Consider the following 109663-nt stretch of genomic DNA (forward strand, 5'->3'; position numbering starts at 1 on the left):
AGAAAATCCACATCCGGCAGGCGCTTTTGCGCCGCATCCAGAACCGTCAGACCACCAAGTCCGGAATCAAAAATACCAACCGCCATGTCGCACTGCCTTTGGGTGTGCGGGCCCGTTCAAGCCCGGTGTTTTTCTTCGAACTCAAACCCATAGTCATAGGATTTGAGTGATGTTGGTGACAGCTCATACGTTGCTTTGCGCAGGAAATCCATCATTGCTTTTGTCTCACCTGCAAGCGGATCAAGCACATCGCGCCCGATCGGCCTGCCGATGACCACGCGAACCGGCGTGTCCAAGCGCTTTTTGAACTGCTGGATCAACAAACCCATGCGCAGTGTTGCGTGCATGTGGCTGGCAATCTGGAACAGCCGCGAGGTGTGACCGTCAAAAAACACCGGCACCACGACCGCATCTGATTTGGCGATCATCCGGGCCGTGAACCCCCGCCAGCCCGGATCCATCGGATGTGCAAAAGGCGTCACACCGGTAGAGACCGTCCCGCCCGGGAAAATGCCGATAGCGCCGCCCTGCCCCAGATAGTCGAGCGCAGTCTTGCGGGTCGCCAGATTGGTGCGCAGCGCATCTTTGGTTTCGGCGAAATCAACCGGCAGGATCACCTTGCTGAGATCCTCGGCCCGCCGAAACACCTGATGGGCAAGAATGCGAAAGTCGCCGCGTGTTTCGGCCAGAATATGCCCCATCATCAACCCATCAAGAATGCCGTAGGGGTGGTTTGCGATCAGGATGACAGGTTGGTCGGTGGGGATATGGCTCAGCGAACCGGCAACGACATCAAGCGTCAGCCCGTAGCGTTCTGCCATCACGCCCCAAAAACTCCGCCCGGCAGCGACCTCCTGCTCGTAGCCTGCTGCGCGCCGGATAAGGCTGAGCCGGCCAGTCGAGTTTTCCATGAGCCGGATCATCGCGCGCCCGGCGCGGGTCGAGGCGGAATGCGCGTAGGAAATGTCACGGGCAAGATGGCGCTGAGCCTGCATTGTCGCGTCTCCGTCTGGTGTCGCAGGGTCTGTCTAGACCGGAAGCGCTCTATGCGACAGATCCATGACAAAGGTGTGACAGGGCGCGGCAAACTGCCATCGAAACACATCAGGGCGCCCCACGTGGGAGCGCCCTGTAAAATCATCCGGCTCGCCGCATGGCTTACTGCGCGGCGGTTTTCATCGGCTCGCCCCCTTGGCGCAACACCGAGAGGATTTCCTCGCGCCTTTTCGCGGCTTTTGCCTCATTGGCCTGCTTGACCGGGCCAAAGCCACGGATCTCCAGCGGCAGCTCTGCCAATGCGATGAGTGGTTCCATGATCTCAGGCGATGCCTTGGGCAGCCATTCCTTCATGTCGCTCTCATACTGTTTGATCAGCGCCCGCTCCATCTTGCGCTCGGCAGTGTAGCCAAACAGATCCAGCGGGGTGCCACGCAGTCCTTTGAACTTCGCCAGCAGGCGCAACCAACGCTCCATACCCGGACCGAATTTGCGTTTTTTCGGACGTCCATTGGGGTCGGTGCCTGTCAGCATCGGCGGCGCGAGATTGTAGGAGATCTTGAGATCACCCTCAAATTCGGCCTCGGCCTTCTCTCGGCTCGACAGCAGCAGACGGGCGACCTCATATTCGTCCTTGTAGGACAACAGCTTGTGATAGCCTTTTGCCACCGCTTCCTTCAGCGCCTTGTCGGAAATGCCATCCAGCATCTTGGCGTAGCGCTTGGACAGGCGCGGGCCCTGATAGTCGGTAAGATGCGCCTTGCGGAAGGTGATTTTCTCGTCCAGCGTCTTGGGCAGTTCGACCACATTGGGCTCTGCCAGACGCGCGGCCTCCTGCGGGTAAAGCACGGCCCAGCGACCGATATCGAAGGCGCGCAGGTTGCGTTCCACCGCCGCGCCATTCAGGGTGATCGCCTCCTGGATCGCCTCCAGGCTGATCGGCAGCAAGCCGCGCTGCCAGGCCGCGCCAAAGACCATCATGTTGGAGAAGATGGAATCCCCCATGCTGGCGCGCGCCAGTTCAGAGGCGTCAAACAGGTCCAGACGCTCGCGCAGACGCGCTTCCAGCGCCACCTGCAGACGGTCGCTCGGGATCTGGAATTCCGTATCGCGGGTAAAGTCGCCGGTGATGATTTCATGGCTGTTGACCACCGCGCCGGTCTTGCCGGTCTTCATCAGGCCAATCGTTTTGGCCCCCGCAGACACCACCAGATCGCCCCCGATCAGCGCGTCACATTCGCCGGTGGCAACGCGGATTGCACTGATGTCCTCGGGCTTGTTGGCGATACGGCAGTGGATATGGACCGCGCCACCCTTCTGGGCGAGACCGGCCATTTCCATCATGCCAGCCCCCTTGCCATCAATCTGCGCGGCCTGCGCCAGCACTGCACCGATGGTGACAACGCCAGTGCCACCCACGCCGGTGATGACCACGTTATGGGTGCCATTGATGCTTGGCAGCTCAGGCGTGGGCAGGTCCGGCAGGTCCAGTGCGGCGGTTGGCTCCTTGCGGATCTTTGCCCCTTCGATGGTCAGGAAGGACGGGCAGAAGCCTTTGACGCAGCTGAAATCCTTGTTGCAGGAGGACTGGTCAATCGCCCGTTTGCGGCCGAGCTCCGTTTCCTTGGGCACGATAGAGACGCAGTTTGATTGCACCCCGCAATCGCCGCAGCCCTCGCAGACATCAGAGTTGATGAACACCCGCTGATCGGGATCAGGGAACAGGCCCTTTTTGCGGCGGCGGCGTTTTTCGGCGGCGCAGGTTTGAATATAAATGATGGCAGAGACGCCCTCGACCTGCTCAAACTCCTTCTGCACAACCATCAGCTCTGCGCGTTCGTGCATGCGCATGCCCGCCGGGAACAGCTTGGCGTCGACGTCTTCCTTTTCATCATAGACCACGGCGATGGTTTTCACCCCCATCGCTGTCAGCTCATGCGCGATCTGCTGCGCTGTCAGCCCGCCCTCGGCCTCTTGCCCGCCGGTCATCGCGACCGCGTCATTATAGAGGATCTTGAAGGTGATATTGGTGCCCTCAGCCAGCGCCGCGCGGATGGCCTGCACGCCTGAGTGGTTGTAGGTGCCATCGCCGAGGTTCTGGAACACATGTTTGCGGTTCGAGAACGGCGCCTCGCCGACCCAGTTCACGCCCTCGCCCCCCATATGGGTAAAGCCGGTCGTTTCGCGGTCCATCCACTGCACCATGAAGTGACAGCCGATCCCCGCATAAGCGCGGGAGCCATCAGGCAGCTTGGTGGAGGAGTTATGCGGACAGCCCGAGCAGAAGTACGGCAGACGCGCGGCGATCTCCTCGGCATTGTCTGCGCGCTTGGCATCTTCCAGCGCCGAAAGCCCGGCGCGGATTGCCTCGGTCTCGCGGCCCTCTTCGATCAGGATCTGCCCCAGTTTTTCAGCGATCATGATCGGGTCGAGCGCGTATTTGGTCGGGAACAGCTCGTCGCGGTGCATGCCGCCTGCGCCGCCCTTGTACCAGCCATAAACCCGGCGGCCCCGACGGTCATCAAAGATGGCTTCCTTGATCTGGATCTCGATCAGCTTGCGCTTTTCCTCGACCACCACGATCAGGTCCAGCCCCTCGGCCCAGTCGTTGAAGCCCTTCATGTCCAGTGGCCAGGTCTGGCCCACCTTATAGGTGGTGATGCCCAGCCGTTCGGCCATGTTCTCGTCGATGTTCAGCAGCGACATCGCATGAACCAGATCCAGCCAGTTCTTGCCAGCTGCAACAAAACCGATCTTGGCTCCCGGCTTGCCCCACATCCGCTTGTCCATCTTGTTGGCGTGGCTGTAGGCCTCTGCCGCAAAGCGTTTGTAGTCAATGATGCGGTTTTCCTGGCGGAAACGGTCGTCATCCAGGCGAATGTTCAACCCGTCCGCCGGCATATCAAATTCGGGTGTGACAAGCTGCATCCGGTTGGGATTGCCGTCCACGACCGATGTCACCTCGATCGTGTCCTTCATGGTTTTGAGCCCCGTCCACAGGCCCGAGAACCGGCTGAGACCGATCCCGTAGATGCCGTAATCCAGGATTTCCTGAACGCCTGCCGGGCTGACGATGGGAAGGTAGCAATCCATCAGCGACCATTCGGACTGGTGCAGCACGGTAGAGCTTTCGCCGGTGTGGTCGTCGCCCATCGCCATCAGGACACCACCGTATTTGGACGAGCCGGCCATATTTGCATGGCGGATGGCATCGCCAGAGCGGTCAACGCCCGGCCCTTTGCCGTACCACAGGCCGAAGACGCCGTCGTATTTGCCCTCGCCGCGGACCTCCGCCTGCTGGGCGCCCCACAGGGCCGTCACGGCGAGATCTTCGTTCAGACCGTATTGAAAGGTGATATCGCTGGCGGTCAGGTGTTTCTCTGCCCGCTTCATCTGCATATCGACCGCACCAAGAGGCGAGCCGCGATACCCAGTCACCAGACCTGCGGTGTTCAGACCGGCCTGAACGTCACGGTGTTTCTGCATCAGCATCAGCCGCACCAGCGCCTGCGTACCATTCAGCATGACCGGCGATTTGGTCAGGTCATATTTGTCGTTCAGTGAAATCTTCTGCGTGCTCATTCTTGGCCTCCCCAACCATGACTAGCTTGCTCATCTGCGCTCAATAATAGGTCATAATTGCTGACCTGTATACTGTTTTCTGTCAGAATGTGTTTCACTTGGCCCTATGAAATTGAAAGTATCGATACATTTCATATAGGGTTGGATTGAGGCATCGAAAGTGACAGGTATGGACTGGGACAAGCTAAGAATATTTCACGCAGTGGCTGACGCGGGCAGCCTAACCCATGCGGGCGACAAGTTGAATCTGTCGCAATCGGCGGTCAGCCGTCAGATCCGGGCGCTGGAGGAGAGCCTGAACTCGACCCTGTTTCACCGGCATGCCCGGGGGCTGATTCTCACCGAGCAGGGTGAACTGCTGTTTGATGCCACCAAATCCATGTCCAAGAGGCTCGAAGCCGCCTCAGCGCGCATCCGCGACAGCGAGGAAGAGGTCTTTGGCGAACTGCGGGTGACCACGACCTTTGGTTTTGGCACCCTTTGGCTGGCCCCGCGCCTGACCAAGCTTTATGAGCAATACCCCGATCTCAAGGTTGATCTGATGCTGGAGGAGCGGGTTCTGGACCTGCCGATGCGCGAAGCCGACGTGGCGATCCGCATGAAAGAGCCGAGCCAGGCCGATCTGATCCGCAAGCGGCTGATGTCCGTTCAGATGAAGCTATACGCGTCGCGCAACTATGTTGAACGCAACGGCATGCCCGAGGTGATCGAAGACATCGGCGCCCACCGGCTGATCTGCCAGAACCCGCGTTCGGCCCAGGTCGGCTCTGCCGCGGTTCTGGTGCAGAAACTGATGACACATAACCCGTCTTCCCTGCTGACCGTGAACAACTACTTTGGGGTTTTGCAGGGCGTTATCCACGATCTGGGCATCGGCGTGCTGCCAGATTACGTGACAGAAGACTTCCCCGACCTCGTTCCGGTCCTGCCGGATGAGGACACCAGCGATGTGCCTGTCTACCTCGCCTACCCAGAAGAATTGCGTCATTCGCGTCGCATTTCGGCATTTCGGGACTTCGTTCAGAACGAAATCATCGCCCACCGCAAGCACATGAAAGAGCTCGGCAAAATCTAGCCATGCAAAAATTGCATGGCAGGAATGCCATGACGTGTGCAGGATTACCCTTGATCGGGGGGGCATGCGCCCCTAAATCACATTTCGAAGGCAGCGACACTGTCGCCCTTCATACCTCCCTGTTGGACTTCGGCCGAGCTTAGTGCTCGGCCTTTTTTTTGGCCAAACGCATTGCTCTGCCGTCCTCCGACAGTTTCCATCCTGCCGGGACGTTGATCCCACTGGGGATCCGGCCCGTGCCAACTCCTGATGCGCTAACGCTGCACTGCGGCAGGCCCGAGATCAACCTATTGCGCCAATATCCCCTTCACATCCATTCCCCCTGCCCAAAGGATCAGCTGGCCCGCTTCCACCTGCTGCCAAATTAGGCAGGACAGGGATGCATTGGACCCGGCCACCGGTCAGGGATGCGGCAAACATAGCCCAAAACAGAAAGTGGTTCCTTGCGCTATATCAACAGGTTGAACGGTAAACACCACGTTAACATCATCACCATTTCGCTGCCTTGTCTCAAATTTTTCGGAACCATCACGCACAGCGATCGTTGTGTCAGCGAACCGCATGAAGATGCAAAACACGGATCAGACAGGAGACTTGGATATGCTTCGCATGACCTCTATCGCCGCCCTTATCGCCATGACCGGTGCTGCAAATGCATTGGTGCTGACTGAAAACGCGACTCCGAACGACAAGGGCGAAAGCTTCATTGAAGAAAACGTCGAATTCATCGGTGCCCCCGTGGTTGACGTCAACGGCGCGCCGATCGGCACCGTGATCGAAGTCACCGCAGAGCCGGGCGAACAGCGCAAGATCCTCGTCGACTTTACCGAAGGTTTTTCTGACGAGCTGAGCGGTATGCTGTTCACGCTGGACGGCATGTGGGAAACCGACGGCGTGCTGCAGATGGGTCAGACCACTGACGAACTGGAAGCCATGCTGGAGACCTACGCCCAGAACAACCCTGACAAACTGCACGACGAGTCGATCCTGAACAAATAACCGACCCGTCCGCGCAGACGCGCAGTCCAAAAACAGGCCAGAGCCTCTCTGGTCTGTTTTTTCGTGCCATTTCCCCCGGCTTCACGCGCTGTGATGCGTGATCGGGTCGCAGCGATGCTGCGCGCGCACGAATGCCTGCTCTTTTTTCTTCCCCCCCAGCCTTCCTTGCCCTAAAAGGCGCGCAATCGCAGCCATTGGGGACGTAAAACGGATGCAGGAACCTGCCATCACGCCTGAACTGATTGCCAACCACGGGCTCAAGCCCGAGGAATACGATCTTATCCTGGAAATCATCGGGCGGGAGCCGACCTTCACCGAGCTGGGCATCTTCTCAGCCATGTGGAACGAACACTGTTCCTACAAATCCTCCAAAAAGTGGCTCCGCACCCTGCCCACCGATGGTCCGCAGGTGATCTGTGGCCCCGGTGAGAACGCAGGCATCGTTGATATTGGCGATGGTGATGCGGTTGTCTTCAAGATGGAAAGCCACAACCACCCCTCTTACATCGAACCCTATCAGGGTGCGGCGACCGGGGTTGGCGGGATCTTGCGCGACGTGTTCACCATGGGTGCCCGCCCCATCGCGTCGATGAACGCGCTGTCCTTTGGCGAGCCCTCCCACCACAAGACCCGCCAGCTGGTCAACGGTGTGGTTGAGGGCATCGGCGGCTACGGCAACTGTTTCGGTGTGCCTTGCGTCGGTGGCGAAGTCCGTTTCCATCCGGCCTACAACGGCAACTGTCTGGTGAATGCCTTTGCCGCCGGTCTGGCCAAGACCGACGGCATTTTTTATTCCGCCGCCTCCGGCGTCGGAATGCCGGTTGTCTACCTTGGCGCCAAGACCGGCCGCGACGGTGTGGGTGGTGCGACGATGGCATCGGCCGAATTCGACGACACCATCGAGGAAAAGCGCCCAACTGTTCAGGTTGGCGACCCCTTCACCGAAAAACGCCTGATGGAAGCGACGCTGGAGCTGATGCAGACCGGCGCCGTGATCTCCATCCAGGACATGGGGGCCGCTGGTCTGACCTGTTCGGCTGTCGAGATGGGTGACAAGGGCGGCCTTGGGGTTCGTCTGGATCTTGAAAACGTGCCGCAGCGCGAAGTGGACATGACAGCCTATGAAATGATGCTGTCGGAATCCCAGGAACGGATGCTGATGGTGCTGAAGCCCGAACTGGAGGCCGAAGCCAAGGCCGTGTTCGAGAAATGGGATCTGGATTTTGCCATCGTCGGTGAAACCATCGCCGAAGACCGCTTCCTCATCATGCACAACGGCGAGGTCAAAGCCGATCTGCCGCTGTCAAAGCTGTCTTCCTCTGCGCCGGAGTATGACCGCCCCTGGATCGAGACACCGGCCCCTGAGGCGCTGACCGACGCGGATGTGCCGACAATCGACCCGATTGACGGTCTCAAGGCGCTGATCTCCAGCCCGAACTACGCAGGCAAGCAGTGGGTCTATGAACAATATGACACCACGGTCATGGGCGACACCGCCCGCCGCCCCGGCGCAGGCTCTGGCATCGTGCGCGTGCATGGCACCGACAAACAGCTGGCCTTCACCTCTGACGTGACCCCCCGCTACGTTAAGGCAAACCCGTTCGAGGGTGGCAAACAGGCGGTGGCCGAGGCCTATCGCAACCTGACCGCTGTTGGCGCCAAGCCCTTGGCAACAACCGACAACCTGAACTTCGGCAACCCCGAAAAGCCCGAAATCATGGGTCAATTCGTCGGTGCCATCAAAGGCATCGGCGAAGCGGTCGCGGCGCTGGACGTTCCAATCGTGTCTGGCAACGTCTCGCTTTACAACGAGACCGACGGTCAGGGGATCCTGCCGACTCCAACCATCGGTGCGGTTGGCCTGATTGCAGCGGACGAAGAGCCGATCATCGGCGAAGCCCGCGACGGCCATATCGCCCTGCTCATTGGCGACACCATCGGCCACCTTGGTCAGTCGGCCCTTCTGGCCGAGGTCTTCAACCGCGAGGACGGCGACGCACCCACCGTGGATCTGGCAGCAGAGAAGCGCAACGGCGAATTCATCCGCGCCAACCGCGATCTGATCAAGGCCTGCACCGACCTTGGTGATGGCGGTCTTGCTCTGGCGGCATTTGAAATGGCCGAAGGCGCAGGCGTCGGCGTTCAGATCGACGCGGGCGACACCCCGACCCTGTTTGGCGAAGATCAGGCACGCTATCTGGTGGCCTGCAACTTTGATCAGGCCGAGGGTCTTATGATGGCCGCAGGTCAGGCGGGTGTGACCGTGACAACCGTTGGCAAATTCGGCGGCGACACCGTGAAAATCGGTGGCTCCGAAGCACCGCTGGCAGAGCTGTCGGAGATCTTCCGCTCCAGCTTTGCCGCTGCTGTGGCCTAAGGTCTGGACCGCGTTGGGGCTTGGTCCTCAACACGACATATCGGGTGGGGTGGCGCTGTCACCCCACCCATTTTGTTTCGAGATCTCACAGGTGATCCGATGACCCATTCCCAGCCTGCCAGTTCCTCCTCCCCTGCTCTCGACCTGACCGCCGATTGCAGCCGCTGCGCTGCGCTTTGTTGTGTGGCCTACCCGTTTGAGGAGGATGAGGATTTCGCGATCCTGAAAGAGACAGATCACCCCTGCCCCAACCTTTCCCAATCCTGTTTTGACTGCACCATCCATGCCGATCTGAACAGCCGTGGTTTTGGCGGCTGCATCGCCTATTCCTGCGCTGGCGCCGGGCAGCGGGTGACCGAGGTGCTGTTTCAGGGCGAGACATGGCGCGACGATCCTGACCTCCTGCCACATATGACACATGCTTTGCGTGTCCTGCGCCCCATCCACGAGGCCCTGCTGATCCTGCGCGAAGCGTCAAATCTGGATCTGCCCCAAGACATCCGCCAAGCGCTGAACGGATTGATGACGACGCTTGCGGTTGCCGATGGGACCACGATCTGGGATTTTGAGGAAGCCGAGGTGCAGGAGGCGCTCGCCTCTGTTCCCGACTTCGTTCCCCGCCTTGCCCCATACGTGCGCAAAGACCCGGCCATCTGACCGCCTAATCTGCTTGCAGAGCCCCCGACCGCACCCTACATTTTGTATCAGCTAGAAATAAGGATACTTCACCCATGCCGATGCAAGCCCACGAAATCGAAGAGCTGCTGCGCCAGAGCTTTCCGGATGCGGAAATTCAGGTCGGTGGCCACGACGGTGTGCATATGTCCGCGATGGTCATCGACGAGAGCTTCCGCGGCAAAAACCGCGTCCAGCAGCAGCGCGCGGTCTACGCCGCTCTCAAGGGCAAGATGGATGGCTCCAACGGTGAGCTGCACGCGCTCGCCCTGACGACCAAAGCGCCCGAGTAACCCACGATGTCGTTGTTTCTGTCGCTCCTCATCTTCGGCATCATTGTCATGACTGCGATTGTCGCGGTCATCGGCCAACGCCGGGCTCCGCTGGAGGACGATGACAACGATCCCAACTACCACACCCTGCGATCTGACTATCAGTCGGGTATGGGCGGGGGATCCATGCGGACCTGGAAGGTGCCCAAAGACCCGGACGAATACGCCCGTTTCTTTGTCCCGAAGGGCAAGAAATAACCCTCTTCCGCCCTTGCCAACAGCCCGGATCAGTCCGGATTGGCAATCCCCTCGATTTTCCCTATATCTCGGCTAACGGAACAACGGCCCACCCGCCGAAAGGAAACGCAACATGACCGACGCAAAAACCCGCATCGACGAAACCGTCAAAAGCAACGACGTTGTGCTCTACATGAAGGGCACCAAGGATATGCCGCAGTGTGGCTTTTCCTCGCGCGTTGCTGGCGTTTTGAACTACATCGGTGTCGACTACACCGACGTGAACGTTCTGGCTGACGAAGAAATCCGTCAGGGTATCAAGGACTATTCCGACTGGCCGACCATTCCCCAGCTCTACGTCAAGGGCGAGTTCGTGGGCGGATGCGACATCATCACCGAAATGACCCTCTCGGGCGAGCTGGACGGCATGTTTGAAGAAAACGGCGTCGCCTTCGACAAGGCAGCTGCGGACAAGATCCGCGAAGCCAACGGCTGACCTGACGGCCTGGCGCTTGCCGGGCAGCCGTCACAAAACAAAAGCCTGCCGCGATCATCGTGGCAGGCTTTTTCTGTGGAAGGGGCTGCGCTGTGCCCCGCCTAATAGATCCCCGGAACAAATTTGGCGGTGCGCGCGGCATAGGCCGAAAACTCGGCCCCATAGCGGTCGGCAAGATATCGGTCCAACGCGGGGATGTGATAGAAGACAAACATCAGCGTCATCATCAGCGGCACCACTCCAGCCCAGATGGAGGCCGCGAGAATTGCCCAGCCCGTGAACAGGATGCTATCGCCGAGGTAGTTTACATGCATCGAATAGGCAAACAGCCCGCCGGTGTAGCAATGCCCCTTGCTGCTTGGCTGTTTTTTCCAGGCCCAACGCTGCAGTTCTGAACCGGTGTTGATCGCAGATCCAATCAGCAAAAGGGAACCCCCAACCACATCCCATAGGCCAAAGGCGCGGGCCTCCTCCGCCACAATCCCGGCGCCGAGCAGGAGGAACCCAATTTCGAAGCTCGCGATGAATGCCGCGAGGCCCAACCCCTCGGACAGCTCCACCCTGCGATGCAGCAGCACGAAGAGGGTCACGAGATGGCGCAGAAAATACAAAACCGCAGCCCCTGCCATGACCTTGGCGCGCATCGGATCCGGCCAGGTCCATCCGCCAAACGCAAGCCAAAGACAGATCAGCACCGACAGCCCATGCAAGGCTGCAAACCCAAGTTTCACCCCAATCGACCGCCCATGTGTGCGGTCCACCCCACCTGCTTTGCCAGCCATTCTTGTCACCCTTTGATGCGTCATGCCGTTTTGGTCCAAACTGTTTTCGTCCAACTGGACTATTTAAACAATTGGACGCGAGGGCGGTTCCATGTCAATTCTATTTCGACCAAACGGACGAAATTAGATGCCAAAGATCATCGATCACGACGCTCATAGCAAGGACCTCGCCCGCCGGGCCGCGGCGTATTTCTCTCAGCATGGCTATGGCGGGACGAGCATGCGCAAGATCGCGCAACACCTCGGCCTGTCCAAAAGCTCGCTCTATCATTATTTTCCCACCAAAGAGGCGCTGTTTCTTGCCTGCACAAGGCAGGTGATGCCGGGCGGGGACGCCCTGCCCCAAGACATCACCGGTAGCGAAACGGACCGTTTGCAGGCCTTGAAGGAGATGATGGGACAGGATTTTGCCGCTGAAATGGCGTTGATTTTCGACTATCTCAGGGGAAAATCCCAAGCAGAGATTGCCCAGGATGAGGCCATGCAGCTGGCGCTTTCCGCCTATCGCGGCGCGGTGGCCGCAATCGTGGGAGAGTCCCGATCAGAGCAGGTCCTGGCCCAGATCATGGGCGAGCTGATGCTCGCGTATCTATCGGGTGGGAAAGCCATCGACAGGACGTAAAAAACCCCGCAACCACATGGGGTTACGGGGTGATTTGAACCTACTTTTTCAAACCTGTACAGAGGCCGCTTGATCAGCTGGCGGCCTGCTCTTCGATCTCCTGCGCCAGCGCCTCTGTGCGGGCGGCAAGCTCTGCGAGCGTCTCGGTCACAAGCGGCGGAACAACCGGCACTTCGATCCGTTCAGGTTCTGGCGCGGGCGCGGCGCGCAGCTCGGCCAGCTCGGCATCGCGCGCGGCCAGCTCGGCTTCGACTTCTTTGATACGATCCTCGACCGCTGCCGTTTTATCCGCCAGCATCAACCCCGCCATCAACAGCATCCGGGCTTCGGGCATCCGACCGATCTGATCGGACAGAACCTGCGCCTCATCGTCAAGCATCTTGGCCGCAGAATGCAGATAGCTTTCTTCGCCCTCCTGACAGGATACTTCAAACCCGCGACCGCCGATGTGAATTGTGACTTCGGGCATCAGATATCTTCTCCTTCGGGCATCGGTTGGGCTGTTCGGGCGCTCGCCATTGTGTCAGCCAGCGTGTCAACCGGCGCGCCATCCATCATTGGGATCTCGACCGAGGGCTCTTCTGCCGGGCTGTCTTGCTGGTCGCTGTCCCCTTGCCCGGCTTGCGCCAGCAACGGCTCCAGCTTGGCAAGGATCGCCGTCACATGCGCCTGTTCGGCAGCAAAAGACGCGCGCAATGTGTCCACTTCAGACTGCAGGGCCGCGTTGATCAGGTCAGGATTGCCGACACCTTCGGCGTTTGCATCTCGCAGCGCGGCGTTCGAGGCGCGCAGTTGATCGGCAGTCGCGCGCAGCTCCTGCTGGGCATGGTCTAGCTGCACCAACATATCGTTCTGATTGGCGAATTCATCGGCGCTGGGGCCAGCTGCAGCGGCCTCTCTCGCGGCCTGTTCCGCCGCCTGAGCCGCTGAAACCGCGGCGTTGGCCTCCTCCAGCTGGTGACGCAGCGCTTCGACCTCGGCATTCAGGGCCGCCGCATCTACAGCCGCGCCCAGATCGTCGGGTTCTTCCTGCAGCTGTTCGCTCAAACGGGCATTGGTTGCCAGGGCTTCGTCCAGCTGATCCTGCAGCGCCTCACGGGCCGAGGCGGCCTCGTTGCCGTGGACTTCAAGTTCCTGTTTCAACCTGGCCACTTCGGCCTGCAATGCGTCGCGCTCAGCGGTGTTGCCAACCTCGTTGCGCAGCAGCTCCACCTCGGCTTGAAGGGCTGCAAGCTCGCCAACATCATCGGTGGCCGGTGCGGCGGTCTTGGCCTCGGCTTCCTGCAGCTGATTGCGCAGGACTTTCAACCGCTCTTCCAGCTGGGCGTTGGCCAGCCGTTCTTCATCCAGTTCACGGCTCAGCGTTTCATGGGCAGCGTTGGATTGCGACTGCGCCTCTGCTTCGGCCTGAACGCGTGCTTCGGTTGCGGTGCGTGCAGTCTCCTGCAAGGCTGCGGCCCCCGCACCGATCCGCTCCATCGCGGCCAGGATCCGACCCTGCAATTCTTCGATCTGCTCCATGCCTGTCCCTTTGCGACCCCGTGATGTATCTGCCGGTATTTATCTGCCGGTCCCGTCTACAGCGCTAACACCGCCCGATTCAGGCGCAATTTGCGCGAATCAGAACGGCCCAGCGGCTGTGCAACCAACTTAGTTCATGCAGGGATAAATTACCCCCTGTTTGCTTTCAAGCACTTGCGGCACATAGTTCGCGCAAGAAGCCGCGCAAACGCTTGATCTTTGCCACATCACTGTTATTGAGCCACCAGTCTGCCTAAAACCCAGAGGAAAAATCCAGTGGATCTGACTGCCCTGCGCAACGCAAACCCCGAACATTGGACCAAGGCTGCGGCCATCCGTGCCCTGGCCCTCGATGCCGTTGCTGCGGCCAATTCGGGCCATACCGGCATGCCCATCGGCATGGCCGATGTCGCGACCGTCCTGTTTGAAAAACACATGAAGTTCGACGTGGCGAACCCAAAGTGGCCGGACCGCGACCGCTTTATCCTGTCCGCCGGTCATGGCTCCATGCTGATCTATTCGCTGCTCTATCTCATGGGCGACGCACAGGTCACGCTTGAGCAGATCAAGAACTTCCGCCAGATGGGCGCCCTGACTGCAGGCCACCCGGAAAACTTCCTCATCGATGCGGTGGAAACCACCACCGGTCCGCTGGGCCAGGGCATCGCCAATGCCGTTGGTTTCGCCATGGCCGAGGAATTGCAGCGCGCCCAGTACGGCCGCAAGCTGGTGGATCACCACACCTATGTGATCGCAGGCGACGGGTGCCTGATGGAAGGTGTCAGCCAGGAAGCCATCGGTCTTGCTGGTCGTCACTCGCTCGGCAAGCTGATTGTTCTGTGGGACAACAACAACATCACCATCGACGGCACTGTTGAGCTGTCGGACCGCACCAACCAGGTGCAGCGCTTCAAGGCGTCGGGCTGGCATGTTCAGGAAATCGACGGTCACGATCCCAAGGCGATTGATGCCGCGATCGAAGCCGCGAAAAAGACCAAGAAGCCGTCCATGATTGCCTGCAAAACCCACATCGCTTTGGGTCACGCTGCGCAGGACACATCCAAAGGTCACGGCGCCCTGACGGACGCGGAACAGCTGAAAGCGGCCAAGGACGCCTATGGCTGGACCGGCGGCGCATTCGAAGTGCCCGCAGACATCAAAGCCCAGTGGGAAGCCATCGGCCAGCGTGGCGCAGCCGAGCGTGAAGCCTGGGAAGCGCGCTTTGCCGAAGCCTCCCAGCAGAAGCAGGACCGCTTTAACCGCGCCTATGCGCTGGACGCCCCCAAGAAGCTGTCCGCCGCTGTCAAAGCGCTGAAAAAGCAGGTGAGCGAAGACCAGCCCAAGGTCGCAACCCGCAAGGCATCGGAAATGGCGCTGGCCGTCATCAACCCGCTTATGCCTGAAACTGTCGGTGGCTCTGCGGACCTGACCGGGTCCAACAACACCAAAACCGGCGATCTGGGTATCTTTGACACCGACAACCGCAAGGGTCGTTACGTCTACTGGGGTATCCGCGAGCACGGCATGGCCTCGGCGATGAACGGGATGGCGCTGCATGGTGGTATCCGCCCCTATGGCGGCACCTTCTTCTGCTTCACCGATTACGCCCGCCCGGCAATGCGTCTGGCGGCCCTGATGAAAATCCCGTCGGTGTTCGTGATGACCCACGACTCCATCGGTGTTGGCGAAGACGGCCCGACCCACCAGCCGGTTGAGCATCTGGCCATCTGCCGCGCGACCCCGAACACCTATGTGTTCCGCCCCGCAGACGCCGTAGAAACCGCAGAAGCCTGGGAAATCGCCCTGACCGAGAAAGAAACCCCCTCGGTCATGACGCTGACCCGTCAGAACCTGCCGACCGTGCGCACCGAGCACAAGCTGAACAACCTCACCTCCAAGGGCGCCTATGTTCTGGCAGAGGCCGAGGGCAAGCGTCAGGTCATCCTGATCGCCACCGGTTCCGAGGTGTCGGTTGCAATGGACGCAAAGGCCAAGCTGGAAGCCGAAGGCATCGGCACCCGTGTGGTCTCCATGCCCTGCATGGAGCTGTTCGCACAGCAGGATGAGGCCTACCGCCGCAAAGTCCTGCCCGCAGGTCCGGTCCGCGTTGGTATCGAAGCCGCCATGCGCGCAGGCGGCTGGGACCGCTGGCTGTTGGGTGAGCGCGGCCAGGAGAAGAAAGCCGCATTTGTCGGCATGGACCGCTTCGGCGCCTCCGCCCCCGCAGGTGAGCTGTTCGAGAAGTTCGGCATCACGGCCGACAACACCGTTGCGAAGGTGAAAGAACTGCTGGGCTGAATAGCCCAATTCCAAACCTTAAAAGGCGCCTTTAAAGGCGCCTTTTTTTGCCTCAGGAGACCAGCGACACATTTGAGCAACACAACGTTTTTTAAAGATGTTTAAACTGCCATCTGGAACTCCGCAAAGGTTGAGCGTATACGGGTAATGTGCGCCCCAGGCGAGTTTCAAGAACGAGAAGAAGGTATACAAATGTCTTTTCAAGCCGAAGTATTCAAAATTTTAATTGCAAGTCCGGCGGACGTGGAAGAAGAGCGCACAGCGATTTCCCAAGTAATCTCCCGTTGGAACGACTTGAACGCAGAGCGCGAAAACGTTGTGCTACTGCCGGTCAAATGGGAAACTCACTCTGCACCATTGATGGGTGATCGGGCTCAAGGAATAATCAACAATCAAGTTGTTCACACCTGCGATATGGCTATCGGGGTCTTTTGGACACGTCTTGGTACGCCTACTGGTGTAAGTGAAAGCGGTACTACCGAAGAGATTGACTGGTTCATTGAAAATAACCGACCTGTAATGTTGTACTTCTCTTCGCGTGCGATTGAACCCAAAAAAGTTGACCTTGAGCAGTTCAAGAACCTGAAAGACTTCGAAAGCCGTATGCAAAAAATCGGTTTAACTGGTTCATACAAATCTATTGAAGATCTACGAGAACAACTTCTGGGGCAAATCACCAACAACGTCCGGGACCTCTTGCAAGGCATCCCAAAACCGGCTCCGTCAGAATCGGAGGTTAAAGAGAAGGTTAAAACGATCAAGAAGATTGCTAAATCTGGAAAAATATACATCGAAGACTATGAAAAAGACGGGGAAATCCGGTCCTTTGTCGTTAAAGGTGACACTAAGCCTATTAAAGAGGAAATCAAAGAATTGGGTGGAAAGTGGAATCGCTCCCTTATGGGGTGGATTTTCCCAAAAACTCGCGAGTTGGAGATAGCCGAGTTTCTCAAACAGCGAGCCTAATTGACAACACGGTTGGTTCTGAAAAAATACTGATACCCTTTGCTTTCAAAACAAAGCGCGAGGGGTATCAAGCCTAACAGGGATCACCTATTCCGTAAACTTTCCTATCACCGGTCCCACAACCTTCGTCGCCAGCGGGATCAGCAGCAGACCGTAGGCCAGCCCAAACACCCCGTCCATCGTGGCCTTGGCGACCCATTCGGCAAAGCCCTCCCATGCGGCGGGAACCGCGTGGCCGACGGCATAGGCCCAGTCGTGAATGTGGTGACCCAGCCAGCCAAAGCCCAGCTCTTCCAGCCCGTGGATGATGATGGAGCCACCGACCCACAGCATCGCAGCGGTACCGACCACCGACAGGATCCACATCAGAACCGGCATGAATTTCACCAGCCCGCGACCAATTCCCCGCCCAACCGGGGTCAGTGCGTTGTTGGTGAGGTAAAGCCCCACATCATCCATCTTCACGATCAGCGCCACAGACCCATAAACTGCAACAGTCACGCCAATGCCGACAACCGCAAGGGTCGCCGCCTGCATCCAGACATTGGGCGCCTCGATCGCGGCCAGCGCGATTGTCATGATCTCCGCCGACAGGATGAAATCGGTTTTGATCGCCCCCTTGACCTTCTGCTCTTCCAGATGGCCCGGATCCTTTACCGACATGTCTTCTTCGATCTCGTGGCTGGCGTGGGGAAAGAGCACGTGAAAGATCTTCTCGGCCCCCTCAAAACATAGGTAACTGCCCCCCAGCATAAGGAGGGGCGTGATCAGCCAGGGGGCGAAATTCGCGAGCAGCATCGCGACGGGCAGAAGCAGGATCAGCTTGTTGAAAAACGACCCCCGCGCAATCCGCCAGATGATCGGCAGTTCGCGGGCGGGCTCGAACCCTTGAACATATTTCGGGGTCACGGCTGCATCGTCAATGATCACCCCCGCCGTCTTGGCCCCGGCCTTGCCCGCAGCTGCCGCCACATCGTCAACCGATGTTGCCGCAACCTTGGCAATGCCTGCCACATCATCCAGCAAAGCCAACAAACCGCTCATGGGGGATCCTCTTCATCTTGCGCGTGTTGCGCCCACAGTAACCATTCGCCTTTCAGGTACAAGTCGCGCAAGCCCCGGATTGTTCCCAGATCCATATGACCGGACTGACACGGGTCCAGGCACCTGTCGCAAATTCCGATGCGAATGACGCAGGGCAAAAGCGCCCGCGCGGTGGCGGCAAAATCTGTTAACGCAACCAGTGATTTTCGTTACCGCAACCATCCATGTTTTGCGCTAACAGTCTGGTTTTATATACCTTTTCGCACTTTTGGTGACGGGAAATGACCGCTATAGCGAGGGCAAGTTCTGCACGTTTGGAGAGACGCACATGACCATCAAAGTCGGGATCAACGGGTTCGGCCGCATCGGGCGCTGCACTCTGGCGCATATCGCAGCCTCGGGCCGCGACGATATCGAAGTGGTCAAGGTCAATGCCACTGGCCCCCTGGAAACTGCAGCCCACCTGCTGAAGTATGACAGCGTGCACGGTCGTTTTCCAAACGACGTGACCATCGGCGAAGGCACCATGAACCTGGGTCGCGGTGACATGCAGATGTTCTCGACCTATGACATGAATGAGCTGGACTGGTCCGGCTGTGACGTTGTTCTGGAGTGTACCGGCAAATTCAACGACGGCGAAAAAGCCAAGGCGCATCTGGAGCGAGGTGCCAAGAAGGTACTGCTGTCGGCGCCGGGCAAGAACGTCGACAAGACCATTGTTTTCGGCGTGAACGACGACAAGCTGGAAGCGGGCGACGTGATGGTTTCCAACGGCTCCTGCACCACCAACTGCCTTGCCCCGCTTGCCAAAGTCCTGGACGAGACCGTCGGCATCGAAAGCGGCATCATGACCACGATCCACGCCTATACCGGTGACCAGCCGACGCTGGACCGCCGCCACAGCGATCTGTATCGCGCGCGTGCGGCTGCCATGGCGATGATCCCGACCTCCACAGGTGCGGCCAAGGCGCTGGGTGAGGTGCTGCCGAACCTCAAGGGGCGTCTTGACGGTTCTGCCATCCGCGTGCCCACTCCGAATGTCTCGGCTGTGGATCTGACCTTCCGCGCGTCCAAGAAGACCTCCGTGACCGAAATCAACGCGATCATGAGCGAGGCGGCCAATGGCCACATGTCCCGCGTGCTGGGCTACGAGCCTGCACCGCTGGTTTCGATTGATTTCAACCACACAGAGCAGAGCTCAATCTTTGCGCCGGATCAGACCCGCGTTGTCGAAGACCAGCTGGTGCGCGTGCTGGCGTGGTATGACAACGAATGGGCCTTCTCTGTCCGCATGGCAGATGTTGCGGTTGCGATGGCGCGCCTCAGCTGATCTTCAGCTGGCCCCTAGCAGACGCAGCCCTTGTTTTGAAACGCTCGCTCAGGCATATCTGGGCGGGCGTTTTCTCTTTTGGGCCAGATGGATGACCAACACAATTGCAGTTGTATTAGGCGGTTTTCTGATTGCGGCCATCGCCATCGACATCGCCCTGTTTGGCGATGTGCATATGATCTTCCTCGGCAAACGTATGCTCGAACTGATCGACTGGATTGCCTTCTGGCGTTGACCTTTCGGCCTGTTTTCCGCCCCCCACAACACCAAAAGACGGCGCCCATTCGGACGCCGCCCTGATCTCATGCGATAGCGGAATGTGATCTGATCAGCCGTTCAGCCGCTTGCTCAGCTCTTCCTCGACCAGAGGGGTGACAAAGTTCGACACATCCCCCCCAAGGCGCGCGATTTCCTTTACCAGCTTTGAGGCAATCGCCTGATGGCGTGCCTCTGCCATCAGAAACACCGTCTCAACCGAGCTGTCGAGCGCGCGGTTCATGCCAACCATCTGGAATTCATACTCGAAATCCGCAACTGCCCGCAGGCCGCGCACGATGATCTGGGCACCCACGTCGCGGGCACAATCAATCAGCAGATTTTCAAACGGGTGGGCCACGATCTCTGTGCCGGTCTGTTCGCTCAGCTTGGCGCATTCCGCCTCGATCATGGCGACACGCTCTTCCAACGAAAACAGCGGCCCCTTGTCGCGGTTGATCGCAACGCCGATCACCAGCTTGTCCACCAGCGCGCTGGCACGGCGGATAATGTCGATATGTCCCAGGGTAATCGGGTCGAATGTTCCGGGATACAAGCCAATACGCATAGGGCCCCTCCTGCCTGCTGGTTGGTTGCGCGCAGGCAAACATGTTTTACACGCCGGGCGCAAGAGCGTGAAAATACCGAAGTCTTAGCCAATTGCTGCAACGCCGCAACGTCAGGATGCAATCTTTGGCCAGGGGCGCCACGCCTGTGTCAGCGCCCCGGGCCATGCGCCATCAGTGGCCCATGATCATGCCTTCCAGCGCGTCCTTCTCCATCGCGACCTCAGCCAGCTGGGCCTTGACCACATCCCCAAGGGACACCAGCCCGATCAGCTTGCCCTCTTCGACCACTGGCATGTGGCGGAAACGGCCCTCTGTCATCTGCTGCAGCACCTCTTCCACGTTGGATTGGCTGGTACAGGTCACAAGCTTGCGCGTCATGTAATCCTTGGCGCAGTCGCTCAGGCAGCTGGGGCCCGTGCGCGCCAATTCACGCACGATATCACGTTCGGACAGGATCCCTTCTGCGGTTTCTCCGTCGCTCGACACCACCACGGTCCCGATCTTGTGCTCACCCAGCAGCTTGGCCGCTTCAGAAATCGTCGCATTTGGTGCAATCGTCACCACACCAGAGCTTGCCTTGGATTTCAGAATGAATTGAATCAGCATGGGCGCTCCTCTGTTTTTGTAATTTTATTGCGTAACCCAAGCGTTGCCGGATCCCGACATCAAGTCAAGCCTTCCAGTCGGATCACCTCGTCGCGGATCCCTTTTGACAGCGCCTGTGCAAACCGGTTGAGCCGCTCGCTGCGCTGGTCGCCCTGATGGCGCACAAGATAGAAACTCCGCGTGAGACTGATCTTGTCGGTCAGAACCTTGCGCAAAGACCGATGCGCAGGCAGCGTGAAATCGTGGGCAACACAAAGAGCCGTGCCTTCTGCTGCCAGTTTGATCTGCACCGATACGGAATTTGATGCCAACGCCACCCGTTCGATGCCGAGGTTGTTGAGGTAATCCAGCTCCCGGTCGAAAATCATATCCGGGATGTAGCCGATCATTTTGTGTTTCTTCAGGTCTTCCAACTTTTCGATTGGGGGATGGTCGCGCAGATAATGACGTGAGCCGACGAGATGCAGTTTGTAGTCGGTGATCTTTTGCACCAGCAGCTGGCCTGCGGTGGGCGCGCTGACGGTGACAGCCATGTCCGCCTCGCGGCGGCTGAGGTTGATGACGCGCGGCAGCGCGACGATCTGGATATCAAGATCGGGGTTGTCCTCGCTGATGCGCGCGCAGACTTGTGGCAACAGGTAATTGGCGCTGCCGTCCGGTGCGCCAATCCGGATTTGGCCAGACAGGGTATCACTGGGCCCCGCCAGCGCCTCCTGCCCGGCCCGCATCGCCTGCTCTGCCGCCTCGGCATGGCCCAACAACCTGTCACCCGCCGCGCTGAGCGCATAGCCTTGCGGGGACTTCACGAACAGCGGCGTATCCAGTGCCTCTTCAAAGCGGGAAATGCGCCGGCCCACGGTGGCGGGGTCCATCTTCAAGACGCGACCAGCCCCGGACAGGCTGCTTTCGCGCGCCACAGCTAGAAACACCCGCATATCATCCCATTGTGGGTCCATGAGCCTGTTCTCCTCATTGCGCCACAGCCGATCATTAATCCGCTGTTAACCCTTTGCGTTCCTGCAAAGCCTCTTTGAGATCTTTCCTCTTTTGCGATGATTTTTGCAAGCCTAGGATTACCCCAACTCAAATAGAGGAGGATCCGATGGAAGAACTCGGTCACTTTATCAACGGCAAGATCACCGCAGGCACCTCTGGCCGCAGCGACGACGTCTACAACCCCGCAACAGGCGAAGTGCAGTACAAATGCGCGATGGCGAGTGCGGCGGAAACCACTGACATCATTGAAAAAGCGGCCGCAGCTCAGCCGCAGTGGGGCGCAACCAACCCGCAAAAACGCGCCCGTGTGATGATGAAGATGGTCGCGCTGATGAACCGCGACATGGACAAGCTGGCTGAGGCACTGAGCCGCGAGCACGGCAAGACCATTCCGGACGCCAAGGGCGATCTGCAGCGCGGTCTGGAAGTGATCGAATACTGCGTCGGCGCGCCCCAGATGCTGAAAGGTGAGTTCACCGACAGCGCAGGCCCCGGCATCGACATGTACTCCATGCGCCAGCCGCTGGGTGTTGTCGGCTCCATCATGCCGTTCAACTTCCCCGCCATGATGCCGCTGTGGCACGTCGGCCCGGCGCTGGCCTGTGGCAACGCGGTTGTTCTGAAACCGTCCGAGCGTGACCCCTCTGTGCCCTTGATGCTCGCAGAGCTGTTCGTTGAGGCCGGCCTGCCCGAGGGCGTGTTCCAGGTCGTGAACGGCGACAAGGAAGCCGTCGACACCATTCTGGACAGCGAAATCATTCAGGGCGTGTCCTTTGTGGGCTCCACCCCGATCGCGCAGTACATCTATTCCCGCGCCACCGCCAACGGCAAGCGCGCCCAGTGCTTTGGCGGCGCCAAGAACCACATGATCGTGATGCCCGACGCCGATCTGGACCAGGCCGCTGACGCGCTGGTCGGCGCAGGTTTCGGCGCGGCCGGCGAACGCTGCATGGCGATCTCGGTTGCGGTTCCGGTTGGCGAGGAAACCGCCGACAAGCTGATCGAAAAACTGATCCCGCGCATCGAAAACCTCAAGGTTGGCCCCTATACCGCCGGTGATGATGTCGACCTCGGCCCGGTTGTGACTGCAGCCGCCAAGGAACGCATTCTGGGTCTCATCAACTCTGGTGTGGAACAGGGCGCGACACTGGTTGTCGACAATCGCGACTTCAAACTGCAGGGCTATGAAGACGGCTTCTTTGTTGGTCCGCACCTGTTTGACCACGTGACCACCGACATGGATATCTACAAGCAAGAGATCTTTGGCCCGGTTCTGTCCACCGTGCGCGCAGCCACCTATGAGGACGCGCTGAAACTGGCGATGGATCACGAGTACGGCAACGGCACCGCGATCTTTACCCGTGATGGCGACACCGCGCGTGACTTTGCCTCCCGCGTGAACATCGGCATGGTGGGCATCAACGTGCCGATCCCGGTGCCGCTGGCCTACCACACCTTTGGCGGCTGGAAGAAATCCATGTTCGGCGATCTGAACCAGCATGGCCCGGACAGCTTCAAGTTCTATACCCGCACCAAAACCGTGACCTCCCGCTGGCCCTCGGGCATCAAGGAAGGTGGCGAGTTCAACTTCAAGGCGATGGACTGATATCCGGCCGCACGCCATAGGTATCACCACCCAAACACGAAGGCCCCGGCAATGTCCGGGGCCTTTCTTTCATACCCGCCCTCTGCTGCCGTCGCCTGCCCGGCCAACCCTGCCGTTTGGGCAGTTTTTGCCCATTTTTCTGGCCAATCACCGTAATTTTGCTTGCTCATTACCTAGGGTCGTCTATCCGGTTTGAAGCATAGAAAGAACGACGGCAGGCAGATGAGCACACCCGAGATATCCCCCCAGCCAAAGGCGGCTGGAAAATCCGCACGCGACTGGGTCAAGATCCTCGCGCAATACCGCGAACCCAACCACCTGCGCAGCAGCTTTGAGCTGGCAGTGACTGTGGTTCCGTTCCTTGCCCTTTGGGCGCTTGCCTGGTGGTCGCTTTCGGTGAGCTATTGGCTCACCCTTGCGCTATCCCTTCCGATTGCGGCGTTTCTGCTGCGCCTGTTCACCATCCAGCACGACTGCGGCCACGGTTCGTTTTTCCGCAACCGCCATGTCAGCGACTGGGTGGGCCGGATCATCGGCGTGCTGACGCTGACCCCGTATGATGTCTGGCGCCGGACGCATTCCATCCACCACAGCACCCATGGCAACCTCGGCAAACGTGGCATGGGCGACATCCACACAATGACCGTGGCCGAATACCGCGCCTCCGGGCGTTGGGGCCAGTTCATGTACCGGCTCTATCGCCATCCCATCACGCTGTTCGGCTTTGGGCCTGGCTATCTTTTCTTCCTGCAAAACCGGATCCCCTATGGCCTGATGGGTCAGGCCCGCTACTGGATCAGCGCGATGGGCACCAATCTGACCATTGTTCTGGCTCTTGCCGCGATCTGGTATTTCGGCGGCTTGATGCCGCTGTTGCTAATCTTTGTGCCAGCAACGCTGATTGCGGCCACTGCGGGGCTGTGGCTGTTTTATGTTCAGCACCAGTTCGAGGCCACCACATGGGAAGACGACAGCAACTGGCAGCTGCATGACGCCGCCCTGCACGGCAGCTCTCATTATGTCTTGCCTCCGGTCCTGCAATGGCTGAGCGCCAATATCGGCATCCACCATGTGCATCACCTGTACAGCCGGATCCCGTTCTACCGGTTGCCGCAGGTGCTGCGTGACCATGCCGAACTGGCCGAGGGCAACCGCATGACCATCCGCGAAAGCCTTGCAAATGCGCGCCTGCATCTGTGGGACGAAGACGCCAAGCGGCTGGTGTCCTTTTCTCAGGCCCGCGCCCTCTGACGATATAGTCCGCCACATTCGGCGGGAATTTGCCCAGACCTACCACAGCCCCGCTACACATCCCTGTGAGGCGGGGCAAATCATGTCTGCCCCCTCTTGGGTCTGCGTCCGCGCAACCCTATGTTCGAGCAAATAACGCAGACCGCAATGGTCTGGAGCCGAACAAAGAAGCGAAGGACACAATGAGCACGTTCCGTATGACCCGCCGCGCGGCCCTTACCGGGCTTGGCGCCACCCTTGCCACCCCGTCCCTCCTGCGCGCGCAATCGAGCGATGCGTTCCCGGCTGATGAGGCCCCGATCGAGGATGAGGTCACCGTTCGCCGCAACATTTCGTCATTTCAGCAGCAGGACTGGCGTGACCATTTTGACGAGTTGGGCGTTGGCTGCATTCTGGCTGATATCTCCTCGCGTGCGCTGCACTATTGGGGTGGCGACGGGGAAACCTATCGCCTGTTCCCCTCCTCCGTTCCGATGAGCGAGGAACTGACCCGCCGTGGCTATTCCGAAATCGTGCGCAAGCGCGAAAACCCCAGCTGGACCCCGACCGCATCCATGCGGGAACGTGACCCCAGCCTCCCCACCCGGATCGAAGGTGGGGTTCCGAGCAATCCGCTTGGTACGCGCGCCATGTATCTGACCTGGCCTGCCTATTTGGTTCACGGCACCCATGACACCCGCAAGATCGGCCGGCAGAGCAGCTCTGGCTGCATCGGCCTTTACAACGAACACGTGGAAGAGCTGTACGACCTGGTTCAGGTTGGCACCAAAATCCGCCTGCTCTGATCTGGCCCCGGTATACGGATTTGGTGGCAGGTTTTGACTGCCGCCAAAGACCCGCAAAAAACGCGCCTCTGATGCCAGGGGCGCGTTTTGTTTTCTGTGCATGCCTGCGCTCTGTTGAACCGCAGCTTGCAGGCGGGGCTGGTGATGTCAGTCGAGGTGCAGATGATCGGGCTTCAGCCCGTTGTCATACCGTTCGATTGCCAGCTCAAGAAGGGCTTCGAAGTTTTTCATGTACCCTTCGGAATCATAAAGCGGCGTCTGAGGGATGTTCTGCGTGATCTTGGCGCGCAGGGCCGCCAGCTCGCTTGGGTTTTGTGCCAGACGCAGGGCGATGTCGCGATACTCTTCAACCGATTGCGCGATCAGCTCGGGACAGTTCACCGCCGATACGATGCTGGCGGCCACCCGAGCAGCGAATTGCTGGCCCGGCATCGTCACGACCGGCACGCCCGACCACATCAGTTCACTCGCGGTGGTGTGGGCATTACAGGCAAAAGTGTCGAGAAAGATATCCGCAAGGGGGAGCCGCGCGATGTGATCCGGCGTGCTGCACCGATCCGCAAAGACAATCCGCTCCGCGCTGACGCCGCGCGCCTCTGCCTCCTTGCGGATGTTGACCCGCAGTGCCTCCGCACCAGCAAGGAACCACAGAACGCTGCCATCAACCTGTTTCAGCAGATCCATCCAGATATCGAATTCCGCTGGCGACACCTTGTTGTGGTTGTTGAAGGCGCAAAACACCACGCCATCTTGCGGCAGTCCCATATCAGCGCGGGTCGGGGTCTGGTCTGGGCGGGGACGACTGTTGTCGTTCACCTGGTAACAGTCCGGCATATACATGATTTTCTCAGAGAAATGTCGCCGGCCTTCCTTGGGGACGGTGACAGCATCCGCGACAAAATAATCCATCGTCGGCAAACCCGTCGTGCCTGGGTACCCCAGATAGGAAATCTGAACCGGCGCCGCGCGGAAGGCAAAGATCGCAGGGCGCGCGCCCTTGGTATAGCCCTTGAGGTCGATTGCGATATCCAGCTGATCGTCACGGGCCAGTTCAGCGACATCCTCATCCTTCATCGCGTGAACTGGTTTGTAGTGGTCCGCCGCTTTCACGACCCGCTGAAGGTAGGCGTTGGTCGGCTGGTTGCTGTAGTCATAGATGAACACTTCGAAGCGGTCAGAATTGTGCAGCTCAAAGTGCTGCGCCATCAAAAGCATGGTGGCGTGGTTGAAAAAGTCGTTGGAAAAATAGCCGATACGGATCCGGCGACCTGCTGTCGCGGTCCGGTCAAAAGCGTTCCGCTGTTTGAAATCGGCAAGCATGAGCTGCTTTTTCATCTTTGTCACAGCCCGTTTTTTCTGAAAGGCCGGATCATCCACGTAAAGAAGGGTGGTAAAGGGATCGCCATTCGCCGGATCATTGTCCAGGATCCGGAGCTTGTTCTTCTGATCCTCATAGACCTCCCACTTGCAGAGATCCATCTGCAGCTGCACCAGCCGCGACACGTTCATCGCGTTTTCCGGGTCCAGCTGATAGACCGCCTCGAAAAAGCCGACCGCGTCCTCATAGCGGTCCATAAGCATCAAAATGGTGCCAATCCCGCTTAGCCATTTTGGGTTGGTCGGTTCTCGTTTCAGCGCCCCCATCAGGTGCCGCAAAGCGAGATCGTATTTTGCCTCCTGCATGAAATTGGAGGCAAGTTCAGCATGAAGAAGCGCATCCTCAGGTGCCAGGGTCAGGGCCTGCGTGATGAACTGGCGCGCACGCGGGTAGTCGCCTTCGACAAAAGCCTTCGCAGCTTCGGCCTTGAACACATCCACGGGAGACGGAGGTGCCGCGGCCATTTTCCGACGCGCTGATTTGGAAAGTTGGTTTTTGCGCAATGGTTTGTTCATTGACGGTCTGCCCTCAGCTGACATGGCCACAGAGGCTTCAAGCTCCGGCCTTATGACAAATTTCCATCAGTTTGGCGGAAAAAACCTAAGAAACGGTTCACCAGTCTCTTGCATCGCTGCAGGCATCAAAGCAGGCTTCGCGAGCGGATATCGACATTTCTGCACTGCTACTTTGCGCAGCTGCCGCTTGCTCTGTGGTCAATCCCCCGCTAAGAAATAAACAACCGTTCAATTCATGACGACCCGCCGGGTCAGATCCCGGCCGGGCTGCGTTCACACGAGGGAGGACACGCCGTGGATTTCGCATTGACCGAGGAACAGACCGCCATCTTCGATATGGCCTATGCCTTTGGGCAGGAGAATATCGCGCCATTTGCCCGCCAGTGGGAGGCCGAAGGCACCATTCCGAAATCGCTCTGGCCGCAGGTGGGAGAGTTGGGTTTCGGCGGGCTCTACGTGTCCGAAGAAACCGGCGGCGCGGGCCTGACGCGTCTGGATGCGACCCTGGTCTTCGAAGCGCTGTCGATGGCCTGCCCGTCCGTTGCGGCCTTTCTGTCCATCCACAATATGTGCGCCAAAATGCTGGACACCTTTGCCAGCGACGAGATGAAGGCGCGCATCATGCCCGATGTGCTTTCTTTGAACACTGTCCTCAGCTACTGCCTGACCGAACCGGGCTCCGGCTCTGACGCTGCGGCCCTGAAGACCCGTGCGGCCAAGACAAACGAGGGCTACACGCTCAACGGGACCAAGGCGTTCATCTCTGGCGGGGGCTATTCTGACGCCTATGTCTGCATGGTGCGCACAGGCGAAGACGGCCCCAAGGGCATTTCCACGGTCTATGTCGAAGACGGCACCGCCGGTCTCAGCTTTGGCGGGCTTGAGGACAAGATGGGCTGGAAAAGCCAGCCCACCGCCCAGGTCCAGTTTGACGATTGCAAGATCCCGGCGGACAACCTCGTCGGTGAAGAAGGCAGCGGCTTCAAATATGCGATGATGGGGCTGGATGGCGGGCGTCTGAATATTGCGTCCTGCTCGCTTGGTGCCGCGCAGCAGGCGCTCAACATGACGCTGCAATACATGTCCGAGCGCAAGGCCTTCGGCAAATCCATCGATCAGTTCCAGGGGCTGCAATTCCGGCTCGCTGATATGGAAATCGAACTGCAAGCTGCCCGTGTCTTTCTGCGCCAGGCCGCCTGGAAGCTGGATCAGGGCACGCCTGATGCCTCCAAACACTGTGCGATGGCCAAGAAATTCGTCACCGAAGCAGGCTCCAAGATCGTGGATCAATGCCTTCAACTTCACGGCGGCTACGGCTACCTTGCGGACTACGGCATTGAAAAACTGGTGCGTGACCTCAGGGTTCACCAGATTCTGGAAGGCACCAATGAAATCATGCGGGTGATCACCGCGCGCCACCTGTTGGCCGAAAACCGCTGAGGCAGACATGAGCGACATTGATATCCGTGTCACCGGCCGCGCCGGGCGGATCACCCTGACCCGCACCAAGGCGCTCAATGCGCTGAGCTATGACATGTGCCTTGCGGTGGATGCCGCGTTAAAGGACTGGGCCACAGATGACGCCATTGATCTGGTGGTCATGGATGCGGAGGGTGAAAAAGCCTTCTGCGCGGGTGGCGACATCGCCGAGCTTTACCAGACCGGCCGCGAGGGCAATTTTGACTATGGCCGTCGGTTCTGGCGCGATGAATACCGCATGAATGCGCGGATCTTTGAATATCCCAAACCCGTGGTCAGCTTTCTGCAGGGGTTTGTGATGGGCGGCGGCGTCGGCCTTGGCTGTCACGGCACCCATCGCGTGGTGGGCGACAGCACCAAGGTTGCCATGCCCGAGGTCGGCATTGGTCTGATCCCGGATGTGGGCGGCACCCTGATGCTGGCGCTCGCGCCCGGCCGCCTTGGCGAATACCTCGGCCTCACCGGCGCCCGGATGGCCGCCGCAGACGCCATTCATGCGGGGTTTGCCGATCACTACATCCCCGAAGACGCCTGGCCCGATCTGATCCGCCAACTGGAAGAGACAGGTCGCACCGACAACCTGGTTGAGGCCGCCAAAGACGCAGGCGAAAGCCCCCTTGCCGCCCAGCAGGCCGAGATCGATCGTTGTTTCGGTGGCGAAGCCCTTGGCGATATCCTGACCGACCTTGGCCACGCTGACAGCGCCTTTGCTCAGGACACCCTCAAACTGCTGCAGCGCAATGCGCCTCTGTCCATGGCGGCCACCGTCGAAATGCTGCACCGACTGCGTGCAGGCACCATGAGCATCCGCAAGGCGCTGGAACTGGAATATCGCTTTACCCACCGCGCGATGGAAAAAGGCGACTTTCTGGAAGGAATTCGGGCCCAGATCATTGACAAGGATCGCCAGCCAAAGTGGCAATATGCCGACCGCGACGTGCCCACCACCGCCGTCAGCCAGATGCTGATGCCGCTTGGCGCAGACACGCTGCGATTTGAGGAGGAATAACACATGAAAATCGGATTTATCGGCCTTGGCAACATGGGGGGGCCGATGGCCGCCAACCTCGCCAAGGAGGGCCACGAGGTCATGGGCTTTGACATGGCCGATGTGCAGATCGATGGCGTGCAGATGGCAGGCTCCGGGGCAGAGGCCGCAACAGGTGCCGATGTGGTGATCACCATGCTGCCCAACGGCCAGATCCTGCGTTCAGTCGCAGAGGATCTGGTGCCTGCAATGACAAAAGGCGCCACGCTGGTGGATTGCTCTACCGTTGACGTCGACAGCGCGCGGGCCGTCGCCCAGCAATGTGCCGATGCCGGGTTGCAGTTTGTCGATGCCCCTGTCTCCGGCGGCATTGGTGGTGCGGCTGCGGGCACGCTGACCTTTATGGCGGGCGGCAGCCAGGGCGCCTTTGATGCGGCCAAACCTCTGTTTGATATCATGGGCCAAAAGGCCGTGCATTGCGGTGATGCAGGTGCCGGTCAGGCAGCAAAGATCTGCAACAACATGATCCTTGGCATCACCATGATCGGCACCTGCGAGGCCTTTGCACTGGCTGACAAGCTGGGCCTTGATCGCCAGAAGATGTTTGACGTGGTCTCCACCTCCTCCGGCTACAGCTGGTCGATGAACGCCTACTGCCCCGCTCCGGGTGTTGGCCCGCAGTCTCCCGCTGACAACGACTACAAGCCCGGTTTCGCCTCGGAACTGATGCTCAAGGATCTGCGCCTGTCCCAACAGGCAGCTGACAGCGTGGATGCCGACACGCCGATGGGCGCTCTGGCCCAGGCGCTTTATGCGGTCTTTGTCGAGGACGAGGACGGCAAGGGCAAAGACTTCAGCGCCATGCTGCCCCGGTTCGAAAAAAGCAGCCGACACGACCGCTGAGCCTGACCCGGCCCCAGCGAGACATCCAGGCCCTTCCGTAAAGGGTTCACAAATCCGCAGCTCTGCCAGGGGGCTGCGGATTTTTCCATTTCCAGATCGGGGATGACCCAACAGCCACCCCAAAACTTGTCGAAAAACCAGCAAGTTACATGGCAATCTTGACGACCAGATCCGGCCAGGAGGTAAACCAAAACAGCAAGGTCTTTAAAATTTTCAAGACTATCGCATAGGTTGCATTAACTTACATATGGACCCGAAATAGCTGTTGTGGCACCTTTTCACCACTACCTGAATGACAAAATTGCTGAGCCTTGGAGGCCAGAAAGGCCCAACCATCCGAAAGATATTCGGACATTTCACAGGCTGCATCTTTCACGGTTGCACCCCCAGCAACTGGCAGCTGCGAAGTGACCCCGGTTACAAGGCCAGTGACCACTTTGAAACTGAACACACCTTGCAAGAAAGGATCTGTTTCAAAATCTGCAACCAGCTGATCCGCTGCCACAGGTCCCCACATGTGGCAGGGGTTTGGTCCCGGCGGCAGACCCTCCAAATGACGAAGACATCCACACCAATTGGATTTTGAAATTGGTCGGCCCTCCAGTTCTGCGACCTCAGGTCTCGCAGATGTACCCCCCACCCCCTCAGGCGAGGGCCAACACCGTCCCGATCCAGCTCTGTGGAGAGCACCGCTGACAGAACGTCGGCGGTGCTTGTCGTTTCAGGCCAACCTCCGAACCGCAAAATCGCCCGCGCCTAGTCCGCGCGCCAGATCCGCGCGACCGGCCTCCCCCTCTTCCGCCAACGCAAAGGAAAAGGGGCCTCTCGGCCCCTTTATGATGTCGATCCCGCCCGTCTTCGGCCTGCTGCGGCCAGATCTGCGCCCATCACCTTTTCAAAAATACTCCGGGGTGAATTGGCCAACGGCCAAGAGGGGCAGCGCCCCTTGGCTCCGCGCGGGGCTCAGCCCCCTATTCAGCGGCAACCTTGCGTGCTGCCAGAATATCCTTGAGATACCGGCCCGTGTGACTGCGCGGCTCCGCAGCAACATCCTCGGGCGTGCCCTCGGCAACAATCTCACCGCCGCCATCGCCACCCTCAGGGCCGATATCGATGATCCAATCTGCGGTCTTGATCACGTCGAGATTATGCTCAATCACCACGACGGAATTGCCCTGCTCAACGAGTTCATGCAGCACTTCCAAAAGCTTGCGCACATCCTCGAAATGCAGACCCGTTGTCGGCTCATCCAGAATATAAAGCGTGCGTCCGGTGGAGCGTTTGGCCAGCTCCTTCGAGAGTTTGACCCGCTGCGCCTCGCCGCCGGACAGGGTGGTCGCCTGCTGCCCAACCTTGATATAGCCCAGCCCGACCCGCATCAGCGCATCCATCTTGTCGCGGATGGATGGCACGGCGCTAAAGAACTGCTGGGCGTCTTCCACCGTCATGTCCAGCACGTCGGCAATGCTCTTGCCCTTGAACTGAATTTCAAGCGTCTCGCGGTTATAGCGCGCGCCTTTGCAGGTTTCGCACTCCACATAGACATCGGGAAGGAAATGCATCTCGATCTTGATGACACCATCACCCTGGCAGGCCTCACAGCGCCCGCCCTTCACGTTGAAGGAGAACCGCCCCGGCTTGTAGCCGCGTGTCTTGGCCTCCGGGAGGCCCGCAAACCACTCGCGGATCGGGGTAAAGGCGCCGGTGTAGGTGGCAGGGTTCGAACGCGGGGTGCGGCCGATGGGGCGCTGGTCGATGTCGATCACCTTGTCCAGATGTTCCAGCCCCTTGATGGTCTCGCAGGGCGCCGGGGTTTGGCGCGCACCGTTCAGCCGCATAGAGGCGGTTTTGAACAGCGTTTCAATCGTCAGCGTCGATTTCCCGCCGCCCGACACGCCCGACACACAGAGGAACTTGCCCAAGGGGAAATTTGCGGTCACCTCTTTGAGGTTGTTGCCCGTCGCCTTTACGACCTTGACCGACTTTCCGTTGCCCTTGCGACGCTCGCTTGGCACTGCAATCTCGCGCTTGCCCGAGAGATACTGGCCGGTGATGGAGGCCGCATCCTCTGCGATCTGCTGCGGGGTGCCGTGGCTGACCACCTGCCCCCCGTGCACGCCAGCGCCGGGGCCAATATCAAATACATAGTCCGCCTCGCGGATGGCGTCCTCGTCATGCTCCACCACGATCACCGTATTGCCCTGATCACGCAGGTTCTTGAGCGTGCCGAGCAGGCGATCATTGTCGCGCTGATGCAGGCCGATTGAGGGTTCGTCCAGCACATAGAGCACACCTGTCAGGCCAGAGCCGATCTGCGATGCCAGACGGATCCGCTGGCTTTCACCACCAGAGAGGGTGCCCGCGTTGCGGCTCAGCGTCAGATATTCCAGCCCCACATTGTTGAGGAACCCCAGACGCTCGCGGATTTCCTTGACGATGGCGCGGGCGATTTCCTGTTTCTGCGCAGACAGATGGTTCGGGACGTCCTCAATCCAGGCCAGCGCCTCGCGGATCGACATCTGCACCACCTGCCCCACATGCAGCAGCTGATCGCCAGAACCGATCTTGACCGCCAGCGCCTCTTCACGCAAACGGTAGCCGCCGCAAGAGCCGCAGGGCCGGTTGTTCTGGTAGCGTTCAAATTCTTCGCGGATCCAGCTGGAGTCGGTCTCGCGGTAGCGGCGCTCCATGTTGGGGATCACCCCTTCAAAGACGCGCGTGACCTCATAGACACGACCGCCCTCGTCATAGCGGAACTTGATTTCCTCATCCCCGGAGCCATGCAGGAAAACCTGCTGCACCTTTTTCGGCAGATCCTTCCACTTGGTGTTCTTGTCGAACTGATAGTGTTTGGCGATGGCCTCGATGGTCTGCAGGAAATAGGGCGATTTGCCCTTGCGCCAGGGGGCCAGCGCACCGTCATAGATTTTCAGCGTCTGATCCGGCACAACCAGCCGCTCGTCAAAGAACAGCTCGACCCCCAGACCATCACATTCCGGGCAGGCCCCAAAGGGCGCGTTGAACGAAAACAGGCGGGGTTCGATTTCCGGGATGGTGAACCCGCTGACCGGACAGGCGAAATTCTCGGAAAAGGTGATCCGTTCGGGATCGCCTTCTTTCGGGGCCGTCTCCAGAATGGCAATCCCGTCGGCCAGATCCAGCGCAGTGCGCAGACTGTCGGCCAAACGTGTCTCCAGCCCTTCTCGCACCACGATACGGTCCACCACGACGTCGATGTCATGGCGGAACTTTTTGTCCAGCGTCGGCGGTTCGTCCAACTCGTAGAACGCGCCATCCACCTTCACACGCTGAAACCCCTGCTTGCGCAGTTCCAGAAACTCTTTGCGATACTCGCCCTTGCGGTCGCGCACGATGGGCGCCAGCAGGTAACCGCGCGTGCCTTCCTCAAGGGTCATGATCCGGTCGACCATGTCCTGCACCTGCTGGGCCTCGATGGGCATGCCGGTTGCAGGGCTGTAGGGCGTGCCTGCGCGCGCAAACAGCAGACGCAGGTAGTCGTAGATCTCTGTCACCGTCCCCACGGTCGAGCGCGGGTTCTTGGAGGTGGTTTTCTGTTCGATGGAGATCGCAGGCGAGAGGCCGCTGATGTGATCCACATCCGGCTTTTCCATCATGTCGAGGAACTGGCGCGCATAGGCCGAGAGGCTTTCGACGTAGCGGCGCTGCCCCTCTGCATAGATCGTGTCAAACGCCAGGCTGGACTTGCCCGAACCGGACAGGCCGGTGATTACCACCAGCTGATCGCGCGGGATATCCACGTCGATGCCCTTGAGGTTATGTTCCCGCGCACCGCGAACTTCGATCGATTTCAACTCAGCCATACTGCCCCCAAATCCAACGTCACCCACCCCTGCGGGTGATGTTCGCCCTACAGATAGGGACTGCTGCGCGAGTCTCCAACAGAAAAATCAGAACGAAAGGCGAACAATATCAGATCGGCGCTGTTTCGCGGCGCATCCGGCCCAGCACGAGGTGCACAAGAAAGCCACCGATGAACAGCAACAGCGCCGTCATCATCAACCCATCATAGCCCGCAAAGGCAACCGCACCGACCATCAGCGGAGTGCCAAGCGCGTTGCCCAGATTGCCTGCCTGGCTCATGGCGCCATTTGCCTGCGCCTGCTCGGAAGGGTCTGCGTTCAACTGCGGCACCGAGGCAAAGCTTGCCCCCTGAACAAGGCCAAAGGCCACGGCCAGCCCCATGCAGGCCAGCGGCAGGCCCGGCATCATCCACAGCCACACCGCCGCAGCCGCAGCCAGAGCAAAGCCGGTCAGGATCACCTTGACCGCCGCGACACGCCGCAGCAGCCAGACCCCCAGCGTCATGGAGGTTGCGATGCTGACCAGCGGCAGCGCGCTCATGACGCTGACGCGCACCGATGGGTCTAGATGCGGCGGCAAAACCGTCAGAAAGGCCACAAAACAGGTGGTGTAGAACAGCCACCCCGCCGCCGGAGCGATCCGAAAGGGAGATCGGTAGATCGACAGATGCAGATGTGGCAACCCCTGCAGGCGCGGATAGGCCTCTCGAGGCGGCACCTGAACCGAGGTCAGCATATGCCCCAGCGCCAGCGCAAGCACCGCCATCAACCCGGCATGGGCCGCAAACAGCGCCGCCACACCCCAACCCGCCACCAGCGGCAGGCCAAACCAGACAAGCAGCGCGTAAGATACACCAAAGAAGGTGCTCCAGATCGACAGCCCGGTGCCGCGGTGGCGCGGGATACAAATCTGCGGGATCAGCGTTGGCGCCGCCACGACAATCCCAAGATGCGACAGACCTTCGATCAGCCGGGTGGCCAGGAACAGCCCATAGGGCAGATGGATGGCCTGCAATGCCGACATGGCCGCGCCGATCCACAGCGCCCAGACAAGGCTGCGGCGATAGCCAAATGCAGCGACAAAGCCGCCCGCCACCACGCCCAGCAGGATCCCCATCAGTCCGACCATCGACATGGTCAGGCTCAACGAGTTTCCCGCCTCCGGATACATCTCCGACAGGCGATCAAAGACAATGCTGATCTTGCCATATTGGGCGCCAGCCCCCAGACCGGCTGCCCAGATAATCAAGACCACACTCCAGCGCGTGGCAGAAAGGGCCTGTTTCTCAGCTGTCTGGGTCATGGGGCTGGTCCGGGGCAGATTAAAATGCGAGCCCCGTGCTTACGCCCCCTTTGGCAAAGTTACCAGCCTTTGCGCGCAGACGCCCTGTCCGCAATCGCGCCCTGCTTAACGCTGCGCGCCCTTGGTCTGTGTCGCGCCATCAAACGGGTTGTAGCTCAGCAGGAAACCCCAGTTCAGAACATTCTCGAAATTCATTTGGAAACCTCCGCCCTAATCCGGGCCTAACTCAGTTGAAACACAAGCCCGTTCTGAGCGCCGCCCCACTGCCAGCGGGGACAGGTCCAATTCGCCCGCCAATTCGGGCAAGACGGTGACAACAGCCGCGCCAAACTGCGACCCTGCGTTCAACTTTGAACTTCTAAAAATGAAGGCATCCCGTGCTCTACCGACAACCCTCAGCCCACCGGAACGAAAAAACCCCGGCGCCGGGCCGGGGTCTCTTGTCGTTCTGCTGTGCAGATCCGCTTAAATGTGGATCACCCGGTCAAAGGCGTCCAGCACGCTTTCATGCATCATTTCGCTCAGCGTCGGGTGCGGGAAGACGGTGTTCATCAGGTCTTCTTCGGTGGTTTCCAGCTGACGGCCCACCACATAACCCTGGATCATCTCGGTCACTTCGGCACCGACCATATGGGCGCCCAGCAATTCACCGGTCTTGGCGTCAAAAATGGTTTTGACCATGCCCTCTGGTTCACCCAGCGCGATGGCCTTGCCATTGCCGATAAAGGGGAAGCGGCCGACCTTGATATCGTAGCCCAGCTCCTTGGCCTTCGCCTCGGTATAACCGACAGAGGCAACCTGCGGATGGCAATAGGTGCAGCCTGCGATGCTCTCGGGTTTTACCGGGTGCGCGTGCTTGCCTGCGATCAGCTCTGCCACCATGACGCCCTCGTGCGATGCCTTATGGGCCAGCCAGGGGGCACCGGCGATATCACCGATGGCATAAAGTCCATCAACACCGGTGCGGCAGAATTCGTCAGTTACCACATGGGTGCGGTCGATCTTGACGCCCAGACCTTCCAGTCCCAGCCCTTCGACGTTGCCGACGATGCCCACGGCAGAAATCACTGTGTCGAATTCCTGCTTCTCAACCTTGCCGCCAACCTCAATATGGGCCGTTACCTTGCCCTTACCGCGATCCAGCTGCTTGACCATGGCTTTCTCCATGATCTTCATGCCCTGTTTGACAAAGGCCTTCTTGGCGAAGGCGGAGATTTCCGCGTCTTCCACCGGCAGCACCCGGTCCATGACTTCGACAACGGTCGTGTCGGCGCCAAGCGTGTTGTAGAAGCTGGCGAATTCGATGCCGATCGCGCCAGAACCGATCACCAGAAGTTTCTTCGGCATGCGGACAGGCTGCAGCGCGTGCTTGTAGGTCCAGACCAGATCGCCGTCCGCTTCCAGCCCCGGCAGTTCCCGTGCGCGCGCGCCGGTGGCCAGAACGATGTTCTTGCCCGACAGCTCCTGCGTGCCCTTGTCGGTCTTGACCGACACCTTGCCCTTGGCGGGGATCGATGCCTCGCCCATCACCACATCAATCTTGTTCTTCTTCATCAGGTGGCCGATGCCCGAAGACAGCTGTTTTGCCACCCCGCGCGAGCGTTTCACCACCGCGTCAAGATCATAGCCGATGTTTTCCGCCTTCAGGCCGAAGTCCTTGGCCCGTTCCATCAGGTGAAACACCTCGGAGGAGCGCAGCAATGCCTTGGTCGGGATGCACCCCCAGTTCAGGCAGATGCCGCCCATGTGCTCGCGCTCGACCACGCAGGTCTTCAGGCCAAGCTGCGCTGCCCGGATGGCAGCCACATAGCCGCCGGGGCCTGCGCCGATTACGATCACGTCATAGGTTTCTGCGGCCATGGTGGTTCCTCGCCAAACTGGATCAAAAACTAGTTTACCGTTAAACTAATTTTCTCTGCACTGCAATCACCCACATGCCGCTGCGGCAATGGCGCAAAATGCCCCTGTTGGATGCGCGGCGCAAAGACACCTTTGTCCCCTCGGCAACCTGTGGATGCAGGAACCATGCCAGCGCCCCTGCCCGCATTCAAGGCCCCCAATCAACCGCGGCGCCCGCCCCACGTGGCTGCTGGCGGGTTGCCGCCGCGCGATGACCAAACAAAACCCCGCACCCATAAGGATGCGGGGCAAAGATGCTGTCGCTGTTTTTGGCAGGGTCAGCTGACGGCCTGCAGGCTCCGCACGGTGCTGCCGTAACCGCCTGCCATCACATAATCCATTTCAGGTGCCGTGCTGGAGCGATCAAGCGCCTCGTTGCGATAGGGGAAGCGACCAAACAGCCGGATCACCTCGCGGTGTGCGCGCGCATGCAGCAGGTTCGACGCCCCGCTCAGCGGCATCCGCTCCAGCATCAGCCGGACACAGCGCTCTTGATCGCAGAGGTTCTCGGCATGCATGAGCGGAAGATAGAAGAACTGTCGCTCAGGCTCGGCGATCTTCATGTCCCAGGATTTGCTGATCGCGCATTTGGCAGAGGCAAGCGCCAGCGCGTCAGAGGCAAAGGCTGCCGCCTTGCCCCGATACATGTTGCGGGGAAACTGATCCGTCAGGATGATATAGGCCAGCACGCCCTCGGGGCCGCTGCGCCAATGGTTCAGTTTACCGGCACATGCGGCCTCCCAGGTGGTTTCAAACCGGGTGCGGATCTCTTGATCCAGCGCCTCATCCTGTTTGTACCAGCCCTGCTCGCCCACCGTGTTGAGCCAGAAGTCCAGGATTTCGTCGGGACCCGTCATTGGGAAGCCTCCAAAGATAACATCGTCCTGAAATTCAGTCCGTTTTGTGCATCTATTACAATAGGCTTCCCGTCACGTTTTGCGTCAGACCCGACATCTTTGTGAAGATATGGGCGCGAAATCCACAGGTTAGCGCAATCAGCGCGCCTCAGCGGCGGCTTCGCTGGCGGCTTCCTGCTCTTCGATCTCGGTTTCGATGGCATATTCCTGAGCAAATTCCACCGCAACCGGGGAGGCGGTCGGCGACATCGGCGAAATCGTCCCGGTTTCCTCGGTCGGAATCGCGGCCCGCTGGGTCATCCGGTAGGTCGCGTAAATGCCAAGCGCCAGCAGCAGCACCGCCATGAACAGGAAGAAACCAGGCGCGCCAAACACCCCGTCCCCCATCAGCCAACCGGTGATGACCGGCCCCGCAACGGCACCAAGACCGTTGATGAACACCAGACCACCAGAGGCGGCGGGCATGTCATCGTAGTCGAGATAGTCGTTGGTATGGGCAATCAGCAGCGAATAAAGCGGGTTGGTCATGCCGCCAATCACAAAGGCTGCCGCCAGCAGGAAGAGAAAGTTTCCGCCCATCAGCATGGCAAACAACGCAGCACCACCCCCGCTTGCGGCCCCAAACAGGATCAGCACACGGCGGTCCATCCGGTCAGAGAACCAGCCAAGCGGATATTGAAGCAGCAGCGCACCGACGTAGAAGGTCGCGACAAAGATCGAAATCTGGGTCAGGGTCAGCCCCGCAGATGCTGCATAAACCGCGCTCATGCCGAATTGGGCAGAGAAAACACCACCAAGCAGGAACATCCCCACACAGCCAAGCGGCGATGCCTTCATCAGGTTCTTCAGCGTCATCGGCTTGGTCGTATCAAACGCCGGGGTGGGCGAAATCGACAGCAGAATGGGCGCAAAGGAGACCGAAACCACAACGGACGCGATGACAAAGGTCTCATAACCCGCCGGGTCCGCAACCAGAAACAGGCCCTGCGCCGACACGATGCCGATCATCTGCACGATCATGTAAAGCGACAGCGCCTTTCCGCGGTTGGCGTTGTCAGACGCATTGTTGAGCCAGCTTTCGGCGGTCACATACACGCCAGAGAAACAGAAGCCGATAACAACGCGCCCCAGAACCCAGGCCCAGGGGCTGGTGATCGCAGGATACAGGATCATCACGGCTGAAATGAACGACGCAAGCGCGGCAAAGACCCGCACATGGCCAACCCGCCGGATCATTTCAGGCGCAAGGCGCGAGCCCCCAAGGAAGCCGACAAAATAGGCAGACATCACAAAAGACATCTCAAGGGTCGAAAACCCTTCGATATCGCCGCGCACACCCAAGAGCGTGCCCTGCAGGCCGTTGCCCACCATCAGCATGCCCATGCCCAACAACAAAGCCCATGCGCTCGAAAGAACCTGCCACATTGCCCGTCTCTCCTATGTCTTTCTCAGTCAACGACCATCCGATGGCCGCCCCGGCAAACGCCGGTCCAGTCTATGTCGATTGTCAAATCAGCGGCAAACCGCCCCGGCCCGCATCTGCGGGAATTTGATTGCAGTTTCATGACCCAACGCAAATTTCTGCACTCGATGAGTACCATTGGCTATCTGTGTCGCGCCTTTTCCAGTGGGGAACGCAGGGCGGGCACAGTTTTTTGCGGTCGGGGTCGGCTCTGGTGCGGATACATCATGCGGCATGGCCCGGTGGCCGGTGACAGGCCAAACATGCAGCCTGCCAAAATGGCAAAGGTCCAGCGCGCATCGGCGGGCCAGACCACGGCCGGATCACCTCCGGCTTTTCCACACCTCGCAGATCGCCATCCGCTCTTCTGTCAAACCCGCGTCTTCGCAGGGATCAAAAGCGACGCATCCCCGTAAGAGAAGAAGCGATATCGTTGTGACACCGCATGTTCATAAATCTCGCGGATCCGCTCCTGCCCCATCAGCGCAGAGACCAACATCATCAGCGTGGATTTCGGCAGGTGAAAGTTGGTCATCAATGCATCCGCGACGTTGAACGCAAAGCCGGGATAGATAAAGATATCCGTATCCCCTTCCCATGGCTCGATTGCACCGCTGCGCGCAGCGCTCTCGATCAGGCGCAGCGCCGTGGTGCCCACAGGGATCACCCGGCCACCAGCCGCCTTGGTCGCGGCGATCTCTGCGGCCGCCTCAGCGCTGACACGCCCCCATTCAGAGTGCATCTTGTGGGTCGTCACATCCTCTACCTTGACCGGTAGGAACGTACCCGCCCCCACATGCAGGGTCACATAGCTGAAACTCACGCCCATCTCGCGCAGCTGCGCCAGCAACGTCTCATCGAAATGCAGCGAGGCCGTCGGAGCCGCCACCGCACCGGAATTGCGCGCCCATACCGTCTGATAGTCGGTCTTGTCCTGCTCATCCGCTGCACGCTTTGCCGCGATATACGGCGGCAGCGGCATCGCTCCGGCCTCTGCCAGTGCGGTGTCAAAGTCATCGCCGCTCAGATTGAATGCCAGATAGCCCTGCCCGTCCTCTACACGGTCCAGACGTGCGCTCAACTGATCGGAAAAGATGATCTCTTCGCCCAGCTTCACCTTCTTCAAAGGCTTCAAAAGCGCGCTCCAGCAGCCATCAGCACCAGGTTCCAACAAGGTAACTTCGACCTTCGCGGCCATCGGCCCCTGTGCGGTGTCGCGATGACGTTGCCCGCTCAGCCGCGCCGGGATCACCTTGGTGTCATTCAAAACCAGCCGGTCGCCAGGCCGCAGCCATTGGCCCAGATCGGCAACGGTTGCATCACTGATCTGATCTGCCTCAGCCACAAGAAGGCGGGCAGAAGTCCGCGGCACCGCCGGGCGGGTCGCAATCAGATCGTCGGGCAGGTCAAAATCAAAATCACTGAGTTTCATGAGCCGCCATATAGGGTGTTGTCCTGCGCTTGGCCAACAGGTTTTCACAGCCCCTCCAACGCGGCCATGTCTCTCCCCTTCCCAGGGCTTAACGATCCTCGCCCGGAGAGACAGAGTAAGGCGGCTTCACCTCTTCTGTGCTTGGCGGGGATGGTTCTGCAGGCTCCTGCCCGGCAAGGCTTGGCGCGGGGCCGCGAAACAGTTCACGGAACATGCCAGGTGCAAGACCCGACAATGGGTTGACCTGCACCTTCGGGTCGTCGGCGGTCCCCTTGAGAGTAAACGAGAACCCGATCAACCCCTCCCCCTTGCGGGTGAGAACGCTGCCGATCGCATTCAGGATATAGACGGGCGACAGAACCCCCCGCATGTTCAACGCGCTTGTCTTCAGGTCGTAATTGCCATCCATCGACAAGCCGACTGACGGGCCCACTGCACTGCTTTCGCGCACGATAAGATGGGTCGCCCCAAGGCGAAAGTTCGCTTCGACCGTGGTGAACAGGATCCCCTGACCGGCCAGAACATCCACAAGCCCCACAAGGCTGAGCGCGTTGACAAGGGCTGCCATGGAAGGGGCGTCCTTGATCCGGGTGTTTCGCACAAGGATCTGACCGTCGTATTCTCCCGGCTGGCCCGGAGCGGGCACCAGTGACATGTCGAAACTCCCACCCGAGCCATGACGCAGCACACCCGCTGCACGGAACACGCCACCTGCGTCCTCCGACTGGATACGCGTGGCGAACCCACCGTCCTTTGGCACCACCACACCGCTGACGCGGGTCTGGCCATTCAGCGCGGCAGTGAAATCGCCGTTCAGCCCCCCGGTGGTGGAAAACCGCCCCTGAAACCCGGTGAGCGCGATGCTGTCGGTGACCTGCATGCGGTCCAGAGAAAGCGTGATCGGACCAGATGCGCCAGCCGAACCGCCCCCACCAGCACCGCCCCCGTCCGGCATCTGCCGCAGGTCAAGCACACCGCCCAGCACGTTGATGGCAGGCGCCCGCCCACCGCGACCAATCAGGTCGACGGCGCCCCGGAACCAGTTGCGCAAATTGACGGCGCCAAAACGCGCACGCTCCAGCCCGCCGTTGTCCGCGAGACTTACAGTGCCTTCCGCCACCAGTCCCGCCGCATCAAGCCGCAGCGCATCCACGCGCGGGGGCTCTGCCAGCGTCGCCTCAAGCGCGAGACGCCCTGTCCCCCCCTCGCCCAACTGCCAGCTGAGCGCAGGGATGCGCAGCCCCAGCCCGGCCAGATCGCTGGTCAAGCTCAGCTTTGGCGCTGCCCCCTTGGCGATGACAACCTCATATACCCCTTCTCCCTCGCCAAAGACCGATCCCGCAGGCAGCCCGATATTGAGCGCATCAACCGTATTCGGTGACAGCTCAACGGTGCCGCTGATGCGAACGGGGACCGCCGCGCCACCGCCCTCCTGAGAGCTGAGCGCAGGGCCAACCGGATGGCGCCATCGTGCGGTCGCAGGCACCCCGGACAAAGCCCCCGCACCCTCGATCAGCACGTGATCCTGGTCACCGCTGATGGCCAGCTCCCGCGCAGACAGGGACTGACCCGGCACCAGCGTATCACTGCCGACATTTCGGATCCGGCCGGTGTAGTGATAGTCGATTTCCTCTGGCGCAAGCCCCTGACGCAGCGCCAGCGACAGCGTCCCGCTGAGAGCAACCTGACCATCGGCGATGTCCACCGGCAGGTTCGCCTTGTCCATCACTTTCAAAGGTTCGCGGTTCAGCAGCGACAGGGCCGCAGTGACCGACCCGTTTGCAACGATCCTCGCAATCCCCGGCGCCCCATCCTTGACCGATGTGTCGGGAATGATGAACGAGGTGCCGGCCGCATCCACACGTCCGCCCTGATCGGCAGTGACCCAGCCCTTGGTCGCCATAACCACCAGGCGGTTGCCATAAAGGCTGAACTGACCCGACGCATCCCGCAGGGGGGGCAGCGATTTCTGGAATTTGACCGCGGCATCCTCGAACGCAAGATCGAGATAGACGAACGGCTTTTGCGCACCACTGCCGCGCAGCGCAAAATTGACGTCCCGCGCATAGCCTTCCAGCAGATTTTCCTGCACCCATTCGCGCGGTTTCGGGGGGGCTGTCAGGGGCCAGACCTGTTTGACCCGTTCGGCAGAGATCCTGTTGGCCGACCCATTGAGCGCATATTCCCATCCCCCCTCATCTGCGGTGATCTGACCATCCAGAAGGATCCGGGTTTCACCGTCCCGCACCAGCATTTCGCCAAGCCGCAGGCGGAAGGGGTCCATTTCCAGTTTGAAATCCGCGCTCACCCCCTGCAGATCCACGGGCACCTGAAACAGGCGGTCATCGTTGAGGTTGAGATCCTGAAACCGCAGCTGCCCCACCAGATCGGTGAGCTGGCCATCCTCGACCCCCATCAGGCGCGCGCGCCCCTCCATCGCGCCAGAGCCCCAACCGGTATTCACCGATAGTTCGTTGAACTGCAGCTCCTGCACGTCGGGCAGATAGGTAAAGTAGCTCTGCGCGCCGTTGATCGGAACGGGCCGCGCGGTCGGGGTCGGCTGGATCACGCCCTCCCCGATCTGCAAACTGGCCGAAAGCGGCAACAGCCCGCCGTCTGCCGCGACCCCACCACGCAACGATCCCGAGATCGGCGCACGCAACGGCTCCAGCCAGCCAAGGGCCGCTGACTGCGCCGCGATATCTTCGCTGGCGACGGAATCGATCAGGATGCCAAACTCAGCCGCCTTGGAGCCAATGGCCGACGCATAATTGGCCTCGACAGATCCGACATAGCCCCGACCACTGAGAATGGAAAAAACGCCTGCAAGGTCAATGTCCTGCCCCACGCGACTCATCCGGACGCTGCCGCCATCCAAGGTCCAGACGCGCCCCAATCGGTCGTCTTCGTAGCGCAGGGTCAGCGCCTCGGTCTCGACGGAAATCAGCGCTGACAGGACTGGCAGCTCCAGCTGGCTTTCCCATTGTTCGATCAGATCCGCAAGGTTCGCCGCCTGCCGCAGCGGCGCCTCTCCCTCGGCCAGGCTGAGCTGCAGGCTGCCGTCTGCGCCGCGCCGCAAGGTGCCAAACAAACCGCTGAGACTGATGGACTTGGGCCGGACCTGTCCCCGCAACAACGGACGCATCGCCAAAGAGGCCTGCGCATCCGCAAGCCGCGCGACCCGCGAACCGTTTTCATCGCGCAATGTCACGTCCCGCAGGCTGACGCGCGGTCGCCAGCCCCGGTTCACCACCAGGTGAATGCCACCAAATTCGATGGTCAGCCCGCCAAGGTGCTGCTCAATCCGGCGCTCGACCCGCTCACGCAACCAGTCAGGCGCGTTGAAGCGCGTGTCCATGCCGAGATAGACGAAACTGCCAAACAGCAGGGCAAAACCCACCGCAACAACCGTCACCCCCCGCAGGATCCTGTGGCCGATCCCACGTCTGCGGCGCGCTGGTTTCAGGGGCGGTTGCCGCGCAGGGTCTTCTGCGTCGACGGGGGCGGCGATATCACCAGCTGCAATCCCGTCCCCCTCGCCCGGCCCCTCAAGAGGTGTTGCAACCGCAGCATGCTCGGATTGCTCCGGTGCCCCGTCCACGACACTGGCAGGGTCGACAAACTCCAGCTCAGGCGGAGCGACAGGCACCGCCACGGCAACCTCCTCCGCGCCCCTGTCAGGGGCCGGATCACGCGCCGTGTCAGCAGCCGCGTCGGTTGCCGTCTCCTTCGTCACCTGCGAAGGATCGGCCGCTTTTGATGAGGCCGGTTTAATCCTTGCTTTCCCTTTGCCCGTGATGGCCTATGTATGGCACGCAAACCCTGCGAAACCGTTTGGAGACCTCAATAATGCTCGCTCCCAAAGACCCTGCGCCCCTGTTCACACTGCCCCGAGACGGCGGCGAAACCGTCTCGCTTGAGGCATTGCGCGGCAAGGCCGTCGTCCTGTTCTTCTATCCGCGCGATGATACCCCGGGCTGCACCAAGGAATCCATCGGATTTTCAGAGCATCTGCAGGCCTTTGCCGATGCCGGGGCGCTGGTTTACGGCATCTCCAAGGATCCGGTCGCAAAACACGACAAATTCGTCGCCAAACACAGCCTCACGACGCCGCTTCTGTCTGACGCAGACGGCACCACCTGCGAGGATTATGGCGTCTGGAAAGAAAAGAACATGTACGGCAAGAAACATTGGGGGATTGAGCGTTCGACCTTCCTGATCGACGCCGAGGGCAATATCGCCCAGATCTGGCGCAAGGTTAAGGTCGATGGCCATGTTGCCGAGGTTCTGGAGGCCGCAAAGGCGCTCTGATCGCGTCAAATCCCTGACCTCTGCGCCGCGTCACTGCGCAGAGGCACCAATCCGCTTGCAGCTCAGCGCGCCGGGTGGCAGGGAATGGCCCCATCCAGCCAAGACCAGATCACCGCCGAAACGGACCCGACACCATGACCAGCGCCGCCACCTCGAACCAAGCAGACACGCCGCCCCTCAGCCTTGCGCAGATGGCACAGGAGGTGCTGACAACCGCGGACGGACGCGAAAAAACCGCCCTGTCCCGCCGCCACGCCGCGCGCTGGTTTGCCTATCGTAATGGGGATGCCCCCCAGATCGACATCGGCACGGCCAACCCGCCGCTGCACCCTGCGCGCCCGGACAAACCCGAACTGCTGAACCCCCGCGATGTGCCCCGTCGTCGTCCCGGATCCGAGGCCGGTCGCAAGGCGCTGCTACATGCGGTAGCCCATATCGAACTCAATGCCGTTGATCTCCATTGGGATATCATCGCGCGGTTTTCGCATGTCCCGATGCCGCTTGGCTTCTTTGATGACTGGGTTAAGGCAGCTGACGAAGAATCCAAACATTTCAACCTGATGTGTGACTGCCTTGAAGCGCTCGGCAGCTTCTACGGTGACCTTCCTGCTCACGCAGGCATGTGGCGCGCAGCCGAAGACACCGCCGAGGATCTGATGGGCAGATTGGCCGTTGTGCCGATGGTGCTCGAGGCGCGCGGACTGGATGTCACCCCCGGCATGATCGAAATTTTCCGCAAGGCCAACCTGACCCAGGCGGTTGACGCGCTGGAGGTGATTTACGCCGAAGAGGTAAGCCACGTCGCCTATGGTTCCAAGTGGTTCCACTTTCTGTGCGGGCGCGACAACCTCGACCCCAAGGAGGTGTTCCACCAGCTTGTCGGAAAATACTTCCACGGCCACCTGAAGCCCCCGTTCAACGAGGAAAAACGCGCTGAGGCCGGTTTGCCACCAGATTTCTACTGGCCGCTCGCAGACGAAATCCCCGAAAAACCCGCTGCCCTGCGCTGACCTGCACGCGCCATCAAACGCCGATCGAACCGCCAGCAGGCTTAGGGAACGGGCAGAAAATGGGCATGGATATGATAGGCAGGCCACGCGCCTTGTCTGTGTCCCGTCTTTGCCCGTGCCCGCGACCGACAGCCTGTGGATAAGCGGATTTTCGCTGATATCCCCGCCAATTGCGCCGCCGCCCGCCAGCATGGCCCCCGCAACCGCCCTGCACTGGGTCAACAGGCTTGCCCAATTGGACCCGGCTGGCTATTCCCTTTCGCCATGGCGTGGTCTGACCCGCGCCGGATGCAGCGGCATTGGCCTGTTGCCGCCCCGCGGCACAGACCAGACCGAGGAGGACTGCATACGCGAGGATTTGGCCGCAGCGGGACCTGCGCCATGTCGCGTTGTCCTGTCTGGTGCCTCACGCATCCGCGACTTCGGCCGCCCTGCGGGATGGCCAAAAGACTGGGACAAGACAGGGATCAAAGCGTGCGCACACGTCTGGCGATCAAAATTCACTCGTTTCTTGAACGCCGTTTTCCGGAACGGCGCGTCTTTCTGAAATCCGACTCTGACACGCGGTTCATCCGCCTGCGCTCTGAAACCCAGCTGCTCGCTTTTGTGGGCATCGCGGCCTTTGTCGCCTGGTCGATTGTCGCAACCGCCATCGTCTTGATGGACAGTATCGGGTCCGGAAATTTCCGCGAACAGGCCAAGCGCGATCAGATGACCTATCGCGCCCGTCTAAATGCCTTGTCTGTCGAACGCGATGACCGCGCGGCAGAGGCGCTGGCCGCGCAGGAACGGTTTAACGCAGCCCTTACGCAGATTTCGGTGATGCAGTCCGAACTGCTGGCCTCTGAAACCCGCCGCCGCGAGCTGGAAACCGGCATCGAAGTGATCCAGACCACCCTGCGCAAAACCATGAAAGAGCGGGAAAACGCCCGCGAGGCGCTTGCGGCGCTGAAACAGGAAACCGCCGCCGACAGCCCTGCTCAGTTGATGGCGGCCAGCGCGCCGGTGCAGATGGGCTTTATGGCCGAGGCATTGGCGGAAACCGCAGCGGAACGCGATCAGATCGAGGCAGATGCACAATCGGCCCTTGATGAACGCGACGCACTGGAACTGGAACTGCGCCTGATAGACGAGCGCAACGACCAGATCTTCCGCCAGCTCGAAGAGGCGATGGAAATCTCCGTAGAGCCGCTGGACAAGATGTTCCGCAGCGCCGGCATGCCCACCGACCGGATCCTTGAACAGGTGCGACGCGGCTATAGCGGTCAGGGCGGTCCGCTGACCCCTTTATCCCTGTCCACTCGCGGTGAGGAACCCTCCCGCGAGGAAGTGCGCGCCAATGAGCTGCTGAAACAGATGGATCAGCTGAACCTCTATCGCCTGGCCGCACAAAAGGCGCCTTTTGCCGCACCGGTCAATCAGAACCTGGTCCGCCGCAGTTCCGGCTTTGGCTATCGCCGCGACCCCAAGACCGGCGGCCGCCGTTTGCACAAAGGCGCTGATTTTGCTGGCAGAACCGGCACCGACATCTATGCCACGGCGGATGGCGTCGTGACCCATGCAGGCTGGCAATCCGGCTATGGCAAGCTGGTCACAATCAAACATGCCTTCGGCATTGAGACGAAATATGCCCATAACTCCAACCTGCGTGTCAAAGTCGGCCAAAGGGTCTCGCGCGGGGATCACATTGCTGATATGGGTAACACCGGACGGTCCACCGGGACCCACCTCCATTACGAGGTCAGGGTCAACGGCCAACCCGTAAACCCCATGATCTATATCAAGGCTGCGAGAAATGTTTTCTAAGAGCAAAATCAACGAGCCCGGCCAGAAAACGGCTGAAGCAACCCCTGCGGCCCCCGCGCCGTCTTCGGCACCGGTGCCCCCTGCCAGCGATTTCAAGGCAACAGCCCCCAAGGCCAAACCGCCGGCCTCCGTGCTCAGCTCTGATCTGCACATCACCGGCAATCTCAAGACCACCGGCGATATCCAGGTCGAAGGCACCGTTGAAGGCGACATCCGCGCCCACCTGCTGACCATCGGCGAAAGCGCGACCATCAAGGGCGAAGTGACCGCCGATGACGTGGTGATCAACGGCCGCATCGTGGGCCGTGTACGTGGCCTGAAGGTCCGTCTGACCTCCACCGCGCGGGTCGAAGGCGACATCATCCACAAGACCATCGCAATCGAAAGCGGCGCGCATTTCGAGGGCTCTGTTCAGCGTCAGGACGATCCGCTGAACCCCGGCAAAGCCGCCGCCCCTCGCCCGGCTGCACCCGCCGCAGCCCCCGCTGCCGCACCAACCCCCAAAGCCGAAGGCTGAGGAAAAGCAACATCAGGGCAACCGACCTGCAGCACACTGCAAGGCACTGGATGTCCCCCACAAGATCAAACGCCGCAGGCCCCCTGCGGCGTTTTGTTTTGAAATCCCCACATGTTGGGTGCGGTTTTCGGTTTATTTTGTGAAAAGTTTACGATATCCCACAATTCAACCATAAGCGTTTAAAGATTCAAGACATTCGACTTTAGGGGATTTGGGAATGGTCAATATCGTCGTCACAGCGACCGCAAATTATGTACCAGAGTACGACCTGTACAATCTTGATCTGGACGCTGCCCGGCTGGTCTCCACCACCTCTTCGGCCATCACAGCCGCGTTCGGTGACTTCAGCCTGACGCTGACGGGCTCTTTCCAATATGATTTCAATGGCGCGCTCACACAAAGCAGTGTGGTACGCGGGTTCTCGTTCCAGTACAGCGGCAGCCAGATCGTCACCGCGACAGGGTTCAGCCTGAGTGGCTATGACCTTTCCCGTTATGACTTTGCCACGCTGATCACACGCGAGATGGCAGGCGCCGACACTTTCACCTCCGCCTGGAACTCTGGCGAGTATATCGAAACGTTGGGCGGCAACGACACCATCCGCGCAGGAAGCGGAAACGATACCATCGATGGTGGCACGGGCTATGACACGGTGATGGTTCGGGCAACGGGTAACGAATGGTCGATCTCCTGGGGGTATTCCCGCGGGGTCGAGGTGTCCTCCCCGGATGGCGAGGACACGCTTCTGAACGTCGAACGCGTTCAGTTCGAGGATCAAACCGCCCTCATCGCTGAAGGTGGCGCAGGCAACGACCGGTTGATCAGCACGCAGACAGTCATCGGAAATTCCCTTTGGGACATGATGAATGGTCGGGGCGGCGATGACACCATTCAGGGCGGTGGCGGCCGGGACTTTCTGATCGGAGAGCGCGGGAATGACCTGATCAAGGGTGGGGCCAATCACGATTACATTTCCGGCGGCGACGGCAACGACATCCTGCACGGCCAAGCCGGCAACGACAAAATCCGCGGGTTCAGCGGCAGTGACACCATCTATGGCGGTGCTGGCAACGACACGCTTTACGCTGACTTTGAAAACAGCGTCGACAGCGATTCCGCTGATCGCCTTTACGGGGGCGCTGGCAAGGACTTGCTGGTCGGCCAGCGCAGCGCGGACTACCTCAATGGCGGCATCGACAAGGACACGCTTCGCGGAGATGCAGGCCAGGACACGCTGCTTGGCGGAAACGGCTGGGATCGCCTCCTTGGTGGGGCTGACAATGATCTCCTGCGTGGCGGCAATGGCCGCGATTACCTTGCCGGTCACAGTGGCGCTGACGTGCTGGACGGCGGCGCCCATGCTGACCGTCTTTTTGGTGGCGGCGGAAATGACACCCTCAAGGGTGGCACCGGCACCGACCTCCTGAATGGCGGCTCCGGCAACGATCTGCTGTTTGGCGGTGGTGGCAACGATACCCTTCTGGGTGGCACCGGGCGCGACCGACTGCTGGGTCAGGCCGGGGATGATCAACTGACCGGCGGCGCCTATGCCGATACGTTTGTCTTCCACCAGGGCTATGGCAACGACACCATCACCGATTTCTCGGTCGGTCAGGACCGCATTAAGATTGGCCGTGGGGCGGATGGGCTGGATGATCTGACCTTCAACACCTTGGGTGATGACATCCAGATCACCTTTGCGGATGTGACCATTCTGGTCGAAAACACCACCCTGGCAGAGCTGGACAACGCCGACAACTTCCTGTTCTGACGGCTCCGGCCAGCCGCCGCATTGACCAGACCAAAGACATGCAAGGCGCCCCACAGCGGGCGCCTTTTGCCGTCGCAACCACCTGTTCTGCGCCCTCTGTGCAACAGGATGGGGTAACTGGTTAACAAAACGTTAACGATGGCTTTGTGAAAAAAGTGAACCGCTCTAGGGTCTTGCCAAAGCATCTTAAGGTGCAACAGGCAAAGATCAGGGCAGACAATGGCACAAGTCACCGTTACAGCGGAGGCCAATACGGCACCGTCTTTTGATTTCTCATCCTTCGACTTCACCCAAGTCACGGTCCTGTCGGCCTCTGACACGCAGGTCGTTCTTGCCTCTGGCGTTCATGTGCTGCGCTTTCAGGGGGTCCTTGGCTACGACGGGGCGGGCAATCTGACCCCGACAAGCACGGTTCACAGTTTCGAACTTTTTCACGACAGCAGCGTGCTGATCTCAGCAACCAATCTGACGCTGACCTCCGCCCAGATCGCCGCCAGCAGTTTCGCAGAACTGCTGCAGATCGGCCTTGCCGGGGATGACAGCTACACGTCCCATTGGAATGGTGGCGAGCGGATCATCACATTTGACGGCAATGACACCATCCGTGCAGGCAGCGGCGATGACACCATCTTTGGCGGCGCGGGGATCGACAGCTTTGTGATCACCCCCAGCCTGCCCGGCTACAGCTTTGCCTTCAATGACATCGTTGGTGCGACCGTGACCACCAGCGAAGGCCGCGACATGCTCTTTGGGGTAGAGATCCTGAAGATCGGTGGCCAGACGCTCCACCTGCGCGAAGGCAGCGATGGGGATGATCTGCTGACCAGCTCCATCACCGCCCCCCGTGGGATGCGCGACATGATCCACGGCCGCGACGGAGATGACACCATCACCGGGGGCGCAGGTCAGGATTTTCTCATTGGCGGCGCAGGACATGACCGTATCGCTGGTGGCAGCAACCATGACCTGATCGAAGGGGGCTTTGGCGATGACACATTGATCGGCAACAGCGGCCGCGATGTGGTGCGCGGTGATCACGGGGCTGATCTGCTGCTGGCTGGCAATGGCCGCGATCACCTGCTGGGCGGCGCTGGGACCGATACGCTGGATGGGGGCCGCGGGCGCGACCACCTTGATGGCGGGGCTGACGCCGATCTCCTGCGCGCAGGCCAGGGCAACGACACGGTTCTGGGCGATGCTGGTGATGACACGCTCATGGGCAACAACGGCCGCGACGTGCTGCGTGGCGACGGTGGCGATGATCTGATCCTTGGTGGGCGCGGCGCAGACACGCTGTTTGGCAGCGACGGTGCGGACCGTTTGATCGGTCAGACAGGCAACGACCGCCTGACCGGTGGCACCCATGCCGATACCTTTGTCTTCTCCCGCGGCCATGGCCACGACACCATCACCGATTTCCGCATTGGCGAAGACATGATCGAAATCACCCGAGGCGCAAACGGGCTGCAGCAACTGGGTTTTCAGGAACTGGGCGGTGACGTGCGCATTTCCTTTGCCAATGTATCCATCCTGGTAGAAAACGTGACGCTTTCCGATCTGATGGATGCGGATAATTTCCTGTTCTAAAGGGGGCTTGCCCGATCTCAACTGCCAACGGATGGGCCCACAGGTCGGCAGCACGAAAAAACGGCCCACGCCCAAATGGGTGCAGGCCGTTTTTGTTTGTCTCGTGAACGGGACCGCTTAGCCAGTCAGAGGTCAATCAGTCCCAATTCAGTCGCTCACAATTCAGTCGGTGACAGTCACGGTCTTCATCAGATCCGGCTGGCCGACAACGGCGCCATTGCCGCCGGTGCCGCGCTTGATCGCGTCAACCACATCCATGCCCTCGGTCACCTGACCCACAACGGTGTACTGACCGTTGAGGAAATGACCCGGTGCAAACATGATGAAGAACTGGGAATTCGCCGAGTTGGGGTTCTGCGAGCGGGCCATGCCGACCACGCCACGATCAAACGCCAGATCCGAGAATTCGGCCGGCAGGTCGGGACGCTCGGAACCGCCGCGGCCCGCGTAGCTCATGTTTTCACCCAGCTTGCCGTATTGCACGTCACCGGTCTGCGCCATGAAACCGTCGATCACCCGGTGGAACACCACGCCATCATACTGACCTTCTGCCGCCAGTGCGGTGATCTGCTCAACATGTTTGGGCGCAACATCCTCAAAGAGGTCGATCTTGATGGTGCCATTGGCCTCCCCCTCGACCTGGATTTCCAGGCCAGAGGCAAAGGCAGGCCCTGCCGCAAGCAGAGCCACCAGAGACAGCGCCTTATGCATCAGCAGCCACCTTGACCGAGATCATGCGATCCGGGTTCGCAGGCGGCTCGCCACGGGTGATGGCATCGACATGTTCCATACCTTCGATCACACGACCATAGACGGTGTACTGACGGTTCAGGAAATGGTTGTCCTTGAAGTTGATGAAGAACTGCGAGTTGGCCGAGTTCGGGTTGGCCGAACGTGCCGCACCAAGGGTGCCACGGTCATGAGGAATGCCAGAGAATTCCGCAGGCAGGTCTTTCTTGTCGGAGCCGCCGGTGCCCGCCATACGCAGGTTGAAGCCGTCTTCCATGTCGCCGTGCTGCACGTCACCGGTCTGCGCCATAAAGCCGTCGATCACCCGGTGGAACGCCACGTTGTCATACTGACCTTCCCGCGCGAGCTCTTTCATCCGGTCACAGTGCATCGGCGCGATATCGGGCAGCAGCTCGATGACGACATTGCCGTCTTTCAGTTCGATGATGACGGTGTTTTCGGGATCTTTGATCTCGGCCATGAGGCCCTCCTGTTCTTTGCATTTGCCCGATAGTTAAGCCTCAAGCCCCAGATTGCCAAGGGAGCATTGCACAGCGCCATTGACTGAGCGGCAAAAAGCTCCGAAACATCGCGCCGACGCCACCGGGGCCAACAGGGTCCCGCGCGGCCACTGAGATGACGACAAACCACGACCAAAAAGGATACGACCATGGGCTGGAACGCACTCGACACGATGGACCTGACAGGCAAGCGCGTTCTGGTGCGCGTTGACATCAACGTCCCGGTGGAAGACGGCCGCGTCACCGACGCCACCCGCATCGAACGCGTCGCCCCCACGATCAAGGATATCCTGACCGCAGGTGGCAAGCCGATCCTGCTGGCCCATTTCGGCCGCCCCAAGGGCAAGGTTGTCGAAGACATGTCCCTGCGCCCGCTGGTGCCTGCGCTTGAAACCGCCTTTGGCGCGCCGGTCACATTTGTCGCCGATTGCCGTGGACCCGCTGCCGAAGCTGCCGTTGCTGCGCTGGCGGACGGGGCGGTTCTCTTGTTGGAAAACACCCGCTTCCATCCGGGCGAAGAAAAGAACGACGCAGATCTGGCCGCCGAAATGGCGCAACTGGGTGATATCTACTGCAACGACGCCTTCTCTGCCGCCCACCGCGCCCATGCCTCAACCGAAGCACTGGCGCGCCTGCTGCCCGCCTGTGCCGGCCGTCTGATGCAGGCCGAACTGACCGCGCTGGAATCCGCACTGGGCCAGCCAGAACGCCCGGTCACAGCTGTTGTTGGCGGCGCCAAGGTGTCGACCAAGCTGGAGCTTCTGGGAAATCTCGTCGGCAAGGTCGACAATCTGGTCATCGGCGGCGGCATGGCCAATACCTTCCTCGCGGCCCGTGGCATTGATGTTGGCAAATCGCTGTGTGAACACGATATGGCCGACACCGCCCGTGAGATCCTCGCCAAGGCAGAAGAGACCGGCTGCAAGATCCTGCTGCCCGTCGATGTCGTGGTCGCACGCGAGTTCAAGGCAGGCGCCGAAAACGAAACCGTTGCCGCCGATGCCTGCCCCGCCGATGCGATGATCCTTGATGCGGGCCCTGAAACCGTTGCTGCGGTGGCAGACACGCTTGCCAACTCCAAAACGCTGATCTGGAATGGCCCGATGGGCGCCTTTGAAATCGCGCCTTTTGATGCGGCCACCAATGCCGCCGCCCAACAGGCCGCCAGCCTGACCAAATCCGGCCAGCTGGTCAGCGTTGCAGGCGGCGGCGACACTGTAGCCGCCCTCAATCAGGCCGGTGCAGCGGCTGACTTCACCTATATCTCTACCGCAGGTGGAGCGTTCCTTGAGTGGATGGAAGGCAAAACCCTGCCCGGCGTCGCCGCTCTGGAAGGCTGAGGATCGAGGCCGAAACCGCACTCCAGACCGGATGCGGGGCCACAGAAACCTTAACAGAAAATTAACCAATTGCGCCCCATCCTACCGGATCGGGGCGCTTTTTTGTCAGTAAATGTTCATTATTTGCACTTTTTCGGTTTCCAAAATCTGAAATCCTGTGTCATGATTAATGCAGATGCCGGACCAACCGGCACAGAAATTGAGCAGAAGATCATACAGGCAAACCTACCGTGACCCGTAGCACCCGGCCATCTCTTGGCGCATTCGCGTTTTCCACGATTGCATTCGCGCTTAGCGCGTATTTCACCTTTGCCGCCGTGCAGGGCGATTTCGGGCTGTTTCGCAGGGTAGAAATTCAGGCAGAGGCAGAGGCCCTGCGCCAGGATCTTGACGAGCTGAAGCGCGAAACCGCGCGGATGGAGAACCTGACGCACCGCCTGTCGGATAATTATCTCGACCTCGACCTCCTGGACGAACAGGCCCGCACCGTTCTGGGCCTGCTGCGCGCGGATGAAATCGTCATCCGCTAAGATTACGACCTGACGCCCGGCGCGCAGCCCCGACACAGGCGTCAGATCAACCCGATACCTGATCGGGGGCTTGCGGCGTCCATCCGCCGCACCGCTCGCGCAGGGCCAGGTGCCCGCCCTCCAGGGATACCTCCACCTGGCCCCCGCGCAATGCACCCCAACATCATCGCAAACCCGGCAGACAGCCCTGCCCGACCCCACGCATCTGGTTGCAGAGCTGGGTTCGGACCATCATCATGCGCCTGCCGGGCCGGGCAAAACCCTGCCCAGATCCATGCCCCACCATGCGCCCCAGCCCATGCCTAGCGACGCCCCACAAACCGCGGGTTTGCCCCTTGGTGACGATACGCAGGGTCAGGATGCATTGATCTGGCAGCACTGGTTTACCTGATCTTGCAAACGCAGGGAGCGCAGCAAAGCAGCGGCTTTGACCGCTTGAAATTAACCCCGCCAGTTCCGCGCGCTCAAAACCCCTGCCTAATTGCCCCACCATGCGCCCCAGCCCATGCCTTGCGGCGCCCCACAAACCGCGGGTTTACCCCTTGGTGACGGTGCGTAATAATAACGCTCGCATGATCTGGCAAAATGATTTATGAATTAGTTTAGCATTAAACTATCTAGCCTTAAGGGGGAGCCCGCCACTATGGCTGCGAGAAAAAGTGTCAAGAAACCAAACGTTTCTGCCGAAGAGCTCTTGGAATACTACCGCGAGATGCTTCTGATCCGGCGATTCGAGGAAAAGGCCGGCCAGCTCTACGGCATGGGCCTGATCGGCGGCTTCTGCCACCTCTACATCGGTCAGGAAGCCGTGGTTGTCGGCCTGGAGGCCGCAGCCGAGGAAGGCGACAAACGCATCACCTCTTACCGCGACCACGGCCACATGCTGGCCTGCGGCATGGACCCCAACGGCGTCATGGCCGAGCTCACAGGTCGTGAAGGCGGCTACTCCAAGGGCAAAGGCGGCTCCATGCACATGTTCTCCAAGGAGAAACATTTCTACGGCGGCCACGGCATCGTTGGCGCGCAGGTGCCGCTGGGGGCAGGTCTTGCCTTCTCCGACAAGTACAAAGGCAACGACCGCGTGACCTTTACCTACTTTGGCGACGGCGCGGCCAACCAGGGTCAGGTCTATGAAACCTACAACATGGCGCAACTCTGGGATCTGCCGGTCATCTTCGTGATCGAGAACAACCAGTACGCCATGGGCACCTCGGTGCAGCGCTCGACCAAATCCCCCGCCCTCTGGAAGCGCGGCGAAGCCTATGGCATCGCAGGCGAGGAAGTAGACGGCATGAATGTCCTGGCCGTGAAAGAGGCAGGCGAACGCGCTGTCGCCCACTGCCGCGCAGGCAAAGGCCCCTACATCCTTGAGGTCAAAACCTACCGCTACCGCGGCCACTCCATGTCCGACCCCGCCAAATACCGCACCCGTGAAGAGGTGCAGAAAATGCGCGAGGAACGTGACCCGATCGAGCAGGTCCGCGACATGCTGCTGACCGGCAACCACGCCAGCGAAGACGACCTCAAGGCGATCGACAAGGAAATCAAGGACATCGTGAACAAGTCCGCCGATTTCGCCAAGGAAAGCCCGGAGCCCGCGCTCGAGGAACTCTGGACCGACATTTATGCGGACGAGCTGCCGCAGGACAACGCCTGAGAGGGAAGAACAAGACATGGCAACTGAAATCCTGATGCCCGCCCTGTCGCCGACCATGGAGGAAGGCACCCTGGCCAAATGGCTGGTCAAAGAGGGCGACACCGTAAACTCCGGCGATATCCTGGCCGAAATCGAAACCGACAAGGCCACGATGGAATTCGAAGCCGTCGATGAAGGCATCGTTGGCAAGATCCTGGTCGCCGAAGGCACCGAAAACGTGAAAGTCAACGCACCCATCGCGATCCTCGTCGAGGAAGGCGAAAGCGCAGACGATATCGCCGCACCTGCAGCAGCAGAGGCTGACAGCCCGGCCGCGGCCCCCGCCGAAACAGCGGCGCCCGCTTCGGCCCCGGCAGCTGCAGCAGCCCCCGCCGCACCGGAAGTGGACGACAGCCCCGACTGGCCCGAAGGCACAGAGGTGGTGCAGACCACCGTCCGCGAAGCTCTGCGCGACGCGATGGCCGAAGAAATGCGCGGTGACGAAGATGTCTTCCTGATGGGCGAGGAAGTCGCCGAATACCAGGGCGCCTACAAGATCTCGCAGGGCCTTCTGGACGAATTCGGCGCCAAGCGCGTGATCGACACCCCGATCACCGAACATGGCTTTGCCGGCATCGCCTCTGGCGCCGCCTTTGGCGGGCTGCGTCCGATCGTGGAATTCATGACCTTCAACTTTGCGATGCAGGGCATTGACCACATCATCAACTCTGCCGCCAAGACGCTTTACATGTCCGGCGGTCAGATGGGCTGCCCCATCGTGTTCCGTGGCCCCAACGGTGCCGCCGCCCGCGTTGCCGCCCAGCACAGCCAGGACTACGCCGCATGGTACATGCAGGTTCCGGGTCTCAAGGTGGTGATGCCCTACTCCGCGTCTGACGCAAAGGGCCTGCTGAAAACCGCGATCCGCGACAACAACCCCGTTGTCTTCCTGGAAAACGAAATCCTTTATGGCCGCTCTTTTGACGTGCCGAAGATGGATGACTTCACCGTGCCCTTCGGCAAGGCCCGCATCTGGCGCCAGGGCAGCGATGTCACGATTGTCTCCTTCGGCATCGGCATGACCTACGCCCTTGAGGCGGCGGACAAGCTGGCCGAGGAAGGCATCAGCGCCGAGGTCATCGACCTGCGCACCATCCGCCCGATGGACACCGGCTCCATCATCAAATCGGTGATGAAGACCAACCGCCTGGTCACCGTTGAAGAAGGCTGGCCGCAAGGCTCTGTTGGCTCCTACATCTCCTCTGTCGTGATGCAGGAAGCCTTCGACTACCTTGATGCCCCCGTCATCAACTGCACCGGCAAGGACGTGCCCATGCCCTATGCCGCCAACCTTGAAAAACACGCGCTGGTCACCACAGACGAGGTGATCGCCGCCGTGAAGCAAGTGACCTACCGGTAAGGAGAGACAGCGATGCCCACAGAAATCCTGATGCCCGCCCTCTCTCCCACCATGGAGGAAGGCACGCTCGCCAAATGGCTCGTGAAGGAAGGCGACGCTGTCGCCTCCGGCGACCTGCTGGCGGAAATCGAAACCGACAAGGCCACGATGGAATTCGAGGCCGTCGACGAAGGTGTGATCGGCAAGATCCTGATCGCAGAAGGCAGCGAAGGCGTGAAGGTCAACAGCCCCATCGCCATCCTGCTGGAAGACGGCGAAAGCGCCGATGACATCGGCGCCACCCCGGCGGCCCCGGCTGCAGCAGAAGACACCGCCCCGGCAGCGTCCAAAGACGCAAGCCCAGCCCCTGCACAGGCCGCCGCCGCGGCGAGCCCTGCCCCGGCTGCTCCGGCTGGCGCAGATGGCTCACGCATCTTCGCATCCCCCCTGGCGCGCCGCATTGCCGCTGACAAGGGCCTGGACCTTGCGGATATCTCAGGCTCCGGCCCCCGCGGTCGTATCGTCAAGGCCGATGTCGAAAACGCAACCGCCGCACCAAAGGCCGCCGCAGCAGCCCCCGCCGCCGCAGCGCCAGCAGCCGCAGCCCCGGCTGCCGCTGCCGCAGCTTCCGGGCCCACAGCCGATCAGGTGGCCCGCATGTACGAAGGCCGCGACTACGAGGAAGTGGCGCTTGACGGAATGCGCAAGACCATTGCCGCGCGCCTGAGCGAAGCCAAGCAGACCATCCCGCATTTCTACCTGCGCCGCGACATCCAGCTGGATGCCCTGCTGAAGTTCCGCGCTGAGCTGAACAAGCAGCTCGAAGGCCGTGGTGTGAAACTCTCGGTCAACGACTTCATCATCAAGGCCGTGGCGCTGGCGCTGCAGGCCGTGCCGGATGCCAATGCCGTCTGGGCCGGTGATCGCGTGCTCAAGATGAAATCCTCCGACGTGGCGGTTGCGGTCGCCATCGAAGGCGGGCTGTTCACACCGGTGCTGCAGGACAGCGACATGAAGTCCCTCTCGACCCTCTCGGCCGAGATGAAAGACCTCGCCAAACGCGCCCGCGACCGCAAACTGGCGCCCCACGAATACCAGGGCGGCTCTTTTGCGATCTCCAACCTCGGCATGTTCGGCATCGACAACTTCGACGCCATCGTGAACCCGCCGCACGCAGGCATCCTGGCCGTCGGCTCCGGCGTCAAGAAACCCGTGGTGGGAGCAGACGGCGAGCTGAAAGTCGCAACCGTCATGAGCGTCACCATGTCCGTTGACCACCGTGTCATCGACGGTGCCCTTGGCGCGGACCTGCTGAAAGCCATCGTCGAAAACCTCGAAAACCCGATGACGATGCTGGCCTGATCAGCCGCTGTAAAACCGCAGGCACCACGCCTGCCCCACAATGCTCCGGGAGTTCATCCCGGAGCATTTTTATTTGGCCAACCCCGCCGCCCGAGCCCCCAGCGCCGTCATCTTTCCAAAAATACTCAAAACCACCGCCCAAAAAACAAAAGCCCGGATCATCAAATCCGGGCTTTTTCAATCCACAGGGCGCGATGGGTCAAGCATGGTCCTTCAGCGGCCAGCTCCACTCATAATAGGGGTCCGATTTGGTCCATCCACTCCCATAACGCCACTTAAGAAAAGCCTCCGGATCAGCAGGTGCCGGATAACTGCGACCATAAAAATCGATCCGTGACGTCGGAAGAACATGCTTCACCGCAATGGCCTCATACTGCGGGTACTTTCGCATGGTGTACAACTTGTTCCCTTCCCGCCAGGTAGGAAAAATATCCAGCGAGATATTGCCTTGTCGCAAACTGAAGTTGTCATTCTTCCATCGCCCCATACGAAAGCCAAGGGCTTTGAACTTCTCAACCAGATCCCCACGCCGAGCGAGCATTTCCTCATAGGACGTAGATCCATCGTGATAGATCACATCGACATCGTCATCATGCGGCAGAAAGCCCTTGTCCCGCACAGCGCCAAGAAGACTGCCATAAGCAAGCATGGGGGTGACGCCAACTTCTTCCATCGCTGGAAACAAAACGTCCAGACCATTAAGAAACTCATCCTTGCGACGAAGAAGCATCTGTTCCTGAATGATATGGCGCCCCGCGGAGAAACAGGTTTCCCGACCCAACCGGCGGGAGAGAATGGCGTTCACACCGGCCATTGCTTCTTCAAATCCGGAAATCGTGTCGAGATATTTCGACATCGGGCCAAAATTAGCCGTCGGTAACGGATGCTGATCCTCGATTGCTCCAGCCATGATGTATGTCATGAGCTTCGCAGTCTCCGGCGTTTTCTCGACCTCTGGTTCAAAAACCGGCAACAGCCAAGCAAGCTGACGAGGGGTGATCCCGCGCGCCTCTCCACTCTCAAGCTGATCGAGAAGGCGCCCGACAAAGGCCGCACGATGGGCTGTTCTGGCGGGTTTCTTGCGAAGTTCCGGCACGCTCAATCCGATGGCTTCGTGCATCTTGTGCATCTCACGAACCATGTCGGCTGGATCAAATCCCCGATGCGTTGAAACGAGGCGGCCGCCGCGGTAGCCATTGACGCAGATGTTGCGCATACGTTTGCCCAGGCGTACGCCTCTGTTTCCCAGCTCTATCGCCTCTACATCAACCGCTTCACGCAGCTGAATTGTCAGGCAAGGGCGCGTTTCCTCTCCGCTTTTGATATTCCGTTCATTGACCAGCGCCTTTCGAACATCGACATCCTGTTGCCCATTGGGGTCCGACGACAGAACAGCGGATTCTGCGACTGCCATCATACGCAGCTTGGGCCCCTTAGGCTGGATCAGAATGACATTTGGAAACGCGTATTGCTGCGGATTCACGCCATCAAAGTAGATCTGGATCTTACGGAGCCTCTGCCCGATCTCGATCCGCTTAGTGAAGTTTCCTTTGCGCGAGAAGAAACCATAGCCCGGCAAAAGCTCATAAGCCAGGTCCGTGTCAGTCTGGACGCTCATCGATTTTTCTTTCTGTGGTCAGCGCAGCTTGGCAGAAGCAGGCCGTGGCTCGTCCGCAGAGTTCCCGCTCAGCGGGTAAAGGCGATCCTTGAGGGACGTTGTCGAAATCCCCTCGGTGCGAGGTAGGTAGACCACTTCACAGTGGGCTTTCAGATGGTCAAATTTGCCCGCCCAGTCATCACCCATGACAAAGACGTCGATATTGTAGCGCTGGATGTCCTCCACCTTCTGCTCCCAATCGTTCTCAGGAAACACATGATGGACATGGCGCAGGGCTGCAACAATCTCTGCACGGTCGTCATAGGGGATCACACATTCCTTCCCCTTGATAGCATTGAAGGAATCGCTCGACACACCAACGAAAAGCCGATCTCCCAAACCGCTCGCCCGTTCCAGAAGGCGTGCATGGCCGACATGGAACAGATCATATGTTCCATAAGTCAAAACATTCTTGGGATGAATGATGTTTGTCACTATAATATCTAACACACTAATTTGCTCACTTACAGTGGTTACAAATCTGTTACGTTGAAGTCAATGACTGGCTCTAGCCGGTCCTTGGGTAAACCAAGGGTTGAGAGAGACATCTATGGCACTTTTGACAGCCGTTGCAAAAGTGGACGTATCAAAAACAAAAGCCCGGATCATCCGATCCGGGCTTTTTCAATCCACAGGGCGCGATGGGTCAGCTGTCTTTGCTGCCGCCTGTCAGCACCTGGTTCATGCTGACTGCGGGCTGATCGCAGCCTGCTTCACCGACGATCTTGGCCGGCACACCAGCGACTGTTTTGCAGGGGGGCACCTCCTGCAGCACCACAGAGCCTGCAGCGATCCGCGAGCAATGGCCGATCTTGATGTTGCCCAGCACCTTGGCCCCTGCCCCGATCAGCACACCATCGCCGATCTTCGGGTGGCGGTCTTCCTCTTCCTTGCCGGTCCCGCCAAGGGTGACGGAATGCAGCATCGACACATTGTCCCCCACCACGGCGGTTTCGCCGATCACGATGGAATGGGCGTGGTCGATCATGATCCCGCGGCCAATACGAGCGGCGGGGTGGATATCAACGCCAAAAATCTCCGAGATCCGCATCTGGAAGAAATAGGCCAGGTCATAATCTCCCTGCGTCCACAGCCAATGGGCGACGCGGTAGCATTGCACCGCCTGATAGCCCTTGAAGTAGAGGATCGGCTGCAACAGCCGGTGGCAGGCGGGATCTCGTTCATAGACTGCCATCAGATCGGCCCGGCCTGCGGCAACCAGATCGGGATTTTCGTCATAGGCCCGATCGACGATCTCGCGCAGGATCACCATCGACATCTCGTTGGAGCACAGTTTCGCGGCAATCCGATACGACAGCGCCTTTTCCAGCGACTTATGGTGCAGGATACAGGCGTGGATCAACCCACCCATCAGCGGCTGACGGGTCACGGCGTCCTGCGCCTCGGTGGTGATCTTGTCCCAGACGGGGTCGACTGAACTGACGGCTTGGCGCGTCTCAAGCATGGCTTGGCCTCCTGTGCTCTTCGCAGGATAGCTATCTAAGCGAAAAAACACCAACCGCAATATTGTGATCAGGGGGATCAGCGACGCTCATATGTCGGGAAATCGGCACAAGGGGGCAGATGCGGCGGTGGGGAATTCCTTCCGGAAGTGACCGCAACCCGTTGTTTTCAAACCGATTACTTATCATTCACCCGAGGCATGTGCATCGTTGCACGCCCCCTGTGCAGATCGACCAGATCGGGGTTTGAGTTTTTTTGAGTATTTTCAGAAAGATGACAATGACGGTCGTGCCCAGAACGGAAGCGCCCCTACGCCCGGCGCTCCGACCCACCAGGCGGGCGGTGATGGGTCCGCGCTTGCATGATCTGCAAGATGCGCCAGCACCATGCGGGTGCAGGCGAGATAGCCGGGATGATCCAGAAAGGGTTCATCGGCGAGGGTAAAGCGGCGCGCCGCTCCCGAGAGCGAGCCATCGCCCCAGAGGCGACAGCAGCGACCGCTGTGCTGGTGGTGACGCAACGCCAGCCCGGCCCCGGCAAAGATCTGCCTGCACAGCCGCTGCCGTTGCGCCGGGGCCACCGCCAGCAGGGCCCGCGCAACAGAGGTGACATCGATCGGCAGAACCGGACGGCGCATCACAAGAGCCTCAGACGGCCCGCAGCCCCTGCGCCGTAACGCGCCGATATCTGCGCCACCTCGATCTGGTCGCCGGGGGCCACGGCATCGGTGGTTTGATCAGACACCGCATAGACCCAGGATGGCTGGCTCAGCTGTTCTTCGCGCAGCACCCTGTCCCCGCGCAGCAGACGCAGGCGATAGCGTTCCTGATCTTCCCCCAGCGGAATGTCCTCGCCCTCCCAGCGGTCCGCATCAATCCGTCCGCGCCGGATCCAGCTGAGGGTCACGTCGCCTGCGCCCAGCGCGCCGCTCTGGTGCAGATGCACGGGGGCGTAGGGGCGCAGGCCTTCGCCACCAAATGCCGCCTCAAGATGGGTGTAGCTTGAATCATCATAGGGGCGCGCCGCAGAGCCGATGCGATAATGACGATTGAGCCCGCGCTGATTGGCGCTCAGCTCGATTTGATCCGGCACGCCATTCATGGCCACGACATAGGATCCCTTGGGCCACAGCGGCGGCATCCGGGCATCGCTGCCCTGCAGCCCGCGCAGACGATTTGAGAGCAGATAGCGCCCGGGCGCAATCAGCTCGGCGGTGGTGAACTGGAAGAGCTCCCAATTGGCCGGGCTGCCATCCCCGATGGCCATCAGGTTGGCCCCGTTCAAGACCGCCTGCGGGTCGCGGCCATGAAGCTGGCCGTGGATCAGGTCGACCTCCAGCGCAGCCCCCCGGTCCCAGCGCCCCAAAGGCCCGGCCGCAAGGGCGGTGTTTGTCACCCCGACCGTGGCAGACGCGGCGAGAATGTCCTCCAGCCCATAGTCTGCATCACCGGGCGCAGCATAAACCGCAACGCGGCCCGGCCAGGGGTCAGCGACCACCGCGAGATGGGGCGCATGTGGCAGCTCGTCCCCGCTGATGAGCGGCAGATCAAGGAACAGTGGCAGAACCGGCACTGGCGCGGCAAAGGGGGTCACGCCCGGCAGCTCTTCCTCCAGCGCGGGGCGGGTGTAGATCTCCGGGTCGATCCGCACCGCCTCTATCAGCTGGGTCTGGCCCTGCTCCACCCGGTCGATGCGATACTGCGCTGTGGGATTGGGGGGCTGACCATCCCGGCCCAGCGCGGCAGGGTCTTGGACCGGCAGGGTGATCACATCCCCCGCACCGATGCGCATCTTCGAGGGCGGCAGCTCAAGGCGCAGGCTGTCACGGGCTATGCGGGCCTCGCTCAGCCAGCGCTGGACGAGCTGGCGTCCCTCTGTGCGGGTCAGCGCCATGGGCAATTCCGTATCGCTCACGCCATGTGTGGCTTCATCCGGCAGGATCGCCTCTTCCACCCGCAGATCATGGGGGCCACCCCAGTCGACAAACCGCAGTCGTACCCGACCGGACAGCTCTGCCTGGGCGGCGCGTGTGCGTTCAACCGTGCCGTCGATCTCCTCGCCGTCAGCCAGCGCGGCAAGAGCAAGCGGCTGCGCCCCGCGACCTGATCGTGCGCGAAACTGCAAGAGCCCGTCACGTTCGATGGCATCGACCCCATGGCGCAGCAGCAAAGGCTGCAAAGCCGCGCGGGCCTCTGCGATGTCACTGACAGTGTAGCCCCGCACCAGACCCTCGACCCCCGTCAGGGCCAGCGCATCGCGGGAGAGCCCGGCCCCGAGACAGATTTCTTCAAGAACCGAGGCAAGGCTGCGCTGCCCGACCCGTCCATTCAGCCAATGGCCGCGCAGATAGTTTTCTCCGTCGCTCCAGATGCCCAGCGCATTGGGAAAGGTGGGAAAGGGGCGCGCGTCCCAGGCCCAGACATAGGCGTTGGACATATCCAGCATGGGCCCGCCGTAGATGTCCGAGATCGGATTTGTGCCCTCTTCCTGCCAATAGCCCAACACGGCCCGCAGATAGGCCAGTTGCATCAGGTCGTCACGCTGGCCATCTGAATGTTTGGGCAGTTTGGATTCCGAGCTTTTGGGGTCGAGAAACTTGTTGGGTTGATTGCTGCCCTTGTCGATGGCGGCGCATCCCAGTTCGGTGAACCAGATGGGTTTGCTTTCGGGCTCCCATGCGGTGGGCAAGGCTGCGCGCATGCCGTCTATGCGGTCATGATGGGGATTGGACCACCAGTTGCGAATATCCTTGTACCGCCACACCCAGGCCTCATCATGGGCGCCATCGGTGATCGGGGTGCGGATCTGGGCCGCTTCGGCGTCGGTCGAGTGGTAATACCACTCATAGCCTTCGCCCCCTTCAATGCCACCCCGCAGATAGTCGAGATCATAGATGCTGGGCGCACCGGCCTCAGCATCCAGATGATCCTCGCCTGCGCGCCAGTCGGACAGGGGCATGTAGTTGTCGATCCCGACGAAATCGATCTCCGGATCTGCCCAGAGCGGATCGAGGTGGAAATAGCGGTTTCCCTCCGGGCTCTTGTAGCCCCAGTATTCGGACCAGTCGGCTGCATAGCCGATCTTGGTCTCTGCCCCCAGTATCTGGCGCACCTGCTGGGTGAGATCGCGCAGCGCGGCAACCGCGGGAAAGCCCTGATCATCGCGGATCTGGGTCAACGCGCGCATCTCTGAGCCGATGCAAAAGGCCTCTACCCCACCAGCCGCAGCACAAATCGCGGCGTTGTGCAGGATGAAGCGCGCGAGGCCCCAATCCTCTGGATCGCCGCTATAGGTGACGCTGCCGGGGCTGGCAGGCTGGCCGTTCTGCGCAGCCTTGCCCACGGTGATGGAGAAATCCGCAGCTGTCACCTGACCAAAGAAGGCCGCAACCTCGCTCTGCGCAGCGGCACTGCCATCGGGGCTGCCGGTCTGCCCCGGAGCCACAGACAGGGTGATCCGCCCCCGCCAGGGCAGATGCGGCTGTCCGGTCTGACCGGTCCAGGGATCGGGCAGGTCATTGCCTGCGAGCTGGTCCATCAGGATGAAGGGATAGAACATCACCCGCTGGCCGCGCGCCTGCAGCGCATGGATGGCCTCCATCACCGCCTGATCGGTCGGGGTGCCACCATAGATGGGCCGGTCTTCCACCCGCGCGATCAACTCCGCCTCCGCCCGACCAATCCCGGCAACGCCCCACGGCATATTGGCGCCTTCGACCTCGTGCCGTTCTACCTTGGGGCGGATCTGGCAGGCACCGCATCGCAGGTCATTGCCAAACCACGACACGATCAGCGAGGCCGCACCGCAGTTTGGCAGCTCTGCCTCCAGCGTATCGAGAGAGGTGACAAGGTCGCTCTCTCCCGAGGGGCTGTGAGAGTTGGCAGGTTTGGCCTGTCCGGGGCCGTGATCGTAATGCACCGGAGTGGCGGCCAAGGCATATTCGCCCGTGCCCGGCATCAGCGCCACCCCCTGCACCAGTTGGGGCAGGTCCAGATCATAGCTGCTGCTGTCGGGCTGTTCGGCGCGCAGCACTTCGAACGAGAACTGCGGCACCCGGTTGCCAAAGCGCTCCAGCGACAGGTTCTCCATCACCACATAGGCGGTGCCGCGATAGGCTGGCACCTGCCCTGCACCCTCTATCGCCTCCATCACCGGATCGGGCGCCTGATCCATTGTGCCCCGGTAGACCGTCATGTTGAGATCCTTGGGCGCCACCTCTTCGCCATCGGCCCAGACACGGCCGACATGGGTAATCTCTCCCCCGCAGACCGCAATCGCCAGTGAGACGTCATAGCTGTAGCTGGTGACCTGGGGCTGGCGCGCGCCGCCGCCCTTGCCGCCGCCCCCGGTGGTGGTAGTGGTTTCGCGAAACTGCGAGGCCCAGATCACCTGCCCGCCAACCCGCATCCGGCCAAAGACCTGCGCCACCGGCTGGCCGTCGCTGGCATGGGTGAGGCGAAAGCGTTCGACGCGGCCGGTCTCTACCGGTTCGCTGCCTGCCCCAAAAAGACGGCTGTCGATGGCGCGCCCCACCGTGGCCCCAAGGGCGCGACCAATCGCAACCGAGGACAGGCCCGCAACAGCCCCACCCACAGATCCACCAAGCGCAGCCCCCGCTGCCGACAAAAGAATGGTCGCCATCACATCACCTCTTCACCAACTGCGTCACTGTCTGCATCGCCCTCGCCACGCGTGCTGCTGCACCCGGCAGGCGCCTGCATCGGAAAGCCAAAGCGCGCCACGATCCGCCGCTGCCAGGGCCTGCTGAGCGCGGTTTCCACCACGCCGTGGCCGCAATAGGCGTGGATGAACCGCGCGGGCGCATCAACCGCGGTCTGGATCGCCACATGTTTGGCCACTGCACCCGCGCGCATGCGAAACAGGATCACATCCCCGATGGCCGCCGCCTCACGCGGTTTCGGCGCGAGGTGGCGCAAAGCCGCCCGCCACAGCGCCTCTTCACCCTGTGGTTCGGACCAATCCATCGTATAGGCGGGCGGCTGCTCGGGCTCTGTTCCGTAGCAGCTGCGCCAGACACCCCGGATCAGCCCCAGACAGTCGCACCCGGCCCCCAGCGCAGAGGCCTGATGCACATAGGGCGTACCAAGCCATTGGCGCGCAGCCGCGACGATCATGTCACCTGTTGGCTGGCTCATCTGCGGCTCCCCCCGGTGTTGCTGCCGCTCTGGCGCGGCACGCTCATCACCCAGTCCTCGCCCGGAATGTCGGGAAACCCCTGAAAGTTCGTAACATTGTCAAATCGCGCCCTGCAGGTGGCAAACCGCTTGTCGCAGCCTGCCGTCAGGCGGATCGCGTCTCCGGGCCTCAGCGTGGCGCGGATCGGCTCCCACAGGGTGAGACGACGGTGGCTGCCCTGGGGGTCAGGCGCGGTGATCGCATCCCCAAGACTGCCAGCCACGGTTTGGTCGCTCTTGATCATCGCCCAGAGCCCACGGGCCTCGCCGCTCAGCACATCAAGGCGCCCGCCTGCAAACCAGCCCGGTTCAAACCCCAAAAGCGCTGCAAACGTCAGAAACTGCGCATCCTCAAGACCCGCAACCGACGTCTCCAGCCGATACCCCGGCGTGCTGAGATCAAAGCCACACTGCCGATCGCCCAGAACCGCAGTGCACGGTTTCTGGTAGATCCGCCCCATCGGCTGGTTCAACACCTCCGTCAGGCCCCGCAGCTCTGCCTCAAACGCACCACCTGCGCGGCGGATCTGGCCGAAATGGCCCCGAAACTGCAGCCAGCGCACCGAGACATCCGCCCAGTTCACCAGCCAGCAGCGCACCTCGGCGCCATCAAAACGGCCCGCGTCGATCTCTGCTTCTGAAATCGCCACATCGCTCAGCGCGCCAAGCGCCTCGCTGTTGTCGATGGCTAGCCCCGTCGCCTGTTCCAGACTGCGCGCGTTCAGCCCGGTGCCCGCGCGAAAGCGCAGATCCTCAAAGCCCGCCGCATCCGCGCCAGTGGCGCCAAACTGCAGATCGCAGTCGTGATCGGTAAACCCATAGCGCGCCCCGTCCACGCGCCGCACCGCCCAGCAGCGGCACAGCGTCGTCAGCCCGGTGGCGAGATGGGCCTGAAACGCCGCGCTCATTCCGCCCTTGGCTGCGGTTGGTGTCTCTGGCCCGCTCATACCCGCAGCTCCACCACCGGGACGTTCGGCACATCACCGGCCTGAAAGGAGGCAACGCTGGTCTGGATCCGGTCCGTGTCAAACCGCACCGGCACGTCAAACTCGAACCCCGCCCGCACAGCAAGGCCGGATTCCGGCGGGTGAGTGAACCGGATCAGGCCGGTCGATGCATCAAGGGTGTAATCCACCCCCTCCTGCAGCGCGTCCTGTTCGACACCCACCCGCACCGACCCCACCACGGGTTTGCTGATCGGGCGATCATAGCTTTGTGCGCCAGAGCGATAGCTCTTGGTCAGTTGGAACTCCTGCCGGACCCCATCCCCCATGCCGATGACCTGATCGTCAAAACGCACCTCCTGCGACGCGGCAGAGGATTTGTAGTCGGACCAGTCTTTCCAGCGAAACCCGTACATCTGGCCCTGGCGCGCCTCGAAAAACGCGATCAGGGCCTCGATGTCTTCGAGGCTGCGCAGCCCCAGTCCCGCGTCATAGCGGCGGCGCGAATGGGCCCAAGGGGTGTTGCGTTCTTCAAACCCATTGGCAAGCGTCACCACATCGGTGCGCCGCTCTGGCCCGCCGATGGAGCCAAAACTCAGCGATGCGGGAAAGCGTACGTCGTGAAAGCTGGGGGCGATTGGGGCGGTCTGGTCCATGTCAGATCTCCGGAATACGGTGGAAAGAAGAGGCAAGCCCGTGACCGGGCGGTGACCGGGCCGTGCAGTTTGGGCGGTATCTGTGGGCCGTATCTGGCAGGCTAGCGGTTTCGACTGCCCCGGCTCAGGGCGCGGCTCAGCTGGGCGGCGATCTGGCCCTGACTGCGCTGAAACCCCTGCACATCGGGCGTCTGGATGTTCATCACCACCTGGGTTGTGCCACCGCCCCCGGCCCGCACCCCAAGCGCGCCATCCGCCGTGCGCGCAAGCGGCAGGATCGCCTCGGGTCCGGCTTCGCCCATCAATCCGGTGCCGCCGCGCATGGGAAAGGACACAGGCCCCGACACCACGCCCCCACGGGCAAAGGGCATCACGCGCCCCTGCGAAAACGCCGCCCCGTCCGCAAAAGGCAGCAAACCGCCAACCAGCGACTGCATGCCATCAGACAGCAGCCCGCCGACGTGTTGGGTCACGGGCTTGATGGCGGCGGAATAGGTGGTCTGGATCATCGAACGCGCCATTGTGTCCAGCGCGTCCGACAGCTTCATACCGTCAAAGACCACCCCGTCAAAGGCGCGCCGCAGCCCCTTGGACATGCCGCGTTCCAGGGTCTGGGCATCCTGCTGGGTGGCAGCAAAACCCGCGCGCACCCGGCGCAGCTCTGCATCGAAACTCGCCGCCATAGAGGCCGCATCCCCCAGCGCTGCCCCAAGGGCATCACTGCGCTGTTCCAGCTCGCTCAAGTCGCTGTCGGCCATGTCTCGGGCTCCTTTCGTGGTGTGGTGTCGCGGTCGGGGTCATCATCGGTGTGGGCTGCGTCCGGAAAGGCGCGCATCAACGCCTGCAGCCCGTCGCGCGCCAGCGGCCTGTCACCGCTGTCCTGCCCCAGCATCAGCCGCAGCTCAGCCGGGGTCAGCGCCCAGAACACCGCAGGGGGCAGACGCAGGTGACACAGGCCCGCCCGCATCAGCGCACGCCAGTCCAGGGCCGGTGCATCACGGGCGTCATTCATGCCGCTGCCCCGGTGCCAAAGCTCAACGCCAGCAGCTGGGCCGCAACCTGCGCCGCACGGACAGGGCCGCCGGTGATCTCCGCCTCGGCAAGAGTGACCGCATCAAGCGGCTGGCCACCGCCCTGAAGCCCCGCCACCAAAAGCGCCAGCACATCGGTGGCAGAAAACCGACCCTCTTCGAACCGGGCAACCAGCGCGATGAGAGAGGGTTCCTCCAGCTGCGCCTCAAGCGCGGCCAGCGCACCCAGCGTCAGGCGCAGTACATGCACCACGCCATTGATCTCCAGCGCGACCTCTCCGGCGTGGGGATTGGCCTGAGTGCCAGCGGACATAAACCTCTGGGCGGCGAAGCTACGGGGGGCTGTCTGATCCATGCCGACCCCCATCAAATCGCCGTAAAGACCAGCGCACCGGCACTGGCCAGCGACAGCTCGTAGGTGGCTTCGCCATTGTGGCTGCCTGCATATTCCAGCGCCGTCACCTGAAACGGGCCCTCGACGATACCGAAATCCGGGATGATCACCTGAAAGGCGGGTGTCAGCCCGTCAAAGAACAGCTGGCGGGCCCGTTCATCCGTGCCCGCATCGCGAAAAATGCCCGAGCCAGAAATATTGGCAGAGCGCACCCCGGCCCCCGCCAGCAGTTCGCGCCAGCCACCCTGGCTTTCCAGGCTGGTGACATCGACACTTTCGGCGTTAAAGCTGATCCGCGTGGCGCGCAGCCCTGCGATGGTTTCGAACTGGCCATCGGCGGTCATATCCACCTTGACCAACAGATCCTTGCCGTTCTGGGCACCCATGGTGTTCTCCTTTGATCTAGCGATGTCTGACCGGCGCCAGTTTCAGCTGAACATTGCACGCCAAGCCATTGGTTTGACTTCATATTTTCCGGCAGCGGGCCTCAGGCGTCCTCTACCCGTGCGGCAAAGCGCAGGGCGATGCGGCGGCCCCCGGATTTCGTGCGATTGGCGACGGCCCGGTCAAACCAGAGGCCGACAAGCCGCCCCCGGCTGAGGGTCAGCTGCGCCGCGGCCAGGCTGTCGCAGATGGTGGCCGCGATGCCCTTTGCCCCGGCAAAGCCCGCGGTATCGGTGTGGATTGCGATCTCGACCAGATGGCGCGCGCCTGCGCCACTGCGATCAGAGCGGTCCTGCACATCCTCGGGGCCGAGGGTCACATAGGTCTGGGGCAGCGCCCCGGCCGGCAGCGCATCATAGATTGCCGCGCCCACCTGCGCCGCAAGCGCGGCGTCAGTGCTCAGATGCTGAAAGATTGCCTGCTGCAACGGCAGGGCCAAGGCATAGGTCATGCGGTGGTCTCCTCTGTCACGAAACAGGTGAAGTAGCGTTGATCGGGGTCGCCCTCTGCCACGGCATCGATGCGAAAGATCCGGCCCCCGTCGCGAAACCGCTGATCCGGGCGTGGTCTGGCGCTGTGGCCCACCGGAGCCGCGCGCAATGTGATGCGGTAGCGTTGCAGCGACAGGCTGGTGCCCAGCCGATCGGTGCTGCGCCCGCTGAGCGCGCGCATCTCGCACCAATGTTCACCAAGCACCTGCCAGGCCTCGACGTGACCGCCCGCGCCATCCGAGGTGCGGCGGGGATCTTCGAGCATCAGGCGGCGCGACAGCCGGGGTTTCAACGGGGCGCGATAGGGGATGGGTTTGCCAGCCATGTCACTGCCCTCCTGTCAGGATAGGACGCGCGCCCAGTGTCACCCGCAGCGGGCGATAGCGTTCGATAAGGGAGCTGACGCCAAAGGGCATACAGCCCCCCTGCAGGCGCAGATCATCGCGGTATTCGTAGTAATGCGCCGCCAGCATCAGGACCGCCTGTGCCAGATCGCCGGGCACTGCGGCCCAGCTGCCTGCAAGCCCCGCGCGCAGCGTGATGCGGATCTGTCCGTTGCAGGGAATGGCCGGCAGGGTGGTGCCGGTTGCACATAGGCGGGGCTGATGGCTGTCCGGCTCCAGCCGGTAATGGCTGGCGGGGATCTCTGTCTCTGCGCCCTGGGCGTCAATCGCGGTCAGGGTTGCCACGGTCTGAACCGGGGCCAGCGGCAGCACATCCACCGCCGGTGTCTGCCAGCGGCTGACCAAGAGGGCAAAATCGCGGGCCAGGATCACCTTGGCGGTGCGTGCCTCGATTGCGGTGATCGCCGCGCGCAGATAGCCCAGCAGAACCTCATCCTGCAGCCCGCTTTCGTCAAACCCTGTCCCCAGCCGCAGATGCGCCTTGAACGCCTCTTTGGGCAGCACCTCCTCCGGGATGGGTGTCAGTTCACTCAACATCATCTTCACACTCCAAACGGTTGTCAGGTTTCGGTTTTCAGAAAAAAGCGGGGGATGGATGCGCGCGCTGAACCAGCGACGGACGAAGGAGGAGCAGCAAGACCACCAGCCCAGATCGCGCGCATCCGGTGGCGGGGTGGTACCCCGCCATCAGGCTGCGCGTCAGCTCAGCCCGAATTTCAGCAGCTTGATCGCGGCAAAGTCGCTGACGTCACCGCCCACCCGTTTGGTGGCATAAAACAGAACATGGGGCTTGGCGCTGAAGGGATCCCGCAGCACCCGCAGGTCGGGGCGTTCGGCAATGGTGTAGCCTGCCGCGAAATCCCCGAAGGCCACTGCAAAGGCATTTGCATCGGCGTCCGGCATGTCCTCGGCAATTACCACGCGATACCCCATCAGCCGCGCAGGCTCTGCCGCGGCGAGACCATCGGACCACAGAAACCGGCCATCCGCGTCCTTCAGCTTGCGCAGGATCCCCGCGGTTTTGGAGTTCATCAAAAAGCTGGCATTGGCGCGGTACTGTGCCCCCAGCGCATAAACCAGCTCGATGATCGCATCGCCATTGCCGATGTCGCCCTCGACGCCGGTGGTCGTGTAGCCGATGTTGCCCCAGCTCCAGCTGGTGTTGGCGATGGTCGGGTGCCACAGAATGCCGGTCGGTTTGTCGTTGCCGTCGCCGTTGATAAAGGCGGCCGCCTCCGCGCGGGAGAATTTGTCGGCGATCCGACCCGCCAGCCAGCCTTCAATGTCAAAGGCGCTGTCATCCAGCAGTCGCTGGGACGCCTTGGGCAGCGCCGACAGCTCATGCAGCGGAATGGTCACCCGGTCGATGACCGGCGTTGCGGTTTCAGCGACAGGGCCGGTTTCATTGGCCCAGCCATGACCGATATCGCCGTGGTCGATCAGCACGTCATAAGAGGTCGCCTCAACCGTCACCACCGACGCAACGGCGCGGATGGAGGCGGTGCTGCTGAGCACGGATTTCACCGTCTCGGCTGTCTGCGGGTCCACCAGATAGCCGCCATCGCCATTGACGGTTGTGCTCATGGCTTTGGCATCCAGGTCAAGCCCGCGCAGGTCGCCATCATCGCCAGAGCGCAGATAGGCATCAAAGGCCTTTTGATGCGGCGCGGCGGCCATTTCGGCACTGGCAAGCGGTGGACGCTGCGGGGTGTGGGATTTGCGATCCAGCATGGTCATTCGGTCCTCTGTCTGTTTCAAACGGGCTGCAACATCACCTTTGAAGCCCTTGAATTCATGAATGAATTCACCCACCGCCTGTTTCACCTCCTGAAGGGGTGGCAGGCTGGCTTCGGGCGACTGCGGTGTTGGGGGATGGTGGGTCATCGCGATGGTCCTTTGCGGTTTCGGGGCAGCATGGGGATCTGATTGCGCCAGATCCGAAGGGGCTTGCGGGCGCGCTCAGCCCGGTTGGGGCCGTGTGGTGCCAGTGCAGGCGCCACGAAGCAGCTCGCAGATTTCAAGCCACAACCGGGTTTCGCGCGGCTCCGGTTCCGTGGTCTGTCGCGCGCCCTGCGGCGCGGCCTTTTGCTGGGTGTCCGTGCGGTTCAGCCGGGCAGACGGCAGCATCGGAAAGGTGACCAGCGAGACCTCCCAAAGGTCCACCTCGCACAGCTCGCGCCCGCCGCCAGGCCGCGGGCTGGATTTGCGGGTGCGATAGCCGATCGAAAGCCCGTCCAATGCGCCCGCCGCGATCAGGGCCGCCGCCTCTGCGCCCTTGTGGGTGCGCGTCAGGATGCGTCCTTTCACATGCAGACCACGGCTGTCTTCGGTGATCTCGTCCCACACGCCGATCGGTTGGGCCGGATCATGTTGCCACAGCATCTTGACCGAAGAGCCAAGCGCGGCGCGGTCCTTGAGAGAGGCGGCATAGGCCCCCGGACGCACCACATCGCCGCCTTGATCGGGACGACCAAACAGGCTGGCATAGCCCGTGATTTCCACCGTGTCATCCACCGCCTCTGCAATCCTGAGATCGCTGCCGAAGCGTGCGAATTTATGTTCCAAATGCGGACAAAACTGCATCACCTTCTCCTGTTATCTCATTGAAACCATGTGCATTACTGCACTGCCAAAAAGGACTGAAACGCCTGAGCAAGGATCACTGCGGCAACGCCATAGACCGTCAGCCAAAGCCGCCGTTCCATCCGCTCCAGCATCATTTCCAGCTGTTCCTGGCGCCGCGTCATGGCCTGCTGCTGCACCTCTGCAATCCGTTCATGGGCGCTGAGGCGCAGACCGGGAGCGCATTCAAATGGCGGCGGGCTGAGGTCAGTCATCGCCTGCACCCTCCGCCATGGGAGGCAGGCCCAGCAGGCTGCGTTTTTCGGCGGCGGTCAGGAAATCGGCGCTGCTGACGCGGCGCCACTGGGCCTCGCGTTCGGCAGCAAGTGCAGGCACCTGATCAAGATCAGGGCGCAGCCGCAGCGCAGCGTCCCCACCCCGCGACAGCCAGTCCGACAGCGCCGCCGTCACCCGCGCCACAAGGGGCAGGACCGTCAGGCGATAAAAGGCACGGTTGGCCTCCTGATAGTTGGCATAGGTCGCATCCCCCGGCAGCCCCATCAGCATGGGCGGTACCCCAAAGGCCAAGGCGATCTCGCGGGCGGCGGCCTCTTTGGTCTGCTGAAATTCCATGTCCGACGGGGAAAAGCCCATCGGCTTCCAGTCCAACCCGCCCTCAAGAACCATCGGGCGACCGGCGTTGCGTGCGCCCTGATAGTTGGCCTCGATCTCTTCGCTCAGGCGGCGGAACTGATCCTCTGCCATCAGGCCCTGGCCGTCACCACCGCTCCACACCAACGCCCCCGAAGGGCGCGCTGCATTATCAAGGAGCGCCTTTGACCAGCGCGACGCCGACGTATGCACATCCACCGCCATCGCCGCAGCCTGCATCGCTGAAAACCCGTAGTGGTCATCCTGAGGATGAAAGCTGCGCAGATGGCAAATGGGGGAGCTGGCAGAGCGCACATCATAGCGGTGCCTGCGACCCGAAACCTCGTAGTCATAGGCCACCGGCCAGCCATCGGCACCGGGCACCACGCTCATCCGGTCGGGGCGCAGGATATGCAGCTCAGTCGGCAGGGCGAACTGTGCCATGTCCTGACTGCCCGCGCCTTCGATATAGGCATTGCCGCTCAGCAGCAGATGGCCAAACAGCGCTTCGAGAAATTCGGCCCGGCCCTGCCCGCTGTTAGGGCGGTCCAACAGCGCCAGGATCGGGTGGCTGTCATAGCGGCGGTTGTCATCCTGCAGAACCAGCGGCAGGGCGGCGGCGGCCTCGGCGATCATCTTGACCGCGCGGTAGCCGACGGGATTGGCAGCAAAGCCATTACGAGTGAGCGCCCCTGCGTCCCGTGGGCTCCACCCCGGAGCAGATGCACCGTGCCAGCCGATCACACGCGCGGGGGCGGCTGTCTTCGTTTCAACGGGCTTGGGTTTGCGCCGCAGGACGTCAAAGAACATGGTCCATTCCTTTTGCCGGGCGGGCTGTCCGGGGCGTCTGATCGCCGGAGAGCCGGTTGCGTCTTGAGTGAGACCTTTATGCCGCGCAGATTTGAATGAAATTTGAGCGATGCGTTCGCACCCCATGCAACACCCGGCCCAAACCTTTGATAAAACGCATGAAACGCCCGTTGCATGGCGGGCGTTTCAAGGCGTGGTTCCGGGGCAGGCTCAGGGCCAGAGGTGCAGGCACGGGCCAGAGGGTCAGGGACGAGTTGCTATCAGATCATCCGAACCCGTGGCATCCGGTGCTGTGCGGCGGGCGTCAGCAGCAGTTCGTCCACCGCCCAGACCAGCGCGTCCAGCCGATCCGGGGAGCCCTGCCCGAGATAGCCACGCGGGGTCATCTGACACATCTGATCCTCTAGCGCGCCAAGCCCCGGCAAATGGCGGACCCGCCCCTGTTCATAGAGGGCGGCCACCGGCTCTGCGCGGGCGCCCTTGCTGCGCGCGGCGTGACGTGGGCGGAACGGGACCAGCGGGTCAATCTGGCGCAGCAGGCTTTCCACCAGCGCCCCGCCCTGATTGACCTCGGCCACCACCCGATCCGCATCAAAGCGATGGGTGGCATCCACCACGGCCTGTGCCCAGACCAATGGCCGCGCCCCCTGCACCGTGCAATCGGCAAGCACATAGGCCCGCCAGTCCTGTGGCGGCCCCTGCAACACGGCCCCCACAACGAGAATGCCGCAGGCGTCAGAGGATTTGCCAGCGCTCACCGCCGGGTCAACCGCCACAACCACACGGTCCAGCGGCGGGGCGCTGCGCACCTGCGCGCCCACCAGACCGGCGTTGCACCACAATGCGCCCTCTATATCCTGCAAAAGGACCCCATCCAGTTCCTGCCGCCCCAGACGTGAGCCCGCATAGCGGTTGCGCACCTCTTCGATGAAGGAGGCAGCGAGGTTGGCGCGATTGGCCTCTGTTGCGGCATGGGTCTGCACCGTGGACGGGCTCGCCAGCAGATCCCGCAGCACAGACACGTTGCGCGGCGTGGTGGTGACACAGACGCGCGGGTCCGTGCCCAGTCGCAGCGCAAACTGCAGCATGTCCCAACTGTCCTGCCCGCGCTTCCATTTCGCCAGTTCATCCGCCCAGGCAGCGTCAAACTGCGGGCCGCGCAGGGCCTCTGGGTCGTGGGCGGAAAAGGCCTGCGCGGTGGCACCATTGGGCCAGATCAGCCGCCGCTCCGTCGCTTTCCATTGGGGGCGGCGATCTGGTGGGGTACAGGCGAGAATGCCACTGTCGCCCTGCACCATGACATCGCGCACCTGATCGTAGGTTTCCCCAAGCAAGGCGATACGCCGGGCGCGGCCTGCGGACAGGGGTGTTGGCCCTTCGGCCAGCGCACGCACCCATTCGGCGCCTGCGCGTGTCTTTCCTGCGCCGCGTCCACCAAGGATGACCCAGCTGCGCCAATCTCCTTTCGGGGCGCGTTGATGCGGCAGGGACCACAGATCAAAGACATAAGGCATCGCGGCAAGATCATGGTCGCTCAGCCCGTTCAGAAAGGCCTGCTGCGCCGAGACTGGCGCCGAGGCGAGACAGGCGGCTTTCGATTTCATTGCGGGCGGCATCAAGGTCGAGACCGGCAGCGGCCTGGTGGTCGTGGCTTTGTTCGACAAGGGTCTTCTCCACTTTCTGACTGTCACGGATCAGGCTTTCCAGCTTGGCAATGCGCGGCGTGCTGAGCGCCTCTTCGTCGCTGTCGCATTGCAACCGGTAGAGCATCGCTTCGGCCTCCTGACGGAGCCGTTCGATGGAATCATGGAGCGACATCAACAGGCCGGAGGTCTTGGCCAGCCGGTGCTCCGGGCGCATGTTGGGCGCCCCCGGGCTATGGGCCGGGGCCGCACTGCGCGACGCGGGCCTATGGCCGCTGTTGGAGTGGTAGGTTGTCATCTGTCGGGGCCTCTCTGGTTGGGGGCCTCCGTCCGGATCTGCTGCCCCATCAGACTGTCACGGTCCGGCAGATCCGTCAAATTCAGCGGCCCAGCAGCAGACCGCAGAGCATTGAAAAAATTAGGTTTTCCCGCCAGGCCATTGCCAAGTCGTTAACCCGACGCGCAGGCCTCGCAGACAAAAAAAGGGACGCCGCAGCGTCCCTTTCCAATGGTTTAACGATGCACAGCGCGTCAATTGTTGTTGCGCTCGGCTTCGATCTGGCGCCATTTGGCGACATTGCGATTGTGCTCTTCCAGGGTGACGGCAAAGGCATGTCCGCCGGTCCCATCAGCCACAAAGAAGATATAGTCGCTGTCCGCCGGGTTCACCGCCGCCTGCAGGCTGGCAAGACCGGGGTTGGCGATCGGGGTGGGTGGCAATCCCTCAATCACATAGGTGTTCCAAGGGGTTGCGCGGCGCAGTTCGCTCTGACGCAGGCCACGGCCCAGCACGCCTTCACCTTTGGTGACGCCATAGATCACCGTCGGGTCCGTCTGCAGACGCATGCCGCGGTTGAGGCGGTTGGTAAAGACCGCTGCCACCTCTGGCCGTTCCTCTGCAACGCCGGTTTCCTTTTCGATGATCGAGGCAAGGATCAGCATTTCTTCGGGCGAATTGACCGCAGCCCGATCAGAGCGCGCCTCCCAGGCGGCATTGATGCGCAGGATCTGACGTTCCTGCATCTCTGCCAGAATGTCAGCGCGGTTGTCGCCGGGGGCCACTTCGTAGCTGTCAGGCGCCAAAAGCCCCTCTGCCGGGCGCTCACCGGGATCCCCTTGCAGGATATCCATCGCCTTGAGCGACTCGACCACCTGCCAGCTGGTGACACCTTCGGCCAGCGCAATCCGATACCGGGTGTCGGCCTCGGCCTTCTTTTCGTTGTAGATCGCCGGAACCTCATCAGTGCCGGGCACGAATTCGGCGCGTTCGACAAAGCTGTTGGTCGCAGGATCCAGCTCGCGCACCTCTGCCAGCACGCGGGTCACACCCACGCGATAGACGATTTCGGTGCCACAGCTGCTGGCGCCACCACGGGTGATCTGATCGGTGATCTCTGCCATCGACACGCCCGGCTGCAGCAGGTAGCTGCCGGCCTTCAACTGGCTGGTCTTGTCCGCATAACGCGCGCCAATGCGAAACATCGCATCAGAGCTGATGGCGCCCTGCTCTGCCAGATTGCGGCTGACCCGCGTCATGTTGGTGCCCGACGGCACCCGCAGACAGATCGCGCTCTCCAGCGGGCCCTCGGAGGTGTATTGCGACTTGCCCCAGAGGATGACGCCGCCCAAAAGGAACAGCATCACCACCAGGACTGTCAGCATGTTAGAGGCGAGGCTGCGCCACATCACTTGGGCTTCCCGAAGATCACCGATGCGTTGGTGCCGCCAAAGCCAAAGGAGTTGGACAGCGCCACGTTGATTTCCCGCTCACGCTTGGCGTTGGGGGCCAGGTCAACGGCGGTTTCAACGGCCGGGTTGTCGAGGTTGATGGTGGGCGGTGCCACCTGATCGCGGATCGCCAGGATCGAGAAGATCGCCTCGATCGCGCCAGCCGCACCCAACAGGTGGCCGGTGGCGGATTTGGTCGAGGACATGGTGACCTTGCCCGCAGCGTCGCCCATCATGCGCTCAACCGCGCCCAGTTCGATGGTGTCGGCCATGGTCGATGTGCCATGCGCGTTGATATAGTCGATGTCGGCAGGCTCCAGCCCGGCGTTCTTCAGCGCGGCCCGCATGGAGCGTTCGCCGCCTTCACCGTCCTCGGAGGGCGCGGTGATGTGATAGGCATCGCCCGACAGGCCATAGCCCAGCACTTCGGCATAGATCTTGGCGCCACGGGCCACCGCGTGATCGTAGTCTTCCAGAACCACGATGCCCGCACCCTCGCCCATGACAAACCCGTCACGATCCGCATCATAGGGGCGCGATGCCGCCTTGGGGTCGTCTGCCCGTTTGGTGGACAGCGCCTTGCACGCGTTAAAGCCCGCAATGCCGATCTCGCAGATGGCCGCTTCGGCACCACCGGCAACCATGACATCCGCATCACCCGAACGGATCAGACGTGCCGCATCCCCGATCGCGTGAGCGCCGGTGGAACAGGCCGTCACAACCGAATGGTTCGGCCCCTTGAAGCCATGACGGATCGACACCTGACCAGAGATCAGGTTGATCAGCGCGCCCGGAATAAAGAAGGGCGATACCCGACGGGGGCCTTTTTCCTTGATCATCACGGCCGTGTCCGCAATCGAGGACAGACCGCCGATGCCAGAGCCGATCATCACGCCAGTGCGCAGCAGGCTCTCTTCGTCCTCGGGCGTCCAGCCCGCATCCTTGACCGCCATTTCCGCAGCCGCGATGCCATAAAGGATGAAGTCATCAATCTTTTTCTGGTCTTTCTTCACCACCCAGTCATCCGGGTTGAAGGTGCCTTCGGTTCCGTCGCCACGGGGCACTTCGCAGGCGTAGGTGGTGGCCACGCCGCTTTCGACCGCATCAAAATGCGTGATCGGCCCCGCGCCGGACTGCCCGTCCAGCAACCGCGACCATGTTTCTTCGACGCCGCTGGCCAGCGGTGTGACCAAGCCCAGTCCGGTAACAACTACTCGACGCATTTCTTGCCCTCCTTTGCCTCGGCAATTTGTCCCCAAATAGCTTGGATTGGCGCAAAGGTGCAAGAGCCCGCTGCCCCGGCCTGATCCTGACAGGTTTTATGCTGACCTGCGGACCCTTTAGGCTGGCATTAAGACTTGGGTGCTACCTTGCGGTTGTTTTCGCGCCTTGCCTGCGTTCAGGCACATATGACCGCAGACGGGCCGATTTGCGGCGCCAAACTCGATCGGGCGCCAGATCGCTAATGACGGAAATTGGGACGGTTCTTTGTTGATGACACATTCTTACTTCAGCGGGAAAATTCCCGGTTTGCGTGGTTCGTATCTGCGGGGGGGAGTGCGGAGGGCACACCCCTCCCCCTCGTGCACCTCATCTCTTTCACTGCAAGGGCGCAGCAGCCTGATGGCGCGGATGCGCCGGGGCGTTGCAGCCGCATTGCTCGCAGGCGCAAGCCTTGCACCAATTGCCACCACCGCAGAGGCGGCTGATTGTCAGGTGTTTGAGGATCTGATGACCCTCACCTCTGTCAGCGAAAATTACCTCGGCTACCTGCAAAGCGGCTTTGCCCCCGATACCGCCCAACAGATGGAGCGGGTGATTGCGGGCACATCCCGCCGCGAGCTGCACAATGGGCTGCGCACCGGCAACATGGGTCAGCTGACCCGTGACACGGACGGGTTGCTCGCCCAGCAGAACACCCTCCTGCAGATCGACCGCAGCCAGGGGCGCCAGGCCGCGTTGCAGACATCGCAGCGGATGAATGCCGATGGCAACCTGGCCGCCTACCGCCAGGCGCTGACCCTGACGGCCTGCTACAATGAAAACCAGCTGCAAGGCGTGACAACCGTTGTCGGCCAGCTGCCGTCTATCGGCGGCGTTCCTGCAGGCACGGCAACCGCGGGCGCGCTGGGGCTGGTGGTTCTGGCAATCCTTGCCTTCATCGCCACAGAGCGGCGCACACGTATGCTGAATGCGCGGCGCAAACGCTATACCTGTGCGCTGGAATGCACCCTGCATGACGGCGGTGTCGCAACCGAGGCTGCAATCCTCGACATCAGCCAGGAAGGCGCCAAGATCGAAGCCCACTGCAACAGCCAGGTTGGCGCCAAGATCACGCTGGAGATGCCCGACGGGGTTGACCCTGCTCGACTTGAGGGGCGGATCCTGTGGGTCAATGCCGATCATTTCGGCATCAAGTTCTCGCGCATCCTGTCGCGTACAGAAGTCGAGGCGATTGCCGAAAACGAACTGTCAGAGGTGTTTGACCCCTACGCCCCGGATCCGGACCCGGCGATGATTGCCAGCGATGGTGCCAAATTGGACAAGGGCGAACAGGGCGCACGCCGCCACTGACCCTGATCAGACAGTGATGGCAAGGTATACCCGGATCCGGCGAAACGGGCACATGAAGAGCGGCAACATCTGACCGCCCTGCAGCAAAGAAAAACGGCGCCTTCCGCAGAAGACGCCGTTCGAAAATCTCTGATCGATAAATCGGATCAGGACGCTTCGCTGATGAACTTCACCGCATCGCCAAAGGTCTGGATGGTCTCTGCCGCGTCATCGGGGATCTCGATGCCGAACTCTTCTTCGAAGGCCATGACCAGCTCAACGGTGTCCAGGCTGTCTGCGCCCAGGTCGTCGATGAACGACGCGTTTTCGGTCACTTTGTCTTCTTCAACACCCAGGTGTTCCACAACGATCTTTTTTACGCGGTCTGCGACGTCGCTCATGTCAATTCCTCATCATTTCAGGGCATGTGCCCGGTTCTGCCCTTGCCCGCTCGGGGCGGCTTGGTTGTGCCCGAAGCGGGCGGTTGTGTCCCGCACTGCGGGAATGCCAAGGCACCCCAGAACAGAGGGACCGCTGGCAAAGATGCGCCGCCTATAACACAGACGAACGCTGAGGCAAACGATTTCGCAGCATCAGTGCTGCGCGACCACCTCGAACCTGCCCTAGCGGAAATCGCCGCAGCAGAGTGGGCATTTGGCCATCCCGGACGCGAACTGCAAGTCCCGGCTGCCTGTTTTTTGCGCCACGGTGCGGAGGATGGCAGATTTTTGCACAAACTCAAGAGCTTCGCCGCAACTTGGGGAAAGCCCCCACACGTCAGGCAATCAGAAAACCACCCTGGTACCCGGCGCAACCCCCGTTGTTTTGTGATCCCACCCGGCATCAGATTGCAATGCGGGTCGGGGTGAGAGGCCACGACAGTCACCTCAGGACCTCCCCTGACATATCCGCCTTGCAGGGCTTGCACGGCGCAGCCCGCCAGAGAATCTGGCCCCGTCGCCCGTTTGTGTTTTCGCTGTCTGTGCCCGCCTGTGCATGCCCACCTGTCTGCGGCCACCTGTCTGCGCCCACCGGTGCGAGGGCGCTTGCTGCGGGCCATGAAAAAACCCGCAACCAGCCATCTGGTTGCGGGCAAATTCCGGGGCAAGCGCGCGGTGCATCATCACCGCAGCCGCCCAAGACAGGCAAGAGCCTCAGAGCATCGCCATGCCGCCGTTCACGTGCAGCGTGGTGCCGGTCACATACCCGGCCTCTGCGCTTGCAAGATACAGCACGGCAGAGGCGATTTCCTCGGGCGAACCCATACGACCCGCCGGAATCTGGGTCAGGATCCCATCTTTCTGGGCATCGTTCAGCTTGTCGGTCATGGCTGTCGCGATAAAGCCCGGTGCAACGGCATTTACGGTGATGCCACGGTTTGCAACCTCATAGGCCAGCGATTTGGACATGCCGACCATGCCTGCCTTGGCCGCCGCATAGTTGCCCTGACCGGGGTTGCCGGTTGCGCCCACGATGGACGAGATGTTGATGATACGGCCCCAGCGCGCCTTCATCATGCCGCGCAGAACGCCACGGCACAGCCGCATGGTGGAGGTGAGGTTGATGTCGAGAACGCTGTTCCACTCGTCATCCTTCATCCGCATGAACAGGTTGTCGCGGGTGATGCCTGCGTTGTTGACCAAGATATCGACAGAGCCCATTGCCTCTGCTGCCTGTTTCGGCAGCGCCTCGACGGCATCCGCATCCGAAAGGTTGCAAGGCAGCACATGCGCACGCTCGCCCAGCTCTGCCGCCAGCTCCTGCAGCGGTGCCTCACGCGTACCGGAGAGCGCAACAGTTGCGCCTGCGGCATGAAGGGCGCGGGCGATCTCGCCACCGATACCACCCGAAGCGCCCGTGATCAGCGCGGTCTTTCCTGTCAGATCAAACATTGTCTTGTCCTTTATGTTCTGCATCGGAGCGCGGCCCAGGGCGCGATCCGCAGGTGTTTGTTTGGCCGTGCCTTACTCGGCTGAGGTGGCGGCGGCGACATCCTCGGGGGTGCCAACCTGGCGGCAGGTCAGGCTGCGGTCGATCTTGCGGATCATACCCGACAGCGCCTTGCCCGCGCCGATTTCCCAGAATTCGCTCACACCCTTGGCGGCCATGGTCTGCACGCTTTCACGCCAGCGCACGGAGCCCGTCACCTGTTCCACCAGCAGCTGGCGGATTTCGGCGGGGTCGCTCACCGCATCGGCGCGCACATTGGCGATCAGCGGCACGGCAGGGGATTTGATGTCGACACCGGCCAGCGCCTCGGCCATCACATCCGCAGCAGGCTGCATCAGCGCACAGTGAAACGGTGCCGAGACAGGCAGCATGACCGCGCGTTTGGCCCCCTTGGCCTTTGCGATCTCGGCCGCGCGTTCCACCGCAGCCTTGGCCCCTGAGACCACAACCTGGGTCGGATCATTGTCATTGGCGGCCTGACAGACCTCACCCTGTGCGGCCTCTTCTGCAACGGCGCGCACCGCTTCCAGATCAAGACCAAGGATCGCCGCCATCGCGCCCTCGCCCACCGGCACGGCGCTTTGCATGGCCTGACCACGGGTGCGCAGCAGACGCGCAGTGTCAGCAACAGAAATCGCACCAGCCGCCGCCAAAGCCGAATATTCGCCCAGCGAGTGACCCGCGACATAGCCTGCCTTGTCGATAGAGATGCCCTCGGCCTCCAGCGCGCGCATCGCCGCCAGCGAGGTGGCCATCAGCGCCGGTTGCGCGTTCTGTGTCAGGGTCAGGGTTTCGATATCCCCTTCCCAGATCAGCTGGCTCAGCGCCTCGCCCAATGCGGTGTCCACCTCGTCAAAGACGGCTTTGGCCGCCGGATAGGCCTCTACGAGAGCCTTACCCATGCCGATGGTCTGCGCGCCCTGGCCGGGAAACACGAATGCAATTGTCATCTGAGACCTCTTCTGTCTGCACATATGCGTTGCTAGGGGTTTAGACGCAGGTGACGCTGCGTACAAGCAAAGGCTTGCGCCTGTGCACCAGCTCTGTGCGCTGAGGGACAGAGTTCGCGGTTGTGTGACATCAGCGCACAGATAGGATGTGACATGTCTCTCTCAGATAGAAGGTGTGCGAACCGTGCCCCGACATAACTCCTCACTCTATTATGGTAGCGTCGCCAAGACCTTTCACTGGCTGACCGCCCTGTTGATGTTTGCGGTCTTTCCGCTGGGCTATTTTGCCAACGATCTGGCGCATCAGATCACCGGGCCGGAGTTCAACGGCGATCAGGCGGTGATTTCACGGGCTGTTTTGCTGTTCTCGCTGCACAAGACGCTGGGGCTGGCGTTGTTTGCCACCGCGCTGCTGCGCATCCTTTGGGCGCTGCGCCAGCCAAAACCTGCGCCCCTGCACCCGGACCGCAAGGCAGAGGTGCTGGCGGCTGAGGTGGTGCATTGGCTTCTTTATGGCTCGCTCGTGCTTGCGCCGCTGAGCGGCTGGATCCACCACGCCGCCACAACGGGCTATGCACCGATCTGGTGGCCCTTTGGGCAGGATCTGCTGTTTGTGCCGAAATCTCAGGCCGTTGCGGATGTCTTTGGCGGGCTGCACTGGCTGTTCGTCTGGACCCTTGCGGCGGCGCTGGGGTTGCATATTGCCGGGGCATTGAAACATCAGGTGATCGACAAGGACGCCACCCTGGCCCGTATGCTGCCGGGAAAGGCCCCGACCGTCGATGCCGCCTTGATCGGGGCAGACCACAGCAAGGCCCCTGCCTTTGTCGCGCTTGCGATCTGGGTTCTGGTGCTGGCAGGCGGTGGCGCCTTTGGCGTCTACTCCAAGGCGCCGCACGGGGCGGCGGTGGCAGGGGGTGCTGCGCCCGCTGACACAGCACCGGCCCCAACCGCGCCTGCCGCATCTGCGACGACCGGAAACTGGACTGTTCAGGACGGCACGCTTGCCATTTCCATCACTCAGATGGGCAGCGCCGTAAGCGGCGAGTTCGGCCAGTGGCAGGCAGACATCCGCTTTGACGAGCCCGCGACGCCGGGGCCTGCGGGCCGTGTCGAAGTGGAGATTGCGATTGCCTCCCTGTCGCTTGGCACCGTGACCGATCAGGCAATGGGGCCGGACTATTTCGACAGCGCCACCTACCCTACAGCCGTGTTTGCCGCCGACATCGAGAAGCTCTCCGAGGGTTATGTGGCCAACGGCACGCTGCGCATTCGCGACCAGGAGGTGCCGCTGAGCCTGCCCTTCACGCTGGAGCTTTCAGGCGATACCGCCGTCATGTCGGGCACGGCAGAGGTCAACCGGCTTGATTTCAACATCGGTCAGGGCGTTCAGGACGAGGGATCGCTGGCCCATGCGGTGCAGATCTCCGTCGATCTGACAGCAACCCGCAGCGAATAACTCAGGGCATAGATCCTGCTTTATGGACCCGGTGCAATGCGCCGGGTCTTTTGCATTCAAAGGCACACCGCGCCCGGCCCAGCCCCCGGACCGCAGCGCCCAGCTCCCCAGAACCCCGCCCTCAGCCCTCAGCGAGGGTTTTCCATTCTCTCATCTGAACGATTGCAGGAGGGCGATTTTCTTCTCTGCCATCCGGCAGCGCGGCGATGTTTCAACACCTTGGGCGCGATCTGATACAGGCCGTACGGGTGCAGGCCACACTGATACAGGGCCACACTGATAGAGCCCGCACGGATAAAGGCGGATCTGTTTCAGGGAGCTGGCCCAATCCAACGCCCCGTCAGCGCCGCAGCCATTTGCCTGTCCATATCTGCGCCTTTGGTATCTGCGTCTTCGGTTGTCAGGACCTGCCCCACGAAAAAACCGCCGCTTCGGTCGAAGCAGCGGTTTCTGGTTTGACGTGGTGGGCGTCTGGGCCGCACCCGTCTGCGATTCGCGGGCTTACTCGGCTTTCATCGCCTCGATGGAGATCTTGACCTCAACCTCGTCAGAGACGAAGGGGGCGAATTTGCCCAGATCATAGTCAGACCGCAGCAGCGTGGTGGTGGCGTCAAAACCTGCCCAGGGCTTGCCTGCCATCGGGTGCTGGCCTGTCTGGTTCAGCTTGGCGTCCAGAACAACGGATTTGGTGACGCCATTGAGGGTCAGGTCGCCGGTGATCTCTGCGGTGTTTTCACCGGTCACGTTGATGCCGGTCGAGGTGAAGGTGATCATTTCAGAATCGTCTGCGCCAAAGAAATCCTTGGACATGAAATGATCAAAGCGGCCTTCCCAACCGGTCAGCATGGAGCGGGCTGGCATGGAGACGGAGACGCTGGAGGCTTCGGGGTTTTCCTGATCAAAGGAGATTTCCCCTTCGAAACCAGAGAACATGCCATAGGTGGTGGAGAAACCGAGGTGGTTGTAGCTGAACACGATCTGGCTGTGGCTTGCATCCAGGGTGTAGGCTTCGGGGGCGGCAAATGCGGTGGTGGCGGCGGCGCCCATCAGGGCAGCGGCGAAAAGAGTATTTTTCATCATAATGGCTCCATTGGACCAGATTGCATCGGATCACAGTTGAGGGCGACGGGCCCCAAAAGGGAAGCCCACAAAAGCCAACACTATCTGTGTTAAAATGAACAACCAAAGCCATCCCGCCGCACTCGGCGTTTTCTCGCGCAGATGTGAACGCCCGGATTGGCGATGCCGCCTGTGATGCTGCCTGTGCAGGCAGCTTGTCAGATCGCAGGTCAGGCGTCTTGAAAATTCAGCGTTTCCGATCCGGGGCGCAGATCCCGGTGCGGATCCCAGTTTCGCCCCAAGTTTAGAACCCTGTTTAGACCCCGGTTTAAAACCTGGTGCGGATTGCCCTGCCGGGACCGACGAGCTCAACCCTGCCCGAAATCGCCCCTGCAGCGATCAATCAGCTGACGATCTGAAGCGCGCCGCTCAGCTGGTCGCGCAGGCGCATCCGGGTTTCGTTGCTGTCGATTGGCAGTTCCATCAGGGTGGAGCCATCGGCGTCCAGAACCGCGATGGAGCGCGCGCACAGCCGCACGCCGCCAAGGCTCTGGTAGCTCCGGCGCATGACAACCCGTGGGGTTCCATCTGCCCCTTTGCGCAAAATCCGCAGTTCGCGGCGGATCGGGTCAAAGCAGGCCTCTGGCTGGGGGTCGCGGCTGTGGGTTGTGAGCAGGATCAGACCGAGAAACAGGAAAGCCACCGAAATCCCGATCCGGATCAGCGACATCTGCGGGTCGCCCCCGGCGTCAGGCATCAGCCAAAGCCCGGTGGAGCCGAGCACCATCGACAACCCCAGCAAACGCAGCAGCACAGAGCGGACCTGCCAATTGGCCTGAAGTCGCAGATGCATGGGCGCGGTCCGGGCCATTTGGGCGATCCGCTGGCTGGCGCGCCCCCCAAGATTTGCCGCCGCGGCATCCGCAAGGGGGCCGACAGGCTGTCGCAGAATGTCGACCCGGCTGGCCGCACGCCCGGATGAGCGTGCCGATTTGGGCGTAGATCCCACCGGTTGGTATCCAAATTCGCTTGGTTTCAGAATGCTCATCCGCTTTCCTTTCACATGCCCGTTGCCACTGCCGGCGGCCTGACCCTGATTTGACGCCCGTCCAGTCCAGCACATGGGTCGGTCCGGTCGTATCAAGGTGGCCATTGCGCCACGCATTAATGATTTGTTAACCAACATTGACCCCGGAATTCGGGCTGAAATGAGGCAGAGTTAGGAAAAATGCAGGCCGCGTAGGGATTTGCGGCAAAGCGGCCCCGGCAGTTGCAGCAGATCAGGCAAAGGTGCCCATCCTGATCCGTGCGGATATTCATGTGGAATGGCCTGCGGGGCCGCACAGGGAAATGCCTGCACCCACAACCCTAACGTGCAATCATTAACAATATCCTACCCCTCTCTCCCCCTCTTCCCAACCGCGGTCATATGCAGGGGTGCACAACAGGCCACGCCCAGGCCTCACCCGCGCGACCGCCCGCGGCAATCGAGCCTTGCCCTTTTGGCGCGAGCCTGTATATGGGGGCATCCTTCCGCGACACTATCGATCCGCGCAGACTCTCGTGACAGGGCAGCGGAAGGCCAAAATGCCCCGTCTATGAAATGCGCCTAGACACAAACAGGAGTTCGCATGCCACTCTATGAGCATGTCATGATTGCGCGTCAGGACCTGTCCAACTCGCAAGCAGAAGGCCTCATCGAACACTTCGGTGCTGTTCTGTCCGACAACGGCGGTAAGCTGGTCGACAGTGAGTACTGGGGCGTGAAAACCATGGCCTACAAGATCAACAAAAACCGCAAGGGTCACTACTCCTTCCTGAAAACCGATGCATCCGCAGCGGCGATCCAGGAAATGGAGCGTCTGATGCGCCTGCATGACGACGTGATGCGCGTTCTGACCATCAAGGTCGACGCACACGAAGACGGCCCCTCGGTTCAGATGCAGAAGCGCGACGAGCGCGACTCGCGTCGTGAGCGCCGCTGATCAACGCTTGAGAAAAGGACGCTAAACCATGGCAGCCAAACCGTTTTTCCGCCGTCGCAAAGTATGCCCGTTCTCGGGCGACAATGCGCCGAAAATCGACTACAAAGACACCCGTCTTCTGCAGCGCTACATCTCCGAACGCGGCAAGATCGTGCCTTCGCGCATCACCGCCGTTTCGGCCAAGAAGCAGCGTGAGCTGGCCCGTGCTATCAAGCGCGCCCGCTTCCTCGCCCTGCTGCCCTACGCCGTGAAGTAAGGAGTTAGGCACATGCAAGTTATCCTTCTGGAACGTGTGGCCAAGCTGGGCCAAATGGGCGACGTCGTTGACGTTAAGCCCGGTTACGCGCGTAACTTCCTGCTGCCGCAAGGCAAGGCGCTGACCGCGTCGCAGAGCAACATCGCCTCTTTCGAAGCCCAGAAAGCGCAGCTGGAAGCGCGCAACCTGGAGACCAAGAAAGAAGCTGAAGCTCTGGCAGAAAAGCTGGACGGTCAGCAGTTCGTCGTGATTCGCTCTGCGTCTGACGCCGGCGCTCTCTACGGTTCCGTCACCCCCCGTGACGCCGCAGAAGCCGCAACTGCTGAAGGTTTCTCCGTCGACAAGAAACAGGTTGTTCTGATCTCCCCGATCAAAGAACTGGGCCTGCACTCTGTCGCTGTGAAACTGCACCCTGAAGTTGAAGTCGAAATCAAGCTGAACGTTGCACGTTCCGCCGAAGAGGCAGAACTGCAGGCGTCGGGCAAATCGATTCAAGAGCTGGCCGCCGAAGAGGAAGCCGCTGCTGAATTCGAGATCTCCGAACTGTTCGACGATATCGGCTCTGCCGCATCCGACGACGACGATGCAGCTCCGGCCGCAGGCGACGAGGAAACCAACGCCTAATCGGCTTTGGACCCTTTACGACTTTGAAAGGTCGCCCCTCGGGGCGGCCTTTCTTTTTGCACGCTCTCAAGGCAGGCCGTGAAAATGCCGCTCAAATGCGGCGCAGTTTTCCCCCAGCCGGTAACCTCGCCTTTCCTCCTCTTGCGCAGTCTGGGTTGCGGTTCGCTTACGGGCCGGAGTGTGAAACCTGTGGGGGGTCTTCATGGAAGACAGATTGATGAGAGAAGAGCGCGCGCTGCGGCGGCGCCTGTTGCTGCGCATGTTGCGGGGGTTCAGCTTTGAAAATCCGCGTTTCAGGGGGGAGCCGATCAATGAACTGGTCCCGCCCGAACTGATCACCAGAGAGCTGCGCGAGCATTACCCGGAGCGGGTGATCTTTGCCTGACATCAGCTGCGCGGCAGGCGGGGGATATCCGCCTATGGCATGGCAAGACATTTGCTGCCCGCCTGCTGCACGCATAGGCTCTGCCCGATAGCCCGCCTTGCGGGCCCTGACAGGCATGACAGCATGATTGATCGACGAACCGCTCTGGCGATGATCCTGAGCACACCGGCCCTTTCGGCCTGCGCAGATGCGGCCAAGCGGCCTGTGGCCCGCCCCGACCAGAAAGAGCCGCCGCTGTTTCCCAACGAAACACCTGAGCTGCGCAAAAAGATCAACTATTGGGCCGACCACTACGAGGTGCCAAGAGCGCTTGTGCACCGGTTGGCGGTGCGGGAAAGCACGCATCGCCCCTGGGCCGTGAACCGGCCCTACTATGGCCTGTTGCAGATCCTTCCGGCCACCGCACGCTCTATGGGGTTTCAGGGCAAACCCAAGGATCTGCTCGATGCGGACGTCAATCTGAAATACGCGGTCAAATATCTGCGCGGCGCCTGGTTGCTGTCGGATGGCAGTTTCGACACCGCGGTCAAACATTATTCGCGGGGCTACTATTACGCCGCCAAACGCCGCGGGATGCTGCGCGAAACTGGCCTGCGCCCGTGATGACACGCCCCTGGCCCCGATGGGTCAGCCCAATCTCCAACCTCTGACGGGCCCATACCGGCCGCGGGTCGCCAGCCCCGCCAGCCCCCGCCTGCCCTGCACCTGCACAACAGGCACGGCGGGCGGGAAGTGGCCTGTCATGGTGTTAGCGCAAAACTGTCACATGCGTTGTGACGAAACCCTGCTAAGCTTTGCGCCACTGACCAAGACTTTGGAGTGAACAAATGCCAATTCAACTCGATCGCCGGTCCTTTCTGGCCGGGTCTGCGGGCCTCATTGCCCTGCATCCGTTTTCTGTTCAGGCGGCTGCCAATCAGGTGCACCTGCGACTGATGGAAACCACCGACCTGCACGTGCATGTCTTTCCTTATGACTATTATGCCGACAAACCCCGCGACACTGTTGGTCTGGCGCGGACTGCGGCACTGATCGGCGATATCCGGGCCGAGGCCACGAATTCGCTGCTTCTGGACAACGGTGATTTTCTTCAGGGCAATCCGATGGGCGACTATATCGCCTATGAGCGCGGGATGAAGGAGGGCGACAGCCACCCGGTCATCCAAGCCATGAATGCGGTTGGATATGATGCCTCTACGCTGGGCAACCATGAGTTCAACTATGGGCTCGACTTTCTGATGAAATCCCTCGCCGGTGCCGGCTTTCCGGTGGTCTGTGCCAATGTCGCAAAGAAGCTGGGCGCCAGCCCACGTGAAGACACCACCCTGTTGCCGCCCTATGTCATCCTGGAACGGGAGCTGACAGATGGGGCGGGCACCCGCCATCCGATCAAGATCGGCCTTATCGGATTTGTGCCACCACAGGTCATGAACTGGGATCGTCGCCATCTGGAAGGCAACGTTCAGGCCCGTGACATCCTAGAGACCGCGCGGGCCTATGTTCCACAGATAAAGGAACAGGGCGCAGATATCATCATTGCCCTGTCTCATTCCGGTATTGGCAGTGCGCAGGAAAGTGAAGGGATGGAGAACGCCTCTGTTCCGCTGGCATCGATTGAGGGCATCGACGCCATCATGACCGGTCATTCGCATCTGGTTTTCCCCTCCTCTGGCTATGCCGACTTTGCGGGCGTGGACGCCGAACAGGGCACCATCCACGGCAAGCCCGCCACGATGGGCGGGTTTTGGGGCAGCCATATGGGGTTGATCGATCTGATGCTGGAACGCGATGGCGCGGGATGGCGCGTGGTCGGCCATGCCTCGCAAGCGCGCCCGATCTCCAAACGCAACGAGGACCGCTCCATCACTGCGCTGGTCGAGAGCGTGCCTGCGGTTCTGGCATCGGTGCAGACCGAGCATGACGAAACACTCGCCTATGTCCGGCGCGCCGTTGGCAAGACGGATGCCCCGCTGCACAGCTATTTTGCGCTGGTCGCTGATGATCCATCTGTTCAGATCGTGTCGATCGCGCAGACCTGGTACATCGAGCAGATGCTGAAGGGCACCGAATATGAGGGCCTGCCGATCCTGTCCGCCGCCGCGCCGTTCAAGGCCGGTGGCCGCGGTGGCCCCGAATATTATACCGATGTGCCCAAGGGCGATGTGGCGATCAAAAATGTCGCGGATCTCTATCTTTATCCCAACACCGCGCGGGCGGTGAAAGTCACTGGCGCCCAGGTCAAGGATTGGCTGGAACGCTCTGCCGGGATGTTCAACCAGATCACCCCCGGTGAGGCGGATCAGGTTCTGCTCAATCCCAGCTTCCCCAGCTACAACTTTGACGTGATCGACGGTGTCACCTATGAGATCGACCTGTCGCAGCCGTCAAAGTTCGGCCCCAAGGGTGAACTGGAAAATCCGGAGGCAAACCGCATCGTCAAACTCAGCTTCAATGGGGCGCCGATCGATCCCGAGCAAAGCTTTATCATCGCCACCAACAACTACCGCGCAGGCGGCGGTGGCGCGTTTCCGGGAGCGATGGGCGACACCATCGTGTTTGAAGGCCCAGACACCAACCGCGACGTTATTGTCCGCTATATCGTGGAGAAAGGCGCCATCAGCCCGCGCGCCGATGCCAACTGGCGCTTTGCTCCGTTGGAGGGCACGTCGGTGCTGTTTGACACGGGCCCCAAGGCCGAAAGCTATGTCGACAGCGTGGAAAGCATCCGCATTGAACCTGCGGGTGAAGGGCCGGATGGCTTTGCACGCTATCGGATCACGCTTTAACGGTGTGTTTCTGATTTAGGGAAAATCCGAACCATCCTGCTGCCCACCAAAATCGCGGTCGGGCAGCAGATCTAGAGTTGCACACTTGGAACATCCACAACCGGTTGCGACCCCATCTAGCCTTCAAATTTTACAAAATTCGAGCGGAATGGCGCCGAGCCCTGCCCGAATTAAGCACTTGTTTGCCAAAAATCTGCCCATTTCTTGCACCATCCTTCCCTTGGATGTGTAGTGTCAGTTAACGCTGGCCCAACGGCGATCCGCAGCAAGACGGTTGACGAGTTGAAGGAGCAGTTGAGATGTCGTCAGGCAGTTTTTATGACTTTCGCAGTGCGCTTTTGGCCTTTGAATCTGGCTGGGATCGCGACCGCTATGATGCGGGCCAGATCACTGATGCACAGCTGACCCAATGGGTCGGCGGCCCGGTGAGCGACTTTTACGATGGCTACAGCAGCTGGGGTCAGCTGAGCGACAGCGAGTGGGAGGCAATGGCCTATCGCTCCATGAACAGCTACGGCTTTGTGGGCTATCAATTCGGCGAGGCGCTGCTGATTGATCTTGGCTATTATCAGGACGACTTTTACTACCTAGGCGGTGATACGATGAACCGCTGGGACGGCAGCTGGACCGGCAAGAATGGCGTGAACAGTCTGGATGACTTCATGACCAAGGAGGTTCAGGACACCGCCATCAACGAGGCCTTTGGCTACAATCTGACCTTGCTTGACTATTTCCTCGGCCGCGAAGGCCGCAGCATCGAGGAGTTTGTCGGGCAGACCAAGACATTCACCGATGTGGACGGGTCTATGGTGCAGGTGACGCTGTCCCTGACCGGAATGCTGGCCTCGGCGCATTTGCAAGGCGCCTGGGGTCTGGCACAGCTGCTGATCGGCGATGGTGCCTCGGCGGATGAATACGGCACCTCCATCCTCAAATACATGGAGAAATTCGGCGGCTATGACAGCCCCACGATTGATGCCTTCATGACCTATTGGCAGGACCGCAAGAATGGCGGCACGGCTGAACTGGACATGGGCACAGAGCCCGAGACGCCAGACACCGGGCTGGTCCTTGTCGGGCAGACACTGGTTGGAACCAGCAGCCGCGATGATCTGGAAGGCGCTGGCGCGGATGATGTGATCCGGGGCTTGGGCGGCCATGACAAACTTTCCGGGCGCGCAGGCGATGACGAATTGCGCGGCGGCGGCGGCAAGGATCGGGTGAACGGCCAAAATGGTCACGACGAACTGGTGGGCGCCTGGGGCGCCGACACGTTGCGTGGCGGCTATGGCAACGACACCCTGCGCGGCGGTGCGGGCAACGACAAACTGATCGGTGGCGCAGGCAACGACCAGATGATTGGCGGAGCTGGCGAAGACTGCTTCTGTTTTGGTGGAAACCACGGACGCGCCCGGATCAAGGATTTTGAACTGGGTGAAGACCAGATCAGCATCCTGAACGGAGCCAACAATATCAATCAGTTGACGTTTGAAACCGTGAACAACCACGTCGTGATGTCTTTTGAAAACACCGTGGTGACCATCGAGAATGTCACGGTCGACCAGCTGACAAGCGGCGACAACTTCCTGTTCTAGGTCGCCCTGCCCCGAAAAACGATCAAAGCCGCCCCCCAACCGGAGGCGGCTTTTTCATGTTCTGTGATCGGGCGGGAAACACACAGCCCTCAATCAGCAAAACACAAAAGGGCCGCCCGAAGGCGACCCTTTCGATCTGAGCAATCGGTGATCTGCGCGAGGCAGATCAGCCGGATGCTTATTCGTCTTCCAGAGCTTCCACAGCTTTCTGCAGATCGTCTTTGGAGACTTCTTTCTCGCTCACTTTTGCCTGCTCGGCGATGTGGTCGACAACTTTGTCTTCAAAGATCGGTGCGCGCAGCTGCTGCTGCATCTGAGCGTTCTGCTGGATGAACTCAAAGAACTGACGTTCCTGGCCCGGATACTGACGCGCTTGCTGCATGATCGCCTGGGTCATTTCGGCATCGGTCACTTCGACCTCGGCTTTCTGGCCCAGCTCGGCCAGCAGCAGGCCCAGACGGACGCGGCGCTCTGCCAGTTTGTTGTGCTCTTCGGTCGGCTCGATCTCACCGTGGTCGTGGCCCTGCACTTCCGGGTTTTCCTCGTGCCACAGCTGGTGTGCGATCTGCTTGGCTTCTGCTTCAACCAGCGACGGCGGCAGGTCGAAGGAGACCAGCGCGTCCAGCTTGTCCAGAAGGCCACGCTTCATCACGGCGCGGGCAGCACCGGCGTATTCTGCTTCCAGGCGCTCGGAGATCTGCTCTTTCAAACCGGCCAGGTCTTCTGCACCAAATTTCTGTGCCAGCTCGTCGTTGATCTCAGCCGCTTTCGGGGCTTTGACTTCCTTGACGGTGCAGGAGAAGACAGCTTCTTTGCCTGCCAGGTGCTCTGCGCCGTACTCTTCCGGGAAGGAAACGGTCACGTCTTTTTCTTCACCGGCTTTGGTGCCGACCAGCTGGTCTTCGAAACCGGGGATGAAGGAGTTGGAGCCCAGAACCAGCGGGTAGTCCTCGCCTGCGCCACCGTCGAACGCTTCGCCGTCGATCTTGCCGACGAAATCGATCACGACCTGGTCGCCATCTTCAGCAGCGGCGCCCTCTTCGCGGGCTTCGAACGAGGTTGCGGTTTCGGCCAGGTTTGCCAGCGCTTCGTCAACGGCTGCGTCGTCTGCTTTGACAACCAGCTTTTCCAGCTCAACGCCGGACAGGTCGACTTCGGGGATTTCCGGCAGTGCCTCGTAGGACATTTCGACGTTGACGTCGTCGCCTTCTTTCCAGTCTTCGTTGGTCATTTTGACGTCAGGCTGCATCGCCGGGCGATCACCGGTTTCCTCGAAGTGCTTGTTCATCGCACCATCGATGGTTTCCTGCATCGCTTCGCCGATCAGACGCTGGCCAAACTGCTTTTTCAGCATAGCCATCGGCACTTTGCCTTTGCGGAAACCTTTCATTTCGATTTCCGGCTGTGCTTCGACCAGTTTCTCGTTGACCTTCTCGTCCAGCTCGGCGGCGGTAACGGTGATCGCGTAGCCGCGTTTCAGACCTTCGTTCAGCGTCTCGGTGACCTGCATCATATTCCCCATAGAGATTCGGGGCGCGCGCGCACGCACTCCCCCAGACAATTTGGGGCCTTCTATTTGCACAAACGCGGCGGCGCAAGGGGGATTGGCCGCAGGAAGGGGCAGATGGGCAGGAAGACGCGGTTTTTTGAGGGAATTGACGCAAAAAACACGCCCGCTTGGGGCGTGTTTTCGGGTTTTCGGCATTGCTGCGCTGCGGCTTGATCGGGGGTGTTCAGACCCCGACCAGCCCCGCAGGATCAGAATTTCCAGCGCGCCCCTGCAAAGATGGAGGACCCATCAAGGTAGGAGGTGGTGGTATCCGCATAAGAGTAGTCGCGGTAAGAGATATACGCCTCGACGTTTTGCTGATCGAAGTTCTGCACCGCGGTGATGCCCCAGCTCTCAGAGGAATCCCCGGCGCTCACCATGTCGGACCCGTCATAGTAGTCGACCGCAACAGAGGTTGCGCCGACCGGGACGAGATTTGCCGAATAGCCAAGTTTCACATAGCCATAGTCGCCACCCGTGTCGCGATCCCCTGCCGCTGCGGCAAAGGACAGGCCGGTGGGTTCATGCAGAACCGCAAAAGAGGCCACGACATCGCGGGTTTTGGTGCCCGGACCGTTTTCATTCCAGACCACACCCAGCGCACCGCGAACCGCAAAGTCGCCCAGGTCATCATTGCCGTAACGCACAGCGATATCATAGGCTTCGCGATCGGAGTTGTCGCTCAGGATGTCCTCGCCGTAAGAGGCGGAAATGGTGAAACCGCTGACCTCCGGGCTGTCATAGCGGATGCGGCCCAGACGTCCGCCATCCAGGCTCGCAAATGCGTCGCCGATGGTGACATTGGACAGAACGCCCGCGCTGGTGCGGAACCGGAAACCACCCGCTGCATCGGCAACCGAGGAGGTCTGCACAACACCCGTGCCGGACAGGTCTTCTTCTGCCAGCCCGTCAGAGGCCATCGCACCCTGACCAAAGGAGAAGGTGCCATAGCGTGCGGTTTCATACTGCAGATCGATCTTGCGGATCCGGGTGCGATCCCAGCTGATGTTCTGCGGGCGGCCGTTCTGATCCACCCCATCAGACGAGCGCAGGCCAAGCGCGGTTTCGAAGTTGAAGCGCAGCGTGTTCTCGCCAAACGGCTGAACCAGCCAGAAGCCAATGCGGGAGTTGGACGACGCACTGTCCACCAGCGCGTCATAGCTCTCTACCCCGTCATCAAAGGATTGATAGGCAGGGTTGAACTGACCGTAAAAACGGAACGTCCCGCCAGAAGCATTTTCATAAGTGGGGCCCGCAAATGCAGGTGCGCCGAGACCGGCAACAAGGGCAGTGACCCCGATTTGAGTTACAAATTTGGTGTTCATGAGGAGAAACTCCTATCGAGTTTTGGCCAGATCCCTCTCCATCCCTGAGGTTCTGACCTACAGCCGCGGCTATCACGCCAGAATCCGGGGCTGTAGACTTGAAATATGTCGCGTCCTGCCCGTTGCCAGCGTTTGCCCGAAATTTCGCCACTTCGTGTTCGTGATTTGAGGCCCGGCGCGGGCGCGGGCGCCGTTGGAGAACGCATTCGACCTGATGAACTTGCCTTTCGGCCTGAAAAACACCCCCTCAAGCCGCCAAAACCCGACTCGCCCCCCGCTTGCAGACCTGCACAGCTACACAGCACCTGTGCCGCCTTGCACAGAGCCCAGCCGCGGAGGTGGCGGATCGTTGGTTGATGAGCACTTTCCCGCAATTATTCCGCAAAACTTGGTCCCAAGCGGCCGATTTCCAGCGGATCCCGGGCCAATCCCACGCGCCATCCACCAGTTGTTAAGGGCGATCCGCTAGAGAGAAGTTTCCTCAAAACTGGACACAAAAATGACCTTAAAACTCTCCATTAAGACAGCGATCTTCGGGATTGTTATCTTAGCAACGGCGGTGATGGCTGCGCTGATCGGCATCTCTCGCTATACCGACATGCTGCGCGCCGAAATCGAGGCGGATGTCACCGCCATCGAAGACTTCTCGCGCCATCTGAGCTTTGTGGAATCCGAATTTCAAAATGCCCGCCTCATCGAGATGAGCTTTCGCCTGCGGCCGAGCGATGAAAAACTCGCGGCACATGCCGCCGCCATGGCAAAGCTGAAAACCGATCTGGCCGCAGTTCAGGCAGAGGGGGCCGAGCTGGCGAAAATGGGGCTCGATCAGGCAGAGCTGACGGCCTTTGCCGGGGCAATCGCCGCCTATGAGGAAGGCTTCGCTGCTGCGGTTGCCAGCCGCAAACAGCTTGGGTTTGATGAAACGACCGGCCTGCAGGGGAACCTGCGCAGCTCTGTTCAGGGGATCGAAAAGGCGCTCGAGGGGAGCGAAGCGCTGGAGATGCAGGTCAAGATGCTGATGATGCGCCGCCATGAGAAAGATTTCATCATGCGTCGCACCGCGAAATATGTGGACCGGCTCAATGCACGTGTGGAGGAGTTTCGTGCATTTCCCGGCTCTTACTACAAGAACATCTCGCAGCGTGCCCGCATCGGCAGCCTGCTGACAGCCTATCAGAACGCCTTTAACGCCTATGCCGAAGAGGTTGCTCGCAACGAGGTGCAATACGCCAAGCTCGAAGAGATCGAAGCGGCGACCATGCCGCTGCTGGCCGCCCTGGACGCCCAAAGCGAAGCGCGACTGAATGCGATCCACGCAGAGGCAAAGACCGCTATCGCAAAGGCCAATTCCAACGCCCAGCTGGCTGGTTTCGGCGGATTGGGGCTGTTCGTGGTTGTGGCCTTCCTGCTGGCTTTTGGCATCGCACGGCCCCTGCAACGGGTGAATATCGTTCTGCAGAAGATCATGAAGGGAGATTTCTCCACCCCGGCGCCGAAATCCCGCCTGAAAGAGGTTCATGGCATCGCAACTGTGGTCGAAGAGCTGCGCGCCGACAATGAAGTCAAGGACCGTCTTACCCGCGAGATCGGCGAGGTCATTCAGGCCTGCGCGGATGGGGATTTCTCCAAACGCCTGCAGGTTGGCTCTGCCTCCGGCTCTTTTGCGGAGCTGGGGCGCGGTGTCAATTCCATCGGTGAGGCCGCAGAAACCGGGCTGGGCGATATCCGCCGCGTCCTGGAACAGCTGGCTGCCGGGGATCTGACCCATCGCATGGCTGAAGGTCAGCGTGGCGTTTTTGGCGAGATTGCACAGACTGTCGACAATCTGACCGACAATCTGCGCGCCATCGTCGGCCAACTGTCGCAGTCCAGCACGGTGCTGAATTCCACCGCCGAAGAGATCGCGGCGGCGGCGGCAGATGCCTCCAAACGGGGGGAGATTTCGGCCGGATCACTGGAGGAAACTGCGGCGGCGCTGCAGACCCTGGACGACACTGTGCGCGGCACCGCAAGCGGTGCCTCTGCTGCCAAGGACATCGTACGCGAGGCCCATGCCAAGGCCCGCACAACGTCGGATCTGGCAGAACAGACCGCACAGGCCATGCGGCGGATCGAAGACTCCTCCGGCGCCATTGCCAAGATCACTGACCTGATCGAGGATCTGGCGTTCCAGACCAACCTGCTTGCGCTGAATGCCGGGGTGGAAGCCGCACGTGCAGGTGAGGCGGGTCGTGGATTTGCGGTGGTCGCCAGCGAAGTTCGCGGCCTTGCCCAGCGATCAGCCGACGCCGTGCAGGAGATCAACACCCTGATCCAGGCCAGCGGCGACGAAGTTGCACAGGGTGTGCAGCTGGTTGGCAGAACCGGCGAAGCGCTGAACTCCATCCAGTCCTCTGTCGAGGAGGTGGTGGACAAAGTGAACGAAATCGCCGCCAACACCGTGGAGCAGTCGAACGGTCTGTCCGAAGTGAATGGCGCGATGGTCAGCCTGGATCAGAATGCGCAGAAAAACTCTGCCATGCTGGAGCAGACCGCCGCCGCAGGCCAGATGCTGCGCGACGAAGCCCGCACCTTGGTGGACGTGGTATCGGGCTTTACGTTGGAACGCCCGGCCGGAGCCGCTGGCTGGGAGGCCGAGCCAAGCCACAGTGCACATGGCTGGTCCGATGACGCGGGCTGGGATGACCTGGCAGCCCTGCCCCGCAGCGCGTGACCTGTCGCACATCCTGATCTGGCCGGTGAAATTTTGGCCGGTGAAATCCGGCGTGTGACACTGACTTGTGAAAGAACTGCATGAGCCGCGGCTCTGCCGCCGCAAAGCCTGCGCTGTCCCCCAGCGCAGGCTTTCGCCGGTTATCCACAGAAAACACGCATTGGACGTGTTGCCAGCACTATGACAACTGATAAGCGTGCCCTATAGTCCTCGTATCCCGATACTTCCGGGGCGGGATTGGAGCGGCCTGCGCCCATTCTGGGAGGTTTTACCCGCAGGCCGCTCGACATCTTCCTGCATTCCTGTCACGGTCAAAGGGATCATCAACTGCGCTGTCGCACACAGCGATGCGAGCCCCCCGTGTCCTGACAGCCGACCCTGTAAGCCCAGCCTGTGAGCCCGGCCTGAGAGCCTACCCGGTAAGCCCAGCCTGTGAGCCCACAGTCGGCCCGCCCCTTCATGCCCCCCTTTGAAAGCGCGGTGATCAGAACTGATAGGGCACGATCTCATCTGCGGAGAGCGCATAGCCCACATCGGCCAGCTGCGTGGACAGGGATGAGACGCCGAACATGCCGGTGACATAGACTGGTTCAAACAGCCCGGCAGTTTCATAGGGATCTTGGGTGGTCACGAACACCAGCTGATTGGCAGGTGGTGGCGGAACATGCACACAGGCGCCAACAAATGGAACCAGTAGAAACGCAGTGACACCGCTGCCTTTGTATTCCAGCGGAACGATATAGCCGGGCAGACGCACGGTTTGACCGTTCCAGTCCGTGCGCACGCCGGTCGACGCAGGCTGCTGGCTGACGCGGGAGGCCTCTTCATGCTGCAGCACGCCGCGCAGGACCTTGGGCAAGCTGTCCGCTGCATCCGGGCGCAGATCCTCCCAATTCAGGTCAATCACGTCATCCGCCATCGCCGGGCTTGCCAGCATCGGGCTGGTCAACAGGAGAGGGCCTGCCAAAAGCCCGGTCAAAACAGATCTGCGATCAAACGGTGTGCGGCTTACCATTCGTAGATTTCCATCTCCTCTGCGGTGATGGCATATCCTGTTTCCCCCAGCCATGTCGACTGCAACTGAGTGTGCATGATCCCCGTGACCCAAACCGGATCCCACAGCTCATCCCCCGGCCAAGGGGTTTGCGTGCTGACCATGACCAGCTGGTTTGCGGGCGGTGGCGGCGTATGAATGCAGGCGCCGACATAAGGCACAAGCATGAATTCCCGCACCCCATCCGCGGCGACGTTGAAGGGGATGATGAAGCCGGGCATCCGGATGCGCGCGCCATTCAGCGTCTCGTTCAGCTTGGTGGCGTTTTCGTCATAGACGGGAAACCAGGTGTCTGCGGCCTCATCCATCTCGCCTTCACCGATGATTTCCGAATAGGGCACGCCCGGCGGGATCAGATCGTCCCAGGTGATTTCGCGCGCAGCGCTTGCCCAGCCCGTTGCGGGGATCGTCGACACGGCCCCGATCAAACCCAGCGCCGAGCGGCGTGTCAGGGGCCTGTTGTTGGTCATTTGGCGGCTCCTTTGTCTTTGTGATCGTGTTTCTGGGTCGAATGCAAATTGCGCTGCGGGGCCTGCAAACATCGGGCGTGTCATGTCCTGACCATCATACCATCGACCAGCGACAGCCGATACGCCCGGATCGCAGGCAGCGTGCTCACAATTGCGCCAGCACAGACCACCGCCCCCATCACCCAGAGTTCGCGCAGTGTCGGCGCCTCGATCGGCAGCCACAAGCCAAAAGCACTATCGACCATCGGTTGGGCGACAATCAGCCCGGCATAAAGCAGCCCAAGGCCAACCCCTGCGCCCCAAGCGGCCATAAGAACAGCCTCGAGCACCAAAAGAGCAAGGATAACCGCAGGCCGCGCGCCCATCGCCCGAAAGATCGCCATTTCGCGCCGGCGTTCGTTCAGGCTGGAGAAAATCGTCGCCATCATCCCGATGAGCGCTGTCACCACCACCATCGCCGACACCGCCAGCAGGGCCGTTTCGGCAATGCCGACAATGCCCCACAGCTCTTGCAGTGCAACCCCCGGCAAGATCGCAAGCAGCGGCTCTTGCGGGTAGTCATTGATGGCGCGCTGCAACGCAAAAGTGCGCAGCGGGCTATCAACGCCCAAAAGAACCGCCGTCACCGCCTTGGGCTGGAGATCCATGCCGCGCAGAACCTCGGTCGACGTGGTTTGTCCGGGGATCTTGGCGCCGCTGCGCCAGTCGACGTGAATGGCCTCGATGGCTTCGAGGCTGACAATGACAGTGCGATCAACCGGCGTGCCGGTCTTTTCAAGAATGCCTGCGACCCGAAACGGCTGATCCTTATGTTCTGCGAAGGATGCAAGCCCATGGGCCACGATGATCGGATCCCCCAGACGATAGCCTAGCGTCGCGGCCACATCCGCCCCGATCACCGTATCAAAAAGATCATTCATCACGGCGCCATCGCGCAGGGCGAGCGCACGACCCTGCCGGTATTTGTAGTGGTCAAAGAAGCCCGTGGTGGTGCCCATCACGCGAAACTGCCGGTGGCTGTCACCCAGCGAGATCGGGACGCTCCATTTCACCTCTGGTCGCGCTGCGATGTCCTGATAGCTCTCCCAGGTGATGTTGTTGGTGGCATTGCCGATCCGAAACACCGAGTACAGCAACAGCTGCACCGCTCCCGATCTGGCGCCCACGATCAGATCGGTGCCAGAGATCGTGTCCGCAAAGCTCGCCTTGGCGCCAGTTCGGACCTTTTCCACACCCAGAAACAGCGCCACCGACAGGGCAATGGCAAGGATGGTCATGCCCACCGTCAGGGCGCGGGCAAAAAGCGACGCAATTGCAAGACGCAGGATCATGCGGCCCCCCTTTTGCTGTGGGCGATATCCTCCATTTGCAGCACACGGTCAAACCGCGCGGCCAGCCGGGGGTCGTGGCTGACCATCAACAACGCGCTGCCACAGGCGCGGGCCTGTTCAAACAAAAGATCAAGAAACGCGGCCTGAGTTCCGGCATCCAAGGCCGATGTCGGCTCATCCGCGACCAGCAACGGCGGCTCTCCAATCAGCGCGCGCGCCACCGCAACACGCTGTTGCTGCCCGACGCTGAGCGTCCCTGCACGGGCGGACAAAACCGTATCTGGAAGGCCAAGCGCCTGACACAACATCAAGGCCCTGGCCCGCCCGTCCCCTGCCCGCCGCCGTCGATCCGGGGCAAAGCGCAGGGGCAACAGGATATTGTCAGCCACAGTGCCAAAAGGCAGCAGATTGAACTGCTGAAAGATCACACCGATCTGCTCGGCCCTGAACCGGTCGCGCTGACCTCCGGACAGATCGGCCAAATCCGTGCCTGCCACGCGAACAGTGCCGCGAGTGGCGAGAAGCGTGCCGCAGATCAGCGACAACAGGGTTGATTTGCCAGAGCCGCTCTCTCCCAGCAGGAGGACCGTTTCGCCGGGCAGCAGTTGGAACCCGGGAACCTGCAGGGCAAATCCCGCGCGTCCCGGCCATTGAAATTCCAGCCCCTCTAGCGCCAGTACCGGTGCCGCCATGTCCGCAGATCCCCCGTCTGAGGCCCTCAGAACAGGCCATCCAACTGCACTTGCGGGGTGTCCCGCATCACCTCGAACGCCTGCGCGCCAGAGCGCGTGATGACCTGCAGCTCCAACTCGCGCGCGTTTTCAAAGGCAGTGAAATACGGGAACGCAAGAGAGGTCAATCCTGTCGGGTTCGTGCATGTCCACCTGTAGGCCGCATGGAATTCGGTATGCCCACCGGCTGTGTCATGATGCTCAGCATGGTGCGCCTCGTCGTGGTCTGCGTGGGCCGCTTCGCCGTGGTCATCGTGTTCATGGCTGTCATGGTCATGTGCGGCGTGGTCGTGGCTGTCATGGTCGTGGTCGTCGTGCCCTTCGCTGGCGTTGTCGTGGCTGGCGTGGTCGTGGCCGTCGTGGGCGTGGTCGTCGTGGGCGGCATGTTCATCGCTCGCCGCCTCGGTGTCGCCAAGCAGATGGGCCACGGCCTCATCCATGCGGCAGGCTGCGGCAGCTGGCAGGGCAATCAGATTGGCAGGATCCGCCAGCACAGCAAGCGCACGCTCAACAGCGGCGCGATCCGCCTCCGCCGTTGCGGCATGTTCAAATCCGACGATATCAGCACCGGGCACATTCAGTTCAATCGCCAGAACATCGCCATCAATCGCCATATTCATCAGGCCAACCCCATGTTCGTGAGTCCCTAGCTGTCGGCTCTCCTCTGCCAATGCCGGGGCTGCTGCCAGAAGCGCGATAAGAGAAAATGTGGTTTTCATCAGTCAAATCCTGCAAGGGCCAGAGAAAGGGGCAAGGGCGCGTTATACAGTCACCCGCCCCGCACCGTGATATGTTATAAAATAACGCACGACAACCCCACCGCATGAGAAACCGACAACACTGGCCTAGATCCGCCACCCCGCTGCATGAGACGCCCATGCATACGCAAATGTGACAGAGATGCCCCCAACCAACAGCGCAGGGGCCTTTTCCTTGCAGCGGTTTCATGCCCTAGATGCAAAGGCTCCGACCACATCAGAGGATTGCGCCATGACCGAGACCTATGTCCCGCCCCGTATCTGGACCCACGACGAGGCCTCTGGCGGGACTTGGGCCAGCGTAAACCGACCCACCGCAGGCGCCACCCATGACAAGCCCCTGCCACAAGGCGCGCACCCGCTGCAGCTTTATTCGCTGGCGACACCAAATGGCGTCAAGGTGACTGTGATGCTGGAAGAGCTGCTGGAGGCAGGGGAAACCGGCGCAGAATACGACGCCTATACCATCCGGATCGGTCAGGGAGAGCAGTTTTCCAGCGGCTTTGTCGCGCTGAACCCAAACTCCAAGATCCCCGCACTCCTTGATCGCAACACCGGCATCCGCGTGTTCGAGAGCGGCTCGATCCTGCTCTACCTCGCTGAAAAATTCGACCGCTTCCTGCCAAAGCCGATCGCGCAGCGGACCGAGGTGATGAACTGGCTGTTCTGGCTTCAGGGCTCTGCCCCCTATCTTGGGGGTGGGTTCGGGCATTTCTATGTCTATGCACCAGAGAAGTTCGAGTACCCGATCAATCGTTTCACCATGGAAACCAAACGCCAGCTTGACGTCTTGAATCGAGAGCTGGGCCAAAATCGCTATCTTGGCGGGGACAGCTATACGATCGCGGATATGGCAACCTGGCCTTGGTACGGCAACCTGGCGCGCGGCATTCAGTATGACGCGGGAGAGTTCCTACAGGTGCAGGACTACCCCCATGTGATCCGCTGGGCCGAAGAGATCGCCGCCCGCCCGGCCGTGATCCGTGGCCGTATGGTCAACCGGATCACGGGCGAGCCGAGCGAACAGCTCCCCGAACGCCACAGCGCCGCAGACTTCGAGAACCTCACGACCGCCAAGTGACGACCTGGGCAGAGTCAGACCGGAACGCGCCAACGCGCAATGTCCGGGGGCGCCCCTTGATGAAACAAGGAATCCGGCACGCCGTGCGGGATCAGCAGCGAGCACCACAAACACAGGCTGCGGCCAATGCCCCCGCCGTCCAGCACCGCTCGCACAAGCGACGAGCCCCAGACATGACATCCAGTCACATGAGAAAGTAAGGAAATCAAAGTGGTGCGGGTGGAGGGACTTGAACCCCCACGCCTTGCGGCGCCAGAACCTAAAACTAGCGTGGATTGATAGATTTCAGAGCCTTAGAGCCTGAGTTTCCCGAGACAAAACCAGAACGAAAACTGAAACCGGGAAACCGTCATGCTATCGGCTACTCGTTCAGACACCGGCGATATCCACCGCCATCGAAGCCACACCCCGCCTTCGTGATCAACTAATCCCTATCCACGTGTGACCGGAAACCGCTCCCTGAATGCTCCGCCTCGGCTATCGCACCTGGCTCGCCTAGCATGGTGACAGATCGGCCAAGCCCTGCCCTAGCGAGCCGCAGCAACTCAGACGCCGCAGCCTTGTTCGGAAACCGGTGTTTGAGGCTAGCATTTAGGCTTCGACATATCAGAGATGATCTTGGCGATTACCCAAATTGCGACGACTGGAACAACCCACACCTGTGAGACGGTGACCAAGATAACGAGGTTCCAACGGTCAACTTGATCACAAACAACTAGAGAAGTGGCGGTCCACGCCGCAATCAGGAGCCAGGGCCAGAACACGATGAGGGCTACAATTTAACCTGGTTTCATTACCTTTCACCTCTCTCTTGTCGACTAACCAAACTACGCAAATGACAGGGATGTTATTGCGATCGCTAAGGCGAGCTTATGCCCAATCAATGTCACTTGCTGTGAACCGATCCGACGGCACTGAGCCACCCTAAAACCCGATGAACCCTGCTCTCATTCCTGATGCACATGGATGTGGCCATAGGATGCAACTCACGGCCCAAGCACGACACTTTTACGAAAGGCTGCTAGGGCACCGCTGCGATCGCGAAGGCCACCCAAAAGCGGACCTTCAAGGCTACTCAGTTGAACAGGGCGATGCTGCCATCAGTGCAGATGTCAGAAAACGCAGGTAGTCGCCCATGGAGGGCGAGCGACGATCTCGGAATTATCTGGCAGATACCCTCTTGTCGGATCCATGATGTTGTTGCTTGCTCCCTTAGCAATCTCTTGCTCTGTTGAGCACTGCCTCGTACGGTTCAGAAATGTTGAAATTTCTTTTGAGGGCGCTGCTTAAGCCAACTTATCGGCCTCAGACCAAACAAAGTAGGAAACCTGTTAGAGAAACGCTTGCCTGTAAGGCAGGCCGCAGCATCACTGTCTCTTCCGCGCAACCCAAAACACTGGAGCCTGATGCGTCTAATGGCGAGCAGTCTGATGCCCCAGCATCGGTAGAGGTGTTCGATGAAAAGTCTTCTCATTCTGTCACAGCGCCTCGCGTATTGGAGGGGCCAGCTTACGTCACAGACGGTGACACGATTACGATCCGAAAAACACAAATCCGCCTGTTTGGGATAGACGCGCCAGAACTACATCATCCTTATGGCAAGAAAGCCAAATGGGCCATGGTGCGCCTGTGTAAGGGTCACAAAATCCGTGCTGAAATTATTGCTGAAGACGAATATGGCCGCACAGTTGCAAAGTGCTTCCTGCCAGATGGTCGTGATCTATCTGAGGAATTGGTTAGGCAAGGCCTGGCTATCGACTGGCCGAAGTTTTCAGATGGAAAATACAGCAGTTTTGAGGTTGCAGGCATCCGCAAAAAGCTTTGGCTGACCGACGCGCGTCAAAAAGGCCGCATGCATGTTTGGGAAAAGGCAGACGTGCGAAAGAGCGGTAAAAGCAACGATAAATGAAGAACCGCACATTGCTGAGGTTCGTGGTTTATACAGCTGACGGTGACTTTAAGCACTTAGTTTCCATCGCCGTCTGGCTTGGATAGTGCAGATGCATTTGGCTACTAACCGCCCAAAGCGGACATGATCTTTGCGCTCGCAGCATCGAAGCCTCTAGGCAAGAGCGGCGGGAACCGGACATTCGCTGCAGTGTGCACCAAGTTTCACTTTGCGGACAAAACCGACCTTGGTATTTTGAACTTCGCTGACGCAGCATAGCTTCACGCTCGCGGCGGGCTTTTTGCTGCGCTGCGACCCAAGTCACCGAAGCGGTCATTGCCGAACGGTTTCGGTGACCTCATCCAAACCGCACCTTCGCCGCATGGTGCCTGGATACGAAAGAGGCGGACAAACGGTGAATTCGCTGCGGTTGCACCAATGTCTGCAATCGATGACCAAAGCCTTACGATAGTTTGGGTCGCCATGCCATTGGACGCGTGGTAGCCAGAAAAGTAACCTTTACGGAAACTGCTTAGGAAGCCTAGTCAAGGATCATGTCTCAGACCGGTCTTTTTCAAGAACGAAACATTGGAACCTGCAACGCTATGAAGCATCTCTTCACGCCAAGGACTTTGATCACGGCCCTGATTTTCGGGGCAATCTATTCGCTGGTTATCGCCACGATTGGAAAAGTGGCCGTTGACTATTGGGGCCGCCCCAGAGGTGTCAGCTATGGTATCTTCGGCTACTACTATTGGGTCGCCCTCAGTATCTATGGGCTTGCGATGGTCTTTGTTTTTCGGGCCATGCCAATTAGGTATGCTGCGGCTATATTCCTGACCATTATCACGGTGCCGACCTTTCTGCTTTTGCCAGATCAGGGCGAACGTCCCATCCTCGCCGTGTATGCCGGTGCGATCACGATGTGTCTCGCTTTGGCTATTTGGGAACACCATCGCACGAAGCGACGCGACCCGTTAACTTAGGGTCAGGATTCATAACCAATAGATGACGAGAGCCGCGAGCGCGATGGCCGAGAGAAACACCTTGAGGCAGCGGTCATAACGGGTCGCGACACGCCTCCAATCCTTAAGCCTACCGAACATGATCTCGATCCGGTTGCGACGCTTGTATCTGCGCTTGTCGTATTTGACCGGCGTCTTGCGTTTC

At 60.7% G+C, this 109663-nt stretch carries 98 protein-coding genes (1 of these 98 running past the window's edge); 42 read left to right on the top strand and 56 right to left on the bottom strand.

The features are described 5' to 3' along the window. The 3 genes from KUV39_RS03935 to KUV39_RS03945 all read right to left on the bottom strand — a co-directional run. A protein-coding gene (locus KUV39_RS03935) for a glutamate racemase (protein WP_222458983.1) crosses the window boundary here: on the bottom strand, nt 1-86 show its 5' end (the start). 724 nt of this gene lie to the left of the window's left edge; only the first 86 of its 810 coding nucleotides appear in the window; the start codon lies at nt 84-86; its stop codon lies off the left edge, out of view. A gap of 30 nt (nt 87-116) precedes the next feature. After that, nucleotides 117-995 (bottom strand): lysophospholipid acyltransferase family protein, encoded by an 879-nt coding sequence (locus KUV39_RS03940; RefSeq protein WP_222458984.1) that lies wholly within the window; start codon nt 993-995, stop codon nt 117-119. Nucleotides 996-1158: 163 nt separating this feature from the next. Further along, entirely contained in the window at nt 1159-4578 is a 3420-nt protein-coding gene (locus tag KUV39_RS03945; protein ID WP_222458985.1) for an indolepyruvate ferredoxin oxidoreductase family protein, read from the bottom strand. Nucleotides 4579-4747: 169 nt separating this feature from the next. Here KUV39_RS03945 and KUV39_RS03950 point away from each other — a divergent pair, with 169 nt between their 5' ends. From KUV39_RS03950 to grxD, 7 genes are all read left to right on the top strand, one after another. Continuing rightward, the gene (locus KUV39_RS03950) at nt 4748-5653 is read left to right on the top strand and encodes a LysR family transcriptional regulator (RefSeq protein WP_037302339.1); all 906 of its coding nucleotides are present in this window, start codon (nt 4748-4750) and stop codon (nt 5651-5653) included. A 600-nt stretch (nt 5654-6253) separates the two neighbouring features. Further along, on the top strand, nt 6254-6652 hold the full coding sequence (locus KUV39_RS03955) for a hypothetical protein (protein ID WP_222458986.1): 399 nt from the start codon (nt 6254-6256) through the stop codon (nt 6650-6652). Between the two features lie 211 nt (nt 6653-6863). Beyond that, the gene (gene purL, locus KUV39_RS03960; RefSeq protein WP_008560979.1) at nt 6864-9029 is read left to right on the top strand and encodes a phosphoribosylformylglycinamidine synthase subunit PurL; all 2166 of its coding nucleotides are present in this window, start codon (nt 6864-6866) and stop codon (nt 9027-9029) included. Nucleotides 9030-9128: 99 nt separating this feature from the next. Further along, a complete protein-coding gene (locus tag KUV39_RS03965; protein ID WP_222458987.1) occupies nt 9129-9686 on the top strand; it encodes a hypothetical protein in 558 nt (185 codons plus the stop codon). Nucleotides 9687-9760: 74 nt separating this feature from the next. Then, complete coding sequence (locus KUV39_RS03970) at nt 9761-9997, top strand: BolA/IbaG family iron-sulfur metabolism protein (RefSeq protein WP_008559374.1); 237 nt, start codon at nt 9761-9763, stop codon at nt 9995-9997. Nucleotides 9998-10003: 6 nt separating this feature from the next. Then, the gene (locus KUV39_RS03975) at nt 10004-10234 is read left to right on the top strand and encodes a hypothetical protein (RefSeq protein ID WP_008559505.1); all 231 of its coding nucleotides are present in this window, start codon (nt 10004-10006) and stop codon (nt 10232-10234) included. A gap of 112 nt (nt 10235-10346) precedes the next feature. After that, nucleotides 10347-10709 (top strand): Grx4 family monothiol glutaredoxin, encoded by a 363-nt coding sequence (gene grxD, locus KUV39_RS03980; protein ID WP_008559558.1) that lies wholly within the window; start codon nt 10347-10349, stop codon nt 10707-10709. 101 nt (nt 10710-10810) lie between these two features. Here the strand turns inward: grxD and KUV39_RS03985 are convergent, their stop codons facing one another. Then, a complete protein-coding gene (locus KUV39_RS03985; protein ID WP_222458988.1) occupies nt 10811-11491 on the bottom strand; it encodes a DUF1295 domain-containing protein in 681 nt (226 codons plus the stop codon). Nucleotides 11492-11618: 127 nt separating this feature from the next. On the opposite strand from KUV39_RS03985, the gene KUV39_RS03990 reads away from it, so the two are divergent. Beyond that, nucleotides 11619-12113 (top strand): TetR/AcrR family transcriptional regulator, encoded by a 495-nt coding sequence (locus tag KUV39_RS03990; RefSeq protein WP_222458989.1) that lies wholly within the window; start codon nt 11619-11621, stop codon nt 12111-12113. 73 nt (nt 12114-12186) lie between these two features. On the opposite strand, the gene KUV39_RS03995 is transcribed toward KUV39_RS03990, so the two are convergent. Together KUV39_RS03995 and KUV39_RS04000 are read right to left on the bottom strand one after the other, a co-directional pair. Further along, nucleotides 12187-12582 carry a cell division protein ZapA gene (locus tag KUV39_RS03995; RefSeq protein ID WP_046210361.1) on the bottom strand — a complete coding sequence of 132 codons (396 nt, stop codon included), beginning with the start codon at nt 12580-12582 and terminating at the stop codon, nt 12187-12189. Continuing rightward, nucleotides 12582-13634, bottom strand: coding sequence for a coiled-coil domain-containing protein (locus KUV39_RS04000; RefSeq protein ID WP_222458990.1), 1053 nt, complete (start codon nt 13632-13634; stop codon nt 12582-12584). The genes KUV39_RS03995 and KUV39_RS04000 overlap by 1 nt, the downstream gene beginning before the upstream one ends. 276 nt (nt 13635-13910) lie before the next feature. On the opposite strand from KUV39_RS04000, the gene tkt reads away from it, so the two are divergent. Together tkt and KUV39_RS04010 are read left to right on the top strand one after the other, a co-directional pair. Then, the gene (gene tkt, locus KUV39_RS04005; protein WP_222458991.1) at nt 13911-15932 is read left to right on the top strand and encodes a transketolase; all 2022 of its coding nucleotides are present in this window, start codon (nt 13911-13913) and stop codon (nt 15930-15932) included. 192 nt (nt 15933-16124) lie between these two features. Further along, nucleotides 16125-16898 (top strand): hypothetical protein, encoded by a 774-nt coding sequence (locus KUV39_RS04010; protein WP_222458992.1) that lies wholly within the window; start codon nt 16125-16127, stop codon nt 16896-16898. An 87-nt stretch (nt 16899-16985) separates the two neighbouring features. Here the strand turns inward: KUV39_RS04010 and KUV39_RS04015 are convergent, their stop codons facing one another. Beyond that, complete coding sequence (locus KUV39_RS04015) at nt 16986-17942, bottom strand: DUF808 domain-containing protein (RefSeq protein WP_222458993.1); 957 nt, start codon at nt 17940-17942, stop codon at nt 16986-16988. 328 nt (nt 17943-18270) lie between these two features. Between KUV39_RS04015 and gap the strand changes: the two genes are divergently transcribed. Continuing rightward, on the top strand, nt 18271-19272 hold the full coding sequence (gene gap / locus KUV39_RS04020) for a type I glyceraldehyde-3-phosphate dehydrogenase (protein WP_008558955.1): 1002 nt from the start codon (nt 18271-18273) through the stop codon (nt 19270-19272). Between the two features lie 91 nt (nt 19273-19363). After that, nucleotides 19364-19507 carry a hypothetical protein gene (locus KUV39_RS04025; RefSeq protein ID WP_008560108.1) on the top strand — a complete coding sequence of 48 codons (144 nt, stop codon included), beginning with the start codon at nt 19364-19366 and terminating at the stop codon, nt 19505-19507. Between the two features lie 93 nt (nt 19508-19600). On the opposite strand, the gene coaD is transcribed toward KUV39_RS04025, so the two are convergent. The 3 genes from coaD to KUV39_RS04040 all read right to left on the bottom strand — a co-directional run bounded on the left by coaD (nt 19601) and on the right by KUV39_RS04040 (nt 21658). Then, nucleotides 19601-20095, bottom strand: coding sequence for a pantetheine-phosphate adenylyltransferase (gene coaD / locus KUV39_RS04030; RefSeq protein ID WP_008560023.1), 495 nt, complete (start codon nt 20093-20095; stop codon nt 19601-19603). A gap of 172 nt (nt 20096-20267) precedes the next feature. Next, on the bottom strand, nt 20268-20702 hold the full coding sequence (locus KUV39_RS04035) for a CBS domain-containing protein (RefSeq protein ID WP_046210367.1): 435 nt from the start codon (nt 20700-20702) through the stop codon (nt 20268-20270). Between the two features lie 59 nt (nt 20703-20761). Continuing rightward, a complete protein-coding gene (locus tag KUV39_RS04040; RefSeq protein ID WP_008559041.1) occupies nt 20762-21658 on the bottom strand; it encodes a LysR family transcriptional regulator in 897 nt (298 codons plus the stop codon). 146 nt (nt 21659-21804) lie between these two features. Between KUV39_RS04040 and KUV39_RS04045 the strand changes: the two genes are divergently transcribed. The 3 genes from KUV39_RS04045 to KUV39_RS04055 all read left to right on the top strand — a co-directional run bounded on the left by KUV39_RS04045 (nt 21805) and on the right by KUV39_RS04055 (nt 25340). Continuing rightward, nucleotides 21805-23304: a CoA-acylating methylmalonate-semialdehyde dehydrogenase gene (locus KUV39_RS04045; protein WP_046210368.1), complete on the top strand. Its 1500-nt coding sequence runs from the start codon at nt 21805-21807 to the stop codon at nt 23302-23304. Between the two features lie 222 nt (nt 23305-23526). After that, nucleotides 23527-24555, top strand: coding sequence for a fatty acid desaturase (locus tag KUV39_RS04050; protein ID WP_008561202.1), 1029 nt, complete (start codon nt 23527-23529; stop codon nt 24553-24555). Between the two features lie 182 nt (nt 24556-24737). Next, nucleotides 24738-25340, top strand: a complete 603-nt coding sequence (locus KUV39_RS04055; protein WP_222458994.1) for a L,D-transpeptidase — start codon at nt 24738-24740, stop codon at nt 25338-25340. 147 nt (nt 25341-25487) lie between these two features. Here KUV39_RS04055 and KUV39_RS04060 read toward each other — a convergent pair whose 3' ends face one another. Continuing rightward, nucleotides 25488-27182: an O-linked N-acetylglucosamine transferase, SPINDLY family protein gene (locus KUV39_RS04060; protein ID WP_244998203.1), complete on the bottom strand. Its 1695-nt coding sequence runs from the start codon at nt 27180-27182 to the stop codon at nt 25488-25490. A 345-nt stretch (nt 27183-27527) separates the two neighbouring features. Here KUV39_RS04060 and KUV39_RS04065 point away from each other — a divergent pair, with 345 nt between their 5' ends. The 3 genes from KUV39_RS04065 to mmsB are packed head-to-tail and all read left to right on the top strand — an operon-like array spanning nt 27528 to nt 30603. Continuing rightward, entirely contained in the window at nt 27528-28673 is a 1146-nt protein-coding gene (locus KUV39_RS04065; RefSeq protein WP_222458996.1) for an acyl-CoA dehydrogenase family protein, read from the top strand. 7 nt (nt 28674-28680) lie between these two features. Beyond that, a complete protein-coding gene (locus KUV39_RS04070) occupies nt 28681-29721 on the top strand; it encodes an enoyl-CoA hydratase/isomerase family protein (protein WP_222458997.1) in 1041 nt (346 codons plus the stop codon). 3 nt (nt 29722-29724) lie between these two features. Then, nucleotides 29725-30603 carry a 3-hydroxyisobutyrate dehydrogenase gene (gene mmsB, locus KUV39_RS04075; RefSeq protein WP_046210372.1) on the top strand — a complete coding sequence of 293 codons (879 nt, stop codon included), beginning with the start codon at nt 29725-29727 and terminating at the stop codon, nt 30601-30603. 971 nt (nt 30604-31574) lie between these two features. Here mmsB and uvrA read toward each other — a convergent pair. The 7 genes from uvrA to KUV39_RS04110 all read right to left on the bottom strand — a co-directional run bounded on the left by uvrA (nt 31575) and on the right by KUV39_RS04110 (nt 45053). Beyond that, nucleotides 31575-34445: an excinuclease ABC subunit UvrA gene (gene uvrA / locus KUV39_RS04080; protein WP_046210374.1), complete on the bottom strand. Its 2871-nt coding sequence runs from the start codon at nt 34443-34445 to the stop codon at nt 31575-31577. Nucleotides 34446-34554: 109 nt separating this feature from the next. After that, nucleotides 34555-35748 (bottom strand): MFS transporter, encoded by a 1194-nt coding sequence (locus KUV39_RS04085; protein WP_222458998.1) that lies wholly within the window; start codon nt 35746-35748, stop codon nt 34555-34557. A 465-nt stretch (nt 35749-36213) separates the two neighbouring features. Then, nucleotides 36214-37608 (bottom strand): dihydrolipoyl dehydrogenase, encoded by a 1395-nt coding sequence (lpdA, locus tag KUV39_RS04090; protein WP_222458999.1) that lies wholly within the window; start codon nt 37606-37608, stop codon nt 36214-36216. A gap of 317 nt (nt 37609-37925) precedes the next feature. After that, nucleotides 37926-38504, bottom strand: a complete 579-nt coding sequence (locus tag KUV39_RS04095) for a DUF924 family protein (RefSeq protein ID WP_008562197.1) — start codon at nt 38502-38504, stop codon at nt 37926-37928. A 138-nt stretch (nt 38505-38642) separates the two neighbouring features. After that, complete coding sequence (locus KUV39_RS04100) at nt 38643-39929, bottom strand: MFS transporter (RefSeq protein ID WP_008560712.1); 1287 nt, start codon at nt 39927-39929, stop codon at nt 38643-38645. Nucleotides 39930-40336: 407 nt separating this feature from the next. Beyond that, the gene (queA, locus tag KUV39_RS04105) at nt 40337-41398 is read right to left on the bottom strand and encodes a tRNA preQ1(34) S-adenosylmethionine ribosyltransferase-isomerase QueA (protein WP_222459000.1); all 1062 of its coding nucleotides are present in this window, start codon (nt 41396-41398) and stop codon (nt 40337-40339) included. Nucleotides 41399-41486: 88 nt separating this feature from the next. Then, nucleotides 41487-45053, bottom strand: a complete 3567-nt coding sequence (locus KUV39_RS04110; RefSeq protein WP_222459058.1) for a YhdP family protein — start codon at nt 45051-45053, stop codon at nt 41487-41489. Nucleotides 45054-45247: 194 nt separating this feature from the next. Here KUV39_RS04110 and KUV39_RS04115 point away from each other — a divergent pair, with 194 nt between their 5' ends. The 6 genes from KUV39_RS04115 to KUV39_RS04140 all read left to right on the top strand — a co-directional run bounded on the left by KUV39_RS04115 (nt 45248) and on the right by KUV39_RS04140 (nt 52400). Beyond that, nucleotides 45248-45709, top strand: coding sequence for a peroxiredoxin (locus KUV39_RS04115; RefSeq protein ID WP_008558848.1), 462 nt, complete (start codon nt 45248-45250; stop codon nt 45707-45709). A gap of 134 nt (nt 45710-45843) precedes the next feature. Next, entirely contained in the window at nt 45844-46719 is an 876-nt protein-coding gene (locus KUV39_RS04120) for a ferritin-like domain-containing protein (protein WP_008561726.1), read from the top strand. A 474-nt stretch (nt 46720-47193) separates the two neighbouring features. Beyond that, nucleotides 47194-48525: a DUF5930 domain-containing protein gene (locus KUV39_RS04125; RefSeq protein WP_222459001.1), complete on the top strand. Its 1332-nt coding sequence runs from the start codon at nt 47194-47196 to the stop codon at nt 48523-48525. Then, nucleotides 48515-49042, top strand: coding sequence for a bactofilin family protein (locus KUV39_RS04130; protein ID WP_222459002.1), 528 nt, complete (start codon nt 48515-48517; stop codon nt 49040-49042). Before KUV39_RS04125 ends, KUV39_RS04130 begins: the two co-directional genes overlap by 11 nt. 217 nt (nt 49043-49259) lie before the next feature. Continuing rightward, a complete protein-coding gene (locus KUV39_RS04135; RefSeq protein ID WP_222459003.1) occupies nt 49260-50813 on the top strand; it encodes a calcium-binding protein in 1554 nt (517 codons plus the stop codon). Nucleotides 50814-51032: 219 nt separating this feature from the next. Next, nucleotides 51033-52400 carry a calcium-binding protein gene (locus KUV39_RS04140; protein WP_222459004.1) on the top strand — a complete coding sequence of 456 codons (1368 nt, stop codon included), beginning with the start codon at nt 51033-51035 and terminating at the stop codon, nt 52398-52400. A gap of 162 nt (nt 52401-52562) precedes the next feature. Here the strand turns inward: KUV39_RS04140 and KUV39_RS04145 are convergent, their stop codons facing one another. Beyond that, entirely contained in the window at nt 52563-53111 is a 549-nt protein-coding gene (locus KUV39_RS04145) for a peptidylprolyl isomerase (RefSeq protein WP_008561680.1), read from the bottom strand. After that, entirely contained in the window at nt 53104-53610 is a 507-nt protein-coding gene (locus tag KUV39_RS04150; RefSeq protein ID WP_008559671.1) for a peptidylprolyl isomerase, read from the bottom strand. Before KUV39_RS04150 ends, KUV39_RS04145 begins: the two co-directional genes overlap by 8 nt. A gap of 189 nt (nt 53611-53799) precedes the next feature. Between KUV39_RS04150 and KUV39_RS04155 the strand changes: the two genes are divergently transcribed. The 5 genes from KUV39_RS04155 to KUV39_RS04175 all read left to right on the top strand — a co-directional run bounded on the left by KUV39_RS04155 (nt 53800) and on the right by KUV39_RS04175 (nt 59917). Beyond that, the gene (locus KUV39_RS04155; protein ID WP_050672301.1) at nt 53800-54990 is read left to right on the top strand and encodes a phosphoglycerate kinase; all 1191 of its coding nucleotides are present in this window, start codon (nt 53800-53802) and stop codon (nt 54988-54990) included. A gap of 230 nt (nt 54991-55220) precedes the next feature. After that, a complete protein-coding gene (locus tag KUV39_RS04160) occupies nt 55221-55520 on the top strand; it encodes an FtsB family cell division protein (RefSeq protein WP_008562084.1) in 300 nt (99 codons plus the stop codon). 643 nt (nt 55521-56163) lie between these two features. Further along, nucleotides 56164-57177: a pyruvate dehydrogenase (acetyl-transferring) E1 component subunit alpha gene (gene pdhA / locus KUV39_RS04165; RefSeq protein WP_008559129.1), complete on the top strand. Its 1014-nt coding sequence runs from the start codon at nt 56164-56166 to the stop codon at nt 57175-57177. Between the two features lie 16 nt (nt 57178-57193). After that, complete coding sequence (locus tag KUV39_RS04170) at nt 57194-58576, top strand: pyruvate dehydrogenase complex E1 component subunit beta (protein ID WP_008562425.1); 1383 nt, start codon at nt 57194-57196, stop codon at nt 58574-58576. 12 nt (nt 58577-58588) lie between these two features. Then, a complete protein-coding gene (locus KUV39_RS04175) occupies nt 58589-59917 on the top strand; it encodes a pyruvate dehydrogenase complex dihydrolipoamide acetyltransferase (protein WP_222459005.1) in 1329 nt (442 codons plus the stop codon). Between the two features lie 199 nt (nt 59918-60116). On the opposite strand, the gene KUV39_RS04180 is transcribed toward KUV39_RS04175, so the two are convergent. The 23 genes from KUV39_RS04180 to fabF all read right to left on the bottom strand — a co-directional run bounded on the left by KUV39_RS04180 (nt 60117) and on the right by fabF (nt 81214). Then, complete coding sequence (locus KUV39_RS04180; RefSeq protein ID WP_222459006.1) at nt 60117-61535, bottom strand: LicD family protein; 1419 nt, start codon at nt 61533-61535, stop codon at nt 60117-60119. An 18-nt stretch (nt 61536-61553) separates the two neighbouring features. Further along, on the bottom strand, nt 61554-62009 hold the full coding sequence (locus tag KUV39_RS04185; RefSeq protein WP_336512804.1) for an adenylyltransferase/cytidyltransferase family protein: 456 nt from the start codon (nt 62007-62009) through the stop codon (nt 61554-61556). Nucleotides 62010-62220: 211 nt separating this feature from the next. Then, entirely contained in the window at nt 62221-63039 is an 819-nt protein-coding gene (gene cysE, locus KUV39_RS04190) for a serine O-acetyltransferase (protein WP_008558874.1), read from the bottom strand. Between the two features lie 264 nt (nt 63040-63303). Further along, nucleotides 63304-63675: a DUF7742 family protein gene (locus tag KUV39_RS04195; protein WP_244998205.1), complete on the bottom strand. Its 372-nt coding sequence runs from the start codon at nt 63673-63675 to the stop codon at nt 63304-63306. Further along, nucleotides 63675-67679 (bottom strand): baseplate multidomain protein megatron, encoded by a 4005-nt coding sequence (locus tag KUV39_RS04200; protein ID WP_222459007.1) that lies wholly within the window; start codon nt 67677-67679, stop codon nt 63675-63677. The genes KUV39_RS04195 and KUV39_RS04200 overlap by 1 nt, the downstream gene beginning before the upstream one ends. Next, nucleotides 67679-68194: an NlpC/P60 family protein gene (locus tag KUV39_RS04205; protein WP_222459008.1), complete on the bottom strand. Its 516-nt coding sequence runs from the start codon at nt 68192-68194 to the stop codon at nt 67679-67681. The genes KUV39_RS04200 and KUV39_RS04205 overlap by 1 nt, the downstream gene beginning before the upstream one ends. Next, nucleotides 68191-69180, bottom strand: a complete 990-nt coding sequence (locus KUV39_RS04210) for a DUF2163 domain-containing protein (RefSeq protein ID WP_222459009.1) — start codon at nt 69178-69180, stop codon at nt 68191-68193. The genes KUV39_RS04205 and KUV39_RS04210 overlap by 4 nt, the downstream gene beginning before the upstream one ends. Then, nucleotides 69177-69833 carry a DUF2460 domain-containing protein gene (locus KUV39_RS04215; RefSeq protein WP_222459010.1) on the bottom strand — a complete coding sequence of 219 codons (657 nt, stop codon included), beginning with the start codon at nt 69831-69833 and terminating at the stop codon, nt 69177-69179. The genes KUV39_RS04210 and KUV39_RS04215 overlap by 4 nt, the downstream gene beginning before the upstream one ends. Before the next feature lie 101 nt (nt 69834-69934). After that, a complete protein-coding gene (locus tag KUV39_RS04220) occupies nt 69935-70591 on the bottom strand; it encodes a phage tail tape measure protein (RefSeq protein ID WP_222459011.1) in 657 nt (218 codons plus the stop codon). Beyond that, entirely contained in the window at nt 70573-70845 is a 273-nt protein-coding gene (locus KUV39_RS04225; RefSeq protein WP_222459012.1) for a rcc01693 family protein, read from the bottom strand. The genes KUV39_RS04220 and KUV39_RS04225 overlap by 19 nt, the downstream gene beginning before the upstream one ends. Beyond that, the gene (locus KUV39_RS04230) at nt 70842-71177 is read right to left on the bottom strand and encodes a gene transfer agent family protein (RefSeq protein WP_008560222.1); all 336 of its coding nucleotides are present in this window, start codon (nt 71175-71177) and stop codon (nt 70842-70844) included. Before KUV39_RS04230 ends, KUV39_RS04225 begins: the two co-directional genes overlap by 4 nt. A gap of 53 nt (nt 71178-71230) precedes the next feature. Continuing rightward, on the bottom strand, nt 71231-71644 hold the full coding sequence (locus KUV39_RS04235; RefSeq protein ID WP_008560508.1) for a phage major tail protein, TP901-1 family: 414 nt from the start codon (nt 71642-71644) through the stop codon (nt 71231-71233). A gap of 101 nt (nt 71645-71745) precedes the next feature. Next, nucleotides 71746-72153: a DUF3168 domain-containing protein gene (locus KUV39_RS04240; protein ID WP_222459013.1), complete on the bottom strand. Its 408-nt coding sequence runs from the start codon at nt 72151-72153 to the stop codon at nt 71746-71748. Continuing rightward, nucleotides 72150-72518, bottom strand: a complete 369-nt coding sequence (locus tag KUV39_RS04245) for a head-tail adaptor protein (RefSeq protein ID WP_222459014.1) — start codon at nt 72516-72518, stop codon at nt 72150-72152. Before KUV39_RS04245 ends, KUV39_RS04240 begins: the two co-directional genes overlap by 4 nt. Before the next feature lies 1 nt (nt 72519). Continuing rightward, a complete protein-coding gene (locus KUV39_RS04250; protein WP_222459015.1) occupies nt 72520-73137 on the bottom strand; it encodes a head-tail connector protein in 618 nt (205 codons plus the stop codon). Nucleotides 73138-73296: 159 nt separating this feature from the next. Then, the gene (locus KUV39_RS04255) at nt 73297-74481 is read right to left on the bottom strand and encodes a phage major capsid protein (RefSeq protein ID WP_222459016.1); all 1185 of its coding nucleotides are present in this window, start codon (nt 74479-74481) and stop codon (nt 73297-73299) included. Between the two features lie 75 nt (nt 74482-74556). Continuing rightward, complete coding sequence (locus KUV39_RS04260; RefSeq protein ID WP_222459017.1) at nt 74557-75180, bottom strand: HK97 family phage prohead protease; 624 nt, start codon at nt 75178-75180, stop codon at nt 74557-74559. Nucleotides 75181-75215: 35 nt separating this feature from the next. Further along, on the bottom strand, nt 75216-75434 hold the full coding sequence (locus KUV39_RS04265) for a GTA head formation protein, RCAP_rcc01685 family (RefSeq protein ID WP_037302322.1): 219 nt from the start codon (nt 75432-75434) through the stop codon (nt 75216-75218). Then, nucleotides 75427-76620, bottom strand: a complete 1194-nt coding sequence (locus KUV39_RS04270; protein WP_222459018.1) for a phage portal protein — start codon at nt 76618-76620, stop codon at nt 75427-75429. The genes KUV39_RS04265 and KUV39_RS04270 overlap by 8 nt, the downstream gene beginning before the upstream one ends. A 260-nt stretch (nt 76621-76880) precedes the next feature. Next, nucleotides 76881-78224, bottom strand: a complete 1344-nt coding sequence (locus KUV39_RS04275; RefSeq protein WP_473763739.1) for a DNA-packaging protein — start codon at nt 78222-78224, stop codon at nt 76881-76883. After that, on the bottom strand, nt 78145-78561 hold the full coding sequence (locus KUV39_RS04280; protein WP_244998207.1) for a recombinase: 417 nt from the start codon (nt 78559-78561) through the stop codon (nt 78145-78147). Before KUV39_RS04280 ends, KUV39_RS04275 begins: the two co-directional genes overlap by 80 nt. A gap of 233 nt (nt 78562-78794) precedes the next feature. Then, on the bottom strand, nt 78795-79949 hold the full coding sequence (mltG, locus tag KUV39_RS04285) for an endolytic transglycosylase MltG (protein ID WP_050673194.1): 1155 nt from the start codon (nt 79947-79949) through the stop codon (nt 78795-78797). Next, nucleotides 79949-81214, bottom strand: a complete 1266-nt coding sequence (fabF, locus tag KUV39_RS04290; protein WP_008561921.1) for a beta-ketoacyl-ACP synthase II — start codon at nt 81212-81214, stop codon at nt 79949-79951. Before fabF ends, mltG begins: the two co-directional genes overlap by 1 nt. A 400-nt stretch (nt 81215-81614) precedes the next feature. Between fabF and KUV39_RS04295 the strand changes: the two genes are divergently transcribed. After that, a complete protein-coding gene (locus KUV39_RS04295) occupies nt 81615-82565 on the top strand; it encodes a PilZ domain-containing protein (protein WP_222459019.1) in 951 nt (316 codons plus the stop codon). Between the two features lie 146 nt (nt 82566-82711). On the opposite strand, the gene KUV39_RS04300 is transcribed toward KUV39_RS04295, so the two are convergent. The 3 genes from KUV39_RS04300 to fabD all read right to left on the bottom strand — a co-directional run bounded on the left by KUV39_RS04300 (nt 82712) and on the right by fabD (nt 85444). Next, nucleotides 82712-82945, bottom strand: a complete 234-nt coding sequence (locus tag KUV39_RS04300) for an acyl carrier protein (protein ID WP_005982462.1) — start codon at nt 82943-82945, stop codon at nt 82712-82714. 753 nt (nt 82946-83698) lie between these two features. Then, nucleotides 83699-84436, bottom strand: a complete 738-nt coding sequence (fabG, locus tag KUV39_RS04305; protein WP_008563285.1) for a 3-oxoacyl-ACP reductase FabG — start codon at nt 84434-84436, stop codon at nt 83699-83701. A 72-nt stretch (nt 84437-84508) separates the two neighbouring features. Next, nucleotides 84509-85444, bottom strand: coding sequence for an ACP S-malonyltransferase (gene fabD, locus KUV39_RS04310; protein WP_222459020.1), 936 nt, complete (start codon nt 85442-85444; stop codon nt 84509-84511). 184 nt (nt 85445-85628) lie between these two features. On the opposite strand from fabD, the gene KUV39_RS04315 reads away from it, so the two are divergent. Further along, a complete protein-coding gene (locus KUV39_RS04315; RefSeq protein ID WP_222459021.1) occupies nt 85629-86903 on the top strand; it encodes a cytochrome b/b6 domain-containing protein in 1275 nt (424 codons plus the stop codon). A gap of 501 nt (nt 86904-87404) precedes the next feature. Here the strand turns inward: KUV39_RS04315 and KUV39_RS04320 are convergent. Both KUV39_RS04320 and KUV39_RS04325 read right to left on the bottom strand, forming a co-directional pair. Continuing rightward, nucleotides 87405-87980, bottom strand: coding sequence for a YceI family protein (locus KUV39_RS04320; protein ID WP_037302800.1), 576 nt, complete (start codon nt 87978-87980; stop codon nt 87405-87407). Nucleotides 87981-88365: 385 nt separating this feature from the next. Then, nucleotides 88366-89010, bottom strand: coding sequence for a hypothetical protein (locus tag KUV39_RS04325; RefSeq protein ID WP_222459022.1), 645 nt, complete (start codon nt 89008-89010; stop codon nt 88366-88368). A 583-nt stretch (nt 89011-89593) separates the two neighbouring features. Between KUV39_RS04325 and rpsF the strand changes: the two genes are divergently transcribed. From rpsF to KUV39_RS04360, 7 genes are all read left to right on the top strand, one after another. Next, nucleotides 89594-89947 (top strand): 30S ribosomal protein S6, encoded by a 354-nt coding sequence (rpsF, locus tag KUV39_RS04330; protein WP_008562342.1) that lies wholly within the window; start codon nt 89594-89596, stop codon nt 89945-89947. A gap of 28 nt (nt 89948-89975) precedes the next feature. Beyond that, on the top strand, nt 89976-90203 hold the full coding sequence (gene rpsR / locus KUV39_RS04335) for a 30S ribosomal protein S18 (protein ID WP_005982441.1): 228 nt from the start codon (nt 89976-89978) through the stop codon (nt 90201-90203). 12 nt (nt 90204-90215) lie between these two features. After that, nucleotides 90216-90827 carry a 50S ribosomal protein L9 gene (gene rplI, locus KUV39_RS04340; protein ID WP_222459023.1) on the top strand — a complete coding sequence of 204 codons (612 nt, stop codon included), beginning with the start codon at nt 90216-90218 and terminating at the stop codon, nt 90825-90827. Between the two features lie 202 nt (nt 90828-91029). After that, nucleotides 91030-91212: a hypothetical protein gene (locus KUV39_RS04345; protein ID WP_008559953.1), complete on the top strand. Its 183-nt coding sequence runs from the start codon at nt 91030-91032 to the stop codon at nt 91210-91212. Between the two features lie 123 nt (nt 91213-91335). Further along, entirely contained in the window at nt 91336-91815 is a 480-nt protein-coding gene (locus KUV39_RS04350) for a lytic transglycosylase domain-containing protein (RefSeq protein ID WP_008559585.1), read from the top strand. 224 nt (nt 91816-92039) lie between these two features. Then, nucleotides 92040-93998 (top strand): bifunctional 2',3'-cyclic-nucleotide 2'-phosphodiesterase/3'-nucleotidase, encoded by a 1959-nt coding sequence (locus KUV39_RS04355; RefSeq protein WP_222459024.1) that lies wholly within the window; start codon nt 92040-92042, stop codon nt 93996-93998. Nucleotides 93999-94297: 299 nt separating this feature from the next. Beyond that, nucleotides 94298-95593 (top strand): calcium-binding protein, encoded by a 1296-nt coding sequence (locus KUV39_RS04360; RefSeq protein ID WP_222459025.1) that lies wholly within the window; start codon nt 94298-94300, stop codon nt 95591-95593. Nucleotides 95594-95771: 178 nt separating this feature from the next. Here the strand turns inward: KUV39_RS04360 and tig are convergent, their stop codons facing one another. Further along, nucleotides 95772-97103, bottom strand: a complete 1332-nt coding sequence (tig, locus tag KUV39_RS04365) for a trigger factor (RefSeq protein ID WP_037302797.1) — start codon at nt 97101-97103, stop codon at nt 95772-95774. 248 nt (nt 97104-97351) lie between these two features. Next, nucleotides 97352-98467 (bottom strand): porin, encoded by a 1116-nt coding sequence (locus KUV39_RS04370; protein ID WP_046210401.1) that lies wholly within the window; start codon nt 98465-98467, stop codon nt 97352-97354. 499 nt (nt 98468-98966) lie between these two features. On the opposite strand from KUV39_RS04370, the gene KUV39_RS04375 reads away from it, so the two are divergent. Further along, a complete protein-coding gene (locus KUV39_RS04375) occupies nt 98967-101180 on the top strand; it encodes a methyl-accepting chemotaxis protein (RefSeq protein ID WP_222459026.1) in 2214 nt (737 codons plus the stop codon). Between the two features lie 484 nt (nt 101181-101664). Here KUV39_RS04375 and KUV39_RS04380 read toward each other — a convergent pair whose 3' ends face one another. The 5 genes from KUV39_RS04380 to zrgA all read right to left on the bottom strand — a co-directional run bounded on the left by KUV39_RS04380 (nt 101665) and on the right by zrgA (nt 105485). Continuing rightward, nucleotides 101665-102195 carry a DUF3299 domain-containing protein gene (locus KUV39_RS04380; RefSeq protein ID WP_336512805.1) on the bottom strand — a complete coding sequence of 177 codons (531 nt, stop codon included), beginning with the start codon at nt 102193-102195 and terminating at the stop codon, nt 101665-101667. Continuing rightward, on the bottom strand, nt 102189-102704 hold the full coding sequence (locus KUV39_RS04385; protein WP_050673214.1) for a DUF3299 domain-containing protein: 516 nt from the start codon (nt 102702-102704) through the stop codon (nt 102189-102191). The genes KUV39_RS04380 and KUV39_RS04385 overlap by 7 nt, the downstream gene beginning before the upstream one ends. 80 nt (nt 102705-102784) lie before the next feature. After that, nucleotides 102785-104035 (bottom strand): ABC transporter permease, encoded by a 1251-nt coding sequence (locus KUV39_RS04390; RefSeq protein ID WP_222459027.1) that lies wholly within the window; start codon nt 104033-104035, stop codon nt 102785-102787. Further along, nucleotides 104032-104727, bottom strand: coding sequence for an ABC transporter ATP-binding protein (locus KUV39_RS04395; RefSeq protein ID WP_222459028.1), 696 nt, complete (start codon nt 104725-104727; stop codon nt 104032-104034). The genes KUV39_RS04390 and KUV39_RS04395 overlap by 4 nt, the downstream gene beginning before the upstream one ends. A gap of 26 nt (nt 104728-104753) precedes the next feature. Further along, a complete protein-coding gene (gene zrgA, locus KUV39_RS04400; RefSeq protein WP_222459029.1) occupies nt 104754-105485 on the bottom strand; it encodes a zinc uptake protein ZrgA in 732 nt (243 codons plus the stop codon). A 271-nt stretch (nt 105486-105756) separates the two neighbouring features. Between zrgA and yghU the strand changes: the two genes are divergently transcribed. From yghU to KUV39_RS04415, 3 genes are all read left to right on the top strand, one after another. After that, nucleotides 105757-106605 carry a glutathione-dependent disulfide-bond oxidoreductase gene (gene yghU, locus KUV39_RS04405; protein ID WP_222459030.1) on the top strand — a complete coding sequence of 283 codons (849 nt, stop codon included), beginning with the start codon at nt 105757-105759 and terminating at the stop codon, nt 106603-106605. A gap of 1258 nt (nt 106606-107863) precedes the next feature. After that, nucleotides 107864-108514, top strand: coding sequence for a thermonuclease family protein (locus KUV39_RS18700; protein ID WP_244998208.1), 651 nt, complete (start codon nt 107864-107866; stop codon nt 108512-108514). Between the two features lie 584 nt (nt 108515-109098). After that, on the top strand, nt 109099-109479 hold the full coding sequence (locus tag KUV39_RS04415) for a hypothetical protein (protein WP_222459031.1): 381 nt from the start codon (nt 109099-109101) through the stop codon (nt 109477-109479). Between the two features lie 9 nt (nt 109480-109488). Here the strand turns inward: KUV39_RS04415 and KUV39_RS04420 are convergent. Then, nucleotides 109489-109663, bottom strand: a 175-nt coding sequence (locus KUV39_RS04420) for a transposase (protein ID WP_222459064.1), incomplete at its 5' end; no start/stop codon positions are given.

This window comes from Phaeobacter italicus, assembly GCF_019801785.1.
Taxonomy (GTDB): domain Bacteria; phylum Pseudomonadota; class Alphaproteobacteria; order Rhodobacterales; family Rhodobacteraceae; genus Phaeobacter; species Phaeobacter italicus.

What these genes read in the sequence shown, in the direction of transcription:
- KUV39_RS04140 (WP_222459004.1), top strand. Translation starts at nt 51,033, where the DNA reads ATGGCACAAGTCACCGTTACAGCGGAGGCCAATACGGCACCGTCTTTT.
- KUV39_RS04355 (WP_222459024.1), top strand. Translation starts at nt 92,040, where the DNA reads ATGCCAATTCAACTCGATCGCCGGTCCTTTCTGGCCGGGTCTGCGGGC.
- mmsB (WP_046210372.1), top strand. Translation starts at nt 29,725, where the DNA reads ATGAAAATCGGATTTATCGGCCTTGGCAACATGGGGGGGCCGATGGCC.
- gap (WP_008558955.1), top strand. Translation starts at nt 18,271, where the DNA reads ATGACCATCAAAGTCGGGATCAACGGGTTCGGCCGCATCGGGCGCTGC.
- KUV39_RS03945 (WP_222458985.1), bottom strand. Translation starts at nt 4,578, where the DNA reads ATGAGCACGCAGAAGATTTCACTGAACGACAAATATGACCTGACCAAA.
- KUV39_RS04215 (WP_222459010.1), bottom strand. Translation starts at nt 69,833, where the DNA reads ATGGACCAGACCGCCCCAATCGCCCCCAGCTTTCACGACGTACGCTTT.
- KUV39_RS03970 (WP_008559374.1), top strand. Translation starts at nt 9,761, where the DNA reads ATGCCGATGCAAGCCCACGAAATCGAAGAGCTGCTGCGCCAGAGCTTT.
- KUV39_RS04155 (WP_050672301.1), top strand. Translation starts at nt 53,800, where the DNA reads ATGGGCTGGAACGCACTCGACACGATGGACCTGACAGGCAAGCGCGTT.
- grxD (WP_008559558.1), top strand. Translation starts at nt 10,347, where the DNA reads ATGACCGACGCAAAAACCCGCATCGACGAAACCGTCAAAAGCAACGAC.
- KUV39_RS03990 (WP_222458989.1), top strand. Translation starts at nt 11,619, where the DNA reads ATGCCAAAGATCATCGATCACGACGCTCATAGCAAGGACCTCGCCCGC.
- KUV39_RS04010 (WP_222458992.1), top strand. Translation starts at nt 16,125, where the DNA reads ATGTCTTTTCAAGCCGAAGTATTCAAAATTTTAATTGCAAGTCCGGCG.
- KUV39_RS04085 (WP_222458998.1), bottom strand. Translation starts at nt 35,748, where the DNA reads ATGACCCAGACAGCTGAGAAACAGGCCCTTTCTGCCACGCGCTGGAGT.
- rpsF (WP_008562342.1), top strand. Translation starts at nt 89,594, where the DNA reads ATGCCACTCTATGAGCATGTCATGATTGCGCGTCAGGACCTGTCCAAC.
- KUV39_RS18700 (WP_244998208.1), top strand. Translation starts at nt 107,864, where the DNA reads ATGTTGAAATTTCTTTTGAGGGCGCTGCTTAAGCCAACTTATCGGCCT.
- KUV39_RS04265 (WP_037302322.1), bottom strand. Translation starts at nt 75,434, where the DNA reads ATGACTGACCTCAGCCCGCCGCCATTTGAATGCGCTCCCGGTCTGCGC.
- uvrA (WP_046210374.1), bottom strand. Translation starts at nt 34,445, where the DNA reads ATGGCTGAGTTGAAATCGATCGAAGTTCGCGGTGCGCGGGAACATAAC.
- cysE (WP_008558874.1), bottom strand. Translation starts at nt 63,039, where the DNA reads ATGCTTGAGACGCGCCAAGCCGTCAGTTCAGTCGACCCCGTCTGGGAC.
- zrgA (WP_222459029.1), bottom strand. Translation starts at nt 105,485, where the DNA reads ATGAAAACCACATTTTCTCTTATCGCGCTTCTGGCAGCAGCCCCGGCA.
- KUV39_RS04250 (WP_222459015.1), bottom strand. Translation starts at nt 73,137, where the DNA reads ATGATGTTGAGTGAACTGACACCCATCCCGGAGGAGGTGCTGCCCAAA.
- KUV39_RS04295 (WP_222459019.1), top strand. Translation starts at nt 81,615, where the DNA reads ATGGCGCGGATGCGCCGGGGCGTTGCAGCCGCATTGCTCGCAGGCGCA.
- KUV39_RS04205 (WP_222459008.1), bottom strand. Translation starts at nt 68,194, where the DNA reads ATGAGCCAGCCAACAGGTGACATGATCGTCGCGGCTGCGCGCCAATGG.
- KUV39_RS04280 (WP_244998207.1), bottom strand. Translation starts at nt 78,561, where the DNA reads ATGACAACCTACCACTCCAACAGCGGCCATAGGCCCGCGTCGCGCAGT.
- KUV39_RS04000 (WP_222458990.1), bottom strand. Translation starts at nt 13,634, where the DNA reads ATGGAGCAGATCGAAGAATTGCAGGGTCGGATCCTGGCCGCGATGGAG.
- KUV39_RS04240 (WP_222459013.1), bottom strand. Translation starts at nt 72,153, where the DNA reads ATGACCTATGCCTTGGCCCTGCCGTTGCAGCAGGCAATCTTTCAGCAT.
- KUV39_RS04170 (WP_008562425.1), top strand. Translation starts at nt 57,194, where the DNA reads ATGGCAACTGAAATCCTGATGCCCGCCCTGTCGCCGACCATGGAGGAA.
- KUV39_RS04320 (WP_037302800.1), bottom strand. Translation starts at nt 87,980, where the DNA reads ATGAAAAATACTCTTTTCGCCGCTGCCCTGATGGGCGCCGCCGCCACC.
- KUV39_RS04120 (WP_008561726.1), top strand. Translation starts at nt 45,844, where the DNA reads ATGACCAGCGCCGCCACCTCGAACCAAGCAGACACGCCGCCCCTCAGC.
- KUV39_RS04360 (WP_222459025.1), top strand. Translation starts at nt 94,298, where the DNA reads ATGTCGTCAGGCAGTTTTTATGACTTTCGCAGTGCGCTTTTGGCCTTT.
- KUV39_RS04055 (WP_222458994.1), top strand. Translation starts at nt 24,738, where the DNA reads ATGAGCACGTTCCGTATGACCCGCCGCGCGGCCCTTACCGGGCTTGGC.
- KUV39_RS04130 (WP_222459002.1), top strand. Translation starts at nt 48,515, where the DNA reads ATGTTTTCTAAGAGCAAAATCAACGAGCCCGGCCAGAAAACGGCTGAA.
- KUV39_RS04385 (WP_050673214.1), bottom strand. Translation starts at nt 102,704, where the DNA reads ATGACCAACAACAGGCCCCTGACACGCCGCTCGGCGCTGGGTTTGATC.
- KUV39_RS03950 (WP_037302339.1), top strand. Translation starts at nt 4,748, where the DNA reads ATGGACTGGGACAAGCTAAGAATATTTCACGCAGTGGCTGACGCGGGC.
- KUV39_RS04370 (WP_046210401.1), bottom strand. Translation starts at nt 98,467, where the DNA reads ATGAACACCAAATTTGTAACTCAAATCGGGGTCACTGCCCTTGTTGCC.
- yghU (WP_222459030.1), top strand. Translation starts at nt 105,757, where the DNA reads ATGACCGAGACCTATGTCCCGCCCCGTATCTGGACCCACGACGAGGCC.
- KUV39_RS04275 (WP_473763739.1), bottom strand. Translation starts at nt 78,224, where the DNA reads ATGAAATCGAAAGCCGCCTGTCTCGCCTCGGCGCCAGTCTCGGCGCAG.
- KUV39_RS04230 (WP_008560222.1), bottom strand. Translation starts at nt 71,177, where the DNA reads ATGTCCGCTGGCACTCAGGCCAATCCCCACGCCGGAGAGGTCGCGCTG.
- KUV39_RS04390 (WP_222459027.1), bottom strand. Translation starts at nt 104,035, where the DNA reads ATGATCCTGCGTCTTGCAATTGCGTCGCTTTTTGCCCGCGCCCTGACG.
- KUV39_RS03955 (WP_222458986.1), top strand. Translation starts at nt 6,254, where the DNA reads ATGCTTCGCATGACCTCTATCGCCGCCCTTATCGCCATGACCGGTGCT.
- KUV39_RS04015 (WP_222458993.1), bottom strand. Translation starts at nt 17,942, where the DNA reads ATGAGCGGTTTGTTGGCTTTGCTGGATGATGTGGCAGGCATTGCCAAG.
- KUV39_RS04150 (WP_008559671.1), bottom strand. Translation starts at nt 53,610, where the DNA reads ATGGCCGAGATCAAAGATCCCGAAAACACCGTCATCATCGAACTGAAA.
- KUV39_RS04225 (WP_222459012.1), bottom strand. Translation starts at nt 70,845, where the DNA reads ATGAATGACGCCCGTGATGCACCGGCCCTGGACTGGCGTGCGCTGATG.
- KUV39_RS03940 (WP_222458984.1), bottom strand. Translation starts at nt 995, where the DNA reads ATGCAGGCTCAGCGCCATCTTGCCCGTGACATTTCCTACGCGCATTCC.
- coaD (WP_008560023.1), bottom strand. Translation starts at nt 20,095, where the DNA reads ATGCGTATTGGCTTGTATCCCGGAACATTCGACCCGATTACCCTGGGA.
- lpdA (WP_222458999.1), bottom strand. Translation starts at nt 37,608, where the DNA reads ATGGCCGCAGAAACCTATGACGTGATCGTAATCGGCGCAGGCCCCGGC.
- rplI (WP_222459023.1), top strand. Translation starts at nt 90,216, where the DNA reads ATGCAAGTTATCCTTCTGGAACGTGTGGCCAAGCTGGGCCAAATGGGC.
- fabF (WP_008561921.1), bottom strand. Translation starts at nt 81,214, where the DNA reads ATGCGTCGAGTAGTTGTTACCGGACTGGGCTTGGTCACACCGCTGGCC.
- purL (WP_008560979.1), top strand. Translation starts at nt 6,864, where the DNA reads ATGCAGGAACCTGCCATCACGCCTGAACTGATTGCCAACCACGGGCTC.
- KUV39_RS04245 (WP_222459014.1), bottom strand. Translation starts at nt 72,518, where the DNA reads ATGGCTGGCAAACCCATCCCCTATCGCGCCCCGTTGAAACCCCGGCTG.
- KUV39_RS04040 (WP_008559041.1), bottom strand. Translation starts at nt 21,658, where the DNA reads ATGGACCCACAATGGGATGATATGCGGGTGTTTCTAGCTGTGGCGCGC.
- KUV39_RS04025 (WP_008560108.1), top strand. Translation starts at nt 19,364, where the DNA reads ATGACCAACACAATTGCAGTTGTATTAGGCGGTTTTCTGATTGCGGCC.
- KUV39_RS04380 (WP_336512805.1), bottom strand. Translation starts at nt 102,195, where the DNA reads ATGGTAAGCCGCACACCGTTTGATCGCAGATCTGTTTTGACCGGGCTT.
- KUV39_RS03965 (WP_222458987.1), top strand. Translation starts at nt 9,129, where the DNA reads ATGACCCATTCCCAGCCTGCCAGTTCCTCCTCCCCTGCTCTCGACCTG.
- KUV39_RS04255 (WP_222459016.1), bottom strand. Translation starts at nt 74,481, where the DNA reads ATGACCCACCATCCCCCAACACCGCAGTCGCCCGAAGCCAGCCTGCCA.
- KUV39_RS04100 (WP_008560712.1), bottom strand. Translation starts at nt 39,929, where the DNA reads ATGTGGCAGGTTCTTTCGAGCGCATGGGCTTTGTTGTTGGGCATGGGC.
- pdhA (WP_008559129.1), top strand. Translation starts at nt 56,164, where the DNA reads ATGGCTGCGAGAAAAAGTGTCAAGAAACCAAACGTTTCTGCCGAAGAG.
- KUV39_RS04115 (WP_008558848.1), top strand. Translation starts at nt 45,248, where the DNA reads ATGCTCGCTCCCAAAGACCCTGCGCCCCTGTTCACACTGCCCCGAGAC.
- KUV39_RS04050 (WP_008561202.1), top strand. Translation starts at nt 23,527, where the DNA reads ATGAGCACACCCGAGATATCCCCCCAGCCAAAGGCGGCTGGAAAATCC.
- KUV39_RS04045 (WP_046210368.1), top strand. Translation starts at nt 21,805, where the DNA reads ATGGAAGAACTCGGTCACTTTATCAACGGCAAGATCACCGCAGGCACC.
- rpsR (WP_005982441.1), top strand. Translation starts at nt 89,976, where the DNA reads ATGGCAGCCAAACCGTTTTTCCGCCGTCGCAAAGTATGCCCGTTCTCG.
- mltG (WP_050673194.1), bottom strand. Translation starts at nt 79,949, where the DNA reads ATGTGGCGCAGCCTCGCCTCTAACATGCTGACAGTCCTGGTGGTGATG.
- fabG (WP_008563285.1), bottom strand. Translation starts at nt 84,436, where the DNA reads ATGTTTGATCTGACAGGAAAGACCGCGCTGATCACGGGCGCTTCGGGT.
- KUV39_RS04035 (WP_046210367.1), bottom strand. Translation starts at nt 20,702, where the DNA reads ATGCTGATTCAATTCATTCTGAAATCCAAGGCAAGCTCTGGTGTGGTG.
- KUV39_RS04095 (WP_008562197.1), bottom strand. Translation starts at nt 38,504, where the DNA reads ATGACGGGTCCCGACGAAATCCTGGACTTCTGGCTCAACACGGTGGGC.
- KUV39_RS04175 (WP_222459005.1), top strand. Translation starts at nt 58,589, where the DNA reads ATGCCCACAGAAATCCTGATGCCCGCCCTCTCTCCCACCATGGAGGAA.
- KUV39_RS04180 (WP_222459006.1), bottom strand. Translation starts at nt 61,535, where the DNA reads ATGAGCGTCCAGACTGACACGGACCTGGCTTATGAGCTTTTGCCGGGC.
- KUV39_RS04325 (WP_222459022.1), bottom strand. Translation starts at nt 89,010, where the DNA reads ATGAGCATTCTGAAACCAAGCGAATTTGGATACCAACCGGTGGGATCT.
- KUV39_RS04210 (WP_222459009.1), bottom strand. Translation starts at nt 69,180, where the DNA reads ATGAGCGGGCCAGAGACACCAACCGCAGCCAAGGGCGGAATGAGCGCG.
- KUV39_RS04300 (WP_005982462.1), bottom strand. Translation starts at nt 82,945, where the DNA reads ATGAGCGACGTCGCAGACCGCGTAAAAAAGATCGTTGTGGAACACCTG.
- KUV39_RS04060 (WP_244998203.1), bottom strand. Translation starts at nt 27,182, where the DNA reads ATGGCCGCGGCACCTCCGTCTCCCGTGGATGTGTTCAAGGCCGAAGCT.
- KUV39_RS04145 (WP_008561680.1), bottom strand. Translation starts at nt 53,111, where the DNA reads ATGCATAAGGCGCTGTCTCTGGTGGCTCTGCTTGCGGCAGGGCCTGCC.
- KUV39_RS04200 (WP_222459007.1), bottom strand. Translation starts at nt 67,679, where the DNA reads ATGGCGACCATTCTTTTGTCGGCAGCGGGGGCTGCGCTTGGTGGATCT.
- KUV39_RS03985 (WP_222458988.1), bottom strand. Translation starts at nt 11,491, where the DNA reads ATGGCTGGCAAAGCAGGTGGGGTGGACCGCACACATGGGCGGTCGATT.
- KUV39_RS04260 (WP_222459017.1), bottom strand. Translation starts at nt 75,180, where the DNA reads ATGCAGTTTTGTCCGCATTTGGAACATAAATTCGCACGCTTCGGCAGC.
- KUV39_RS03975 (WP_008559505.1), top strand. Translation starts at nt 10,004, where the DNA reads ATGTCGTTGTTTCTGTCGCTCCTCATCTTCGGCATCATTGTCATGACT.
- KUV39_RS04395 (WP_222459028.1), bottom strand. Translation starts at nt 104,727, where the DNA reads ATGGCGGCACCGGTACTGGCGCTAGAGGGGCTGGAATTTCAATGGCCG.
- KUV39_RS03995 (WP_046210361.1), bottom strand. Translation starts at nt 12,582, where the DNA reads ATGCCCGAAGTCACAATTCACATCGGCGGTCGCGGGTTTGAAGTATCC.
- KUV39_RS04195 (WP_244998205.1), bottom strand. Translation starts at nt 63,675, where the DNA reads ATGCGCCGTCCGGTTCTGCCGATCGATGTCACCTCTGTTGCGCGGGCC.
- KUV39_RS04270 (WP_222459018.1), bottom strand. Translation starts at nt 76,620, where the DNA reads ATGTTCTTTGACGTCCTGCGGCGCAAACCCAAGCCCGTTGAAACGAAG.
- KUV39_RS04220 (WP_222459011.1), bottom strand. Translation starts at nt 70,591, where the DNA reads ATGGCCGACAGCGACTTGAGCGAGCTGGAACAGCGCAGTGATGCCCTT.
- KUV39_RS04345 (WP_008559953.1), top strand. Translation starts at nt 91,030, where the DNA reads ATGGAAGACAGATTGATGAGAGAAGAGCGCGCGCTGCGGCGGCGCCTG.
- KUV39_RS04350 (WP_008559585.1), top strand. Translation starts at nt 91,336, where the DNA reads ATGATTGATCGACGAACCGCTCTGGCGATGATCCTGAGCACACCGGCC.
- KUV39_RS04415 (WP_222459031.1), top strand. Translation starts at nt 109,099, where the DNA reads ATGAAGCATCTCTTCACGCCAAGGACTTTGATCACGGCCCTGATTTTC.
- KUV39_RS04375 (WP_222459026.1), top strand. Translation starts at nt 98,967, where the DNA reads ATGACCTTAAAACTCTCCATTAAGACAGCGATCTTCGGGATTGTTATC.
- KUV39_RS04135 (WP_222459003.1), top strand. Translation starts at nt 49,260, where the DNA reads ATGGTCAATATCGTCGTCACAGCGACCGCAAATTATGTACCAGAGTAC.
- queA (WP_222459000.1), bottom strand. Translation starts at nt 41,398, where the DNA reads ATGAAACTCAGTGATTTTGATTTTGACCTGCCCGACGATCTGATTGCG.
- fabD (WP_222459020.1), bottom strand. Translation starts at nt 85,444, where the DNA reads ATGACAATTGCATTCGTGTTTCCCGGCCAGGGCGCGCAGACCATCGGC.
- KUV39_RS04070 (WP_222458997.1), top strand. Translation starts at nt 28,681, where the DNA reads ATGAGCGACATTGATATCCGTGTCACCGGCCGCGCCGGGCGGATCACC.
- KUV39_RS04235 (WP_008560508.1), bottom strand. Translation starts at nt 71,644, where the DNA reads ATGGGTGCCCAGAACGGCAAGGATCTGTTGGTCAAGGTGGATATGACC.
- tig (WP_037302797.1), bottom strand. Translation starts at nt 97,103, where the DNA reads ATGCAGGTCACCGAGACGCTGAACGAAGGTCTGAAACGCGGCTACGCG.